The 112,827-nt window shown below is 61.8% G+C and carries 99 protein-coding genes, 4 pseudogenes and 1 riboswitch; of the genes and pseudogenes, 50 read left to right on the top strand and 53 right to left on the bottom strand.

Annotated features, from left to right (window positions below; translation table 11 throughout):
- Positions 1 to 2 precede the first annotated feature (2 nt).
- A complete protein-coding gene (locus ACYQ47_RS00515; RefSeq protein WP_459904184.1) occupies positions 3 to 344 on the bottom strand; it encodes a hypothetical protein in 342 nt (113 codons plus the stop codon).
- A 554-nt stretch (positions 345 to 898) separates the two neighbouring features.
- The gene (gene rarD, locus ACYQ47_RS00510; protein WP_459904183.1) at positions 899 to 1,885 is read right to left on the bottom strand and encodes an EamA family transporter RarD; all 987 of its coding nucleotides are present in this window, start codon (positions 1,883 to 1,885) and stop codon (positions 899 to 901) included.
- A 325-nt stretch (positions 1,886 to 2,210) separates the two neighbouring features.
- On the opposite strand from rarD, the gene egtD reads away from it, so the two are divergent.
- A complete protein-coding gene (egtD, locus tag ACYQ47_RS00505; RefSeq protein ID WP_244828850.1) occupies positions 2,211 to 3,179 on the top strand; it encodes an L-histidine N(alpha)-methyltransferase in 969 nt (322 codons plus the stop codon).
- 1 nt (position 3,180) lies between these two features.
- Here the strand turns inward: egtD and ACYQ47_RS00500 are convergent, their stop codons facing one another.
- The 5 genes from ACYQ47_RS00500 to ACYQ47_RS00480 all read right to left on the bottom strand — a co-directional run bounded on the left by ACYQ47_RS00500 (position 3,181) and on the right by ACYQ47_RS00480 (position 9,420).
- Entirely contained in the window at positions 3,181 to 3,477 is a 297-nt protein-coding gene (locus ACYQ47_RS00500; protein ID WP_244828851.1) for an acylphosphatase, read from the bottom strand.
- 82 nt (positions 3,478 to 3,559) lie between these two features.
- On the bottom strand, positions 3,560 to 4,699 hold the full coding sequence (locus ACYQ47_RS00495) for a hybrid sensor histidine kinase/response regulator (RefSeq protein WP_250467569.1): 1,140 nt from the start codon (positions 4,697 to 4,699) through the stop codon (positions 3,560 to 3,562).
- The gene (locus ACYQ47_RS00490) at positions 4,700 to 5,392 is read right to left on the bottom strand and encodes a chemotaxis protein CheB (RefSeq protein WP_244828853.1); all 693 of its coding nucleotides are present in this window, start codon (positions 5,390 to 5,392) and stop codon (positions 4,700 to 4,702) included.
- A gap of 2 nt (positions 5,393 to 5,394) precedes the next feature.
- Positions 5,395 to 6,231, bottom strand: coding sequence for a CheR family methyltransferase (locus ACYQ47_RS00485; RefSeq protein ID WP_244828854.1), 837 nt, complete (start codon positions 6,229 to 6,231; stop codon positions 5,395 to 5,397).
- A 30-nt stretch (positions 6,232 to 6,261) separates the two neighbouring features.
- Positions 6,262 to 9,420 carry a hybrid sensor histidine kinase/response regulator gene (locus tag ACYQ47_RS00480; RefSeq protein WP_459904182.1) on the bottom strand — a complete coding sequence of 1,053 codons (3,159 nt, stop codon included), beginning with the start codon at positions 9,418 to 9,420 and terminating at the stop codon, positions 6,262 to 6,264.
- Between the two features lie 173 nt (positions 9,421 to 9,593).
- Between ACYQ47_RS00480 and hpnA the strand changes: the two genes are divergently transcribed.
- The 3 genes from hpnA to ACYQ47_RS00465 all read left to right on the top strand — a co-directional run bounded on the left by hpnA (position 9,594) and on the right by ACYQ47_RS00465 (position 13,791).
- Complete coding sequence (gene hpnA / locus ACYQ47_RS00475) at positions 9,594 to 10,604, top strand: hopanoid-associated sugar epimerase (protein ID WP_459904181.1); 1,011 nt, start codon at positions 9,594 to 9,596, stop codon at positions 10,602 to 10,604.
- Positions 10,605 to 10,826: 222 nt separating this feature from the next.
- Positions 10,827 to 13,079, top strand: a complete 2,253-nt coding sequence (locus ACYQ47_RS00470) for an NADP-dependent isocitrate dehydrogenase (protein ID WP_250467572.1) — start codon at positions 10,827 to 10,829, stop codon at positions 13,077 to 13,079.
- Positions 13,080 to 13,275: 196 nt separating this feature from the next.
- Positions 13,276 to 13,791: a hypothetical protein gene (locus ACYQ47_RS00465; protein ID WP_250492948.1), complete on the top strand. Its 516-nt coding sequence runs from the start codon at positions 13,276 to 13,278 to the stop codon at positions 13,789 to 13,791.
- Between the two features lie 16 nt (positions 13,792 to 13,807).
- Here the strand turns inward: ACYQ47_RS00465 and ACYQ47_RS00460 are convergent, their stop codons facing one another.
- The gene (locus ACYQ47_RS00460) at positions 13,808 to 15,010 is read right to left on the bottom strand and encodes a glycosyltransferase (RefSeq protein ID WP_459904180.1); all 1,203 of its coding nucleotides are present in this window, start codon (positions 15,008 to 15,010) and stop codon (positions 13,808 to 13,810) included.
- A 463-nt stretch (positions 15,011 to 15,473) separates the two neighbouring features.
- Here ACYQ47_RS00460 and ispH point away from each other — a divergent pair, with 463 nt between their 5' ends.
- Together ispH and hpnH are read left to right on the top strand one after the other, a co-directional pair.
- Positions 15,474 to 16,445: a 4-hydroxy-3-methylbut-2-enyl diphosphate reductase gene (gene ispH / locus ACYQ47_RS00455; protein WP_250510437.1), complete on the top strand. Its 972-nt coding sequence runs from the start codon at positions 15,474 to 15,476 to the stop codon at positions 16,443 to 16,445.
- Positions 16,446 to 16,458: 13 nt separating this feature from the next.
- Positions 16,459 to 17,613, top strand: a complete 1,155-nt coding sequence (gene hpnH, locus ACYQ47_RS00450) for an adenosyl-hopene transferase HpnH (RefSeq protein ID WP_250492950.1) — start codon at positions 16,459 to 16,461, stop codon at positions 17,611 to 17,613.
- Between the two features lie 62 nt (positions 17,614 to 17,675).
- Here hpnH and ACYQ47_RS00445 read toward each other — a convergent pair whose 3' ends face one another.
- The 3 genes from ACYQ47_RS00445 to ACYQ47_RS00435 form a co-directional block, all read right to left on the bottom strand.
- On the bottom strand, positions 17,676 to 18,071 hold the full coding sequence (locus tag ACYQ47_RS00445) for a type II toxin-antitoxin system VapC family toxin (protein ID WP_309848335.1): 396 nt from the start codon (positions 18,069 to 18,071) through the stop codon (positions 17,676 to 17,678).
- A complete protein-coding gene (locus ACYQ47_RS00440) occupies positions 18,068 to 18,307 on the bottom strand; it encodes a type II toxin-antitoxin system Phd/YefM family antitoxin (protein WP_409014904.1) in 240 nt (79 codons plus the stop codon). The genes ACYQ47_RS00445 and ACYQ47_RS00440 overlap by 4 nt, the downstream gene beginning before the upstream one ends.
- Positions 18,308 to 18,477: 170 nt before the next feature.
- Complete coding sequence (locus tag ACYQ47_RS00435) at positions 18,478 to 19,092, bottom strand: MlaC/ttg2D family ABC transporter substrate-binding protein (protein WP_310393998.1); 615 nt, start codon at positions 19,090 to 19,092, stop codon at positions 18,478 to 18,480.
- 255 nt (positions 19,093 to 19,347) lie between these two features.
- Between ACYQ47_RS00435 and hpnN the strand changes: the two genes are divergently transcribed.
- Positions 19,348 to 22,008 carry a hopanoid transporter HpnN gene (gene hpnN, locus ACYQ47_RS00430; protein ID WP_459904179.1) on the top strand — a complete coding sequence of 887 codons (2,661 nt, stop codon included), beginning with the start codon at positions 19,348 to 19,350 and terminating at the stop codon, positions 22,006 to 22,008.
- Positions 22,005 to 22,955: an MlaA family lipoprotein gene (locus tag ACYQ47_RS00425; RefSeq protein WP_244828864.1), complete on the top strand. Its 951-nt coding sequence runs from the start codon at positions 22,005 to 22,007 to the stop codon at positions 22,953 to 22,955. Before hpnN ends, ACYQ47_RS00425 begins: the two co-directional genes overlap by 4 nt.
- Positions 22,956 to 23,024: 69 nt before the next feature.
- On the opposite strand, the gene ACYQ47_RS00420 is transcribed toward ACYQ47_RS00425, so the two are convergent.
- The 5 genes from ACYQ47_RS00420 to hpnD all read right to left on the bottom strand — a co-directional run bounded on the left by ACYQ47_RS00420 (position 23,025) and on the right by hpnD (position 28,452).
- On the bottom strand, positions 23,025 to 23,495 hold the full coding sequence (locus ACYQ47_RS00420) for an acyl-CoA thioesterase (protein WP_459904178.1): 471 nt from the start codon (positions 23,493 to 23,495) through the stop codon (positions 23,025 to 23,027).
- Positions 23,496 to 23,616: 121 nt separating this feature from the next.
- Complete coding sequence (locus ACYQ47_RS00415; RefSeq protein ID WP_459904177.1) at positions 23,617 to 24,351, bottom strand: phosphorylase; 735 nt, start codon at positions 24,349 to 24,351, stop codon at positions 23,617 to 23,619.
- Complete coding sequence (shc, locus tag ACYQ47_RS00410) at positions 24,348 to 26,327, bottom strand: squalene--hopene cyclase (protein ID WP_459904176.1); 1,980 nt, start codon at positions 26,325 to 26,327, stop codon at positions 24,348 to 24,350. Before shc ends, ACYQ47_RS00415 begins: the two co-directional genes overlap by 4 nt.
- The gene (gene hpnE, locus ACYQ47_RS00405; RefSeq protein ID WP_459904175.1) at positions 26,327 to 27,604 is read right to left on the bottom strand and encodes a hydroxysqualene dehydroxylase HpnE; all 1,278 of its coding nucleotides are present in this window, start codon (positions 27,602 to 27,604) and stop codon (positions 26,327 to 26,329) included. Before hpnE ends, shc begins: the two co-directional genes overlap by 1 nt.
- Positions 27,604 to 28,452, bottom strand: a complete 849-nt coding sequence (gene hpnD / locus ACYQ47_RS00400) for a presqualene diphosphate synthase HpnD (protein WP_459904174.1) — start codon at positions 28,450 to 28,452, stop codon at positions 27,604 to 27,606. The genes hpnE and hpnD overlap by 1 nt, the downstream gene beginning before the upstream one ends.
- A 481-nt stretch (positions 28,453 to 28,933) precedes the next feature.
- On the opposite strand from hpnD, the gene ACYQ47_RS00395 reads away from it, so the two are divergent.
- Entirely contained in the window at positions 28,934 to 31,177 is a 2,244-nt protein-coding gene (locus tag ACYQ47_RS00395) for a hybrid sensor histidine kinase/response regulator (RefSeq protein ID WP_250467582.1), read from the top strand.
- A 169-nt stretch (positions 31,178 to 31,346) separates the two neighbouring features.
- A complete protein-coding gene (locus ACYQ47_RS00390; RefSeq protein WP_459904173.1) occupies positions 31,347 to 32,744 on the top strand; it encodes a hypothetical protein in 1,398 nt (465 codons plus the stop codon).
- 69 nt (positions 32,745 to 32,813) lie between these two features.
- Here the strand turns inward: ACYQ47_RS00390 and ACYQ47_RS00385 are convergent, their stop codons facing one another.
- Positions 32,814 to 33,365, bottom strand: a complete 552-nt coding sequence (locus ACYQ47_RS00385) for an NADPH-dependent FMN reductase (protein WP_244828871.1) — start codon at positions 33,363 to 33,365, stop codon at positions 32,814 to 32,816.
- A gap of 725 nt (positions 33,366 to 34,090) precedes the next feature.
- On the opposite strand from ACYQ47_RS00385, the gene ACYQ47_RS00380 reads away from it, so the two are divergent.
- The gene (locus tag ACYQ47_RS00380; RefSeq protein WP_250510445.1) at positions 34,091 to 34,330 is read left to right on the top strand and encodes a DUF4148 domain-containing protein; all 240 of its coding nucleotides are present in this window, start codon (positions 34,091 to 34,093) and stop codon (positions 34,328 to 34,330) included.
- Positions 34,331 to 34,455: 125 nt separating this feature from the next.
- On the opposite strand, the gene ACYQ47_RS00375 is transcribed toward ACYQ47_RS00380, so the two are convergent.
- The gene (locus ACYQ47_RS00375; protein ID WP_459904172.1) at positions 34,456 to 35,436 is read right to left on the bottom strand and encodes an AEC family transporter; all 981 of its coding nucleotides are present in this window, start codon (positions 35,434 to 35,436) and stop codon (positions 34,456 to 34,458) included.
- Between the two features lie 502 nt (positions 35,437 to 35,938).
- On the opposite strand from ACYQ47_RS00375, the gene ACYQ47_RS00370 reads away from it, so the two are divergent.
- On the top strand, positions 35,939 to 36,508 hold the full coding sequence (locus tag ACYQ47_RS00370; protein WP_244828874.1) for a lipocalin family protein: 570 nt from the start codon (positions 35,939 to 35,941) through the stop codon (positions 36,506 to 36,508).
- 6 nt (positions 36,509 to 36,514) lie between these two features.
- Here ACYQ47_RS00370 and ACYQ47_RS00365 read toward each other — a convergent pair whose 3' ends face one another.
- The 3 genes from ACYQ47_RS00365 to ACYQ47_RS00355 all read right to left on the bottom strand — a co-directional run bounded on the left by ACYQ47_RS00365 (position 36,515) and on the right by ACYQ47_RS00355 (position 39,636).
- A complete protein-coding gene (locus ACYQ47_RS00365) occupies positions 36,515 to 37,738 on the bottom strand; it encodes a serine hydrolase domain-containing protein (RefSeq protein WP_459904171.1) in 1,224 nt (407 codons plus the stop codon).
- 78 nt (positions 37,739 to 37,816) lie between these two features.
- The gene (locus ACYQ47_RS00360; protein WP_459904170.1) at positions 37,817 to 38,071 is read right to left on the bottom strand and encodes a hypothetical protein; all 255 of its coding nucleotides are present in this window, start codon (positions 38,069 to 38,071) and stop codon (positions 37,817 to 37,819) included.
- Between the two features lie 134 nt (positions 38,072 to 38,205).
- Positions 38,206 to 39,636, bottom strand: coding sequence for a sigma-54 interaction domain-containing protein (locus ACYQ47_RS00355; RefSeq protein ID WP_250492963.1), 1,431 nt, complete (start codon positions 39,634 to 39,636; stop codon positions 38,206 to 38,208).
- Between the two features lie 296 nt (positions 39,637 to 39,932).
- Between ACYQ47_RS00355 and ACYQ47_RS00350 the strand changes: the two genes are divergently transcribed.
- Positions 39,933 to 41,333 carry a GntP family permease gene (locus tag ACYQ47_RS00350; RefSeq protein ID WP_250467590.1) on the top strand — a complete coding sequence of 467 codons (1,401 nt, stop codon included), beginning with the start codon at positions 39,933 to 39,935 and terminating at the stop codon, positions 41,331 to 41,333.
- A 28-nt stretch (positions 41,334 to 41,361) separates the two neighbouring features.
- Here the strand turns inward: ACYQ47_RS00350 and ACYQ47_RS00345 are convergent, their stop codons facing one another.
- Positions 41,362 to 42,264 carry a LysR family transcriptional regulator gene (locus tag ACYQ47_RS00345; protein WP_250510448.1) on the bottom strand — a complete coding sequence of 301 codons (903 nt, stop codon included), beginning with the start codon at positions 42,262 to 42,264 and terminating at the stop codon, positions 41,362 to 41,364.
- 93 nt (positions 42,265 to 42,357) lie between these two features.
- Here ACYQ47_RS00345 and ACYQ47_RS00340 point away from each other — a divergent pair, with 93 nt between their 5' ends.
- Complete coding sequence (locus ACYQ47_RS00340) at positions 42,358 to 43,116, top strand: SDR family NAD(P)-dependent oxidoreductase (RefSeq protein WP_459904169.1); 759 nt, start codon at positions 42,358 to 42,360, stop codon at positions 43,114 to 43,116.
- A gap of 70 nt (positions 43,117 to 43,186) precedes the next feature.
- Here the strand turns inward: ACYQ47_RS00340 and ACYQ47_RS00335 are convergent, their stop codons facing one another.
- The gene (locus ACYQ47_RS00335) at positions 43,187 to 43,534 is read right to left on the bottom strand and encodes an H-NS histone family protein (protein ID WP_244828881.1); all 348 of its coding nucleotides are present in this window, start codon (positions 43,532 to 43,534) and stop codon (positions 43,187 to 43,189) included.
- 154 nt (positions 43,535 to 43,688) lie between these two features.
- Positions 43,689 to 44,348, bottom strand: a complete 660-nt coding sequence (locus ACYQ47_RS00330) for an NAD(P)-dependent oxidoreductase (protein ID WP_459904168.1) — start codon at positions 44,346 to 44,348, stop codon at positions 43,689 to 43,691.
- Between the two features lie 32 nt (positions 44,349 to 44,380).
- Here ACYQ47_RS00330 and ACYQ47_RS00325 point away from each other — a divergent pair, with 32 nt between their 5' ends.
- The 5 genes from ACYQ47_RS00325 to ACYQ47_RS00305 all read left to right on the top strand — a co-directional run bounded on the left by ACYQ47_RS00325 (position 44,381) and on the right by ACYQ47_RS00305 (position 49,011).
- Entirely contained in the window at positions 44,381 to 45,397 is a 1,017-nt protein-coding gene (locus ACYQ47_RS00325; RefSeq protein WP_459904167.1) for a LysR family transcriptional regulator, read from the top strand.
- 125 nt (positions 45,398 to 45,522) lie between these two features.
- On the top strand, positions 45,523 to 46,338 hold the full coding sequence (locus ACYQ47_RS00320; RefSeq protein WP_250467595.1) for an IclR family transcriptional regulator: 816 nt from the start codon (positions 45,523 to 45,525) through the stop codon (positions 46,336 to 46,338).
- A 99-nt stretch (positions 46,339 to 46,437) separates the two neighbouring features.
- Positions 46,438 to 47,802: an MFS transporter gene (locus ACYQ47_RS00315; protein WP_459904166.1), complete on the top strand. Its 1,365-nt coding sequence runs from the start codon at positions 46,438 to 46,440 to the stop codon at positions 47,800 to 47,802.
- A 53-nt stretch (positions 47,803 to 47,855) separates the two neighbouring features.
- Positions 47,856 to 48,521, top strand: coding sequence for a DUF4286 family protein (locus ACYQ47_RS00310; RefSeq protein ID WP_250492971.1), 666 nt, complete (start codon positions 47,856 to 47,858; stop codon positions 48,519 to 48,521).
- A 61-nt stretch (positions 48,522 to 48,582) separates the two neighbouring features.
- Positions 48,583 to 49,011: a PaaI family thioesterase gene (locus tag ACYQ47_RS00305; RefSeq protein WP_250527063.1), complete on the top strand. Its 429-nt coding sequence runs from the start codon at positions 48,583 to 48,585 to the stop codon at positions 49,009 to 49,011.
- 72 nt (positions 49,012 to 49,083) lie between these two features.
- On the opposite strand, the gene ACYQ47_RS00300 is transcribed toward ACYQ47_RS00305, so the two are convergent.
- Positions 49,084 to 49,368, bottom strand: a complete 285-nt coding sequence (locus tag ACYQ47_RS00300) for a hypothetical protein (RefSeq protein ID WP_459904165.1) — start codon at positions 49,366 to 49,368, stop codon at positions 49,084 to 49,086.
- Positions 49,369 to 49,663: 295 nt separating this feature from the next.
- Here ACYQ47_RS00300 and ACYQ47_RS00295 point away from each other — a divergent pair, with 295 nt between their 5' ends.
- The gene (locus ACYQ47_RS00295; RefSeq protein WP_250467598.1) at positions 49,664 to 49,885 is read left to right on the top strand and encodes a hypothetical protein; all 222 of its coding nucleotides are present in this window, start codon (positions 49,664 to 49,666) and stop codon (positions 49,883 to 49,885) included.
- A 15-nt stretch (positions 49,886 to 49,900) separates the two neighbouring features.
- Here the strand turns inward: ACYQ47_RS00295 and catC are convergent, their stop codons facing one another.
- The 3 genes from catC to ACYQ47_RS00280 all read right to left on the bottom strand — a co-directional run bounded on the left by catC (position 49,901) and on the right by ACYQ47_RS00280 (position 52,406).
- Complete coding sequence (gene catC, locus ACYQ47_RS00290) at positions 49,901 to 50,179, bottom strand: muconolactone Delta-isomerase (RefSeq protein ID WP_250467599.1); 279 nt, start codon at positions 50,177 to 50,179, stop codon at positions 49,901 to 49,903.
- A 71-nt stretch (positions 50,180 to 50,250) separates the two neighbouring features.
- A complete protein-coding gene (locus ACYQ47_RS00285; protein WP_459904164.1) occupies positions 50,251 to 51,378 on the bottom strand; it encodes a muconate/chloromuconate family cycloisomerase in 1,128 nt (375 codons plus the stop codon).
- A 104-nt stretch (positions 51,379 to 51,482) separates the two neighbouring features.
- Positions 51,483 to 52,406, bottom strand: a complete 924-nt coding sequence (locus ACYQ47_RS00280; RefSeq protein WP_244828892.1) for a LysR family transcriptional regulator — start codon at positions 52,404 to 52,406, stop codon at positions 51,483 to 51,485.
- Positions 52,407 to 52,581: 175 nt separating this feature from the next.
- Between ACYQ47_RS00280 and catA the strand changes: the two genes are divergently transcribed.
- From catA to benD, 5 genes are all read left to right on the top strand, one after another.
- Positions 52,582 to 53,517 (top strand): catechol 1,2-dioxygenase, encoded by a 936-nt coding sequence (gene catA, locus ACYQ47_RS00275; RefSeq protein ID WP_244828893.1) that lies wholly within the window; start codon positions 52,582 to 52,584, stop codon positions 53,515 to 53,517.
- A gap of 100 nt (positions 53,518 to 53,617) precedes the next feature.
- Positions 53,618 to 54,976, top strand: coding sequence for a Rieske 2Fe-2S domain-containing protein (locus ACYQ47_RS00270; RefSeq protein WP_459904163.1), 1,359 nt, complete (start codon positions 53,618 to 53,620; stop codon positions 54,974 to 54,976).
- Positions 54,973 to 55,461: a benzoate 1,2-dioxygenase small subunit gene (benB, locus tag ACYQ47_RS00265; RefSeq protein WP_244828895.1), complete on the top strand. Its 489-nt coding sequence runs from the start codon at positions 54,973 to 54,975 to the stop codon at positions 55,459 to 55,461. Before ACYQ47_RS00270 ends, benB begins: the two co-directional genes overlap by 4 nt.
- Positions 55,462 to 55,499: 38 nt before the next feature.
- The gene (benC, locus tag ACYQ47_RS00260) at positions 55,500 to 56,522 is read left to right on the top strand and encodes a benzoate 1,2-dioxygenase electron transfer component BenC (RefSeq protein ID WP_309848319.1); all 1,023 of its coding nucleotides are present in this window, start codon (positions 55,500 to 55,502) and stop codon (positions 56,520 to 56,522) included.
- Complete coding sequence (gene benD / locus ACYQ47_RS00255; protein ID WP_459904162.1) at positions 56,519 to 57,295, top strand: benzoate diol dehydrogenase BenD; 777 nt, start codon at positions 56,519 to 56,521, stop codon at positions 57,293 to 57,295. The genes benC and benD overlap by 4 nt, the downstream gene beginning before the upstream one ends.
- Positions 57,296 to 57,500: 205 nt before the next feature.
- Here benD and ACYQ47_RS00250 read toward each other — a convergent pair.
- The 8 genes and pseudogenes from ACYQ47_RS00250 to ACYQ47_RS00215 form a co-directional block, all read right to left on the bottom strand.
- A pseudogene (locus ACYQ47_RS00250) lies at positions 57,501 to 58,349 on the bottom strand (endo alpha-1,4 polygalactosaminidase); the annotation flags it as partial.
- Positions 58,350 to 58,362: 13 nt separating this feature from the next.
- Positions 58,363 to 59,736, bottom strand: coding sequence for an exopolysaccharide Pel transporter PelG (gene pelG, locus ACYQ47_RS00245; RefSeq protein WP_459904161.1), 1,374 nt, complete (start codon positions 59,734 to 59,736; stop codon positions 58,363 to 58,365).
- Positions 59,736 to 61,373 carry a GT4 family glycosyltransferase PelF gene (gene pelF / locus ACYQ47_RS00240; RefSeq protein WP_459904160.1) on the bottom strand — a complete coding sequence of 546 codons (1,638 nt, stop codon included), beginning with the start codon at positions 61,371 to 61,373 and terminating at the stop codon, positions 59,736 to 59,738. The genes pelG and pelF overlap by 1 nt, the downstream gene beginning before the upstream one ends.
- The gene (locus tag ACYQ47_RS00235) at positions 61,370 to 62,380 is read right to left on the bottom strand and encodes a tetratricopeptide repeat protein (RefSeq protein WP_459904159.1); all 1,011 of its coding nucleotides are present in this window, start codon (positions 62,378 to 62,380) and stop codon (positions 61,370 to 61,372) included. The genes pelF and ACYQ47_RS00235 overlap by 4 nt, the downstream gene beginning before the upstream one ends.
- A complete protein-coding gene (locus tag ACYQ47_RS00230) occupies positions 62,373 to 63,761 on the bottom strand; it encodes a PelD GGDEF domain-containing protein (RefSeq protein WP_459904158.1) in 1,389 nt (462 codons plus the stop codon). The genes ACYQ47_RS00235 and ACYQ47_RS00230 overlap by 8 nt, the downstream gene beginning before the upstream one ends.
- A gap of 87 nt (positions 63,762 to 63,848) precedes the next feature.
- A complete protein-coding gene (locus tag ACYQ47_RS00225) occupies positions 63,849 to 64,400 on the bottom strand; it encodes a penicillin-binding protein activator LpoB (protein WP_250467609.1) in 552 nt (183 codons plus the stop codon).
- Between the two features lie 32 nt (positions 64,401 to 64,432).
- Entirely contained in the window at positions 64,433 to 68,311 is a 3,879-nt protein-coding gene (locus tag ACYQ47_RS00220) for a tetratricopeptide repeat protein (protein ID WP_459904157.1), read from the bottom strand.
- Entirely contained in the window at positions 68,301 to 71,048 is a 2,748-nt protein-coding gene (locus tag ACYQ47_RS00215) for a sugar ABC transporter (RefSeq protein ID WP_459904156.1), read from the bottom strand. The genes ACYQ47_RS00220 and ACYQ47_RS00215 overlap by 11 nt, the downstream gene beginning before the upstream one ends.
- A gap of 383 nt (positions 71,049 to 71,431) precedes the next feature.
- Positions 71,432 to 71,512: riboswitch (cyclic di-GMP riboswitch) on the top strand.
- 100 nt (positions 71,513 to 71,612) lie between these two features.
- Between ACYQ47_RS00215 and ACYQ47_RS00210 the strand changes: the two genes are divergently transcribed.
- Positions 71,613 to 72,389: a spherulation-specific family 4 protein gene (locus tag ACYQ47_RS00210; RefSeq protein ID WP_459904155.1), complete on the top strand. Its 777-nt coding sequence runs from the start codon at positions 71,613 to 71,615 to the stop codon at positions 72,387 to 72,389.
- A 42-nt stretch (positions 72,390 to 72,431) separates the two neighbouring features.
- Here ACYQ47_RS00210 and ACYQ47_RS00205 read toward each other — a convergent pair whose 3' ends face one another.
- The 4 genes and pseudogenes from ACYQ47_RS00205 to ACYQ47_RS00190 all read right to left on the bottom strand — a co-directional run bounded on the left by ACYQ47_RS00205 (position 72,432) and on the right by ACYQ47_RS00190 (position 75,073).
- Positions 72,432 to 73,139 carry an SDR family oxidoreductase gene (locus ACYQ47_RS00205; RefSeq protein ID WP_459904154.1) on the bottom strand — a complete coding sequence of 236 codons (708 nt, stop codon included), beginning with the start codon at positions 73,137 to 73,139 and terminating at the stop codon, positions 72,432 to 72,434.
- Positions 73,140 to 73,189: 50 nt separating this feature from the next.
- Positions 73,190 to 74,023 carry a helix-turn-helix domain-containing protein gene (locus tag ACYQ47_RS00200; RefSeq protein WP_309848309.1) on the bottom strand — a complete coding sequence of 278 codons (834 nt, stop codon included), beginning with the start codon at positions 74,021 to 74,023 and terminating at the stop codon, positions 73,190 to 73,192.
- A 9-nt stretch (positions 74,024 to 74,032) separates the two neighbouring features.
- Positions 74,033 to 74,591 (bottom strand): annotated as a pseudogene (locus tag ACYQ47_RS00195) (carboxymuconolactone decarboxylase family protein).
- A gap of 104 nt (positions 74,592 to 74,695) precedes the next feature.
- Entirely contained in the window at positions 74,696 to 75,073 is a 378-nt protein-coding gene (locus ACYQ47_RS00190) for an ester cyclase (RefSeq protein ID WP_250510467.1), read from the bottom strand.
- Between the two features lie 154 nt (positions 75,074 to 75,227).
- Here ACYQ47_RS00190 and ACYQ47_RS00185 point away from each other — a divergent pair, with 154 nt between their 5' ends.
- The 3 genes and pseudogenes from ACYQ47_RS00185 to ACYQ47_RS00175 all read left to right on the top strand — a co-directional run bounded on the left by ACYQ47_RS00185 (position 75,228) and on the right by ACYQ47_RS00175 (position 76,638).
- Entirely contained in the window at positions 75,228 to 76,019 is a 792-nt protein-coding gene (locus ACYQ47_RS00185) for a 3-hydroxybutyrate dehydrogenase (protein WP_459904153.1), read from the top strand.
- Between the two features lie 37 nt (positions 76,020 to 76,056).
- Positions 76,057 to 76,336, top strand: a pseudogene (locus ACYQ47_RS00180) (chemotaxis protein); the annotation flags it as partial.
- A gap of 68 nt (positions 76,337 to 76,404) precedes the next feature.
- Positions 76,405 to 76,638 (top strand): hypothetical protein, encoded by a 234-nt coding sequence (locus tag ACYQ47_RS00175; RefSeq protein WP_244828936.1) that lies wholly within the window; start codon positions 76,405 to 76,407, stop codon positions 76,636 to 76,638.
- Positions 76,639 to 76,652: 14 nt separating this feature from the next.
- Here ACYQ47_RS00175 and ACYQ47_RS00170 read toward each other — a convergent pair whose 3' ends face one another.
- Entirely contained in the window at positions 76,653 to 78,668 is a 2,016-nt protein-coding gene (locus tag ACYQ47_RS00170) for an AI-2E family transporter (RefSeq protein ID WP_244828937.1), read from the bottom strand.
- A 238-nt stretch (positions 78,669 to 78,906) separates the two neighbouring features.
- On the opposite strand from ACYQ47_RS00170, the gene ACYQ47_RS00165 reads away from it, so the two are divergent.
- The 3 genes from ACYQ47_RS00165 (at position 78,907) to ACYQ47_RS00155 (ending at position 80,089) form a co-directional block, all read left to right on the top strand.
- On the top strand, positions 78,907 to 79,089 hold the full coding sequence (locus tag ACYQ47_RS00165; RefSeq protein ID WP_244828938.1) for a DUF1289 domain-containing protein: 183 nt from the start codon (positions 78,907 to 78,909) through the stop codon (positions 79,087 to 79,089).
- A 120-nt stretch (positions 79,090 to 79,209) separates the two neighbouring features.
- Positions 79,210 to 79,512: a hypothetical protein gene (locus tag ACYQ47_RS00160; RefSeq protein ID WP_459904152.1), complete on the top strand. Its 303-nt coding sequence runs from the start codon at positions 79,210 to 79,212 to the stop codon at positions 79,510 to 79,512.
- A gap of 211 nt (positions 79,513 to 79,723) precedes the next feature.
- On the top strand, positions 79,724 to 80,089 hold the full coding sequence (locus tag ACYQ47_RS00155) for a response regulator (protein ID WP_244828939.1): 366 nt from the start codon (positions 79,724 to 79,726) through the stop codon (positions 80,087 to 80,089).
- A gap of 144 nt (positions 80,090 to 80,233) precedes the next feature.
- Here ACYQ47_RS00155 and ACYQ47_RS00150 read toward each other — a convergent pair.
- A pseudogene (locus ACYQ47_RS00150) lies at positions 80,234 to 81,524 on the bottom strand (HipA domain-containing protein).
- A 2-nt stretch (positions 81,525 to 81,526) separates the two neighbouring features.
- Positions 81,527 to 81,832, bottom strand: coding sequence for a helix-turn-helix domain-containing protein (locus tag ACYQ47_RS00145; protein WP_459904151.1), 306 nt, complete (start codon positions 81,830 to 81,832; stop codon positions 81,527 to 81,529).
- A gap of 393 nt (positions 81,833 to 82,225) precedes the next feature.
- Here ACYQ47_RS00145 and ACYQ47_RS00140 point away from each other — a divergent pair, with 393 nt between their 5' ends.
- The 4 genes from ACYQ47_RS00140 to zwf all read left to right on the top strand — a co-directional run bounded on the left by ACYQ47_RS00140 (position 82,226) and on the right by zwf (position 87,549).
- Positions 82,226 to 82,846, top strand: a complete 621-nt coding sequence (locus ACYQ47_RS00140) for a glutathione S-transferase family protein (RefSeq protein ID WP_250492989.1) — start codon at positions 82,226 to 82,228, stop codon at positions 82,844 to 82,846.
- A 7-nt stretch (positions 82,847 to 82,853) separates the two neighbouring features.
- A complete protein-coding gene (locus tag ACYQ47_RS00135) occupies positions 82,854 to 84,920 on the top strand; it encodes a 2Fe-2S iron-sulfur cluster-binding protein (RefSeq protein ID WP_459904150.1) in 2,067 nt (688 codons plus the stop codon).
- 69 nt (positions 84,921 to 84,989) lie between these two features.
- Positions 84,990 to 85,895, top strand: coding sequence for a LysR family transcriptional regulator (locus ACYQ47_RS00130; RefSeq protein ID WP_310394177.1), 906 nt, complete (start codon positions 84,990 to 84,992; stop codon positions 85,893 to 85,895).
- 178 nt (positions 85,896 to 86,073) lie between these two features.
- Positions 86,074 to 87,549 carry a glucose-6-phosphate dehydrogenase gene (zwf, locus tag ACYQ47_RS00125; RefSeq protein ID WP_244828944.1) on the top strand — a complete coding sequence of 492 codons (1,476 nt, stop codon included), beginning with the start codon at positions 86,074 to 86,076 and terminating at the stop codon, positions 87,547 to 87,549.
- Positions 87,550 to 87,584: 35 nt separating this feature from the next.
- On the opposite strand, the gene ACYQ47_RS00120 is transcribed toward zwf, so the two are convergent.
- From ACYQ47_RS00120 to ACYQ47_RS00110, 3 genes are all read right to left on the bottom strand, one after another.
- The gene (locus ACYQ47_RS00120; protein WP_250467683.1) at positions 87,585 to 88,877 is read right to left on the bottom strand and encodes an FUSC family protein; all 1,293 of its coding nucleotides are present in this window, start codon (positions 88,875 to 88,877) and stop codon (positions 87,585 to 87,587) included.
- 87 nt (positions 88,878 to 88,964) lie between these two features.
- A complete protein-coding gene (locus tag ACYQ47_RS00115; RefSeq protein WP_459904149.1) occupies positions 88,965 to 89,606 on the bottom strand; it encodes a LysE family translocator in 642 nt (213 codons plus the stop codon).
- A 126-nt stretch (positions 89,607 to 89,732) separates the two neighbouring features.
- Positions 89,733 to 90,626 (bottom strand): LysR family transcriptional regulator, encoded by an 894-nt coding sequence (locus tag ACYQ47_RS00110; protein WP_459904148.1) that lies wholly within the window; start codon positions 90,624 to 90,626, stop codon positions 89,733 to 89,735.
- 94 nt (positions 90,627 to 90,720) lie between these two features.
- On the opposite strand from ACYQ47_RS00110, the gene ACYQ47_RS00105 reads away from it, so the two are divergent.
- The 3 genes from ACYQ47_RS00105 to ACYQ47_RS00095 all read left to right on the top strand — a co-directional run bounded on the left by ACYQ47_RS00105 (position 90,721) and on the right by ACYQ47_RS00095 (position 93,517).
- Positions 90,721 to 91,695 (top strand): NAD-dependent epimerase/dehydratase family protein, encoded by a 975-nt coding sequence (locus tag ACYQ47_RS00105; RefSeq protein WP_459904147.1) that lies wholly within the window; start codon positions 90,721 to 90,723, stop codon positions 91,693 to 91,695.
- A gap of 273 nt (positions 91,696 to 91,968) precedes the next feature.
- Entirely contained in the window at positions 91,969 to 92,508 is a 540-nt protein-coding gene (locus ACYQ47_RS00100; protein WP_459904146.1) for a nucleoside deaminase, read from the top strand.
- A 166-nt stretch (positions 92,509 to 92,674) separates the two neighbouring features.
- Positions 92,675 to 93,517: a class II aldolase/adducin family protein gene (locus ACYQ47_RS00095; protein WP_250467688.1), complete on the top strand. Its 843-nt coding sequence runs from the start codon at positions 92,675 to 92,677 to the stop codon at positions 93,515 to 93,517.
- Here ACYQ47_RS00095 and ACYQ47_RS00090 read toward each other — a convergent pair whose 3' ends face one another.
- Positions 93,518 to 94,291, bottom strand: a complete 774-nt coding sequence (locus tag ACYQ47_RS00090) for an IclR family transcriptional regulator domain-containing protein (protein ID WP_459904145.1) — start codon at positions 94,289 to 94,291, stop codon at positions 93,518 to 93,520. It lies immediately after the preceding gene.
- 282 nt (positions 94,292 to 94,573) lie between these two features.
- Here ACYQ47_RS00090 and ACYQ47_RS00085 point away from each other — a divergent pair, with 282 nt between their 5' ends.
- Entirely contained in the window at positions 94,574 to 95,980 is a 1,407-nt protein-coding gene (locus tag ACYQ47_RS00085; RefSeq protein WP_250467689.1) for an MFS transporter, read from the top strand.
- A 73-nt stretch (positions 95,981 to 96,053) separates the two neighbouring features.
- Here the strand turns inward: ACYQ47_RS00085 and ACYQ47_RS00080 are convergent, their stop codons facing one another.
- Positions 96,054 to 96,827, bottom strand: coding sequence for an SDR family NAD(P)-dependent oxidoreductase (locus ACYQ47_RS00080; protein ID WP_250467690.1), 774 nt, complete (start codon positions 96,825 to 96,827; stop codon positions 96,054 to 96,056).
- Between the two features lie 100 nt (positions 96,828 to 96,927).
- On the opposite strand from ACYQ47_RS00080, the gene ACYQ47_RS00075 reads away from it, so the two are divergent.
- Positions 96,928 to 97,842, top strand: a complete 915-nt coding sequence (locus tag ACYQ47_RS00075; RefSeq protein WP_250492997.1) for a LysR family transcriptional regulator — start codon at positions 96,928 to 96,930, stop codon at positions 97,840 to 97,842.
- Positions 97,843 to 97,855: 13 nt separating this feature from the next.
- Here the strand turns inward: ACYQ47_RS00075 and ACYQ47_RS00070 are convergent, their stop codons facing one another.
- Positions 97,856 to 98,905, bottom strand: coding sequence for a Gfo/Idh/MocA family protein (locus ACYQ47_RS00070; protein ID WP_459904144.1), 1,050 nt, complete (start codon positions 98,903 to 98,905; stop codon positions 97,856 to 97,858).
- Positions 98,906 to 99,287: 382 nt separating this feature from the next.
- Between ACYQ47_RS00070 and ACYQ47_RS00065 the strand changes: the two genes are divergently transcribed.
- Complete coding sequence (locus ACYQ47_RS00065; protein WP_250467693.1) at positions 99,288 to 99,641, top strand: Rieske 2Fe-2S domain-containing protein; 354 nt, start codon at positions 99,288 to 99,290, stop codon at positions 99,639 to 99,641.
- A 10-nt stretch (positions 99,642 to 99,651) separates the two neighbouring features.
- Here ACYQ47_RS00065 and ACYQ47_RS00060 read toward each other — a convergent pair whose 3' ends face one another.
- Positions 99,652 to 100,908, bottom strand: coding sequence for an MFS transporter (locus ACYQ47_RS00060; protein ID WP_459904143.1), 1,257 nt, complete (start codon positions 100,906 to 100,908; stop codon positions 99,652 to 99,654).
- A gap of 206 nt (positions 100,909 to 101,114) precedes the next feature.
- Here ACYQ47_RS00060 and ACYQ47_RS00055 point away from each other — a divergent pair, with 206 nt between their 5' ends.
- From ACYQ47_RS00055 to ACYQ47_RS00030, 6 genes are all read left to right on the top strand, one after another.
- Positions 101,115 to 101,291 (top strand): hypothetical protein, encoded by a 177-nt coding sequence (locus ACYQ47_RS00055; protein WP_250510480.1) that lies wholly within the window; start codon positions 101,115 to 101,117, stop codon positions 101,289 to 101,291.
- 69 nt (positions 101,292 to 101,360) lie between these two features.
- Positions 101,361 to 101,660, top strand: a complete 300-nt coding sequence (locus ACYQ47_RS00050) for a DUF6723 family protein (protein ID WP_244828959.1) — start codon at positions 101,361 to 101,363, stop codon at positions 101,658 to 101,660.
- An 83-nt stretch (positions 101,661 to 101,743) separates the two neighbouring features.
- A complete protein-coding gene (locus ACYQ47_RS00045) occupies positions 101,744 to 103,540 on the top strand; it encodes a thiamine pyrophosphate-requiring protein (RefSeq protein WP_459904142.1) in 1,797 nt (598 codons plus the stop codon).
- Between the two features lie 115 nt (positions 103,541 to 103,655).
- A complete protein-coding gene (locus tag ACYQ47_RS00040) occupies positions 103,656 to 103,913 on the top strand; it encodes a hypothetical protein (RefSeq protein ID WP_244828961.1) in 258 nt (85 codons plus the stop codon).
- A 24-nt stretch (positions 103,914 to 103,937) separates the two neighbouring features.
- A complete protein-coding gene (locus ACYQ47_RS00035; protein WP_250526461.1) occupies positions 103,938 to 104,267 on the top strand; it encodes a hypothetical protein in 330 nt (109 codons plus the stop codon).
- A 716-nt stretch (positions 104,268 to 104,983) separates the two neighbouring features.
- Entirely contained in the window at positions 104,984 to 106,867 is a 1,884-nt protein-coding gene (locus ACYQ47_RS00030) for a hypothetical protein (protein ID WP_459904141.1), read from the top strand.
- A gap of 688 nt (positions 106,868 to 107,555) precedes the next feature.
- Here the strand turns inward: ACYQ47_RS00030 and ACYQ47_RS00025 are convergent.
- Both ACYQ47_RS00025 and ACYQ47_RS00020 read right to left on the bottom strand, forming a co-directional pair.
- Positions 107,556 to 108,899: an MFS transporter gene (locus ACYQ47_RS00025; RefSeq protein WP_244828966.1), complete on the bottom strand. Its 1,344-nt coding sequence runs from the start codon at positions 108,897 to 108,899 to the stop codon at positions 107,556 to 107,558.
- Positions 108,900 to 108,931: 32 nt separating this feature from the next.
- Complete coding sequence (locus tag ACYQ47_RS00020; protein WP_244828967.1) at positions 108,932 to 110,206, bottom strand: glucarate dehydratase family protein; 1,275 nt, start codon at positions 110,204 to 110,206, stop codon at positions 108,932 to 108,934.
- 155 nt (positions 110,207 to 110,361) lie between these two features.
- Here ACYQ47_RS00020 and ACYQ47_RS00015 point away from each other — a divergent pair, with 155 nt between their 5' ends.
- Entirely contained in the window at positions 110,362 to 111,072 is a 711-nt protein-coding gene (locus ACYQ47_RS00015; protein WP_250466325.1) for a GntR family transcriptional regulator, read from the top strand.
- A gap of 5 nt (positions 111,073 to 111,077) precedes the next feature.
- On the opposite strand, the gene ACYQ47_RS00010 is transcribed toward ACYQ47_RS00015, so the two are convergent.
- Positions 111,078 to 112,214, bottom strand: coding sequence for a GGDEF domain-containing protein (locus tag ACYQ47_RS00010; RefSeq protein WP_250509736.1), 1,137 nt, complete (start codon positions 112,212 to 112,214; stop codon positions 111,078 to 111,080).
- A 155-nt stretch (positions 112,215 to 112,369) separates the two neighbouring features.
- Between ACYQ47_RS00010 and ACYQ47_RS00005 the strand changes: the two genes are divergently transcribed.
- Positions 112,370 to 112,827 (top strand): glutathione S-transferase family protein (locus tag ACYQ47_RS00005; protein WP_459904140.1); only part of this gene is annotated, 458 nt, incomplete at its 3' end.

Below are 112,827 nucleotides of genomic sequence, written 5' to 3'. Positions count from 1 at the left end.
AATCAATATCCGTAGCCAGCAGGCGCGCACGGCACGTAGGCGCGGCGATAGCCGTCGTAGCAATAGCCAGGAGGAACGGCAGGTTGCGCGTACACGGGCTGCGCATAAGCCGGTTGCGCATAAGCCGGTTGCGCATAAGCCGGCTGTGCGTAGACAGGCTGCGCATTCGCCACCGAGCTCACGATGGCACCCAGCACCGCGCCGCCGATCAACGCGCCGACAATCGCGCCGCCATTGCCGCCACCACCGTGGCCGCCGTAGCCGCCGCCGCGCCCGTGGGCCGACGCCTGTCCTGCCACCGACAGACTTCCGATCATCAACAAGACAAGTGCTGCGCGTTTCATGAGACTCTCCAATTCCCGTGAGCCGGGTTCGTAGAGTCATCTTAAGCAGGCGATGAAGAAATAACTGATGCAGTTGGTAACGGTACATTTCAACGCTTACAAGTTAGTCCTGCGGCAGGTATTCGTTCGGATGTCGAAGTATTTCCACGGCGCTGTTATAAATGCCGACATGTGTGTTTGGCCGTAACACTTGGCGTCGCGAATCGGTAGAAACTTTCCACGACGCTCGGCGTTATAACGCGCCGTTTCATTTGCTCGCGACTCGTTACCCTTTGTCACCAGACGGACGTCAACGCGCCACTGAAGCGCGGCGTTTCATCTGCATCGCGACGAAAAAAACAGCGCATCAAGGTTTAACGGGGCGCAGCGAAGGTGCCGGTGGGGAGCCAAAACGAAGGCCGACAAGTAACAAGTCGCGAAATCCAGCGACGCAAAAAACGGCCGCCGATGCAAACAGTAGACGCAGCAGGCAGTCAGGGAGGCTGCGCGTAGGCGCATCGCGCATCGGTTGCATCGATGCGTTCAGGCAAGGCGAGCTCACGGGCTCGCCTTTTTTATTGCGTCGGCTCCACGCGCTCGCTGTGTTCCGCGCCAATCTCATGCTCGATACTCGCGTGATGTTCGCTGACCGGCAAACTCGCCGCCGACATGCGTTCACGCCGTAGCAGCCGCGCGCTGTGCACGGCGGTCAGCGCCACGGCAATCCAGATGGGCACATAGGTTCCGAGTTGCGTCGCTGAGAACGGCTCGCCGAGTACGAGCACTGCCACGCCGACCAGCAAGACCGGTTCGACATAGCCCAGAATGCCGAAGAGCGCGAGCGGCAAATAACGGCTCGCGCGCAGATAAGACGCGAGCGCAACCGTGCTCAACGCGCCGAGTCCGGGAAGCAACAGCAGCCACAAGCGCGCGTCGCTTGCAGCCATAGAAAACGAATTCCGTGCGAACAACATGACGATTGCGACCGGCGCGAGCAACATCATCTCTATCGCGAAGGAAACGAGCGGGTCCGCGTTCAGGCGTCGCCGCAAGATGAAATACGGTGGATAGCCGAGCACGACGACGAGCGTCGGCCAAGCGAACGCATGCGACATGACAAGCTCATGCGCCACGCCAAGCGCCGCCGCAATGACGCCCGCCCATTGCAGACGATCGAGCGCTTCGTGATAGTAAAAGCGACCCAGAAGGACCATGCCGAGGGGCAACAAAAAGTAGCCAAGCGACACTTCGAGCGCGCGTCCATGCAACGGCGCCCAAAGAAAAATCCATAATTGCAGGCCAAGCAAGGCGGCGACCGTGGCGAACGCCAAAAGCAGACTCGGGGTTCGAGCAAGCTTTCCAATGAGCGCGCACAATTGCGGCCAGCGATTACGCAAGGCGACGAGCAGCAGCGCGCCGGGCATGGTCCACACGATGCGCCAGGCGAAGATGTCGAGGCCATCGAGCGGCGCGAGCCATTTGGTGTAGCCCGACATGAGCGCGAAGAGCGCCGATGCGACAACGGAAAGCGCGATGCCGCGCCCGAGAACGTGCTGATTCATCAATGAGTGAAAGCTCGAGCGAAGCGGGAACTGCGCATTCTAAACGCTGTGCATCGACGCTATTCAGAGCGTGCTTCAAACTTCGCCTTGGGTCGTGCGCGTTTTTTGCTTCGCTAGTTCGCTTTTCGCGCCGGATGAACTTCACCGAGCGCGACGTTGTCTTCAACCCGTCATGCCGATGGGCGACTCTTCATATCTAACTCAACGGTTTCACCTGCCTGATTCGAGCGAAGCCGCTCACGTCATTGCATCAGCAGCATCCAAGCGCCGCGCCGTTGCAACGAAGGACGGCACGCGAATAAAACGCCGCATAGATGGAGACGTCATGATTCAACCCGCCCTATCCACCCGCGTCGACAGCGCCTTTGCCGAGGCCGTCCGCGCCGGGTTGTCGAAAGAGCCGCAAAAAGAATTGCCGTCGATGTATCTGTATGACGAAGTGGGCTCGGCCCTTTTCGAAGTCATCACTGCCCTGCCCGAATACGGCGTGACGCGCGCCGAAGAGCGCGTGCTCACGGAACATGCCGCCGATATCGTCGCGGCAATGCCGGGCAACGTGAAGGTCGCCGAACTCGGCAGCGGCAGCGGCCGCAAGACGCGCCGCATTCTGGAGGCGCTTTGTAAAAAGCAGCCCACCGCCTATTACCCGATTGAAATATCGCGCACCGCTTTGCAGTTGTGCCGCCGGGAACTGGGCGATATCGAGCGCATTTCGATCGTCGGTTATGAGCGCGATTATCTGGCCGGCTTGTCGGAAGTCAGCGCCAAACGGAAGGAAGGCGAAAGGCTGCTCGTGCTGTTTCTCGGCAGCACCATCGGGAATTTTTCGCGGCTCGCGGCGACCAAGTTTCTACAGTCGATACGCAGCATGCTCGCTCCCGGCGATGCCCTTTTGCTCGGCACCGACCTTCTCAAACCGCTGCCGACGTTAATCGCCGCGTACGACGATCCCATCGGCGTGACGGCTGCATTCAACCTGAACTTGCTGGCGCGCATCAACCGCGAGCTGGGTGGCGATTTTCCGCTCGATGCCTTCGAGCACGTCGCGCGCTTCAATTCCGAAGCACGCAGTATCGAAATGCATCTGCGAGCCAAGCGTGCGCTGACGGCGCATGTGCCAAGTGCGGATCTGCGTGTCGAGTTCCGCGAAGGCGAGACGATCTGGACGGAAAGCAGCCACAAGTACGCCGCCGATGAAGTCGCGCCGATGGCCGCCGACGCGGGCTTCGAATGCTCGCATCAGTGGCGCGACGAAGAATGGCAGTTCGCGGAGAGTTTGTTGGTGGCGCGTTGATTCAGTGCTGCTCGAAGCGCTCGTAGCGCTTTTCGACGTAGCGTTCTTCGCTGAAGAACTCGGTGACGCGGGCATGCGGCGGCCCGCGTCGCAGCCATTCGAGCATCAAGTCGACTTGATTGGCCGCGCCTTGTACGATCGCCTCCACCGAGCCGTCTTCGAGATTCGCGACCCAGCCGCGCACGCCGAGCGCATGCGCGCGCCTCACGGTGTGATGTCGAAAGCCCACGCCCTGCACGACACCTTTCACATGCACGTAATAGGTTTCGATTCTCGTATCCAGATCCGGGCCAGGCATCGCGCATTCCCCTCGTAAGCGTTGATAGGCCGCATTGTAGACGGCGTATCGAAACGCTTCAGGATCAGCTCGATTTCGCGCTTCAGCTGAGACGGAACGGCTGCGCGGAATCCGTGCGTTCGCCAGGACGCGGACGCGGCGTGCGCGGCAGATGCACTTCGAACACCGTGCCCGCCTGCGCGGACGATTGCACCGTCACGTCGCCGCCATGCATTTCGGTGATTTCGCGCGTGATGTAGAGGCCGAGCCCGAGGCCGCTGGACTCGCTCTGACGCCGCCCCGAGCGATACGGCGCAAAGATGGTCGGCACCACTTCAGGCGGAATCTCGCCCGCGTTCTGCACGACGATGGTCACGTCGTCCTTGCCGCCTTCGAGACGCACCTGAATGGCCGAGCCTTCGAGCCCGTGCTGCAACGCGTTGCCGATGAGATTCGAAAACACTTGCGAAAGCAGATCGCCGTCGCCTTGCAAAAGCGTATCGCCGTGGCGCAGCACGAAGATGCGCCCCTTGCCGACGCGCGCCTCGTATTCCTCGACGATATTCTTCGCGAGCGTCGCGAGTTCCACGGAACGCGGCTGCAAGGTCACGCGGCCGCCGCGCAGACGCGCGAGGTTCAGCAACTGATCGACCATGCGAACCATGCGCATGCCGCTCGACTTGATGCGGTTGCCGATATTCGCGACATTCTCGTCCGGCACGAAGCGCGCGAGATATTCCGCCGAAGCGATCACGGCCGACAGCGGCGTGCGCAGGTCGTGACCGAGCACGGCCATCAGCATCTCGTTTGCATCGAGCAGTTGCTGCACGGTTGCGAGTTGCGTCGCGAGTTGCTGCTTTTGACGCTCCATCTGAATGAAGACATCTACCTTCGAATTGAGGATGCGCGAATCGAACGGCTTGTAGAGAAAGTCCACCGCGCCCGCTTCGTAGCCGCGAAACGTGCGGTTGCCGTCCTGCGCGGTCGCGGTCAGAAAGATGATCGGCACATGCGCCGTACGCGGACTGCCGCGCATGAGTTCGGCAAGTTCGAAGCCGTCCATGCCGGGCATGTTGACATCGAGAATGGCGAGCGCGACGTCGTGCTTGAGCAGCAGTTCGAGCGCGGCCGGTCCCGATTCCGCCTTCAGCACCGAGAGATCCGGCCGGGCCAGCGACGCCTCGAGTGCGGTGATGTTGTTGCGGATGTCATCGACGATCAGCACATAAATGGGTTGCGTCATTTAGCGGCTCCCCTTGCCTGCATTGCCTGTTTTGCTTCCTGCGTCGCTTCCAGCTTCATTGCCTGCCTCATTGCCTAACTTATTCTCTGATAAGTACCCGATGCGCGTGGAAAGACGCGTCACCATTTGCTCCAGCGTCAGGACCTCTCGGACCGCGCCGTTTTCGATAGCCGCAAGCGGCATCGCGGACGACGAAGCCGTGCGCGGGTCCTGCGCCCAACACGCGCCGCCCGCATCGCGAATCGCCAGCGCGCCGCGCGCGCCATCGTCGTTGGCGCCCGACAGCACGATGCCGAGCAGCCGCTCGCGATACGCGTGCGCCGCCGATTCGAACAACACATCCACCGATGGTCGCGAAAAGCGCACGGGCGGATCGACCGACAGCGCGATGGAAGGCGCCGCGCCATCTTCCGCCTCGACCAGCATGTGATACCCCGGCGGCGCGAAATACACCGTGCCCGGCGCGATCTCGTCCTTGTCGAAGGGTTCGCGCACAGCGATTGCACAGCGTTGCGCGAACAGGTCGGGCAACAGGCTCGGCTGACCCTGCCGCACATGCACCACGACGAGAACCGACGGCGCGAACGCTTTCGGCAGCGCCGGCAACAGCAGATTCAGCGCCTCGACGCCGCCCGCCGACGCGCCGATCACGACGGCGTCGAAGACGAGCGGGCGCTGCATCTGTGTGCTCATCGCTACACCTTCTGATAAAGCCGCTCGCGCGGATTGAAGTCGGCGAACTGGTCCGCATGCTTCGAAAAACGCAGGCTCTCCTTGCTGCCGAGTCCGAGAAAGCCGCGCCGCACGAGCGACTCGCTGAAAAGGCCGAGCGCGCGGTCCTGCAACGCGCGGTCGAAATAGATCAGCACGTTGCGGCACGAGACGAGATGCGCTTCTAGAAACACGCTGTCCGTGGCGAGGCTGTGATCCGCGAACACCACACGCGACTTGAGCGTCTGCGAGAATTTCGCCGCGCCATAGGCCGCGTGATAGTAGTCGGAGAGCGAACGCTTGCCACCCGCCGCGAGGTAGTTCTGGCTGAACCCCGCCATGCGATCCAGCGAATAGATGCCGTTTTCCGCTATACGCAAGGCTTCCGCGTTGATGTCGGTCGCGTAGAACACGGTGCGCTCGGCGAGCCGTTCCTCGGCGAACAGCACCGCGAGCGACCACAGTTCCTCGCCGCTGCTGCATCCCGCGACCCATACCTTGATCGAAGGATAAGTCTGCAGAATCGGCACGATCGTCTCGCGAATCGCACGAAAATACTGCGGGTCCCGGAACATCTCGCTCACCTGCACGGTGAGGTACTGGAATAGCCTGCCGAAGAGCGACGGGTCGCGCAGAATGCGCTCCTGCAATTGCGAGAGCGTCGCGCATTCGAGATCGCGCACTGCCTGGCCGAGCCTGCGCCGCAGCGAACTCACCGAATAGTGCCGGAAGTCGTGCTGATACTTGAGGTAGATGGCCTCCAGAATCAGCTTCAGTTCGATATCGAACGTGGCTTCTTCGTCGTGCATGCTTTCGTTCATCAAGTGGGCCGTCTGATCTGACATCTCACGTCAACGCTGCCGCAACCAGACGCGGCACAGCGATACGAGCTTATCGACATCGATGGGTTTGGATATGTAGTCGTCCGCACCCGCCTCGAGACATTTCTGGCGATCGCTCTGCATGGCCTTCGCCGTCAGCGCGATGATCGGCAGGCGCGCGTGCTCATGCTGCTTGCGAATCTCGGTCATGGCGGTGAGGCCGTCCATCTCGGGCATCATCACGTCCATCAGAACGAGGTCGATCTCGTTGGGACGCGCGAGCGCTTCGAGCGCCTCGCGGCCGTTGCGCGCGATCTCCAGCGTGGCGCCGAGCGGCTCGATCACGCGCGACAGCGCGAAGATGTTGCGCACGTCGTCTTCGGCGAGCAGGATCGTGCGGCCTTCGAACACGTCGTCGCGCTGACGCGCCGCGCGCAGCATGCGTTGCTGCTCGGGCGGCAACGCGCTTTCCACGCTATGCAAGAAGAGCGTCACTTCATCGAGCAGACGCTCCGGCGACTTCGCACCCTTGATGATGATCGATTTCGAATAACGGCGCAGGCGCTGCTCTTCCTCTTGCGAGAGCATGCGGCCCGTGTAGACGATCACTGGCGGCGAGCCATGTCCGCTGCTCGTCGAAACGCGTTCTAGCAGTTCGTAGCCGGAACCGTCGGGCAGCGCCAGGTCCATCACGACGCAATCGAACGCGGCGCTTTTCATCTCGTCGAGTGCTTCGGCGATGGAGCCCGCTTCCACGATTCCCACGGTTTCGCTCGCGAGCAACGCATGAATGCTCTGACGTAAGGCCGGATCGTCCTCGACCACGAGCACGCGCCGCATGCCTTGCGACGAGCGCGCTTCGAGCTTGAGGATGGCCTGCGCGAGATCGTCGCGTGCGCTCGGTTTGAGCGTGTAACCGATTGCGCCGAGATGCAGCGCGACATCGGCGTGATCCGTCGCGGAGACGATGTGGATCGGGATATGACGGGTGAGCGGATCGTGTTTCAGCCATTCGAGCACGGTGAGGCCCGACTGGTCCGGCAAGCCGATGTCGAGCAGGATGCCGTTGGGTTGCAGCGAACGCGCCAGTTCCACGCCTTGCGTGGCGCTTGCCGCATGCACGCAATCGAAATCGAGTTCGTGCGCGAGATCGTAGAGGATATGCGCGAAAGGCTGATCGTCCTCGATGACGAGAATCACGCGCCCCGGCCGCTTGCGGTTCGCGCGGTCGTCGGCGATACCTTTTGGCTCGGGCATCGACGCCTGCGGAGGTTGCGGCGCCGGGCGTTCTTGCGGAGCCGGCGAAGGTGCGACCGGCACCAAGGCAGGATCGCGCACGGCGGCGGGCTCGGGCTCGCGCATATGTCCGATGGTGTCGAGCTTCGCGGTGACGGTGCCTTCGCGCGTGGCGATAGGCAGCGTCACCGAGAACACGCTGCCTTTGCCGACTTCGCTCGATACACCGACCGAGCCGCCGAGCAAACGCGAGAATTCGCGCGAGATCGAAAGGCCGAGTCCGCTGCCGCCGTATCGACGGCTCGTGGTGCCGTCCGCCTGCTGGAACGCCTGGAAGATCAGGTCTTGCTTGTCGCGCGCAATGCCAATGCCCGTGTCGCGAACCTCGAACCGTAGCGCCTGTTCGTTCGCGCGCTCCACCGCGATGGTCACGCTGCCGCGCTCGGTGAACTTGAACGCGTTGGACAGCAGATTGCGCAGCACCTGCAAGAGCCGCTGGTTATCGGTGACGAAATACTCCGGCACGTTCTCGCCATGCACGGTGAAGAACTCGAGCCCCTTGCTGGCCGCGACCGGCGCGAAGGATTGCTTGAGCGCTTGCAGAATCGAATCGACGGAAGCGGGCGCGAACTGCACATCCATCTGGCCCGCCTCGACCTTCGAGAGATCGAGAATGTCGTTGATGAGCGAAAGCAGATCGCTGTTCGACGAGTGGATGGTCGCCGCGTAGCGCACCTGCTCGTCGGAGAGATTGCCTTGCTTGTTGTCCTGCAGGAGCTTGGCGAGGATCAGCGAACTATTGAGCGGCGTGCGCAATTCATGCGACATGTTCGCCAGGAACTCCGACTTGTACTGGCTCGCGCGCTCCATCTGCAACGCGTTCGCGGTCAGTTCCTGCTGCGCCTGAAGCAGTTCGGCCTTCTGCCGTTCTAGGTTTTGCGAATGCTCTTCGAGCTGCACATTGGTCTGTTCGAGTTCGGCCTGCTGCTGTTCTAGCCGCGCCTGCGAGTCCTGCAAGGCGCGGCCGCGTTCTTCGAGTTCTTCGTTCGAGACGCGCAGTTCTTCCTGCTGCACCTGCAATTCCTCGCTCTGACGCTGTGTCTCTTCGAGCAGTTCGACGAGCCTCACGCGATACCGCGCCGAGCGCAACGCCATGCCCATCGCTTCCGATGCCATTTCGAGCAGCTCGCGGCTGTCGTTGAAGCGTCCTTCGTCGCCGACAAAGCCGAGCTCGACCACGCCCATCACTTCGCCATCGGCCATGACGGGCGCGACCACTACGCTCGATGCCGCAACCGTGCCCAGCGCGGAGCCGGCCTTCAGATAGTGCGCGGACGCATCGCGCATTTGCAGGATACGCTTGTCCTCGACCGCCTGACCCGCGAGCCCGACGCCGCGCGCAATGCGGCGCGGCGCGCCGTCTTCGTCGGGAAGCGCCCAGCCGGCGACGCGCGTGAGCGTATCGGCTTCGAACGTATAAACCACGCCGACTTTTGCGTTGACATACGGAACGAGCGAACGAAGCATGCTGACGCCGATCGAAGCCGGAGACTGTTCGCCGCGCAATTGCAGGCTCATCTGCATGATGCCCTGCTGCAGCCACGTGGTCCGTTGTACCGCGAGCCGCGATTTGATATACAGGTGCGCCACCGCCGACACCACGAGCAACACGAAAATGCCCATCGCGCGATTGAGTTGCAGGACTTCGTGGTTCGCGGTGGGTTCAGCGTTGGAGAAGACGTAGCCGCCGATCATCAGCACCGAAGACGCACCCGCGACGATAATCGGCGCAGGCGGCTTGTCGAGCCACATGCACAGCACGACCGGCAGCACGTAAAACACCCAGATCGCGAGACGCGTGGGCGTGAGCAAGTCGATGGCGAACACGACGGCAAGCGCGATCGCAATGGCAAGGTAAATCCACGAGGCGTGGCTTCGAGTGTCTTGGGGCATCGTTGACCAGGATGTTCATGTTTTGCAAAAGCGCCTACAAAGCAGGCAGGTCCGGACCATAGCACGACCCGCAAGCCCTTGTCATATCTGGCTTTGCGGGTTCTTGACGCATCCATTGTCGCGCGGCACTTGTTACGAAAAAACGGCCGCGCAAATGTAAGGGCGAGGTAAGAATGACTGAATTTTCCGGCTCACGCGTGCTTGTCACGGGAGCCTCGGGTTTCGTGGGCTCGGCGGTTGCGCGGCTCGCGATCGAGCGCGGCTTCAAGGGGCGCGTGCTGGTCCGCGCCACGAGTCCGCGCAAGAACGTCGAAGCGCTCGATGCCGAGATCGTCGTCGGAGACATGCGCGACGAAGCCTCGATGCGCGCCGCGCTGAAGGGCGTGCGCTATCTGTTCCATGTGGCCGCCGACTACCGGATCTGGGCGCCGGACCCGGGCGAAATCGAGCGCGCGAACCTGCAGGGCACCGAGGCGACCATGCGCGCGGCGCTGGCCGAAGGCGTGGAGCGCATCGTCTACACGAGCAGCGTGGCGACGCTCAAGGTCACGAGTTCGGGCGCAATCTCGGATGAGACGAAGCCGTCGGACACGGCGAGCACCATTGGCGCGTACAAGCGCAGCAAGGTGATGGCGGAGCGCGCCGTCGAGCGCATGGTCGCGAACGACGCGTTACCGGCGGTGATCGTGAATCCTTCGACGCCCATCGGTCCGCGCGACGTGCGGCCGACGCCTACCGGGCGCATCATCGTCGAAGCGGCGACAGGGAAGATTCCCGCTTTCGTCGACACAGGCCTGAATCTCGTCCATGTCGATGATGTCGCCAACGGCCACTTTCTTGCGCTCGAACGCGGCAAGATCGGTGAACGTTATATTTTGGGGGGCGAGAATCTGCCATTGCAGCAGATGCTCGCGGACATCGCCGGATTCGTCGGGAGGAAGCCACCGACCATCAAGCTGCCGCGCGGGCCGCTTTATCCGCTCGCCGTGGGCGCGGAGATGTTCGCCAAATTCAGCGGCAAGGAGCCGTTCGTGACGGTGGACGCACTGCGCATGTCGAAGAACAAGATGTACTTCACGTCGGCAAAGGCGGAGCGGGAACTAGGCTACAGCGCGCGGCCGTATCGCGAAGGACTCAAGGACGCGCTCGACTGGTTCCGTGCGAACGGCTATCTGGGCAGTTGACAGTGCAACGTTCCGCATTGCGAGATTGGCCCAACTCTTCTATAAGACCCAAAAATCTCCAAGTTATTGATTTGAAATGAAAATGCTTCGATTTACGCCCGCGCGGCGACCAGCTTTCACACGCGCGCCCCTCAAAATCATGCAAAATAGCGGATTCACGGCCGGAAGGGTGAATGCAGCCGGCGCTTTTTTCCAACCTGTTCTGCGAAGTCGAGACAAGCGATGAGTAATCAGCAACCCACTATCATCTACACCCTGACCGACGAAGCTCCGCTGCTCGCAACCAGCGCCTTTCTGCCGATCGTCCGCACTTTCATCGCGCCGGCCGGCGTCAATGTCGAAACGAGCGACATCTCGGTCGCCGCGCGTATCCTCGGCGAGTTTCCCGAGTTTCTGAGCGAAGAACAGCGCGTGCCGGATAACCTCGCCGAACTCGGCAAGCTCACGCAGTTCGAAGACACCAACATCATCAAGCTGCCGAACATCAGCGCGTCGCTGCATCAGCTGATCAGCGCGATCAAGGAATTGCAGTCGAAGGGCTACAAGCTGCCCGACTATCCCGAAGAGCCGAAGAACGACGAAGAGAAGGCCATTCGTCAGCGCTACTCCAAGTGCCTCGGCTCGGCCGTGAACCCGGTGCTGCGCGAAGGCAACTCGGACCGCCGGGCGCCGCTCGCGGTCAAGAACTTTGCGAAGAAGCATCCGCACAGCATGGGCGAATGGAGCATGGCGTCGCGTACGCACGTCGCGCACATGAAGCATGGCGACTTCTATCACGGCGAAAAGTCCATCACCAACGACCAGGCTCGTGAAGTGCGCATGGAACTCGTCACGAAGCGCGGCGAAACCATCGTGTTGAAGCCGAAGGTCAAGCTGCAGGAAGGCGAGATCGTCGACAGCATGTTCATGAGCAAGAACGCGCTCGTGGCGTTCTACGAAGACCAGATGGAAGACGCGCACAAGACGGGCGTCATGCTTTCGCTGCACGTGAAGGCGACCATGATGAAGGTCTCGCACCCCATCGTGTTCGGTCATGCGGTCAAGGTGTTCTATAAAGACGCGTTCGCCAAGCACGCGAAGCTCTTCGAGGAACTCGGCGTCAACGTGAACAACGGCTTGGTCGATCTCTACTCGAAAATCGACACGCTGCCGGAATCGCAGCGCGATGAAGTCATCCGCGACCTGCACGCCTGTCATGAACATCGCCCGGCGCTCGCCATGGTCGATTCCGCTAAAGGCATCTCGAACCTGCACGCACCGAACGACGTGATCGTCGACGCGTCCATGCCCGCCATGATCCGCGCGGGCGGCAAGATGTGGGGCGCCGACGGCCGTCCGCAAGACACCAAGTGTCTGATCCCGGAAAGCACGTTCGCGCGCATCTATCAGGAAATCATCAACTTCTGCAAGACCAATGGCGCGTTCGATCCGCGCACCATGGGCACGGTGCCGAACGTCGGCCTGATGGCGCAGAAGGCCGAAGAATACGGCTCGCACGACAAGACTTTCGAGATCAGCGAAGCCGGCACGGCGCGTATCGTCGATAACGCGACCAACGAAGTGCTCGATTCGCTCACGCAGGAAGTCGAGCAAGGCGACATCTGGCGCATGTGTCTCGTGAAAGACGCGCCCATTCGCGACTGGGTCAAGCTCGCCGTCACGCGCGTGAAGAACTCGGGCACACCGGCCGTGTTCTGGCTCGACCCGTACCGTCCGCACGAAAACGAGCTCATCAAGAAGGTCGAGACGTATCTCAAGGACCACGACACCACGGGCCTCGACATCCAGATCATGTCGCAGGTGCGCGCCATGCGTTACACGCTCGAACGCGTGATCCGCGGCATGGACACGATCTCGGTGACGGGCAATATCCTGCGCGACTACCTGACTGACCTGTTCCCGATCATGGAACTCGGCACCAGCGCGAAGATGCTCTCCATCGTTCCGCTGATGGCGGGCGGCGGCCTGTACGAAACCGGCGCGGGCGGCTCGGCGCCGAAGCATGTCAAGCAACTGGTCGAAGAAAACCATTTGCGCTGGGATTCGCTCGGCGAGTTTCTGGCGCTGGCGGTATCGCTGGAAGAACTCGGCATCAAGAACGACAACGCGCGCGCGAAACTCGTCGCGAAGGCGCTGGATGCCGCCACCGGCAAGCTGCTCGACAACAACAAGAGCCCGTCGCCGAAGACCGGTCAGCTTGACAATCGCGGCAGCCAGTTCTATCTGGCCATGTACTGGGCGCAGGAACTCGCGAACCAGTCGGAAGACCGCGCACTCGCCGAACTGTTCGCGCCGCTCGCGAAGCAACTAGGCGACAACGAGCAGAAGATCATCGACGAACTCAACGCCGTGCAGGGCAATGCGGCGGATATCGGCGGGTACTATCAGCCGGACCCGGCCAAGCTCGAAACGGTGATGCGTCCGAGCAAGACGCTCAACGCAGCACTGACCGAAGCACAGGCACGCGCGAAGTAAAGTAGTCGGCGCCGTCTCGAAAGGCGTCTTCCGGAGCAATCCGGAAGACGCCTTCTTCTTTGCGGCGGGGAGCGGCGAAGCGCTTCATCGGCAGCCGTTTCCAAGCATTTCGTTACAACGTGTGCCCGGTGGCTCCTGACGGAGAAGGTAAAATCACGGTCTCGCTGCCAGCATCGAAAGACACAGATACCTTCGCATGAATCTACATGACCAGCTCGGCGCGCTGGAGTCGAGCCTCGACACGCTCCTCCAGTCCGCTACTTCTCCAGACGACCAACCCGCTCCGCTGCCCATGCGCGTGACGAGCGCCGAGCCCGTCGCGCCCGCTGCGGAACCTGCGCCGCTCGGCGCCGAAGCCGAGCGCGAACAAGCCGCAAGACCCGCGGAAAAGCCTACGCTGACCGTCTCGCGCCCCGACCGCGATGCAATCGAAATGACGATCGCCGGCCAATCGGTGCTGCTGAGTCCCGAAGGCGTGTCGGAGCTGATCGAGGAATTGGCGAACGTGCGTGCATCGATGACGCCGGATCAGCCTGTCGGCATCGCGCCCGGCTGGCGTTTCGCGGCAACGAAAAACCCGCTGATGGCCGTGCAGAAGCACGCAAACGGGGATCGACTGCTCATCATGCGTCACGGCGGACACGGCTGGGTGCCGTTCACGTTTTCGCCGCACGCCGTCGTCGAGATGTATGCCCTTCTGACGAAGAAGTAACGCGCGTTCAAGTCGGTCAGGAGCCTTCCTGCGTCGGCGCCTGCACGCGCGCCTTCCACTGACCGCCCTTGCCGCTCCAGTAACGCACGGCCGAGCCGATCGTCGCGCTCACGTAGAACAGCGCCACCAGCGGCAGGAACGGCGCCCACAGCAGCGAACGCCGGTAGTAGCGCAGCATCGGCCCATACGCAATGCACATGAGCGCCCACGCCGCGCAGGCGGGCCAGGCACGCGCGCCCATCGTGAGCGCCAACAACGGCGGCGCGAGATAGATCACCACCATGCCCAGCACCGTACCCGCGAGCAGAAGCGGCGAGTAGCGCAACTGCGTGAACGCGGTGCGCGCGATCATGTTCCAGATTTCGCGCCAGTGATCGTACGGACGCAGCGACTCGCTCGATTCGGCCAGATCGAGCCGAATGGGCCGCGCGCCGTTGCGCCCCGCGCGATGCTTGATGCGCGCGGCAAGACTGCAATCGTCGATGAGTTCCTGCCGGATCGACTCGATACCGCCCGCCTCCACCAGCGCCGAACGGCGCACCAGCATGCAGCCGCCGGCCGCACCCGAGGTCGTTTTCCGCACGTCGTTGATCCACGCGAACGGATACAGCTTCGCGAAGAAGAACACGAACGCTGGAATCAGCGCCTTCTCCCACGGCGAGTCGCAGCGCAGCCGCACCATCAGCGAGACGAGATCGCGGTCTTCTAAAATCGTGCGCGCGACGAGTTGCGTGGCGGCATCGGCCGGATGGTAGATGTCTGCATCGGTAAGCAGAAGGAATTCGGCGGGCAGACCGAGCGAATCGATGGCACCGATGCCCTGCGACTGCGCCCATACCTTGCCCGACCAGCCAGGCGGCAACGGTTGCGCGGTGAGCACGGTCAGACGGTCATCGAGCCCGAGATCGCGGGCGGCGGCGAGTGCGGCGGCGGCGGTGCCGTCGGTGCTGTGATCGTCCACGACGATCACGTGGAACGCGCCCGCGTAGTCTTGCCTGAGCAGCGAGCCGACCGCGCGGCCGATCACGTCGGCCTCGTTACGCGCGGGCACCACGGCCACGAGCGCCGGCCACGCGCCGCGCCGGGCGATTTCGGCTTTGCCGACCGCGTGCACGGTCGTCGCGGAAAGCGCGGGTGCGGGCTGGGCGCGCCAGAAGCCGCCACGGGCGAACAGCAACACGATCCAGATCAGAAATGACAGCCAGGCGATCAGTAGCATGAGATGAAAGTCGAAGGCGGCAGCTCGGACGACCGAGTGCGCTTGCGTTGAATCAGGTCGGATCAGGGATTGCAGCGGGCCGGGGCGTTGCGCCAAAAATACACGAAGGAATAACGCGCGAGGCACGCAAACAAGGCGCAAACGACGCAATCGCACCGTGGCGAGCGAGCGCCCCGCCCGGAGCACCCGACAGTTTAATAGGATATGCCGGTCGCCGTATTGCCGCGTGCCGCAAGGCTCAGCCGGAACGTATGCGACAAGCACCCATAAAGGGAACGAGTTAGAATACGCGGTCATCTTCGGCATGCAGACCGAACCCGGCACGTCGTTTTTTCCGGTCTGCATTCCGGGCTTGCCAAGCCGCCCGTTTGCGGCATGGCCGGCACGATAATGTGGTCCCATGGAACGCGCGAGCATCGCGCCGCCTGATCCGAAACCCGCGCCAGTCGGAGTTCGTTCGAATATGCGTATCATCCTTGCTCAACCCCGCGGCTTTTGTGCGGGCGTGGTTCGCGCGATCGAAATCGTCGATCGGGCGCTGGAACGGCATGGCGCACCGGTGTATGTGCGTCACGAGATCGTTCACAACCGTCATGTCGTAGACAATCTGCGCGGCAAGGGCGCACGTTTCGTCGAGGAGCTCGACGAGGTGCCACACGGCGCGGTCGCCATTTTCAGCGCGCACGGCGTCGCGAAGAAGGTGGAGAAAGACGCGCTGTCACGCGGGCTCGACGTGCTGGACGCCACTTGCCCGCTCGTCACCAAAGTTCACGTGCAGGGCCGGCAGTATGTCTCGCAAGGCCGTACACTCATTCTGATCGGCCACGCGGGGCATCCGGAAGTGGAAGGCACCATCGGGCAGATTCCGGGCAAGGTCGTGCTGGTGCAAAGCGAGGCGGAAGTGGAAACGCTAGCTTTGCCTGTCAATGCCCCGGTCGCCTATGTCACGCAGACCACGCTTTCGGTGGACGACACGCGCGGCATCATCGACGCCTTGCAGCGCCGTTTCACCGATATCGTGGGTCCGGACACGCGCGACATTTGTTATGCCACGCAGAATCGCCAAGCCGCCGTGCGCGAGTTGAGCACTCAGGTCGATGTCTTGCTCGTAGTAGGCGCCACGAACAGTTCCAATTCGAACCGGCTGCGCGAGATCGGCGCGGAAACCGGCGTGCCGAGTTATCTCGTCGCCGATGGTTCGGAAGTCAAGGCCGAATGGTTTGCAAAGGCGCAGACTGTCGGCATCACCGCGGGTGCTTCAGCGCCCGAGGAAATGGTCAAACATGTGATCGATGCCCTGCGCGCGTTCGGCCACGTTGAAGTCACGACGATGGAAGGCCGCGAGGAAAAGGTCGAATTCAAACTCCCCGCGAAGCTGTTGCAACCGCTCGCCGCCCTGGCGACCACGGCAGCGACGGCCACCCGCGAAGAATAAGGAGAGCAAGCAATTGTCTATTCCGCTGCTTCAGAAAGTCCGCGTTGGCGCCTATATCTTTCGCCAGCATTTTTCGCGCAACAAGCGCTACCCGCTTGCACTGATGCTCGAACCGCTGTTCCGCTGCAATCTGGCGTGTAACGGCTGCGGCAAGATCGACTATCCGGATCCCATTCTCAACCAGCGTCTGTCGCTGGAAGAGTGCCTGGGCGCGGTCGACGAGTGCAACGCGCCGGTCGTTTCCATCGCGGGCGGCGAGCCGCTCTTGCACAAGGAGATGCCGCAGGTCGTGAAGGGCATCATCGCGCGCAAGAAGTTCGTGTATCTCTGCACGAACGCGCTGTTGATGGAAAAGAAGATGGACGATTACGAGCCGAGCCCGTACTTCGTCTGGTCCGTTCACCTCGATGGCGACCAGCAGGCGCACGATCACTCGGTATCGCAAGACGGCGTCTACGACAAGGCCGTGAAGGCGATCAAGGAAGCGAAGCGGCGCGGTTTCCGCGTGAACATCAATTGCACGCTGTTCAACGACGCCGATCCCGATCGCGTCGCCAAGTTCTTCGATACGCTCGGTCCGATGGGCGTGGACGGCATCACGGTGTCGCCCGGCTATGCTTATGAACGCGCGCCGGATCAGCAGCACTTCCTGAACCGCGACAAGACCAAGACGTTGTTCCGCGAGATTTTCAAGCGCGGTAACAACGGCAAGAATTGGTCGTTCAGCCAGTCGGCCATGTTCCTGGACTTTCTCGCGGGCAACCAGACGTATCAGTGCACGCCGTGGGGCAACCCGGCGCGCACGGTGTTTGGTTGGCAGCGTCCGTGTTATCTGCTCGGTGAAGGTTACGCGAAGACCTTCAAGGAACTGATGGAAACCACCGAGTGGGAAAAGTACGGCACGGGCAACTACGAGAAGTGCGCGGACTGCATGGTGCATAGCGGCTTCGAAGCCACCGCCGTGATGGATACCGTGGCGCATCCGTTGAAGGCGCTTGGTGTGTCGATGCGCGGCCCGCGTACGGAAGGCGCGTACGCGAAGGATCTGCCGATCGACAAGCAGCGTCCGGCCGAGTACGTGTTCTCGAAGCACGTCGAGATCAAGCTGGAAGAGATCGGGCGGATGTCGAAGGGCAAGGGATCGAAGGCAGCCGCCGCGGCGCATTAATGGCCGAGGGTGGTTGATGGAAGGGCGGATGACTCTGGTTGTCCGCCCTTTTTGTTTTCGGGTTACCAAATGGTCTTGACGTGTTGATAGTCGCGAATTCTCCGGTCCTTCGTGACCAGAGGTGCAGAAAGCGAACGCGCCGTCGCCACGATCATGCGGTCTGCCGGATCTTTGTGGAACTCGCCCGGCAAATCGGCGGATTTGACTGCGATGTTTCGGTCCACGGGGACGAAGCGCACGCCTTCTATTCGACTCACTTTGTCGAGCCAGTCGCCAACGTCCGCGGAGAGGACAACCCGGCCTCGCTTCACCAACATCGCGATTTCCCATGCGGTCATGGTCGAGATCACAATCTCCCCGCCTTCCTCCAATTCTTGCTCGATCGCTGCCCGAGCTTGCTTGCCGAGCGCCGCTCCGCTCACCCACCACAGCAACGTGTGCGTGTCCAGCACGATCATTCCAGCGCCTCCCAGTCGTCCTCGCCGACGGGCTCCATGGGGTCGTCATAACGCAACACGCTTCCGCGCAATTCCTCCAGCGGCGTGAGGGATGAGTTGTCGTAGCGCCGCACTTCGAGCACGGGCTTGCCATGGTCTGTCACGATCATATGTTCTCCTGTCGATTCCACGAGACGAAAGTACTCCAACGCTTTCGCCTTGAACTCGGATTTCGAAACTCGCTTGACAGCCATGATAATGCCCCTGGTCACGTAACGATAGTCATTTTAGACTCGGCCAAATGTTATAGGAAAACGGGACAGGCGCGTCATAAACAAAAAAACGCGACGGCTCATCACCGTCGCGTTTCTTGTTACATGAATCTGGCTGGTGCAGATGGCGTCGCGGGCGCTATTGCGCCTCGATGTCACCCCGCCGAGCGCGAATTGTGCTCCGACAGATACTTGATCAGCCCATCGACACCGTCTTTCTGGAGTTGCCCCGCGAATTGTTGCTGATAGACCTGGATGAGCCACGCGCCCATCATGTCGATGTCGTAGATTTTCCAGCCTTGCGCCGTCTTACCCAATCTGTAACGCACCGGATTGTCGCCGCCAGTCGAAACGACGTGCGATTCGACCACGACGTCGCGCGCGTTCGCATCGGCCTTGGGCGACTCGAAGCTAAACTTGACGTCCTGATCGCGTAATTGCGACAACGAAGCCGCGTAGGTCCGCACAAGCAACGTCTGGAACTGGTCGTAAAGCTGTTTCTGCTGCTCGGGCGTGGCGCTGGCCCATGCCTTGCCCACCGCTATGCGCGTCGTGCGCTGGAAGTCGGTGGCGGGCAAAAAGCGCGTTTGCACGAGTTGTGTGATCTTCGCCATGTCGCCGCCGCGCGCTTGCGGGTCGGCCTTCATCGCGTCGACGGTGCCTTCGACAGCGGCCTTGACGACGGCGTCGGGGCTAGTTTGCGCGAAAGCCTCGCCGGACAGGCCGAGGGCAAAAAGAAATGCGAAGCAAATGGACAGATAGCGTTTCATGGCACCCGTTCTCTGAATGAGTTCTGAGGTTGGAATTGGTATGGGGACGGCGCAATACCCGGTAACGCCGATGCTGCCGGCACGCGTCGAGCCAGTATATCGACACGCGGGGGCATCGACAGTTCAAGACGCATGGCGCGTTCGTGCCCGGCATCGACCGGTATACTTGCGCGGCATCGCCGGACGCCGGCGCGCATCATCTCGCCGGCAGCACGCGGCCCGCAAAAATAACAGGACACACCAGGTAGCGTCTTCATGCTGACGTCCAACATTACTCGCTTCGTCACCATCGCCATACGCCGTCCGGCGTGGATTATCGCCATTTCGCTGCTGCTCGGCGTGCTGAGCACGATTTATGTCGTCCATCACTTCAAGATCAGCACCGATGTCAGCCAACTCATCGAGAACGAGCCGGAGTGGGCCGCGCGCAGCAAGGCAATCGACGCCGCGTTTCCGCAGCGCGGCGCCACGCTACTGATCGTCGTCGAAGCCGCGGCCCCCGAATTCGCCGATGCCGCCGCGAACGCACTCGCCGCCGCGCTCAAGCAGGAGCCGGCGCGCTTCAAGTCGGTGTCGCAACCTTCAGGCGGCGATTTCTTCGAGCACAACGGCCTTTTGTACTTACCCGCCGCCAAGGTCGACGAAGTCACGAAGCAGCTCGTGCAGGCGCGTCCGCTCATCAACACGCTCGCGCACGACCCGACACTTACCGGCCTCGCGCAGACGCTAAATACCACGCTCAATGTGCCGCTGCTGACAGGCCAGATCAATCTCGGCCAGATGGCCAGCTTGCTCGGCAAGAGCGCGACCGTGCTCGACGGCGTGCTGGCCAATCAGCCGGTTGCCTTCTCTTGGCGCGACGTGGCGGATTCCGCAAAGAGCACCGGACCGGCGCGCGCGTTCGTCACCGTGTTGCCGGAACTCGATTTCAACGCGCTCAAGGCGGCGGCGGGCTCATCGGACGAAATTCGCGCCGTGGCGGCCAGGCTGAACCTCGACAAGAAGTACGGCGCGACGCTGCATCTGACCGGCGCGCAACCCCTCGCCGACGAAGAATTTGCCTCCGTGGCCGATGGCGCCGAGCTCAACGGCATCCTCACGTTCCTGGTCGTACTGGTCATTCTGTGGGTTGCGTTGCGCTCCAAGCGCATGATTCTTGCGGTGTTCATCACGCTCTTCGTCGGGCTCGCGATCACGGCCGCGCTCGGCCTCATGATGGTCCACGCGCTCAACATGATCTCGGTCGCGTTCATGGTGCTGTTCGTGGGTCTGGGCGTGGACTTCGGCATTCAGTTCGGCGTGAAATACCGCGAGGAACGGCACAAGCACAAGCGGCTCGACGTGGCGCTCGCCGAAACCGCGCGGCATGTGGCCGTGCCGCTGACGCTCGCCGCCACCGCGACTGCCGCGAGCTTCTTTTCCTTTCTGCCGACCGCGTATCGCGGCGTGTCGGAACTCGGGTTGATCGCGGGCGTCGGCATGTTCGTCGCGTATATCACCAACATGACCTTGCTGCCCGCGCTCATCAAGGTGTTTGCGCCGCCGGGCGAAGCAAGCGCGCCGGGCTTTCCGGTGCTCGCCCCCGTCGATGAATTTCTCGACCGGCATCGCAAGCCGGTGCTGATCGGCACGCTCGTCGTCGTGATCGGCGCGTTGCCGCTCCTGTTCCATCTGCACTTCGACTTCAACCCGCTGCATCTGAAAGATCCGCATACGGAGTCGATGGCGACGCTTGCCTCGCTCAAGGATTCACCCGAGGGCGCGGTCAACGATGTCGCGGTGCTCGCGCCTTCGCTAGCGGAAGCGGATCGCATCGCGGCGAAGCTCCAGAAGCTGCCGGAAGTGGATCGCGCGACCACGTTGTCGTCGCTGATTCCGGCCGATCAGCCGGCAAAGCTCGCGCTCATCAAGGCTGCCGCCGATCAGTTGCTGCCGGCGCTGAACCAGCCGGTGGCATCGCCCGTGACGGATGAAGTGCGCGTCGCCACGCTCAAGCGTGTCGCGGGTGCGCTGTCGCTCGCGGCCGACGATCACCCCGGCGCGGGCGCGGCCGAAGCGCAGCATCTCTCCGCCACGCTCAAGAAGCTCGCCGCCGCCGATGCCGCCACGCGCGATCGCGCCGACCACGCGATGGCCGAGCCATTGCGCCTCGCGCTCGGACAGTTGCGCGCGCTGTTGCAGCCGGTCGAGATCACGCGCGCCACCTTGCCGCCGCAAATGGTCGAGACGTGGGTTACGCCGAGTGGTCAGGCGCTCGTCGATGTCTCGCCGAAAGTGCCGCCGGGCGCCGATCCGAACGACGACACCCTGCTCGCCCGTTTCGCCGATGCCGTGCGCCACGCCGAGCCGAACGCCATAGGCGGTCCGATCTCCGTGCGCCATTCGGCCGAGACGATCATCAAGGCGTTCCAGCAGGCGGCGATCTACTCGCTGATCGCGATCACCGTGTTGTTGTGGATCGCCTTGCGCCGTTTGGGCGATGTTTTACGAACTTTGGTACCGTTGCTCGTCTCCGCGATCGTCACGCTGGAACTGTGCGTCGTCTTCAGGATGCCGCTCAACTTTGCGAACATCATCGCGTTGCCGCTCATGCTGGGCGTCGGCGTGGCGTTCAAGATCTATTTCGTGATGGCGTGGCGCTCCGGCCAGACGCGCTTGCTGCAATCGAGTCTCACGCATGCCGTGATGTTCAGCGCGGCAACGACCGCAACCGCGTTCGGCAGTCTGTGGTTTTCGCATCACCCCGGCACATCCAGCATGGGGCGGCTGCTCGCGCTGTCGCTTTTGTGCACGCTGATCGGCGCCGTGGTATTTCAGCCGGTTTTGATGGGCAAGCCCCGCCGTGTACGCGCAGCTGATCGGGCGAAGCTGCGCGCGAGCCAGCGGCACGACAACCTAAGAGGAATCGAAGAATGAGAACGGCTTTAGCCGCTGGTGCGCATCGCAAGCTGGCCACGAGTGTGGTGATTGCGAGCGCGCTTTTGGTCGCGGGATGCGCGACCGGACCGGACCGCAATCCGCGCGATCCGCTCGAACCGATGAACCGCACGATCTTCAAATTCAACGACACGCTCGATACCTACGTCGCGAAGCCGGTCGCGCAGTTCTACGTGGACTACACGCCGAGCCCGTTCCGCACGGCTGTCAGCAACTTCTTTTCAAATATCGGCGACTTCAGCAACTTCGCCAACAACCTGCTGCAACTGAAGATCACGGACGCCACGCAGGATTTGATGCGGATCGCCATCAACTCGGTGTTCGGTCTTGGCGGTTTGATCGACATTGCATCGCCGGCCGGTTTGCCCAAGCATCATCAGGACTTCGGTTTGACACTCGGACACTACGGCGTGCCGTCCGGTCCGTATCTCGTGATTCCACTGCTCGGCCCGAGCTCGTTCCGGGACTCGACGACGTGGCTCGTCGACTGGCGCGTGAACCCGATCAGCTACGCGGATAACGAAATCCGCTGGCCGCTGTACGGCATCAATTTCGTGAGCGCGCGGGCCGATCTGATCGGCGCGACGGATCTTCTTTCGCAGGCCGCGCTCGACAAATACGCCTTCGTGCGCGATGCCTACACGCAGCGCCGGCAGTACTTGTTGACGGGCGGCGGTACGGCGACGTTGCCCGATTATGGCGATGAAGGCGCATCCGCTCCCGATGCCGCGAGCGCGCCGGGCGTTCCTGGCGCGACGGGCGGCGGCAGCGCGGCGCAAGGTCTGCCGAATTACGCCGATCCGGGCGCGGCCGCCGCGCCAGCGGGCGGAATGGGCGGCAAGTCGCCAGCGCCGGCGGAAACCACGCCGTCGAGTTCGAGCAAGGATCAAGACGTGCCGCAGTACGAAGATCCGGGCGCAAAGTAAGCCTGTGTTGCCAAGGCTTTTCTCAGCTTCAAATGAAACGGGCGCTTTGCAGCGCCCGTTTCAATTGCCTCAGTGTGTTTCCGCGGCTTCCTGCATGCCGTAGTCATCGCTCGATGCCTTCGGCGCTTCCACCACGCGCTGGTCGCGTCGATAGGCTTCGAACAACTCGTCCGCATAGCGAATCGCCGTGCGGCCATGCGGCGCCGGGTCGCCTTGCGCGTCGAGGTTCACGAACACCATTTTCTCGACCGTGAGAATGCTCTTGCGCGTGATCTTGTTGCGCACTTCGGCGCGCAGCGTGATCGAGGTGCGGCCGAAATGCGTCGCGGTGATTCCCAGTTCGATAATGTCGCCCTGCCGCGCCGACGCCAGAAAATTGATCTCCGACATGAACTTGGTCACGACGCGCTGATTGCCCAGTTGCGAGATGGCGTAGATCGCGGCTTCCTCGTCGATCCAGCGCAGCAGGCTGCCGCCGAACAAGGTGCCGTTCGGATTCAGGTCTTCGGGCTTGACCCATTTGCGAGTGTGAAAATTCATTTGCGCTTCCTTTTCTGCTGACCCCGCGCGCGTGATTGATCGCGCGCAGTTTTGTTAGGGTTTTCCCTGATTATACGCAGATGCGGGTTAACCCGCAGAAAGCAAGCGGCACGTTACGCGGTCAATCGAACGCTAGTGCATGCGCGGTTTCAAGCGCGTGACGCGCTTGTACGAGCGATGTTCGCGCGGCGCGGGCATCGGCGGCAAGACGCAGCATGGCGCCGAGTTGCGCGGGCTGACGCACGAGTTCTCGCAGTATCGGACCGATGGCCGTGGTGCCGTCATCGCGCAAACCAGCCGTGGCCGCGGGCGGCAGCGTGCGCCATGCCGGATCGACAATCGCGCGGCACACGGCGAACGGCAGACCGCGCGCGAGGGCAATCGCCCCGGCGATATGCGATTCCATATCCACCGCGAGCGCGCCCGTCGACGAATGCAACGAGCGTTTCTCCGCTTCGCTCTTGACCGGCGCGGCGACGCCGGCCATGACGCCGCGCCGCGTGAGGCGCTGTAGCGGAGTGCCCGCGAAGGCATCGACGATACGCGCGGACCAGGCGTCGTCGGTACGCAATTCGCCGAAAGGTCCGCACACGCTGCTGGCCACGATGAGCGCGCCCGGCTCCAGATCGGGCGCGAGTCCGCCCGCTGTTCCGAAGCTGATGACACCCGTGCAGCCGCGCGAAATGGCGTCCGACAACGCGCGCTCCAGCCAGTCCGAGCGCGCCGCGGACACGACTTCCACGCCGCGTCCGCGCACGATCTTCGCCTCGAACGCCATGCCGGTCACGGCAATGACAGGCAAGCCGCCCGCCGCGTGGCGCAATGCGTGAAGCGAACGCGCGTCGGGCGCGTTCACACGGCCGCCGTCACGCGCGTCAGGCCTTCACGCGTCATGTTGCGATATCGCGCGAGCGCCCACAGCGGAAAGAACTTGCGATAGCCGTGGTAGCGCAGATAAAACACGCGCGGAAAACCCGTCGCGGTGAAGCGCGTCTCGTCCCACAAACCGTGGCTTTGCTGCGTGCGAACGAGATAGTCGATACCGCGCGCCACCGCCGGGTGCTCGATCTGGCCCGCAGCCATCAGCCCGAGCACGGCCCACGCCGTTTGCGATGCCGTACTCGGCGCCTGTTCGTATCCGCGATAGTCGAGCTTGTAGCTTTCGCCGCCCTCGCCCCAGCCGCCGTCCGCGTTCTGGATGCGAATGAGCCATTCCGCGCCGCGCTTAACGCGCGAGTCGGTAGGCGCCGCGCCGGCCGCGTTCAGCGCGCACAACGCCGACCAGGTGCCGTAGATGTAGTTCATGCCCCAGCGGCCATACCAGCTTCCGTCGCGCTCCTGGTCCCTCACGATGTAGTCGTACGCGCGCCGCGCCGGTTCGCTGTTGGCGGGCGTTTCGCCGAGTTCCGCGAGCATGGAAAGGCAGCGCGCGGAGACATCGACGGTAGGTGGATCGAGCAGCGCGCCGTGGTCCGAAAACGGGATGTTGTTCAGATAAAACTGCGTGTTTTCCGGTTCGAACGCGCCCCAGCCGCCGTCGCTGCTTTGCATGCCGACGACCCATTCGCGTCCGCGCGAGATCGCTTCGGCGTAGATGGCCGAGCCGTTTTCGCGGTCCGCGCGTTCCATGGCCATGGCGACGACGGCGGTGTCGTCGACATCGGGGTAATGCGGGTTGGCGAACTGGAACGCCCAGCCGCCGGGCCGCACGTTCGGCCGGCGTGAAACCCAGTCGCCGCGCGTGTCGAGAATCTGCAGCGGCAAGAGCCATTCGAGACCGCGCCCGACCGCCGCGCGCGCCTTTGGCATGCCGGTTTCGAGCAGCGCATGCGCCACGAGCGACGTATCCCAGACGGGCGATAAACACGGTTGGCAGTACGCCTCGCCGTCCTCGGCTTCTTCGATGACGAGCAACTTGTCGAGCGACTTGCGTGCGATCGCGCGATGCGGATGCTCCGGCGGATACCCGAGCACGTCGTACATCATCACGGAATTGGCCATCGCCGGGAAAATGGCGCCCAGGCCGTCTTCGCCGTTCAGGCGCTCATCGACGAAACGCACCGCTTCCTCGATCGCGCGCTGACGGCCCGCTTTCGGGAACGCGTTGTCGGTTGCGCGCAAAACGGTATCGACCACGCGGAAAAAGCCGAACCAGCCGCGGCTCTGATGCGGTGCGCGGCTCGGCATGCCGGTATTGACCGGCGCATCCAAGAACAGCTCGTCGATACGCACGCCACGCGGATTCTTCGCCACCGGCCGCTTCGCATTCAACACGAGCAGCGGCACGATGACCGTGCGCGCCCAATACGAGACCTTCGACAGATGGAACGGGAACCACATCGGCAGACGCATTATTTCGACGGGCATCATCGGCACCGCGCGCCACGACACGACGCCGAAAAGCGCCAGCAAAATGCGCGTGAACACGTTGACCTTTTCCGCGCCGCCCGCGGCGAGAATCGCGCTCCGGGCGCGCTGCATATGCTCCGCGTCGGGCGAATCGCCGATCATCTTCAGCGCGAAATACGCCTTGACGGTGGCGCTGACGTCCATCGCGCCGTCGGTGAAGAGCGGCCAGCCGCCGTCTGCACGCTGGATACGGCGCAGATAGCGGCCGATCTTCGCTTCGAGCGTCGGATTCGCTTCCTCGCCGAGATAGTGGACGAGCAGCACGTATTCAGCCGGGATGGTTGCGTCGGCTTCGAGTTCGTACAGCCAGTAGCCTTCGGGATGTTGCGCCGCGAGTAGCGCATCGGTGGCTTCGGTGACGGCATGGTCCAGCGCGGCTTTCGATACCGGCGCGCCCACGGCCGACAGGGATAAATCGTTCATCAGCGTTCCATCGATGGGTTCATCAGCACGTCCGCCGCCTTCTGGCCGGAGCGGATCGCGCCCTCGATCGTCGCGGGCAGACCGGTCGCCGTCCAGTCGCCCGCGAGCGTGAAGTTGTTCCAGCGCGTGCGCGTCGCGGCCCGCAAACCTTCCTGCGACGGCACAGCGGCAAATGTTGCGTGCGGGTCGGCCACGACCTGCCAGGGCGGCATGGGCACGGCGGACATCCGCACCGCGCGCGCCACTTCCTGCCAGACCGTGTGCGCGAGTTCGTCGTGCGGCGTCGCGAGCAAGTGATCCGCGGCAGCGATTGTCGCGCTCAGTCTGCCGTCGTTGGCGAATAGCCAATTAGCCGTGCCGTTGACGAGACAGGTGATCGGCCCGAGATCGGCCGGCGCATCGACCGCGAAATGCACGGTGACGATGGCGCGAAACTCGTCCGGCGCGACGAGATCCGGCACGAGGCGGCGCGCGGTTTCGGACGGCGTGGCGAGCACGAGACCATCGCCCGGTGCGAGCACGACCGGCTCGGCGCGATCTTCGAAAGCGATGGAGCTTACCCGTTCCTGCGAATCCGTGCCCGAAAAGGCGATACCCGCCACGCGCGCGCCCAGCCGGATGTCCGCGCCGCCGTACTGCAAAAGCCGCAGCGCGGGTTCGACGAAAGCATGCGCAAGCCCGTTACGCGCGATGAGCGGCCGGCATGCCTGTCCGCCCGCCGCGACCGTCTCGCGCAACAGATTGGCGGCAAGCGCCGCGCTGGCTTCGTCGGGCTCGGTGTTGAGCATGGCGTGCAAGAGCGGGCGCACGAGCGCGTCCCACACGGGGCCCTTGGCGCGCATCGATTCCCCGACGGTGCGGCCCGGCTTCGCAAAGAAGAGCGGCAACAGCGCGAAGTAGTCGGCGGGCTGAGTGTCTGGCGTGCGGGCGTTGGCGTCGAAAATCCAGCGCGGCAGGCGTCCCGGCGACATGCGAATGGTCCACGCCGCGCCATTGGCAAAATCGAAGAAAGGGTAGTCGGGCTGGCTCGGGCCGATGAGCGTATCGGCGGAACCGATCGCACGCAAAAAGCCCAACGCCGCATGGTTGCCGGACAGCAGCAGATGATTGCCGTTGTCGATGGTCGCGCCGAGTCTCACGTCGAAATAGGAACGGCAGCGTCCGCCCGCATGCGCCGCCGCCTCGTGAAGCACGACGCGCGCGCCGCGCCGTTGCGCCTGAACTGCTGCGGCAAGGCCCGCTAGGCCCGCGCCGACGACGTGTACCAGCCGTGACATCAGAGAAGATTGCGCGCGACGATCCACAGCAGCCGCGCACGCGGCGTGCGCACGCGCGTGCGCGGCAGGTCGAAGCCGCGTTTCAGATTGGCGTCGAGCACGGCGTGATACGCCGCCGACATGATGCGTGGCGCGCGCACTTCGTGGCGCGGCGAAGCGGCCATGATCGTGTCCGACTGCGCGTAATGCCCTTTGGCGCGTTCGGCGATGACGGCGCACACGCGCGGCAGGTGCGCATCGGCGACGATACTCGCCGCGTCGCTCGTCGAGATGCCTTCGCGCGCGAGCAGTTCGCGCGGCAGGTAGACGCGGCCGATGCCCGCGTCTTCGTCGATATCGCGCAGGATGTTCGTCAGCTGCAGCGCGCGGCCAAGATGGTGTGCAAGCCGTCGCCCGGCGTCCTCATGCATCCCGAAGATTCTCACCGATAGCCGGCCCACCGCGCTTGCCACGCGGTCGCAATAGAGGTCGAGCGTGGCTTCGTCGGGCGCGACGATGTCGCATGCGGCGTCCATGGCCATGCCGTCGATGACAGCGTGGAAGTCGTCGCGGGAGAGCTGGAAAGCCTGGATGTGACGCGTGAGCGGTTCGAGCGTTTTTCGCGGCGCACCGGCATAGCACGCGTCGATGTCTTCGCGCCAGCGGTCGAGCGCGATTGCGCGTTCGCGGCGCGGCAAGTTGCCTTCGTCGGCGATATCGTCGACCGCGCGGCAAAAAGCGTAGATCTGATACATCGCGTCCCGCTGGTCGGCGGGCAGGATGCGCATCGCGAGATAAAACGAGCTGCCGGATGACGCCTTCGCGGCATCGGGAGCAGATTCGTCAGCGATGGTGTGGGAAACGGCCAAGACGGACTCCGCGAGTTCTTTCGCTATCGCGCCCCGAGGGCGAATTGTTGGATGACGCCAGCCTCGACGATTCCGGGTGCGCGCGGAACGGCTTGGCGCTGAGTGGATCGAGTCGATGAATGCCGGCGGGCCGGTGGCAAGTACGCCGGAAGCGGCAAAGAGTATAACAATTCTTTGGCGATCGAGCCTGCGCCTTGACCGGCGTGGCTTCAGCGGCGTGGCTTTCAGCGGCGTTACTTGCACGCGTGACTCGAGCGTTTGCATGCGGCGGCATCGTATTTACCTGCATACCCTCCTCTCTGGTAATGTCGCTAGTCCTGCGCGCACGCACGTTCTCAACCCAAATCGGCATTCTTCGTGCTTGCCCGAACCGGTTACTCCACAGCCCTATCCGTTCAAGTGCTTTGGAACACTGTGAACGAAGCGTTCAACGCTTCGAACGACACGCGCGCGCGTAAAGTTTTCCACTTCGCTGCCAAATATGACGCTGCAACGTGAGGAGTCCGACGCCGATCCTGCCGCCGAACAGAGGCAGGATGAACCGCCATTCCCGGTGGTTCCCGAGCGCAACTTCGCCGCACAGCGCCTGACGCTTTATGCGTTGCTCGTCGCCGCCATTCTGCTGCCCTGCATTTACGTGGCAGTCACCGCATACACCGACTATCACGACCGCGAGGCGCTCGCCGCCGAAACCGTCGCCCGCAATGCACGCGTCGCCGAAGAGCACGCGCTCAAGGTCTTCGATCTCAACGTCACGCTGAACGAACGTATCGTCGATCTGCTCGATGGACTCGACGACGAACCGATCCGCCGCGACAGTCGTCTCATCCACGACCGTCTCAAGATGATGAGCAACAACTATCAGCAAGTCGCTGCCGTTTCTGTGTTCGGCGCCGACGGCAAGCTGCTCGTGACGAGCCGCACCTGGCCGACGCCCGATGTGTCCGTCGCGACGCGCGAGGACTTCGGTGGCATGCGCGACGACCGCAGCATCGAACAGATTTCGCGCGTGATGCTCGGGCGCGTGGCGGGCGAACAAGTCTTCAACACGGCGGTCGTGCGACGCACCGACAAGGGCAAGTTCAACGGCATCGTGTCGATTGCGCTGCGTCCTGCTTATTTCAACGCGTTCTATCGCGAACTCCTCGGCGACAGTCCGACTGTTTCGCTCGGCCTTGCACGCAGCGATGGCGAAGTGCTCGCGTGGTATCCGCAACGGCCGCCCGACCGCATGGCGCTCGCGGCCAGTTCGCCCTTGCGCGAGGCATATCGCGCGGGACGGCGCAGCGGCGTCGTGGAGATGATGTCCGGGCTCGACAACGAGCTGAAGATCGTCGCGTTCCGCAGGGTCGGCGGCTATCCGGTCTATGTGTCGAGCGGCTATCCGATCTCCACGTTATGGGCCGAGTGGTATCGGCATTTGAGCGTGCTCGCGTTGTCGATTTTCGCGCCTTGCATCGTGCTGTGGGGCGTCATCGGGCAATCGCTGCGGCGTCTCGCCATCGAGGAAGAAGCGTGGGAACGCTGGCAAGCCGAAGCGTCGATGCGGCGCTCGATCGAATCTGCCTACCGGCAGGCGCGCAAGATGGAAGCGCTCGGCAATCTCGTTGGCAGCGTGGCGCACGACTTCAACAATCTGCTGATGATCGTCTCGACCAACGTGCAAATCGCGCGACGGCGCGGCGCGCCCGGTCTTGAACGTGAACTCTCCGCGATGGAACGCGCGCTCAAGAGCGGACAGTCGCTCACGCGGCAATTGCTCGGCGTGGCGCGCAAGCAGCCATTGCGCAGCGAAACCATTGCCATCGGCAAATGGGTGCCGGCGGGGCGCGAACTGCTGCGCGCGTCGCTTGGCGCGAAGGTCGCGCTCCACGTCGAAGTGACCGCGGATGTCTGGCCCGTGCGCGTCGACCCCGCCGAACTGGAGCTTGCGCTCATCAACGTCGCGGTCAACGCGCGCGACGCGATGCCAAGCGGCGGCACGTTCACCGTGCGCGCCGACAACGTGCGCTTCCGTCACGAAGACGGCTTTCCGATCACCGGCGATTTCGTTCAGGTCACGCTGGAAGACACGGGCTTCGGCATGAGTTCCGAAGTTTTGGGCCGCGCATTCGAGCCGCTTTTCACGACCAAGCCGAAAGGCATGGGCACCGGTCTCGGCTTGCCGCAGGTGTTTGCGTTTTGCGAGCGCGCGGGCGGACTCGCGACCATCGACAGCGCAATCGGCGCGGGCACGGCGGTGCGTCTTTATCTGCCGCGCGCGGCGGCTGAGACCGAGGCCAACGCGGCGGTTAAAGACGAACCCGCCGTGGTCAAGGAGACCGAAGGCTTGCGCGTGTTGCTCGTCGAGGACAACGAGGAAGTGGCCGCCGGCACCGAGGCGCTGCTCGCCATGATGGGTCATCACGTGAGCTACGTATTCAACGCCGATACCGCCGTCACCGTGCTCGAAGGCGCGCGCGAAGCGTCCGAATTTCCCTTCGATGTCGTGCTCTCCGACATCCACATGCCGGGCAAGATGAGCGGCATCGACCTCGCGGAAATGCTGCAACGCTTCGAGCCGCGCATCCCCGTGATTCTCGTCACGGGTTATGCGGAAGAACTGGACCGCGCCCGTCACGTCGATGCACGCGTGCTGTCTAAACCATTCGATATCGCGCTGCTCGACGCCTTGCTGCACGAGATTCGCGAACGTCTCAACGAAGCTCGGGCAATCGGCCGCTGATCTGCTTTTTGTACCAGTTTTGTAAAAGCGCCTTGCGTGATCCATCGCTGCGAGCCCTGTCAGACGCGCCTCGGCGCATCCGGCACGCTCGTTGCGTAATGGGCAAACATGCACGGCAACCTCGCAACGTTGCCGATTTCGAAGTTCCGCCCATCAGCAGGAGGCGTATATGCGACACACCGTCATCGGAGTTTTCGACACCTACGCGCAGGCCGAGGACGCACGCTCGGCCCTCGTTACAGCGGGCTTCCCGCGCGCTGATATCGAGTTGCAAGCGAATCCAAAACGCGACGATGCCGCCGAGCCGTCCGTCATGCCCGATGCCCAAACGCACGCCGAACCAGGCGTGCTGGCGAACATCGAGCGCTTCTTCAGCATGCTTTTCGGCGGGCGCGATCACCCGCCAGAAGTCGCGCATTATTCGGAAGCCGTGCGTCGTGGCGCAGTGCTCGTAGCCGTCGATACCCCGAGCGAAGAGCAAGCCGATGTCGCCCGCGCGACGCTTGCGGATCAAGGCGCGATCGATATCGATGAGCGCGCCGCAAGCTGGTCCACGCTCGAACACGGCACCGCGATGCCGCAAGCCGGCGTGGATGACCGCGATCATTCGATACTCGACGAACTGGGACTCGGACGCGGCAGTGCAGTGCCGGGCCGCGAGCCGGTGAACGATGCGCGCATGGACGTAACGCGCGCCCGCGCTTATCCGCGCACCGACGCAGCAAGCCCGGCTACAGGCGCCGCCGCCGATCCGCTGCTCGACCCGCTTGCCGATCCGCTCGGCGACCCGTTGACGCGCCGCGATGCCGCCGCACTGGGTGCACGCGACTTCGTGAGCGACCCGGCAGACGATTCGCTGATGCCGCATGCCGGTACGACGCGTCACGAGACAACGCAGTACACGCAAGTCGAGACGCGCACCGCCGCCGATCCGCTGTCGGGACGCGATCCCGTCACTGGCCGCGATCCGCTCGCCACCACTGGCATGGACCCGCTCGCTGCCCGCGACCCGCTGACCGGCACGCCGGCCGACCCGCTTGCCGCCCGTGACGAACTCTCGGGCGAATCGCTTTCGGAGCGCGACGCTCTTGCCGGTCGCGATCCGCTGCGTTCGGGCAACATGGGCGATCCTCTGCCCGGCGTACGTACCGATAGCGCCGCCGACTGGCGTCCGGTCGAACCGCTGAGCCCGCTCGATGAACCCGCGCAGATTCGAAGCGGCACGCTGAGTCAAAGCCAGTCGCAATCGATCGGCGCGATGGGTTCATCGGCTGGAACGGCTGCTGTGCCGAACGAGTACATGGAATATGAGGAAGACTTCCGCGCCGACTACGACACCCGCTACGCTGCAACCGGCGAGCCGTACGAGGATTATCAAGGCGCGTATCGGTACGGCGCCACGCTCGGCAACGACGACCGCTTCCGCAGCCGCGCGTGGGACGATCAGATGGAATATGAGATGCGCCGTGAGTGGGAGACGCGCCATCCGGAAGACGGAACCTGGGAGCGCTTCAAGGCTGCCGTCCGTCATGGTTGGGATCGCGTGACGGGACATCATCACGTTTAATTGCAGGACGCTTAGGCAATGACGAATCGGCCCGCACGCGCGGGCCGATTCGTTTTGGAACACGCCTTCTTATCCGGCGATTTTCTTGACCCACGCGACGTATTTATCGACGAAGGTTTGCAGATACTTGCGCGTGTCGTCACTGACGATTGCGCCGTTCGCATCGATACGCGAGTCATCGTGCTTGATGTACATCTCGGGCTGACCGAGCATTGCAATGTCGAGATACGCGCACACGCCACGCAGATGCGACTGCGCGATAGCCGTACCGATCGCGCCCACCGAGGTGCCGATCACCGCGCCCGGCTTGCCGCCCCAGGCGCTTTGGCCCCACGGCCGCGAACCCCAATCGATCGCATTCTTGAGCACGCCCGGAATCGAGCGGTTGTATTCCGGCGTGACGAAAAGGAGCGCGTCTGCTTCCGAGATCTTCTGCTTGAATTTCACCGCGACTTCGGGATAGTCGCTGTCGTAGTCCTGGCTGTACAACGGCAGGCTGGCGATATCGAGATGCTCGAACGAGAAATCTTCCGGTGCGAGCGATTCGACTGCGTGCGCAAGCCGCCGGTTGAACGACTCCCGTCGCAGACTTCCGACGACCACCGCAATCTTGTAGGCCATGAGGTTTTGCTCCATGAAGGATGCCAACAAATCCGCGCGCGAAAACACGACGCGGCTTCGAGTCAACATCATAGGCGAGCCGTCTGACCGCCGTCACGAACCAAACAGACTGCCTATTTTTGCGATGATTTGAGCAACCCAGTTCCCCCCGCATTGTTGCGAGGTTTGTGGCTGATTATCCCCACTGTTATCCACAGAAACTGTGGATAACTCGGTGTTTGCCGAAAAGATGGTTCGAAAATGTTACTTTGACGAAACATTCCCGCGATAAGAGCATGATTTCAGTGCGTTCGAACCGCTGCGCCTCGGCGGATCAGTGGCCGAAAAACACGCTGCATTGCGATGCGGGACCTTGGCACGATGTCGGATTCGAATCGGCGGCTTGCGCTGCACCGACTGCCGAAAAAAGGGCCAGCGACGCGAGGACAGCAGAAAGAATGCGCTTCATTTGACATCTCCAGAATGAGTGTTTGGCCGACCGTGTTCGATCGATGCCGTGACTCTATCTATGAAGCATTCGCATAAAAAGCCCACAAAACTCAATTTATTCTTACCAGCATGGTAAGAATCGCGCTTGGTAACGCTCGCCAACCTGCGATTCGTGCGCCAGCATTCAACCATTCCCGACAACAATGTGTTGGCTCAATGGGTATTTTTGTCCAATAGGAAAACTCTTAGACTTTTCTCAAGCGTCAACCGGACGCAAGCGAATCCAGGAGTTCTCCATGAAAAACACACTTATTGGCGGCCTGCTCATCTCGGCGCTTCTTGCAACGGCTCCGGCCTTCGCTCAATCGGCTTATGGCGCAAAGTCGCGTGCGGAAGTGAAAGCGGAACTGGCGAGCGCCCGTCGCGCGGGCGATCTCGAAGCGGTCAACGCATTGAGCTATCCGCAACTGCGGCCGTATCAGGAACGTCATGCGCAAGTGCGAGCCAACACTCGCAGCGATGGCAGCGCACAGTAATTTAGGACAGGCAGAACAAACCGGCCCTCCTCCACCATCGAACAGAAGGTGGCTTTGCCCGACGCCCGCGCGCCGGGCATTTTTTATCGCGGGCGAGCGACGGGTCGAATGCGGGCGAAGCCGGTTCAAAGCAGCACGGTCAGACAAAACGTCACGGTGACGAGCGAAAGCACCGTGGAAAACAGAATGGCGCTCGAAGTGACGCCGCCATCGCGTCGATAAAACTCCGCGAGCATGAACGGACCGGTGCCGGTTGGCAGCGCGCTCAAAATCACGGCGGTCTTCGACCATAGCGGCGGCATGCTGAAGACATGAAACGCCAGCCAGTAAGTCAGCAAGGGCTGCGCGATCAATTTGAGCGTGACGAGTGCGCCCGTCGTTCGAAGACTGCGCGCCTCGCCTTTCGCGCCGAGAAAGAGTCCGAGCGCAACCAGCGCACAAGGACTCGCCGCGCCGCCGAGCAGCTTTAGAAATGCTTCGGCGCCATCCGGCACGTGCGCGCCCGAACCGCTCAGCAACGTGCCCGCAAGCGGCGCGATCAAAAGAGGGTTCTTGCCAAGCGACTTCGCCACGCGCCATAGCGTCCAGAAGATGTGCTTTTCGCTTTGCAAGCCGAGTTCGATCAGCACGATCGCCACCGCGAACAGCACGCACACAGTGATGATCGTTGCGATGACGGCGGGCGCGAGACTTTCCTTGCCGAACGCCAGCAAACAAAGCGGCAAGCCGACGAAACCGGTATTCGCATAAGCAGCGTTGAGTCCGTCGATGCTGGCATCGGCGAGCGGACGCGCACGCACAAGCCGCGCGATAAGCGTAAGCACGAACACCACGGCTGACCCGATGCCGAACACCGCGATGAACGCCGGTTGATCGAGCATGCTCCACGGCGTCCTGGACATCGTGTCGAAGAGCAACGCGGGCAACGCGAGATAGACGACGAAGCGGTTCAGTTCCGATGCGGCGGCGGGACCGAGCTTGTTGAGCTTGCGGCACGCGTAGCCCGCGAAGATGAGTCCGAAGACCGGCAGGATGATGGTGAAAAGCGGCGTGAGAAGCGAAGACAGCGAAGAGAAAGCGAAATGCAGATGATCCGGCGATGGCATGACAAGGCTTCAACAGAAAGGAGCCGAGAGAATAACCGCTGTCAAAAAGGTGAGGCATTTCGGGAGCTGCGTGATGGTGAGCCGCGAGAGCCGCCCAAGGCTCACGCCTCAAAGTTTATCCGTACCGCGAAACGTTTTAATGTGCTCTAAGTTCTTTCGGCAAGCCATTGTTCTGTAACGTTTTCATCTTGACGTTGAAAAGTGCCAACCAGCACGCCGATTCGACACTGGAAGACCGCTGATGCGCGCCGTTCGTACAGCCGTTGGCTTGAGGTGAGCGAATACAGGAGCGCGTCAAAACGACTAGTCGAATCGACCTCGGCTTAGTTTTCGACGAACGAAAAACGATATGGGACAAGGAGTTGCATTTGATGCCGCAACCTCGGAAGACATGCAAACGCCTTTTCCGACGCTCGAAAGGTGAGGCTTTCCGGGAGTGCAAGAACATCGGAATGAAGTTTGCTCAATGCTAGGTCTTCGCAATCAAAAGCAGACGCGCAACATGAAAATCAGAAGTCCATGGATCTACGGCGCCGCTGCGCTCATCACGCTTGGCGGCGTTGCGGCGCTTGCGGCATGCGCCACGAACGGCGCACGCAAGAGCGGCAACGAGAACGTGCCCGAGCCTTCGAAGGCTGTCGATCTCGATCGATACCTCGGCCACTGGCATGAGTTCGCCCGCTACGAAAACCGCTTCGAACGCGGCTGCGAGGGCGTGACCGCGAACTATGCGCGTCGCGAAGACGGGCTCGTCTCGGTCATCAACGCATGCCACGAAGGCGGCTTGAGCGGGCCGTATAAAACTTCGGAAGGACGCGCGAAGATCGTTCCGGGATCGAACGGAACGAAGCTGAAGGTGTCGTTTTTCGGGCCGTTCTATGTCGGCGACTATTGGATTCTCGATCACGCCGACGACTACAGCTGGTCCATCGTCGGCGAACCGACCGGCCGCTATCTGTGGATTCTGACGCGCGACGCGCGGCCATCGCCCGATATGCGGCGCTCGCTGATCGAGCGCACGCGCGCACTCGGTTACGACGTGACGATGCTGCGGGAGACGCAGCAAAGCTGACAACGGTCAGTCGTCGAGAGCCGCATACACGAGCCGCTCGTACTCGCGCGCGAGCGGGAACGGTTCGAGCGCACGCCGCTGAATGAGCATGATGCCGATCATGTCCTCGACGGGATCGGCAAACCAGCTTGTTCCAAGCGCGCCCGGCCAACTGAACGAACCCGTCGAACGATATCCCGCGGGCAACTGAAACGCCGGATTGTCGACAACCGACAGCCCAAGGCCGAAACCCTGCGCGCGCCACAATGGATAACCGAACGCCGGGATCTCGCGCTGCGCAGGCGTGAGAAAGTTAGAGCGCATCAAGTCGACGGACTTGTGCGACAGAAGCCGCGGACCTGCTGCGCGCTCTTTAGCATCGCCTTGCAGACGGCCGCGTCCAAGCAACACACGCACGAAACGCAGATAGTCGTCGGCGGTGGACACGAGCCCGCCGCCACCGCTTTGATAACGCGCGGCGTCGATCCAACGGCTCGACGAAGGATGATCCTCCACCACTGGTTGCGCGCCCGGGGAATCGACGACATAGGACGTCGCAAGCCGCGTCGCCTGTTCGGGCGTCACCGCAAAAGCCGTGTCGTGCATGCCAAGCGGCTCGAAGATGCGCGTGCGGAAGAACTCGCCGAGCGGCATGCCTGACACGCGCTGCACCAGCGCGCCGAGTACATCCGTGGACACGCCGTACTGCCAGCGCTCGCCGGGATGAAACATCAATGGAATTCTGGCGACGTATTCGAGCCAACTCGCGGGATCGACCATCGCGTCGAAGCCGTTGAATACGCTCTCGTACGCGGCGGCGAGTTCGCCCGTCGCGGTGAAGTGATATGCGAAGCCCGCGCGATGCGTGAGCAAGTCGAGCAGCGTGATTTGCGTGCGCGCCGGCTCGGTCTGCGAGAGCGGGCCTTCGGGGTCGAGCATCACCTGCGCGTTCGCCAGTTCGGGCAACCACTTCGCCACCGGCGCTTCGAGCGCAAGACGGCCTTCCTCGACCAGCATGAGCGCGGCGACGCTCGTCACCGGCTTGGTCATCGACGCAATGCGAAACAGTGTGTCGCGTGTCATCGGGGTGCGCGTGCCGGTGTCGCGCCAGCCGAGCGCATCCACTTGTGCAATCTCGCCGCGCCGCCAGGTGAGCGTGACGATGCCCGCGACCTCACCGGAATCGACGAAGCGTTGCATGGCGGCGCGCATTTCGGCAAGGCGCGCGGAATCGAAACCGGCGTTGGACATCGGTGCTCCTTCGAAGAACAGAGAAAGACGCCGCATGCGGCATCACGCTTCGATGAGGAAGCGCGCGACGGGTTCCAGCTAGTTTGCCTTGCAGGCGATCAACAAGCCGTTCTGGTTGTCGGCGCTGGATTGTTCGAGCACGTCGTAGCCGCTCGGGCAGGCGACCTTCGCGTTGTCGGTGCAAAGACGCCAGCCGCCGTAGGCCGGGCATTGCACGAGCTGAGTGGGACGGCCATCGGCTGAGAAAAGAGGCGGCGCGCTGCTGCATCCGGCGAGTGCCCATGCACTCGCGGCGAGCATCACGGAAAAGCCGATCGCAGTGCCGAGTTTCATCCCTTACCCCTTGTTTTCAGTCGTTATTTTCGATGTCGATGCCTTCGCGAGTATGCCACGCCGGCCTTTCGCGACGATTGCCGCAAATGTGCGCGCGCTCACGTTTGACACAATCTCACATGCCTTTACATGTCCTATACGTCGATGCCCAACGCGGCGATCTTCTTGTAAAGCGTCGCCCGCCCGATACCGATGCGTTCCGCCGTTTCCGCCACGCGACCATTGTTCGCGCGCAGGGCGTCGGACAGAAAGCGACGTTCGAAGTCGGTCATCGCGGCGGCATAGGGCATGGACGCGCTTTCGACTGGCGGCGCGGGCGCGGCCGGTGTCGAATCGATGAAGCCTGCGAGCGCGCGGGCATCGATATGTTCGCTATCGGAAAGCATGAGCGCGCGTTCGAGCGTGTTGCGAAGCTCGCGCACGTTGCCCGGCCAGGCGTAACCGGCTAGCAGCCGCAGCGCGTTTTCATGCAGCACGAACTGGCGGATGCGGCCCGTGCGCGCCTCGCCCGACAGGTCTTCGAGAATGGCATAGGCGAGCGCTTCGATATCGCCCGGACGCTCGCGCAAAGGCGGCGCGTGAATGGTCAGCACGTTCAGGCGATAAAACAGGTCCGCGCGAAAGCGCCCCGCCGCGACAAGCGCGGGCAGATCGGCGGAAGTCGCGGCGATGATGCGAACATCCGCCCGCACGATGCGGTTCGACCCGAGCGGCTCGAATTCCTTGTCCTGCAGCACGCGCAAGAGCTTGCCCTGCAACGGCAGCGGCATGTCGCCGATTTCGTCGAGGAACAGCGTGCCGCCATCGGCGAGTTCGAATTTGCCGACGCGTCCCTTGCGCTCCACGCCGGTGTACGCGCCAGGTGCCGCGCCGAAGAACTCGACTTCGAGCAAGGTATCGGGAATCGCGGCCACGTTGACGGTGACGAGCGGCTTCGCGGCGCGTGTCGAGGCACCGTGGATCGCGTGTGCAAGCAGCTCCTTGCCGGTGCCGGTTTCGCCGAGCAGCAAGACCGGCGAGTCGACGAGCGCCGCGCGCCGCGCTTGCCGCTTCACTTCGAGACTCACCGCACTCGTGCCGACGAAGCTCGCGAAGGTGTACTTGGCGCGCCGCGCCTGCGCGAGCGACTGGCGCGTCGCGATGAGTTCCTGCTGCACGCGCGAGTAATGCGCGAAAAGCGGCGTGAGCGCTTTCATCTCGTCGAAGAGCGCGAAGCCGATGGCGCCAACGGTCGCGCCCCGCTCGTCCTTCAGCGGCAAACGCGTGACGACGAGCGGTTCGCGGTCGGTCTCCAGCACGTCGAGCAGAATCGGCTTGCCGGTCGCGACGACTTCGCGCATCAGGCTATTGGGAATGACCGCTTCGCAATCGAGGCCGATTACGTCGGTGGGATCGGGGAAACCGAAGCGCGCCGCGTAGCGCTTGTTGATCCAGACGACGCGGGCGTCCGCATCGACGATGAAGGTGCCTTCGCTCAAATTTTCGAAGGTCTTGAAAAGCGATTCCATCGCGCGGCGCATGACGTCGCTATAGTCCAGGGGAACGTTGATCCAGTCGTTGAGCATGCTGCGTTTGTCTCCGATATCTCTTTATCGAGACAGGATATCTCAAACGGGAGACTGCCTGCATTGGGGCAATCTGCTAGGCTTCGAGGCGCGTGCCCGACCGTGACGCGCGAGAGTTTGTCTCGGCACAGAGACATTCCGAATGCATTTGCGGCCTTCATGCATGGTCAAACGAGCGCAAAGCCCTGTGACTACGCGGATGGCACGGAAGCTGCATTTGCCCGCGCGGCGCTCGATCAATCGCGTCGAGGGTCTTCAAGAGAGACCCGTGATAACAAAACATCAATGGAGACTCCATGTCGTTCATCATCGTGCTCGCCGCCCTGGCGTTCCTGATGCTGGCCGCTTATCGCGGTTACAGCGTCATTCTTTTCGCGCCGATCGCCGCGCTCGCGGCTGTCCTGCTGACCGACCCGGCAGCCGTCGCGCCCGTGTTTTCGGGCATCTTCATGGAGAAGATGGTTGGCTTCGTCAAGCTGTACTTCCCGGTGTTCCTGCTTGGCGCGGTGTTCGGCAAGGTCATCGAACTGTCGGGATTCTCGGAGTCGATCGTTGCCGCCGCGATTCGCTATATCGGCAAGTCGCGCGTCAATGCGGTGATCGTCGCGGTGTGCGCGCTGCTCACGTACGGCGGCGTGTCACTGTTCGTGGTCGTGTTCGCCGTGTATCCGTTCGCGGCGGAGATGTACAGGCAGAGCAATATTCCCAAGCGCCTCATGCCGGGCGCGATTGCACTCGGCGCGTTCTCGTTCACGATGGATTCGCTGCCGGGCACGCCGCAGATTCAAAACATCATCCCGACGACGTTCTTCAAGACGACTGGCTGGGCCGCGCCGTGGCTCGGCGTGATCGGCTCGGTGTTCATCATCGTGGTGGGACTGACGTTTCTCGAATGGCGCCGCCGCCGCGCGATGGCCACGGGCGAAGGCTACGGCACCTCGCTCGTGAACGAGCCCGAGCGCGTCGAGTCGACCAATCTGCCGAATCCGGCGTTGGCGATTGCGCCGCTGATTCTCGTGGGCGTCGCCAACTTCGCGCTCACGAAGTGGATTCCAACGTGGTACGGCGCGAGCTATACCATCGCGCCGGAAGTGCTGCCCGGCGTGCATGCGCCCGTTACCACGGCCGTCAAGACGGTCGTCGCGATCTGGGCAGTCGAAGGCGCGCTGCTGCTCGGCATCGTGCTCGTGTTGCTGACGGCTTTCTCGCGCGTGAAAGATCGCTTCGCCACGGGCACGCGCGTAGCCGTCGCGGGCGCTTTGCTCGCGGCGATGAACACGGCGTCGGAATATGGCTTCGGTGGCGTGATCGCCGCGTTGCCGGGTTTTCTCGTCGTCTCCGATGCGCTGAAGAGCATTCCGAATCCGCTCGTCAATGCGGCGGTATCGGTGAGTTCGCTCGCGGGCATCACGGGGTCGGCGTCGGGTGGCATGAGTATCGCGCTGGCCGCCATGTCCGATACCTTCATCAAGGGCGCCGAAGCCGCACATATTCCGCTGGAAGTTCTGCACCGCGTCGTGGCCATGGCAAGCGGCGGCATGGACACCTTGCCGCACAACGGCGCCGTTATCACGCTGCTCGCGGTGACGGGTCTGACGCATCGGGAGTCGTATCGCGACATTTTTGCGGTGACGGTCATCAAGACGCTCGCGGTGTTCTTCGTGATCGCGGTGTATTACATGACGGGGCTGGTTTGAGCGTTGGAAGTGCTGTTCGCGTCGCGCTTCAGAACGACGCCGAGCGGATGAAATCCAGAAACGCACGCAGCGGCGTCGGCACGTAGCGGTGACCGGAATAGTACAGAAACGGCCCCGGAAACCGCTGCCACCAAGGTTCGAGCACAGGCTCGAGCGAGCCGTTCTCGAAGAACGGCTTCATCCAGTCGTCGAAGAGTTGCACGATGCCACAACCCGCCAGCGCGGCATCTATTCCAAGATCGGTTGCGGCGCCCGCTCGAACGATGAGCGGGCCGCTCGGCTCGACGCGAATGTGCTCGCCGTCGCGCTCGAATTCCCATGTGGTCATCGCGCCGCTCGCGAAGCGATAGCGCACACACGCATGCTGCAAGAGTTCGCTCGGATGCTGAGGACGACCGCGACGCTCCAGATACGCGGGTGACGCACCGAGCGCCATTCGTTGCTCGCGCGGACCGATAGGAACGGCGATCATGTCCTGCTCCAGACGTTCGCCGTAGCGGATGCCTGCGTCGCATCCTTCCGCCATCAGGTCGATGAAGCCGTCGTCGGCAATCACCTCCAGTTCGATATCCGGGTAAGCCGCGAGAAACGCCGGCACCAGGCGCGGCAGGATGAGTTTGGCTGCGACCACCGGCACATTCAGCTTCAACTTGCCAGCCGGCTTGTCCCGAAAGCCGTTCACCACGTCGAGCGCTGCGTCGAGGCCATCGAGCGCGGGCTTGAGTCGAGCCAAGAGACGCGCGCCCGCTTCGGTCGTCGTGACGCTGCGTGTCGTGCGATGAAGCAAACGCACGCCGGTACGGGCTTCGAGACGGCGCACCGCTTCGCTTACGCCGGAAGGGCTGCTGCCGATGGCGCGCGCGGCGTCGCGAAAGCCGCCCGCTTCGACGACGGCCACGAATGCTTCCAGTTCCTTGAGGTTGGGTCCCATTGTTCGCTCTTCCAGTACACCCCGTGCAGACTCGAGCACGTTATCTTTCGAGGCTCGGTTGGCTATTCTGTTTCCTGTCACAGGAGAGCAAACATGTCCGCGGAAAAGATTGCGATTGTCACCGGCGGCAGCCGGGGCTTAGGCCGAAACACAGTGCTGAATCTCGCCAATCGAGGCGTCGATATTATCTTTACTTATCACCGGAATCGCGAGGAAGCTGAAAACGTCATCCGATCCGTGTCCGATCTCGGTCGAAAAGCAGTGGCGCTTCAGCTAGACACCGGAAACGTCGGCACCTTCGATAGCTTTATCGGCAAGGTCCGCGAAACGCTGGCCGAATGGAAAGCAGAACGCTTCGATTTCCTCATCAACAATGCGGGTACGTCACATCACAACAGCATCGAGAAAACGACCGAGGAAGAATTGGATGGCCTATATAACGTGCACTTCAAAGGCGTGTTCTTTTTGACGCAGAAGCTGCTGCCGCTTATTCGCGACGGCGGGAAGATCGTCAACTTGTCTTCCGGGCTGACGCGAATCATCGTACCGGAAAGCGGCGCTTACGGCTCGCTGAAGGGCGCGGTCGAAGTATTGACGAAATACATGGCGAAGGAACTCGCGCCGCGCCGGATCGCAGTGAACGTGGTCGCGCCCGGTGCAATTCAGACCGATTTCAGCGGCGGAATAGTGCGGGATAATGCCGAGCTGAATAAGCGCATTGCCGACATGACGGCGCTGGGCCGTGCCGGATTACCCGACGACATTGGCCCGATGATCGCGTCGCTGCTCTCCGAAGATAATCGGTGGATCAACGCTCAGCGTATTGAAGTGTCGGGCGGCATGGCGATTTAACGCCTACGCATAGGAGAATAGATCGCTGCGCCCGTGGTTCGAAGCGGGCGCGGGCGAGCTTTCTTTCGACTTAATGCTTTTCGGGGAATAGCGCGGCTTGAACCATCGCGCGGACATTTTCGCCCTTGTCGACGAGAAACTCGTCGCGGTCTTTCCCGGCAATCCATTGCGGCGCACGGCCGCGGCCGCTCCAGGTCGCGCCGCTCACCGGGTCGCGATATTTCGCCGGGGCGTCGGCGCGCTGGGCGCCCGACTTCGGGCCAAACAATTCGTTAAGCGAAATACCGTACTGACGCATCTTCTGAACAATTTCCTTCAGTACGAGCTGCGTCTCTTGTTCTTTAGCTTCGTTCAACTGCCGCTCCAGCGCTTGCTGCTGCGCGACGAGGCGGGTAATTTCAGGGTTTTGATAAGCCATGTGCGTAGTATTTGTTCGATGAGCCGTATCGCCATCGATGCGTGGAGTAGAAGCATTATAAGACTTCTCGCACAAGCCATGGACTCGAAACGAGTCTGCTCGTCCGTTTAGCCTCTTACGTCCACGCATGGAATCTCGCAGCGGCTTCGAATGCTCAAAGTTCGCGCGCAACCGTGAATCTGGCTCTAACGTGTTTTGGATTCTCCAGTTCATCGACCACTGCGACCGCTAAATCGGCGACGGAGATGCCGGCCGGCTTGTCGCCATCCATTAAAAGGTTCTCCGAGCCAAGTCGATAAAAACCCGTGCGCTCACCTTCTTCGAGAAAAGCGGGCGGGCTTACGAAAGTCCAATCCAGGACCGTGTTGCCGCGAATTGCATTGAGCGCGTCGCGGGCGGCGGTTGCGCCCGGAATGATGTTCGCCGGCACATGCGAACTGAACTCGTCGGTATCGATGAGTTGCACGCCAGGCGCGACGAACAGGCTCGCGGCGCCGCCAATGACCACATAGCGCCGAACGCCGCTTGCCTCGACGCCGCGAACGATTGCCGAATTGCCGCGAGTGAAGTTCTCGAACAGTTCGGGGTCGTTCCATCCGGGGTTGAACGCGGACACTACGGCATCTTGACCGCGCACGGCGTTCGCCACCGACTCCCACGAATTCGCGTCGCCGACAACGACTTTGAGACGCTCGGACGACGCCGCGCTTGCGGCGTTGCGAAGCAATACCGTGACCTCGTGGCCTCGTTGAAGAAGTTCTTTCTTGAGATGCGCTCCAACAAAACCGGTCGAACCAATGAGAGCGACTTTCACGTAACATCCTCTAAAAAAATAGCGATACGAGGATGCTAGCTTCTCAAGCAGCGATTTATAATCCGCCGAGAACGACAATCAAATTTAAGTCACACTTCAAAATGAATGACCTTCGGCCGTTCGTGATCCTTGCGGAGACCGTCTCCCACGGTTCCATGAGCGCTGCCGCTGCGCGTCTAGGGATGAGTGCATCGGCGGTGAGTCAGGCAATCAAGGCGCTTGAACGGGAATCCGGTGTGACCTTGCTTCATCGGTCGACGCGCAAATTGACGCTGACCGAGGACGGCGAGCGCTGTTACGCCCATTGCCTGAGGTTGATCGAGGCGTGGAAAGCAGCGTCCGAATCGCTCGCTCAGGCACGGGACGCGCCAACCGGCGAATTGCGCGTCGCCGCGCCGATTGGCTTCGGGTCGTATATCGCGCCCGCGCTGGCTCCGGTCCTTTCCACGTGGCCAAAGTTGCGACTGCGCCTTTTGGTCAGCGACGAGATGGTCGATCTCATCGATGCGCGCGTCGATATCGCCATTCGCGTTGGCAAGCTCGCGGATTCCGGTTGGGTCGGCCGTCCACTCTGCGAACTCGAAACGATTCTCTGCGCCTCGCCGGCGTACTTGCAGCGGCACGGCACGCCGCAAAGTCTGCAAGAACTGACGACGCATCATTGGATATCGCTGGAACGCGAACTGGACGAATCCGGCCAGAACGCCAGCACGCCCAACGATGACGCACCTTCGCTCGTCCTCGATTTGCAAGGAGACAAGCGCGTGAAAGAGACGGTGCGCGCGCCAGTGCGCATTGCAAGCACTACACAACCCACGGTTCAACAGATCTGCGAACAAGGTTTAGGCATTGCGCGCTTGGCATATATCGACGCGCAAAGCTCGATCAAGCGTCGGACGCTCGTTCATGTGCTTCCAGACTGGCGGCTTCCTGTGCTACCGGTGACGTTGGTATCGCCGAAGAAGAGCACCGAGCCTGCGAAGGTTCGCGCAGCGGTCGAAGCGTTGAAGGCTTACTTCACCCGTCTTCCGTCGACTCGGGATAGGTGAACACCCCGCGCCCCAAAAACATCCAAAACATAAAAGTGAAAAGAGTTTGCAATTTGCAAAGACTTTTCACTAGAATGGCACGCATACCCCGAGTCGACGAACAACAACCGTCCGATGCCCCGACCATGAGCGCCGTCGCTGAACGCATTCTTCGTGTGCTGGAAGAGCTTGCCAACTCGCCGGAGGGCAAGACGCTCTCCGAGTTGTCGACGAGTCTCGACCTGCCCATTACGGCGACGCACCGCTTGCTCGCCGACCTCATGGAGCAGGACTACGTTCGCAAAGACGAACGGCGCGGGGAGTTCACGCTGACCATGAAGATGCCGTCGCTCGGACTGCGTTTCTTGAGCGCGGGCGGCGTCGTCGATATTGCGCAGCCCATTCTGGAGCGTCTCGCATCGACATCGGGAGAATTGGTGCGGCTTGCAATCGTCGATGGCGAACAACTGATCTATGTCGCGAAGGCGCAAGGCGCGCGGCAAGGCATTCGCTACGACCCGGAGATGGGACGCCCCGTTACGTTGTCCTGCAGCGCGGCGGGAATGATTTGGCTCGCGGGCAAGAGCGACGAAGAAGTCATGCGGCTCGTATCGAAACAGGGATTCGGCGTGCCGTCGGATTTCGGCCCGAACGCGCCCACGACGTTCAAGGCGCTGATTCCGCATATCGATGCCGCCCGCACCAACGGCTACGCAACCACGCACGACATGTTCTTGCCTGCGATGAGCTCGATGGCGACAACCGTGCATGCCGAGAACGGCGAGGTTCGCGCAATTCTCATCATCGCGGGACCCATGTCGCGATTGACCGACGCTAAGATGAAAGAGCTCGTGCCGTCATTGATGTCGACGTCGAAAGAGCTGTCTGAAGCAAGCGGAGTGTCGCCCATGCTTCGTCAGGCGATGAAAGGCCCTAACTTCGCGGTCAGCATCGCTAGTTGATGCGCAGCGAAACAAAGCATTGAAAACGCGTCCTCATTAAATCGTATAACTAAATATATAACCCGAAGATCGGTTCTGACACATCAGGAGGAGACACAAATGGGAATGGAAAACGCGGACGGCTCGCAACGCTCCATGGCGAATCGCGCGGTAAGCGCCGCCACGCTCGGAACGGCGCTCGAATGGTTCGACTTCACGCTTTACGGTTCGGTCGCGGCCACGGTGCTTCCCAAACTCTTCTTCCCGAGCATGGAGCCAAACTCCGCGCTGCTGGCGTCGCTCGCGACCTTCAGCGTGGGTCTCGCGGCGCGGCCGCTTGGCGCCATCATTTGCGGCCATTTCGGCGACAAAATCGGACGGCGCAACCTCATGCTCGGCACGGTCTCGGTGATGGGCATCACCTCCGTGTTGATGGGCTTGCTTCCGACTTACCTGCAGATCGGCATGCTCGCGCCCATTCTGCTCGTCGTCTTGCGCATCATCCAGGGATTCGCGCTCGGTGGCGAATCCACCGGCGGACAACTGATGGCGCTCGAACACGCGCCCGCGGACCGGCGCGGAAAATACTCCGGCTTGATCGGCATGTGTGCGCCGCTGAGTCAGATCCTCGCGAATGCCGTTCTGTTGATTCTATCCGCGACAATGAGCGCCGATGCCTTCACGAGTTACGGCTGGCGCATTCCCTTCGTCATGAGTTTCCTGCTCGTGATCGTCGGCATCTACATTCGTCTGCGCGTGTCGGAAACGCCCGCATTCGTGCAGATGAAGAAGTCTGCGGTAGCCAACGTAAGCAGCCCGCTCAAGGACGCGTTTCGTCTTCACTACAAGACCATCATTCGCATGATGCTCTTCTTCTGCGGCCCCACGGCACTGTTCTATCTTGCGGTCGTGTTCACGCTCGGTTATCTGACGAACTCGCTCGGCGTGCCGAAGCAGACTGGGTTCACGCTGCTGATGATCGGCAACGCATGCGCAATCGCCGGTTCCATTCTCGGCGGATTGTTGAGCGATCGCATCGGCCGAAAGCGCGCGTTGCTCATTGCATCCGCAGCGACGTTCGTCATCATGATGTTCTACTTCCCGCTGCTCGCCACGAAGAACTTTGCGACGATGGCCATCGCCATGGGCCTCTTCATGGGCTTCGTTCAGGTTCAGACGGGCATTCAGCCGGTCGCGTTTGCGGAGGCCTTCCCGACGAACGTCCGATACTCGGCATCGGCACTCGCGTTCACCGGCGCAAGCCTCTTCGCAGGCGGCCCGATTCCGGTTGTCGCCACGTGGCTTTTGAATCTCAGTCACGGCTCGCCGTGGACATTGGTCGCACTCGTGGCGTCGTTGAATGCACTGTCCTTTTGCATGATCGCGATTGGACCGGAGACGAAAGGCATCGACATAAATCGGCTCGATTCCACCGACGACGTCATCGGCAAACAGAATCCGAGCGCGCATCAGGCTACTTACTGAGACGCGTGAATCACGCTTCCATCCACCATTCAATCGATACCGCGAGAAAGCACATGACCGATCGACACACAGGTTTGCTCGCCATTTGGAGCACGATCGAAGCACACAACGAAACCGATTACTTGCACTGGCTCACGCGTGAACATGTCTTCGAGCGGGTAGGCGTGCCGGGATTTCGTTCGGGCCGCGTATTCAAGCGTCGCGCAAGCAAGCCTTCGGAATACCTCATGCTCTACGAGCTCGACACTGCGAACGTGATGTCGAGTACCGGCTATCTTTCGCGTCTCAACGACCCGAGCGAATGGACGCAACGAATCATGCCGAACCTGATGCGCTTCCGGCGTGGCGGGGGTTCAGTGGTGCTGAAGGGGGGTCATGTCGGCGGATATGGAAGTCATATCGCCATCGCACGCTTTGAAGACATCATGCCGGACGAGTTGACCGGTTCGACAGGGCAAGAACTGATCGACGCTTTGGCCCGGCTCGATTGGGTCGTCACCGTTCAGGCGATGACGGTACAAACCGACGGAACGTCCATTGCCACACGAGAAAAGTCGATGCGGCGTAGTCAGGAAGGCGCTTTTTGCGGGCTGCTCGTGATACAAGCGCTCGATCATGCATCGCTCGATAACGCCATTACTCACGCAACTCGCGTGCTTCCGACGACCGAAGGAAAATTCGAGTTGTTCGACGCCATCTTCAGTTGCCATAAGCCTTGAGGCGCACGAGCCTAAGTGCCGTTAGACTAAAGGCATCCCCGGCCTATCCATAACGCGCGACATGAACGATATCGAATCGAGAATTTCATCGAGCTTCTTTGCTCAAGGCTTGATGAAAACGCTTGGCGCCACATTGACGTCGGTATCCGAAGGCGAAGTCCGAATCAGTCTGCCCTTTTCCGCGGCTTTATCGCAGCAGCAAGGCTTCGCTCATGCCGGTGTGATTACGAGCATCGTGGACAATGCTTGTGGCTATGCCGCTTTGACCAAGGCACCGGAAGGGCACGACGTGGTGACGGCGGAATTCAAGGTGAATTTTCTGCGGCCCGCAATAGGAACGTCGTTTCTAGCCGTGGGCAAGGTCGTCAACGCGGGCAGGCTACTGACTGTTTGTACCGGCGAGGTGTTCGCTATTGGCGATGCTCAATCGGCGCCGAAGTTGATAGCGGTGATGCAGGCAACCATCGCTACGGTTTCCTCGAAGGCATGAAGCACCGTTGAAAGCCGGCGGCCCTGGTGAGATCAGGAACCACTGGCAATGTGTCATCGTTCAATTAAAGCTTTAAACGTAGGCTTCGTGCTGCCACGGTCCCCACTCACCGCCCATCGCCTTGGTGCGCGTGTACGTTGCGCTTTGGCCTGTCGGCGTGTCCGAGGCATCGTCGGCCTGCACTGCATCCGTGGTGTGAAGCGCAAAGGCCTGGCGGTCGTGCGTATCGACAGTTACGCGTCCAATCGGACCCTTGACGGGTTCCGCATCGCCCTCTTGCGATGATTCGAGCAACGCGAGGTAAGGTGTCAGGCGTCCCCAAAAGTCGGTGAGCTCTTCCTGTACGTAACGCGTCATAAAGTGTCTCCCAAAGCCCTCTAGCTTACCGCACATCGCGCAAACGTCCTTCTTTGTCGGAAGATGAGTCGAGACATTGCGTCGGAGCGTGCGACTTCAAACGCCCGTCGCCATTCCCGTAAGTAGCCTTTCGACGGCCGCGCCGATGTGTGGTGTAGCGAATAGAAACCGCAGCCCTGTGACGTTACTTTGGTACACGAGAAGCATGGCCCAGGCGTCCGAGGATGCAAGCGGAGCCGTGACGTCCCGACAACGTAATGCCATTGAAGCAACAGTTAGAAAAGCAGCCAGAGCCATGCCTACGACCAACAAATACCTCTCTGAGAACTCGCAAGTGCGAATTGGCCTCGTCACGCAAGGCCACATTTCGACTATCGAGTGCATGCTGGAAGGCGGAGCGGCGTGGCCCGACATCGGCCGCGCAATCAACTGGGACCCGGCGGCCGCGGCTCAGGATTATGCAATCTACGCGTTCACGCAGCTTAGGCGCTTGCGTCAGGGGGCTAAAGATCACTAATCGCGTGAGTCGCGGCTAGCGAATAGAAGAAGGATGATGCGCCAGCGCAGTCACCTGCATCGTCATAAACGGAAACAAAGGCAACGCGGACAAGATTGTATGAAGCTCGTCATGCGAGTCCACGTCGAATACGCTGAAATTCGCGTACTCACCAACCACGCGATGCAACTGCTGCCACTTCCCTTCACGCTGCAATTGCTGCGAATACGCCTTCTCGCGAGCCTTGATGTCTTCAGCTTGCGCTTGCGGCATGTCGTGCGGCAGATGCACGTCCATTCTTACGAGATACAGCATATTTCCTCCTAAGCGGCGACGCTGATTCCGCATGCGGACACAAGCGTCATGTCTCATCCGGCAATGAACCTTCAGGCCTTCTTGTCGCGACGATAAAACGCCAGCTTTTCCTCGTCGATTTGCAGCCCCAGCCCCGGACCTGCCGGCATATGCAGATCGAAGTCGCGATACTGCGGACGAGCGGTCACTATGTCGTCCTTGAGCAATAACGGCCCAAAGAGCTCCGTACCCCAAGCGAGTTGCGGAAGCGCGCTAAAGCCATGTGCGGAAGCAACGGAACCGATACTCCCTTCTAGCATCGTCCCGCCGTAAAGTAGCACGCCCGCTGCATCGGCAATCGCAGCCGTGCGCATCATGCCGAAGATGCCGCCGGACTTCGCGATCTTCAGCGCGAATACATCGGCGCATGCGTCGCACACGAGTTCGAGGGCATCTTCGGGACCGGTCACGCTTTCATCGGCCATGATGGGCACGTTGAATCGCGTGGCGAGCCGGGCAAGCGCGCCGCGATGCTCACGCGGCGTCGGTTGCTCGACGAGATCGACGCCCGCCGCTTCCAGCGCTGCAATGCCGAGCGTGGCATCGACTTCGCTCCATGCCTGATTGACGTCTACCGTTACCTTGGCCCGGTCACCCAAAGCCGACTTTATCTTCGAGACATGGGCCACGTCATCGCGCACGCCGCGGCGGCCGATCTTCAGCTTGAACACATTGTGGCGGCGTTCGGCGAGCAGCATCTCGGCTTCTTCGATATCGCGATTCGTGTCGCCGCTGGCAAGCGTCCACAGCACCGGCAGCGTCTTGCGAACCGCGCCACCGAGCAACGTGGACACCGGCACGCCAAGGCGTTTGCCTTGCGCATCCAGCAGCGCCGTCTCGATCCCCGACTTGGCGAAGCGGTTGCCACGCGCGACCTTGTTCAGCTTGAGCATGACCGCGTTGATATTGTTCGCGTCCTGTCCGACGAGCGCCGGAGCCAGGTAAGTATCGATGGTCAGCTTGATACCCTCGGGACTTTCCTCGCCGTAAGACAAGCCACCGATAGTCGTGGCTTCGCCGATGCCCTCGATGCCATCGCTCGAACGCAGGCGGATGATGACCATGGTTTGTTGCTGCATCGTCGCCATGGAAAGCTGATGCGCGCGAATGGTCGGCAAATCGACCAGAATCGCCTCGACGGATTCGATGTGAGGGTTCATACCTGGATTGGCGAAGTGGATGGGTTGAACGAAGTATCGAACGGCGAATAACACCTTGTCCAAGACCTTCGACGTCTAATGCCATACTCGCCAGGTATCGAAACTTAGCGCCCTCGGTCGGTGCGAGGCGCGTAAGGCACGTGTTCCTCATCGTAGAGCCGATAAATCAATTCGAGCATCTCGCGAATGTCGCGCGATTCGTCGAGCGCTCGCATGCTCATGATGATGGGCGAAACCAGCGTGGGGTCGTCCAGGTCCTTGTAACTCACATCATCACGCTTGAGGCCATACACACTGCTCGGCACGATCGAGATGCCTTCACCCGCCGCCACGAGACCAAGCGCTATCTGCAGCTCGCGCACTTCGTAAATTCGCCGGGGTTCGAGCGCCCGGTCCTTGAAAGCGGCAAGCACCTGGTCCGCGTAACTCGGGCGAGGCGCCTTCGGATAGACGATCAACGTTTCGTTGAGCAAGTCACGCAGCGCGAGCACCGGCTTGAGAACCGAGAGCGCATGCCCCTGCGGAAGCGCCACGATCATCTTTTCTTCCCGCAGAATGACCCGGCGAATATTCGCGTCTTCATTGCGGATTCGACCGAACCCCACGTCGATATGACCGTCCTTGAGCGCGCGAAGCTGGTCCATCGTCGACATCTCATGCAGACTCAACTCGACGGTAGGATTTTCGTCGCGAAAGCGGCGGATGATCTTGGGCAGCATGCCGTATAGCGTCGAGCCTACGAAACCAACGGACAAGCTGCGTTCGATATTGCCAACGCGCCTTGTCATCGATTCGAGTTCGGACGTCTGCGCAATCAGCTGCGCGGCATGCGAATAAAAGAACTTGCCCGTCTCTGTCAGCTTGAGCGGCCGCGAGTTGCGCTCGAGCAGTTGAACGCCCAGCGTCTCTTCGAGCTGCTGAATCTGACGGCTCAGTGGCGGCTGCGCGATGTTGAGCCGCTGCGCGGCGCGCGTGAAGTTCCGCTCTTCCGCCACGGCCACGAAATAGCGCAGGTGTCGCAATTCCATTTCTATACCTCCTTGGTATAGCCCGATACCAAATCAGTGTTGGACGGCGGTCTGGCGGCTCATTATTCTGCAATCACACTCTGTTTTCGCCGCCGATCATACCTTCCAAACATTATACGGACTGCGGAAAAACGAGGGTTAACCCCCACCGAACAAGAGATTCAGGAGCAGACAAATGAGCGTCAAAGTGTTCGATTCGAAGGAAGCGCAGGACCTCTTGAAGGCCGCTGCGAATCTCGGAAGCAAGGACGGTAACGCACGCGCCAAGCAGATCACTCATCGCTTGCTGGGTGACCTCTTCAAGGCCATCGACGACCTCGACATGACACCCGACGAGATCTGGGCCGGCGTGACCTATTTCAACAAGCTCGGACAAGATGGCGAGGCTGCACTCTTGGCCGCTGGTCTCGGTATCGAGAAGTATCTCGACATCCGCATGGATGCGGAAGACCGTGAAGCAGATATCCACGGCGGCACGCCGCGCACCATTGAAGGTCCGTTGTACGTTGCCGGCGCTCCGGTGCGTGATGGCGTCTCCAGAATCGACATCAACGCGGACGAAGACGCGGGTCCGCTCATCATCCGCGGCACGGTGACGAGCCCGGATGGCAAGCCCGTACCGAATGCGGTCGTGGAATGCTGGCACGCAAACTCGAAGGGCTTCTATTCGCACTTCGACCCGACGGGCGCGCAAGACGCCTTCAATCTTCGTGGCGCGGTAAAGACGGGTGCCGATGGCAAATACGAATTCCGCACGCTCATGCCCGTGGGTTACGGCTGCCCGCCGCACGGCGCGACTCAGCAACTGCTCGACCTCATCGCGCGCCACGGCAATCGTCCGGCGCACGTGCATTTCTTCGTGACTAGCGACAAGACTCGCAAGCTCACGACGCAAATCAACATCGAAGGCGACCCGCTCATCTGGGATGATTTTGCCTATGCGACTCGCGAGGAACTCGTGCCGCGCGTGATCGGGAAGACGGGCGGTGCTGCGCTGGGACTCAAGTCCGACGCGTACAAGGAAATCGAATTCAACATCGAGTTGACTCCGCTGGTTCAAGGTAAGGACAACCAGCTGGTCAATCGCCCTCGCGTATCTGTCGCGGCTTAACCGCCCGCGCGGCCGCCGCTGTTACGCGGCCAAACCTCTTTCGCAAATTCTTTGAACCGATGCAAGCGCTTCGCACGAAGCCTGCATAGGGAGACGAGTCATGCCCGCAACCATCGATAAAGCGCGACAACTGGACGACTTGCTGAACAACGCCGTTCAGGATGACAAGGAAAGCGGTGTGTTCCGCTGCCGCCGCGATATTTTCACGAACGCCGATTTGTATAAACTCGAAATGAAGCACATCTTCGAGAGTAATTGGGTGTATCTCGCGCACGAGAGCCAGATTCCAGACAACAACGATTACTACACCACGTGGATCGGCCGTCAGCCGATCGTCATCACGCGTGACAAGGTCGGCGAATTGCACGCCGTCATCAATGCCTGCGCACACAAGGGTGCGATGCTCTGCCGTCGCAAGCATGGCAACAAGGGCAGCTTCACGTGCCCGTTCCACGGCTGGACGTTTTCCAACGCAGGCAAGCTATTGAAGGTCAAGGACGAGAAGACGACCGAGTACCCGGTGCAGTTCAATAAGCAAGGCTCGCACGACTTGAAGAAGGTTGCGCGCTTTCAGAACTACCGTGGCTTCCTTTTCGGCAGCCTGAGCGAAGACGTCATGCCGCTCGAAGACTATCTCGGCGAGACCAAGGTCATCATCGATCAGATCGTCTCGCAGGCGCCTGAAGGTCTCGAAGTGTTGCGCGGCAATTCCTCGTACATCTACGACGGCAACTGGAAGATGCAGATGGAAAACGGCTGCGACGGCTATCACGTCAGCACCGTGCACTGGAACTACGCTGCAACCATGGGCCGTCGCAAGGTCGAAGGCACGAAGGCCGTCGATGCCAACGGCTGGAGCAAGTCCGTCGCTGGCGTATATGGCTTCGAGCATGGACATATCCTGCTTTGGACCAACACGATGAATCCGGAAGTGCGTCCGGTGTATCAACATCGCGATGAGATCGCAGCACGCGTGGGCGACGAAAAGGCGAAGTACATCGTCAATCAGACGCGCAATCTTTGTGTGTATCCGAACGTGTTCTTGATGGACCAGTTCAGCACGCAGATTCGCGTGATCCGCCCGATCAGCGTCGACAAGACCGAAGTGAACATCTTCTGCTTCGCACCCAAAGGCGAGAGCGCGGAAAGCCGTGCCATCCGCATTCGTCAATACGAAGACTTTTTCAACGTCTCGGGCATGGGCACGAGCGACGACCTCGAAGAATTTCGCGCGTGTCAGGCGGGCTATGCGAGCACGACATCGATGTGGAACGACATGTCGCGCGGCGCGCCGCTATGGGTGCACGGACCCGATGCGAACGCAAAAGGCATGGGACTGAAGCCGCTTATCTCGGGCGAGCGCAGCGAAGACGAAGGGCTCTTCGTGGTGCAACACGAGTACTGGATGCACGTCATGCGCGAAGCTCTACGCAAGGAACAGACGGAGGCGACGGTATGAGCATCGACTATCAAAAGGTCTGTGCCGCGCTCTATCAAGAGGCGCGCTTTCTAGATGACCGTCAGTGGGACGAGTGGCTCGCTTGCTACACCGAAGACGTCGAGTACTGGATGCCCGCCTGGGACGACGATGACAAGCTCACCGACGACCCGCACAGTCAAATCTCCTTGATGTACTACGCCGACCGTGGCGGCCTGGAAGATCGAGTGTTCCGCATCAAGACCGAGCGCAGCGGTGCGTCGATGCCGGAACCGCGCACCAGCCACAACGTGACGAACGTCGAGCTGCTGGCCGAACGCGCGAATGAAGTGGACGTGCGCTACAACTTCACTACGCAGAGCCATCGCTACAAGATGACCGACTATTTCTTCGGCACCATTTTCGTTACCTTCCGCAAGGTGGATGACCGTCTCTTGATTGCCAGCAAGAAGATTGCGTTGAAGAACGACTATATCCGCCAGGTACTCGACGTCTATCACGTCTGAAGTGCTTGATGGGAACGAGACACGAAGCAGGAGACAACATGTCTAGCTACAGCATCGCATTGAACTTCGAAGACGGCGTGACTCGCTTTGTCGAATGCAAGGCGGGCGAGAAGGTCCTCGATGCCGCATTTCGAGCCCGGATCAACTTGCCGATGGATTGCTCCGACGGCGTATGCGGCACCTGCAAATGCCGCGCGGAAAGCGGCGCGTACGACCTCGGCGACGACTATATCGAAGACGCGCTAAGCGACGACGAAAAGGAAACCGGCCTTGTCCTCACGTGCCAGATGGTGCCGCAAAGCGACTGCGTGATTGCAGTGCCGGCATCGTCAGTAGTGTGCAAGACCGAGCAAAGCAAATTTGCCGCGACCGTCGCGAAGGTCGAACCGCATAACGACGCAGCCGTCGTGCTCGAATTCGATGTCGAAGCTGCCGCGCCTGTGTTCCTCGCCGGTCAATACGTCAATATCGATGTGCCGGGCAGCGGGCAGCATCGCTCCTATTCGTTCTCTTCCGCGCCTGGTGCAAGCAAGGTCAGCTTCCTGATCAAAAAGATTCCAGGCGGCGTGATGAGTACCTGGCTCGAATCCGCGCAGCCGGGCGACAAGACCCAATTGACCGGGCCGCTGGGTAGCTTCTATCTGCGCCCCGTCGAGCGGCCGTTGCTCTTTCTTGCGGGTGGCACTGGTTTAGCGCCCTTCTTGTCGATGCTGGAAGTCTTATACCGGACGAACGCGCAGCAAAGGGTTCATCTCATCTACGGTGTGACGCGAGACCTCGACCTCGTGCAAACCGATGCAATAGCTGCGTATGCCATGAAGCTCCCGCACTTCACTTACAGCACCGTCGTGGCCGATGCCGAATCGGATCATCCACGCAAAGGCTGGGTCACGCAGCACATGTCGGCAGAGTCATTGAATGACGGTGACGTCGATGTCTATCTCTGCGGTCCTCCTCCAATGGTCGATGCCGTGCGCAAGTACTTCGACGATACCGGCGTGAAGCCGAATAGCTTCCACTACGAGAAGTTCACCCCTAACGCCGCGCCGGAGACCGCATGAACACCAACCGATTCGCCGGCAAAGTCATGGTGGTCACAGGCGCGGCGCAAGGGATCGGGCGGGGCGTTGCGCTTCGTGCGATCGCGGAAGGAGCGAAGGTTCTATTCGTCGATCGAGCGGACTTCGTGGCGGACGTCGCCGCTGAAGCACAAAGCGATGATGCGGCTGCGTTTGTCGCCGATCTCGAAACCTACGACGGTGCGGCATCGACGATGGCTTTTGCAAAGAACAGGTTCGGTCGGATCGACATTCTCATCAACGGCGTGGGCGGCGCCATTCGCATGCGCCCTTTCGCGGAGTTCGAGCCCGCGCATATCGATGCGGAGATTCGGCGTTCGCTTATGCCAACGCTTTACGCGTGTCATGCCGTGCTTCCGTACATGCTCGCGCAGGGTTGCGGCACCATCGTCAACATTTCATCGAATGCGACTCGCGGGATTCGGCGCGTACCGTACTCCGCGGCGAAGGGTGGCGTGAACGCGATGACTCAATCGCTTGCGATGGAGTACGGCGCGTACAACATCCGCGTCGTTGCGGCTGCGCCCGGCGGGACAGAGGCACCTCCGCGACGAGTGCCTCGTAACGCCTCAGGCGATAGCGAGCAAGAGAAAGCGTGGATGGGCGAGGCGGTCAAGCAGGTCACCGAGTCGACCTTCCTCAAGCGTTACGGCACGCTCGACGAGCAGATAGCGCCGATTCTCTTTCTTGCCTCGGATGAGGCGGCGTATATCACGGGTGCGGTGCTGGCCGTGGCGGGTGGGGATAATGGGTGAGACCAAGGAACACGCTGCTGCTCAGTGTTCGCAATGGCCCCTCACTCCACCGTGACCGACTTTGCCAGAGTCCGCGGCTTATCCACATCCGTGCAGCCCTTCGATCAATACGGGAACGATATTGCGTTGGGTATGGCGCCGACGATGCCATACATGGCTTTGCTCTCTCAGATGATGTTGTTCTTCGTTGCGTTCAATTCGCTGGTAGCGCTCCTGTGCCTACCGTGGCGAGCGCGCCATCGGTGACATAGGGCACGATGCCGTCGGCCGCGATGCGTGTGGACGTCGCGGCCTTGCAATCGGCGTCGGCGGGTGCGCAATAGTCGATCGAAAGGACCGGCAGATGGTATCGATCGCGGATGGTCGTGGCCTGCATCAGCAGCCAGTCGCGGTCGGCCTGCGGTACTTCCGTATAGCGTTGCTTGCCTGCATCCCAGCCGCGATACAGCGATTCGAACGCGACCATCCAGGCTGATTCATGCACTTGAGGCAGCACTTCAAAGCCGCGATTGAAGATCAGCTTCGCTTCCGGATAACGCGCCTTGATGGCGCGAATGACGCGCACGAGTCCCGCTTCCTGTGCCGCACGCGCGGCATCGGTCGTGGCGATCAGCTGATACGAATCGAGCGTATCGAGAAAGAAGCCGCGATAACCCTTCTTCCACAACGGTGCGATAACCTTGTTCACGACGAACGCCGGCCATTGCGCCGCCGTTTGATCCACCACATGCGACGCCCACGCCTGATTCACGCCAGGCATCCACGCAGACGGAATCGCCTTGAAGTAAGCGCGATGCGGATTCACTTCGCCGATGCTCACGTAAGCAAACCACGCCGTGTGCGTATCCGCATGAGCTTGCGGATCGAAATGTGCATCGGGCTCGACTACGACGACATCGAAACCGGTGAGTTCCTCGACAGGCGGATTTGCGCCGTAATACAGCGCGACCGATGGCGTTTGCGCGTGCGCGGCAGTCACCATCGCCCCGAAGGCGGCGATTCTCGCGAAATGCAGCAATGCGCGCAGGCCAGATCGCCGGACGAATTTGTTCATGTCGTTAAGCCACTCAGCCGCGCAGCATGTAAGTCTCGTATTCGAGAGACAGGAACTTGCGGTCGAGCACCTTCACGGCGGCCACCACGACGACGAGCAACGCCAGTGCGAACCCATAGCCGTAGAAATCCGGTCCGAGCCGCAACGTAATGCCCGTAAAAAGGCCATTCAACAGAACGAACGCGCCGGTGAGCTTCATGACGGTGCGTCGTCCATCGAGATAGAAGAACACGTTGAGCAGGCCGAGCAGCAGCACTTGCAGACTCGCGGACACGACATCGACGACCAAAAGCGGCATATACAAGGGCGAGATGCCGAGCAAGCCCAGCACGCGCTCACCGAACGCAACGATCAGCAGCAGCACCACCGTCTGCACCTTGATGATTTCATAGAGCCCGGCACGCACGCTGCCCACCATCATGTCGCGCATCTCGCTGATATGGCGCAGCGTCGCGCCGCTGCGCACGGCGTCGTAGAACGCGTCGTAGTATTCGACGAAGTCCGCTTCGATACGGACGAGGAACGTCGCCATGCCCGGCATCACGCATACGTAAGCGATAAAAATGGGGATGTCGTAGATCACCGATGCATTCAGCGGCCCAATGACTCGCGTACCCGTGCCCGGCGCATACCAGAACATGAACTTGTCGAGCCACACGCCGATATTGAACAGCAAGCCGACGAGCGCGAGACTAGGATAAGCATAACGTCCTTCGAACACTTCGAACGACACGAAGCGCTCGCTGCGATAGTTCCGGTAAATCAAGCCCGACAAACCCGCCAGCAAGACGATATGGCCGGCCACGAAGCCGCCCAGCAAACCGATAAGTCCATAGCCGTTCAGTGCGAGCGCAAGACAAACGACGCACGCATAACCCACGGCAAACACGTAAAGAATCTGCCGATACTGCTTCACGCTCGACAGAAAGATCACCGCGATCCAGATATTGCCGACCACGACGAAGCCGGTAATCATCAACAGGCGATAGACGATCGGCTCTTCACGAAAGCCCAGCAACATCGCAACGACCGCAGCCACGCTCGAAAGAGCCGAAGACACGAGCACGACGCCGTTGTAATTGGACAGCACGAGGTCATCGCGCTTCTCAAACAAGCGGTCGGAAATGAAGCGCGTGAACGAGAGTTGCAACGGTCCCGTCAATATCAGACTAAGCGCGATCAAATATGTCACCGACACCTGAAACTGTACGATCGCAAACTTCGGTATCACTGAAGCCAGGCTGATGAGCCCGATGATCAAAATGCCGAAGATCGACAGAATGAGCGGACCTGAACTGATCAACCCTGCATAGGCATACGCGCGCGCCACGCCCGCGAGCGTGTCGCGGCGCATGATCTTGCGCAATTCGAAACCAATGCCGGCCATCAGCGTGACTCCTGCGATGCAAGCGGCTCTTTCGCGGCGCCTGCCGGTTTGTGATGATGCATCGGGCATTGCGCGGCGCTTGCCGACATGCCGCTGCGCGCGCGATCCGGCAGTGCCGACAGACGGTCATACAGCGCGCGATAACGGTCGATCATCTGCTTCTTCGTGTAATAGCGGCGCACGCGTGCAAGACCGGCTTGTTGTGCGGCTTGCCAGCGCGTTTCATCCGCGAGCAAGGACAGCACGGCCTGCGCGAACGCGGCCGGGTCCGCAAGCTGCACGACGCCGCCCGCCGATCCGAGCGCGCGATCTTCCTCATCCACGCCTTCGATCAATTGGCGGCACGACCCGACATCCGTCGTGATGGCGGGCACGCCCGCTGCGAAACCTTCGAGCACCACGAGCGGCAGCGCTTCGCTGATCGAGGTCAGCGCGATGACATCGACTTGCGGAAGCATGTCGTCAATACGCTGAAAGCCGAGAAACTTGAGATTGCGGCTCAAGCCGAGACTCTCCACCAATGCGCGGCATTCGAGCGCATAGGCGGGATCTTCTTCTTCCGGTCCGATGATCCAGCCTTCCAGGTCCGGCATGCTGCGCGACGCGATGAAGATCGCGCGAATGAAAGTCTTGATGTCCTTGATCGGCACCACGCGTCCGATCAGCGCAACCACGCGATTCGAACGCGGCTTGCGTTGCGCGACGAGCGGCCCGAGCGCATCGACGTCGATGCCGTTGGGGATACACTGCGTGCGCTCGGCACGCGCACCGTCCATCACCTGACGCTGGCGATTCGCTTCGTAGAGCGCGACGATATCGTCGGCGGCGTCGTAGGCAAGCTTGCCGATCGCTTCGAAGAAACGCACCCACAGTTCGCGGAAGTAACTCACCCGCGAGATGTCGCGTTCGAACACACCGCGGTTGTCGCGAATCCACTGGCTTTGCAGCAAGTCGATCTTGCGTTCCTTCGTATAGATGCCATGCTCGGAGATCAGCAAGGGCCGTCCGGTACGGTAGTGCATCAACGCGCCGAGAAAGCCGCTATATCCCGTCGATACCGTGTGATAAACCTTGGCCGGCAACAACTGCTCCGCCACGCGCGCAAGCTGCCACAGCGGCTTGTGCATGATACGCACGGTCCAGAAGTAATCGGTGAAGGACGGGTCCGTGCAGAACTGCTCGTATTGATCGACGATGGTATGCCACGCCGCGCGGCTCGTGAGGAACTGCTCTTCGTTGAGCGCGCCGCTCGTGCCGATCATCGGGATCATGTCGGCGAGCAACGCGCCAGCATCGCGGCCGTTACGCGGGTCGCGCAAGGTGTCGTGCAACTGCTGCGAGCGCACGAACGCGGCGCTGTCGCCAGCGGCCGCGCGCGGCGTGAAATCCGCCGTGGTCGGCTCGTACAGGTAATGCGTTTCGATATGCACGACGTTGTCGGGCAATGCATAAGCGACGCCCGCATAGTCCGACTTCTGGCTGCCTATGAAGACGATCGCGAAGCGTGTGTCGGGGTAAGAGCGGATCATCTCGTTGACCCAGCTCGATACCCCGCCGCGCACGAACGGGAACGTGCCTTCGAGGAGAAGGCAGACATCGGCATTGGCGGCGCGGCGGATCGGGAGTTCTTTCATCATGACCAGTACTTCACAACCGGTTTGAGCGTGGGCAACGAAGCGGCATTGCCGAGCGTCGCCAGAAGGCTCGCCACGCGTGAATATTCGCCGCGCAGAAAGTCCGCTTCGGCAAGCCAGGGAACGAGACGTTCGCGCGGAAAGCCGAGCTCGAGCGCGCGGCCAATGTGTTCATGCGCTTCATCGGGCAAGCCGCTTGCAAGCGCCAGACGTCCGCGAATGAGCCACAGTGCGGCATCCGATGAATCGGTTTCAAGCGCGGCCTGCGCGTAGCGGTCGGCTTGCTGCAGCGTGTGCTTGTAGACCGCGCCTTGCACGAGATTCTGGTACACGAGCTCGAAGTAGAGTTCGGCAAGCAGACGATTCAGCGCGTGACGCTCGGCCGGCTTCCCGGTTGCTTCGAGCGTTTTGCTCGTTCTGAAGATTTTCTGCATGATCTCGTTCTCGGCATGGTCCAACGTGCCGTATGCAATCAGGCGAATATCTTCCAGGGGATCGGCGAGCAAGTCGCGCAGCAAGGTGCCGGTGGTGCGGGTCGGCATGCTCTGAATGGCAACCAGCGCGGACAGTCGATCCGTCGATGCCACCTGCGTGTTCGCAAGACGTGCCTGCAAGCGCGCGCCGCCGCCATGCTGAACGCGCGACACCAGATACGTGACGAATTTGGGACGCGCGACATCGTCGAGTTCGCCGCTTTCCTTGAGCGCGGGAAAGAGCGCTGCCCAGATGCAGCTCACGAGCACCACGACGCCACCCAAGAGCGGTACGAACGTGCACGCAAGCCACAACGAGAGCAACGACCACGCGAGCGGCTCGCGATAGTTTTGTGGCAACCAGGCGCGAAACGCAACGGCTTCCGCCAGACCCGCTGCGGCCTGCCAAGCCAGGAAGCGCATGAGCGGATCGAACGCGCCCGGCGCCTGCATCAGGCTCGCAATCGCAAGGTATTGCACGATTCCCGCGACGATAGCCGCGAGCGCGCCGATGAGGAGTGAGGACCCTTTAAACATCGAGGCCACTTCGCTTGAGAAGACGCTTGAGCGCCGCGCCCGGTTCCTCGCCTTCGAGATGCAGCGTATGCACGCCAACGCGCGCGCCTTCGAGGTCGGTATTGAACTGCGCTTTCAGACTTGCTTCGATACGCGCGAGATAGCCGTCGATGCCGGTCGTATCCGTTGCGGGCATGAGATTGAGCAGCACGGATTGCCGCGGCGTCTGCAGGGGCCACATGACGTCGAGCGAACGGCGGCGGCGTATGACGTGTTCGAAGAGTTCATCGCCTTCTTCATCGCGCGGAAACACGAGCGCGACCAGCGAGGAAGCCACGCCCGCTTTCTTCTGCAGACGCGTCAGACGGCCGAGATCGAGCGCGAATTCATGCGGACAATCGGGTACCTGATCGACAATGCGCTGCACGAAGGACGCGTGCGCCACGCCATCGGCGTAGTAACCCAACAGCACCAGCAGGAGTTGCAGATTGTCGAAGTTGAGCGACAGGAACGGCATGCGCTTGATGACGAGCAACGCACGCAATTCGCCATCGGCGGATACCAGCGGCGCGCAGACGAGATACTCGCTGACCGGCACGGTCGAATCGACGTTCTTCAGATGCGCGACGTTTTGCGTGGCGAGCGCATGCATGACGAGTTCATCGTCGAGCTTGAGCGTGAAGGCATCGCCGAGTTGGGCGATCGGCTCCATGCCCAGTTTGCCGCGATGCACCGGAAAAAGCGCGGCCACTTCAATTTGACATGCTTGCGCGATGAACTCGAGCAGGCCATCCGCGCCGCGCATCGATGAATCGTTCTTCGCCGTGTCGCCGGCGACGGAAAGCCGCCGCAACTCGGTGATCGAATCGCGCAACGTCGTCGGACGCGACAGCAGATCCTTCTCAAGCCGCTCATGCGAAAGACGCAGCAAGTAGTGACTGTTGGTCAACGCAACGAGGCGGTCGTTCAGATAATCGTTCAGCGACGATGCACGTTCCGCGCGGCTGCCCCACGTATCGCCGAAATGACCGGCAAGGATCGTCTGACAAAGACCGCCCGCGAAATACAACGCGGGAAACGTGCCGCCCGGCGGATAGAACAACTCCCACACACCGAACATGATGGAGCTGGACAGCAAGCCAAGCAGCGTACCGTAGCGCAACGCGACGAGCAGCGGCACCATCCATAGCCACGGAAAGCCGCCGCGCACGAGTAAGGGATCGTCATGCTGAAGCCAGCGCGCGACAGACAGCATGATGAGCATCAGCGCGACGCTTTCGACGATAGCGAAGGGCCGCGCCACCGCGGGCGCGAGAAAGCGGCGCACGCGGCCCAAATTGCCGAACGGATGCGCGTGGCGCTTGGCGGCGCCCGGGTTGGTTTCGACGGCTGCGGTATTCACGGCCATTTCCTTTTCTTGTCTCGTGCTTATTTCGTATCGGCCTGCATCCTGTATGTCGGCGGCAGGCGGGCAAGCTTGATCGGCGACTTACTGGCGCGCTTGCAACGGCGACAGCACATTGCCGATCAAAGTGGTCGCCACACTCGACAATGCCGAGCGGCTCCAGCCCGTACGCGTTCCCGTTGCGCTCCAGACGACCGAGCCGTTCGCGACATCGATCAGTTCGAAGGTCACGCCCACTACCGGTTCGCCATCTACGCCGGTCTTGTAGCGCCATTCCTCGACCGCGCCCGTCAGCACATAGCGCGCGTTTTGCGAGCGTGCCCATTCGAGCGATTTGTCGCCATCGCCGCGTTGCGCGTTATCGAAGAGCGCGTTGCGGTTGGTATCGGCGGGAGCGATACGTACATCACCGACACCGCCTGCGCGCAGCGTATTCGCCGCGATGGATTCGGCGCTCTTGCCCGCATCCGGCGTTTCCGTGTAGTTGGCGATGGACACGACAGCCACCTTGTCGCCATGCGTGAGCGTCGGGCCGGCCGTCTGACGCACCGTTCCGCATGCGCTCATTGCAAGCGCGAGCGCGGTTGCCGCCACACACCATGCGCCTGAACGCGCGAGTCGTTTGATACCGTGCATGTTGCTTCCCCTTCCGTGGATCCAGAATCGTTTCAATAAAACCAGCTATAGCGCGCACCGATTTGCGTGACCGGCGTACCGAGACGCGACACACGCTGATGCGAGAAATAAAGCGCCGCATGATCGCCGCCGAACACGGTGCCCGCGAGGCCAAGACTGATGGACGGTCCCCAGCCCTGATTCGAGTCGTGCAGCACGCCTGCATCGAAGAATGGCCGCCATGCGCGCGTGTATTGATCGAGCAGATCGTTGCCGAAACCGAAGAACAGGCCGTATTGCGAGTAGCTTTGCGGAATGAAGCTCGCCGCACTCACCGGACCGGCGGTCACCGGAATGAGGCGCGAGATCAGGCCATCGGCGGCGCCACTTGCGCCGTATCCGCCATGCGCGCCCATCAGGCGCAGCGTGTAGTCCGGATAATTCGTGCGAATGCGATAACCGAGCTCGCCCGTCGACAGCACGCCGCTACCGAGATAGTTACGCGCCTGGCTATAGAAGCGATCGGCTTCGACCGTGCCCGTGGCATAGAGGCTTTCCGTCGCGCGATACGTCACGGTGCCTGCGACGTTGTCCTTCACACCGCCCACTTGCAACACTTGCGACTCGCGTGCGGTCTGGTTGTAGCCCGCCTTCACGGCGAGCGACAAAGCGGAATTTCGGCCCCATTCGGCACCCGCCGATACGCTGTAAAAACTGTCGAGCGCTTCGCGGCGGCCCACGGTGACCATGAACGCCGTGTCGTAAGTCTGGCGGCGCGCGAAGACTTCCAAGGAGCGATCCACCGAAGGGACATCGGTGAGTTGCGATGAATCCGTCGAATGCTGGAAGCGTTGAACGCCCTTCACGCCGATCATGTATTTGTCCGCGATCTTGAGGCTGCCGCCAAGAGTCTGCTCGATGTAATCGAGCGGATGTTCGACATAACTCGTGACGCTTGCATCGAGCGATTGCGGCCACGTCAGTGAGGTCTGCACGAGGCGGCCATGAAGTTCATCGTCATAGGGCGCATCTTCGAGGCCTTGAAACGCGAGCTTTTGTGCATCGCCCGGACGATCCACCGCGATCGATGCATCGATACGGTCATAGATCGGCAGGCGCGCCTTCTGATCATCGAGAAGACGTTCCATCGCGGGCTTGTCGTTGTCGGCAAGCGCAATGGCGATCAACTGCTCCGAAGGCTGAACCAGCACGTCGGCGTATTGACGCGCGAGCCAGCGCTTCGCCAACGGATTCGCTTCGTGCGACATGGCCCAGGCAAGCGCGACATCGCGTGCAACGGACGAGGTCAGTTGTGTCTCTTTCGGAGATGCATTCGCGTTCGATGCCTCCAATTGCGCAGCGGGAAGACCGGCCGTATCGCCCAACAAGGTGCGGCGTGCGGCGGTGTCGTCGTTGCGCCCGGCATCGGTTGCGAGCAGGTCGATCAGCAATGCCTTCGATACATCCGCGTTCTCGAATATCGATGCCAGCGTCACGCGCCGGCCTTGCAGTTGTTCACGCACTTCACTGCCTTGCGACTGGTGCGTCTGCACGATGTTCTTTCCCACCGCCGTGTTCGCGCGAACGGCCGCTTCCTCGTCCTGCATCTGGCGCCAGACATTGCGGCGAATGGACCATGCGAGGTCGCTGCGTCCCGCCATCTCTTGCGCTTCGGCATAGCTCAACTGCCACAGCGGATCACGCGATGCGGACGCCGCTTGCAGACGCAAGTACTTGAGCGCGGCTTCAGGCTTGTTCAAGCGCATATAGGCAGCAGCGAGCGGGCCCCACAACGCGGGCTCTTGCGCAGGCGTATCGCGCCATGGCTTGAGCGCGTCGTGCAATTGCGCATCCGTGCCGTAGTCGACGAGCGTCCAGAGCAATGCCGCGCGCAAGTCGAGCGCGGCACCCGGCAGCGTGACGGCATGTTGAAGATCGGCGAGCGCATCGAGCGGACGGTTCGTCTGTCGATAGTATTCGGCGCGAATGCGCAGGAACGACGGCGACTCGGACGCAACGGCGAGTTGCTCCGGGCTCAGGCTTTTGAGCAATGCATCGGCGCGATCGTATTGCTCGGCATCGGTGTAATAGTGGACTGCGCTTTCCAGTGAGCGCGGCGAACGATCGCGGCGATACTGCAACTCCGAAGTGCGAGCGGCATCGACTGGATAAGCGTCGTAGAAGTACGTCATGGCGCTCAAGTCTTCGGACGTGGCCTCGCCGCTTGCAAGCAGATGCTTGTACGCGTCGTTGGCGATGTCATCGCGTTGCAGGAGACGCGCCAGTTGCGCCGCGTTGCGCCAAAACAGAATGTCATCGTTCCTGGCGCCTTGGCGTGCAGCGAGCAAGGCATCGAGCGCACCCTTGTAGTCGCCATGACGATACAAAAGGCTCGCGGTGCGCAATGCGTATTGCGTGTTCGCCGGATTGCGCTTGTTCAGCGCGCGATAAGCGGCGAGCGCTTCATCGTCGTGGCCCGAGCGTTCCGCGAGTTGGCCAAGCCGCAAAACGATGGCCTCGTTCGATATCGTGCGCTGACGGGTGCGCAGGAACGCCAGTGCATCGTCCGGACGGCCGAGACGTTCGTATGCCGCGACGACCGAGTCGAGCAGCTTGAGATCGGCGGGTGCGGCATTCGATGCCTGGATCAACGCGGCGAGATACGCGTTGTCGTCGTTGAGCATCGGAGCCAGACGCATGACGTTTTTCCAGCCTTCCGGGTCGTGCGTGGCTTGCGCGTAAGCGAGCCACATCTTGAGCGCGAGCGGCGACGCGTGATTCCATTCGGATACTTGAGCGAGCCGCTTCGTCCACACCGTCGAGCCGGGATTCTTCTCGACCTGTTCGCTCGCGACGCGCTGTGCGTTCTGCAAGTCGTTCGATTCGAGGAACGATTGGTACAGGAGACCCGGGACATCGTCCGTGGCGTTCGGAGCCGATGCAGGCGTGGCAACACGAACGACATGCACATCGTGACGGTGCGTATGCATCGGCTGCGAACCATCCATGTACGCATATTCTTTCTGTGATGCGCGCTCACGAAGATACGCGACCAGCCGTAGCGCGCCGTCTTCATCCGTTGGCTGCGCTTGCGCATAACCCGCGAGCGCCTTTGCATAACGATCCACGAGGTCCGGCCGATGCGCCGCGCGCGCCAGATTCAGCAGCACGACAAGCGTCGCGTGATCGTGCGCGAACGCTGCGCCATGTTCCTTCGCGGCGCCAAGCGCTTCATCGAGCAGATTGCCCGACTGTAGCGCGCGAATGCCGTTGATGAAGCAATCACGCTTCGTATCGAACGTGGGTGCCTTCGCTTGCAAACGGAACCAGCCTTCCGCCGCGCCGCGATAGTCGCCGCCATACATGGCAAAGCGCACCACTTCGCGATTCCAGCGCGTCTGTTGTGCCGGGTCCTGCACGGCAAGCCGCGCATAGAGCTGCCCCGCAAGCTGTTGCGCATTTGCGGATGCAGCCGCTTCGGCCAGCATTTGCAAGTCCGCAGTCGACCACGACAGCGCCGCCGCGTTGGTCAGTTGCGTGCGCAGGCGAACCAGCGCGGCCTCGCGGCCCGGATCGTTCGCGGGCAATGCGAAGGTCTCGCGCGTATCCACGGTCAGACGCAGCAACTGTGCGGCGCGATGAAGCTCGTCACCAGGCGCGGCGGCCATGCGGTCAGCAATGCGGCGCGCATCTTCATCGCGCCCGAGACGCACGTATTGCGTGCCGAGCACCGAGAGAATCTCCGTGTTGCCGGGCTGCACGCGCAGCCACGCTTCGAGATAAGCGATGCTGAGATCGCTCGGTGCATCGGTGGATGTCAAGCGGTTGCGCAATCCGCCACGCGGATGCATGAACCATAGCGTGATCAACACGACGCCCGCGAGCAACATCACGAGCCACGTTGACGCAATACGAGGGCGATTAACGAGCACAGGCGACCTCGACCGGCTTGTAGTTCAAGATAGATCCCACATCGGCCGACGTCTCGAAGCGCAGGAAATCGCCATCGCGTCGGGCAGCAACGCTTTGACCGTTGACGCGGACCTTGCACTGCTGCGCGTTCGCTACCTTGACGAACGGCTGATAGTGGCCGGCAAATTCGAACTGCATGCCTTGCGGCGTGCGGCGAAAGTTGCGCACGAAACCATTTGCCTCTTCGATATACGGCGCGGTCGTTGTACCGCCCATGGCAAAACGCGCACTGCCGTTATCGATATGGATGTAAGTACCGTCAGGCCCCGGCGCGAAACCCGTGACGCCCGAAGCATCATCGACCGATGGCTTTGTCGCTTGCGGCCAGTGCAATTCGCGCACTTCGCCATTGCCGCGCACGAGCCATTGACCGGACTTCGAATCGATGTCTTTTGCCACCGCGAAGGTATGCCAGTCGAGCACCTTGCGGATGTACTCGCTCACATAGACCGGCATCACCGGCTGCTTGAGTGTCGTCGAAAAGATCTGATCCAACGCGCGCAGCGACGCCACCTTGGTGCCGCTATACATGTGGTAATAGATGTCGATCGGCTTGAAGCGCTGCGGACGCTCGGTCATCGCGAACGTTTCCAGCACGCGCGTGAAGCCATAGAATGGACCTTGCCAGTCGTTGGTATAGACGTTCTCGTCTTGATTCGGCGCATAGACCTGATATGCGCCGGGTCCCTTGTCCACACCGACCGGCGCGATATTGGTCCAGCTATTGGCCGACTTCGTGATGACCGTATCGCCGCCATTGAAGTTGTAGACGCCCGCCTCGGCCACCTTGCGCACGACGAAGCCAGGCGGACGGCAGTCGCCGGACCATTGCAGGAGAACGGTCTTCTTGCCGGCAGGTGCAAGACGCGAGTTGATATAGTCGATCGAGCCCGTGATCTCACGATCGATATTGAAGCGATATCCCGGGATATTCAACGAGAACGCCGCGTCGCCACCGCCGCGATCCATCTGTGCGCCCTTGCTGTCGACCTGTTCCCACTGAAACGGATGCGAGTACGTATGCGTGCCGATCTCGACATGCGGCAGCGCGAACATCTTGCGCGCGATGGCTTCCAGACGGGGCGAGATATCCGGATGCAGACCGGCAGGACCGACTTCGCCTTCGATGACGGAGAGCGTCATCGGCACTTGATAGCGCGTGAATATCTGCTGATACAACGCTTCGCCCGAGTAGTCGGGACCGGGGAATTCCGCGCGTGAGGCGAAGCCATCGCCATCCACGTGCGACATGAAAAGGCGTCGGCCGTTTTCCGTCGTCACGCTCGGCGCGGGCATGTCTTGCAGATGCAGCGCCGCCTTCATGAAGGCCATCGGTTGAATGGCCCAGCGTTCCTGTTCGATGCTGTCCAACGATACGACTGTGTAAGGACTCAGCGCGTACCCGCCCCACGGCGTGAGCGCGACTTGGTCCACCTCCTCTCCGCTTGCCGAGACGCGCAGCAAAGCTTGACTGCGCGGACCCACGCGCACCCCTTGCAGATCGCGCGGTTCCGGTTTCGGGCTGATCTCGAAGCCGATCATCGGATCGCTCTTGACGACCGTGACGGGCGCCGCGAACGTTCCGCCGACCGGTTGCAGATCGAGCGCGGCGCCAGCGGAACCGGCTGAATCGAAACCGAACTGACCGAGAAACGCGACAGGAATGTGATCCGCCATGCGCGCGGCAACCCATCGTTGCCAGACTTGTGCATCGGGCACCGCGCCGCGCTGAATCCATGCGACCACGCCTGCGTAACGGTCGGGTGTGATGTTATCCGGCAAGCGCGACGAAAAGTCGGCGTACTCGACGTCGTAGCCCATGTAATTGAGCGGCGTGGCGAGGTCACGCACCCCCGCGCTTAAATCGAGCGGGTCCTTGGTATCGCGGTCCTGCACGACGAGAATCTTGCGCGGCAGCACTTCTATCTTGCCGATGCCGACCACATCGCGCGCCTTGCTCGTCACGTAAGGCAGCATGCCTGCGGACACGACGCGGCTCGCTGTATCGCGCGCGCACTGCCGGTCGTTGCGATTGCAATGCTCGATCGACACGACCGGCACGCCGCTCTGCTGCGTGAATTCGCGCGCCGCCGCCATGCGCCGTGCGCGCAACGCTTCAGGAACTTCCGTGAACTGACCACTTTCGTCTATACCGCGAATCAGCGAATCGCCGACAACCGCGTATAGCGCGCTTGCATAGGGCAACGCGCTTTGCGCAATGTTCTCGCCACCCGCGATGAGACGCGCGTCCGGATGCGCCGCATGAATTCGAAGGGCTGCGGCAAGAGCGATTGGCGTATCGAGGAAAAATCCGCGATAACCACGCTGCCACAGCGCTTCGATTTCAGCGCCATTGCCGCTTCGACTACGCGCGATCCATGTCGTATGCGCGAGCGGATGCATGGACGGATCGAAGCCCGCTACCGGGTCGATGACCACTGCGTCGAATGCCTGCAATTGATCGACAGGCGGATTCGCCGCGTAATAGAAAGCGATATTGGGTTGAGATGCAGCGGACTGTGAAGCGCGCGGCGCATTGGACTGCAGCGCCGCTGCTTGCGCATAAGCGATGAACGGATCAAGGCCCGCCGTGCTCAACAGAACGGCTGCCAATACGCGCATCACGAAACGTTCAGGCGCCCGTTCCGCACGCGCGCAAGAGAACATACCGGCGCGTGCCCGGGTCCACTTCTCCATCGGCAAGATCTTTTCCCCGTTTGATTTTTATACGAGTGCAGCGCGCTTTTCTCAAGGACATCGCCTTGAGGAAATCGTCACCGCAAGCTCATTCGGCTAGCCGCAATCGCGCTACGCAAAGCCCGCGTTGCGCGGGTCGCGAAGCAATATTTTTTTGCTTAAATGCCAAGGGCGCGCACGATAGCACATGACCTTTAGCCGCTCAAGACCGCTTATGCATCGAAAAAACCAGTGCACGTTGCTAGGCATTAACGACCATGTTCAATAGAACTTTAAGGCAAACGTTTGGCGACGCGCTGAGAGATAACGAGTCGTCCAAGCGTCATCAAGCGATGCCAAAGATTTCTTTTTAATACGCTAAAGAAATCTTAAAGCCTGCCGTTAGGGGAGAGGGGCAAAACCGGAGTGATCCGGCGACGCAAAACTAAAGGGACTTTCTTAACGAGAGTTTGCCAGTTGCCCGCCGTCTGTGCGGCGGGCCAAAAGACAGCGGCTCGAATGACCGCGTCAGGAGGCTAAATGCTGAACGTAGCTTTGAAATGCTTGAACTGTCTGAAGTGGGCAATGCCTCTCGCCGCCTTGTTGGGCACCGCTAGCACGGCCTTCGCGGCCACAACGGTCAATACGGCCAACACGGTCAACACGGCCACCAGCGTCGTCATCCCCTCGTATTTCAATGCCACGAGCAGCGTCTCGAACTGGAACAGCTTGACCGCCACCGCGCGCAAGGTTCCGACCACGGCCATTCTGAATCCGAACAGCGGTCCCGGTATCAAGGAAGACGTCGCCTATGCCGCCGCCGTAACACGACTTCATGCGGCGGGCGGCAAGGTGATTGGCTATGTATCGACGTCGTATGCGAAGCGCTCTCTGTCGGCGGTCGTGGCGGACATCAACGCGTACGTGACGCTTTATAAGGTCGATGGCTTTTTCATCGACGAGATGACGGCCGATAGCCAGATGTCGCACATCCAGTTCTATCAGTCCATCTACAACTACATCAAGGGATTGAAGTCGACATACTCGGTCATGGGTAACCCGGGAACGAACGTTCCCGAGCTTTATGCGAGCCTGCCGACCGCCGATCAGTTCGTGGTCTTCGAGAGCACGGTCAAGAGTTACGCGCGCTATCAACCGATGAGCTGGCAAGCCGCGTATCCGAAGAACCGCTTCGTGCATATGGTGTATGGCGCAACGGCCGCGCAGTTGCCGGGCGTCGTTCAGTATGCGAAGACACATGGCGCGGGCGGCGTGTATGTCACGTCGCTTGCCGGTTCGAATCCTTACAAGGCGCTGCCGCCGTATTGGGATCAGGAAACGGCGGACGCCATCGCGCCTTGAGATCACGGCCACACGAAGCGACGCCGGACACAGGCATCGCATTCAAAGCGCCCGAACGATTCCCCCATCGACGCGGATGTTCTGTCCGGTGATATAGCCCGCGCCGTCCGACAATAGAAACGCCACGGTCTTCGCAATCTCTTCGGTCTTACCGAAGCGCCCTGCCGGAATGCGTGCGACGATCTCCGGCGTTTCCGGCCAGCTATCGATAAACCCCGGCAGCACGGAATTGATGCGAATGTTTTCCGCCGCGTGCCGCTCCGCATAGAGGCGCGTGAATGCGCTCAACGCCGCACGCAACGCCGATGAAACCGGCATCACCGGCTCCGGCGCCACCGCTGCGAAGCTCGAAATATTGACGACGGCGCCGCCGCCTTGCTTCTGAAACACCGGCGTCACGCGGCGCAGCACACGCACCACGTTGAGGATGATGAGGTCGAGGCCTTCGTGCCATTTGGCGTCGTCGAGTGCGAGGAGATCGCCTTTGGGCGGATGCCCCGTGTTGTTCACTACGGCATCGATGCGGCCGTATTTTTCGAGCGTACCTTGCACGAACTTTTCGATATCCGCGTCCTGCGCCACCGAACCCGTCATGCCGAAGCCGTTCAACTGCTCCGCGAGCGTAACGGCGCTGCCCGAAGGCGACATCAGCGCGACTTTGTAGCCGTTGGCCGCGAGTTCCTTCGCGATGGCCGCGCCCATGCCCTTGCCCGCCGCCGTGATCAGTGCAACGTTGTCCGTCGTCGTCATACGTTTCTCCTTCATAGAGTCGAATGAAGCACTCTATGCGCTGCAAGCGCCTATGTCGAGAACGTCGCCAAATGCCGCGCTTCCGTTGCATCGTCGGCGGGAAAGAGACACTCGATGCGCAACTCCTGCGCGGCGATGGTTCGCGGCGTGCCGACCGTCGTCACCATCGAGAAGTAGTCAAGCACCGTACCTTCGAAAACGAAGCCGAGCGGCACGACCGGCAACGCGGAAGCGCCGCGCGATACTTCCCGCGAGCGCCAGTCGCGCGGCACATCGGGATAAGCGAGCAAGGCATCGAAGAGATTACGCGTGCCTTCATCGACGAACTGCCCTACTGCTTCGCGATGCACGCGTTGCAAGAGACTGCGCGCGACGTTATCCCAGTCCGCGATGAACGGGCGCATGCCCAGCGGATCGAACATCAGATGCAGCATGTTGCGCGGCCCCGTGCGCGCGGACATATCGATGAAACGATTGAAGAAGCGCGGCGCGGCAGCGTTGGTCATCAGCACGTTCCAATGCCGGTCCATGACGATGGCGGGATAAGGCTCGTGCTGACGCAACACGCGTTCGAGCGCGCGCACGACGCCCTGCATCTCTTCGGCGTTCCACGGCGCATCGGAATAGAGCGGCGCGTAGCCTGCTGCAAGCAACAGCGCATTGCGCTCGCGCAGCGGCACGTCGAGCGTCTCGGCAAGATCGAGTACAGTCTGCCGGCCCGGCACGCTGCGGCCGCTTTCGATGAAGCTAATCTGCCGCTGCGATACGCCCGCGTCCAGCGACAAGCCGAGCTGACTCACGCCGCGCACATCGCGCCAGTAACGCAGCAGGTCGCCGATAGCGTTCGACGTTCGACTTTTCTCGGCGTGAGCGGCTGTCGTCATGTGCTTTCCTCAACGTGTCGGCGCTTGCCACGCATACTCGGCGAACTGCGCTTCGAGCGGCGGTTGCGTGACGCTACCGGTGTAGTTCGTGATGGTCGATGCCGCCACGACCGCGATTACATCGAGTATCTGCGCGGCGCCAAAGCCGGCATCGATGAAACGCTCTTCGTCGGCGCGATCAATCCGGCCGCGCCTGTCGATGAGCGTGCGCGCCAGCGCCGAGAGCGCGGCGAGGTTTGCATCGGCGGGCAAGCGTGCTTCGCGGATGGCATCGACATCGGCGCGGCTCACGCCCTGTTGCAACGCGAGCGCCGTATGAAACGCGGCGGCCCATTCGCTGCGGTTCGTCAACCGCGTTGGTGAGCAGCAGCGTCTGAATCTGCGGCTCGCTGAGCCTGCTCGCGTGCACGCGCTCGAATAAGCCGATGAAGCCATTGATCAGCGTGGGCGATGCAGCCATCGCGCCCGCGATGTTCGGCACGAGGCCGAAGGTTCGTTGCAGGCGTTCGAGCACAGGCTTCGATTGCTCGGGGGCGGTTTGAATCGTATGAACGGTATGGTTCGACATGAGAGGCTCCTTGTTCTCGAACGGTGCAGCCAACATGGCTGCACCGCGATGATGAGAGAGTAGGAGCGCGCGTGAGGCTCGCCAATTACATGGCATGTAATCATTCACAAGACTTGCGCTTCAATCGCCGCCTTATCGATGACCGACCACACCCGCTCGATACGCTCATCGCGAAATCGATAAAACACGTTCTCGCGAAAGCACACGCGCCGGCCGTGTACGGGCACGCCGAGGAACGTCCCCTTCGGCGAGCAATCGAACAGCAGGCGCGCCGCAACCGTCTGCGCGTCCTCAACGAGCAGTTCGATATTGAAATGCAGATCGGGAATCTGCTCGTAATCTCGCTCCAGCATGCCGATATAGCCCGCCAGCGTGCCTGGCACGTCGTTATACGACACCTCGTCGTGAACGAACTGCCCGAGCTTCGTCCAGTCCTTGCCGTTCAGGCAGGCAATGTAGTCGCGGTAAATGAGTGAGAGCATGGGTCGGGCTCCTTGGGGTTGCTGGCAAAGATAACATCGGCTCCTTGCGGCCGTGTTTCGATGCGCGGTGTTTTACGCACTAGGCAAAGTTAGCGACGTTTTGTAAAGTCAGCCGAACGCGCATCTCCCTTCAAACTCATCGAGAAATCCGTCCATGACTCAACTCACATCGAAATCGCTCGCCGGCAAGACCGCGCTCGTCACGGGCTCGACGAGCGGCATCGGCTTAGGCATTGCCACGGCGCTTGCGCAAGCCGGCGCGAATCTCGTGCTGAACGGCTTCGGCGATGTGAACGGCGCCCTCGCGCAGATCGAAGCCATCGGCGTGAAAGCGGTGCATCATGACGCCGATATGACCAAGCCCGCCGAAATCGAAGCCATGCTCGCCTTCGCCAACGAAACCTTCGGCGCGGTCGATATTCTCGTGAACAACGCAGGCATCCAGCATGTCGCGACCATCGACCAGTTCCCGGTGGAACGCTGGGACGCGATCATCGCCATCAATCTCAGCTCGGCGTTTCACACCATGCGCGTCGCGCTGCCCGGCATGCGCGGGCGCGGCTGGGGACGCGTCATCAACATCGCTTCGGTGCACGGACTCGTCGGGTCGGTCGGCAAGTCCGCTTATGTGGCGGCCAAGCACGGCATCCTCGGACTCACGAAGGTCGCCGCGCTCGAAAACGCGCGAAGCGGCGTGACGGTCAACGCCATCTGCCCCGGCTTCGTGCATACGCCGCTCGTGCAGAAGCAGATCGACGATCTCGCCGCACGCGAATCGCTCTCGCCCGACGACGCCCGCGCGAAGCTGCTCGGCGAGAAGCAGCCGTCGGCGCAGTTCGTGACGACGGAGCAGATCGGCGATCTCGCCGTGTTCCTCTGCTCCGACGCCGCGAGCGAAATGCGCGGTTCGGAGTTGAAGATCGACGGCGGCTGGAGCGCGCAATAAAGCGCCCGGCGAAGCGGCACCGATATCGGCACGAAACGCACGCCTCGTCACGCGCACGACGCGCCAATGCGTGCTATCGACGAAGCGGTGAACCGCGTATGGCGATCATCATGGAAGTGGCGAAAGCCAGCAGCGAGCAGGCGGATGGATCGCGCAAGTGAATCAGGCAGTCTCGCATCTCGACGAATTCGACCCAGCAGAACGCGGCGCTGGTCGAACAGGCGGCGGTGACGGCCAAGCGCCCGGCGAAGCGGGCGGTGGTGCTGGAGGAAGCGGTAAGATTGTTCACGGTCGCCGGCCCAAAAGCGACGGCTTGAGTCGGAGTTGGACCGCGAAGGCTTCCGCGCTTGATAATATCGGGCATTGTCAACAAGGAGTGCCCCACATGACCGCAGAAGCCAACCGGCAAGAAGAAGCGCGCGCGATGGAACGCATCGTCAACGCGACGCGCCAGGTTCAATCCGCCTTTCTTGCCTTGCAGAAGCAGTTCGCGCCCGAAGGCGACGGCCGCCCGACGCAACTCGCGCTGACGGCCTTCGACGCCGCCCTGCAAGAGCTCGAAGAGGCGCAAGCCGCATTCGACACCATGCTCAACGACTTGTTCGACGGCAACCGCTAAGGCGGCCGCAGGCTTCAGCCGTTGCGCAACGCCGGCGCGTCCTCTTCGGGCGCGGACGGTCCTTCGAGCGCGGCTTCGCCATCCGAGGGATCGAGTCCGGTCCATGAGACGCCATCGGTCGATTGACGGCGTGCCGCCGCCACGCATGCCTCGACCAGTTCCTTGAACGACACCGCCGCCGAACTCGTGCGCACCAGCGCTTCGCCCTGCAGCGGACTTTCGGGGAACACGAGTCCCACGATCAGCTCGGCTGCCGGCGCACGCTGATGCAGGCGGCGCAAGAGATTGCGCAGATATGGCGGCGACTCGGCGGCATCGAACGAGACCACGCAGATGATCGACACGCCGTGCAGGTTCACTTCGCCGAAGCGTCCGCGCGAGAAGCGTTCGTAGCCCGCCAGATCGGCGCCCAGCCCGTGCTTCCTAAAGAGTTGCACCGCGATTGTCGCGGCCAGATCGTCCAGTTCGCTGCGCCCTGCAATGCACAACACCGACGCCGTGTGACCTTCCGCTTGCGCATCGAAATGCGGCGGCGGCGCTTCGTAGGCGAGCGGCACCGCTTCGTCCGGCGACTCCAGACTCGCGGGCGGATCTTCGCGATGAGGCGGCGGCAGCACGGCGGTATCGTCGGTTTCCTCCAGCCCTTCGATGATATCGAGCGCCGACTCGTTGATGCGCCGCAACTGATCCACCGTCACCACGCCGCGCAGCACGTCGTTATGCGCGAGCCGCAAGCCCTCGAGCGCGACTTCGTCGTAGTAAGCGATCAGCGAGCGTTCCGTCAGCAGCGATTCCGCTTGCGCCAGCGCTTCGTCGGGATCGTTGGCAAGCAGGCGCTGATAAAAATTTTCCGCAGGGGTGAGCGCTGGCCGGTCGCCGAACAGCACATCGAGAAATTCGAGGCGATCCACATGGCGCCCGAGAATCACGAGGCACAGCGTGAGCGGCGTCGACAGCACGAGACCGATTGGCCCCCAGATCCAGCTCCAGAAGATTGCCGCGACGATCACCGCGAACGGCGAAAGCCCGGTGCTGTGACCGTACAGGAGCGGCTCGACGATCTGTCCCGCGACGATGTCGGTCACGCCGAACAACACGATGGTCCAGATCAGCATGGTCCAGCCGGGGCCAACCGCCGCCGCGAACACCACTGCGACGAGCGCGGCGATCCACGTCCCGACGTACGGCACGAAGCGCAGAAGCGCCGTCATCACGCCGAACAGCAATGCGCCCGGCACGCCGATAACCGCGAGCCCAATCGAAATGATGATGCCCACGCTCACGTTGATGCCGAGCTGCGCCAGAAAATAGCGCGAAAGACGGCGCGCGGCTTCGTCCATCGCGGTGGTTGCCCGGTGCAGATCGCGCGAGCCGAATAGGCGTATCAGCCGGTCGCGTAGATCTTCACGCTGCAACAGGATGAACACGGCGACCACCAGCACGATGCCCGTCGTTTCCAGCGGACTGATGACCGGCGAGAGAAAGCGCTGCGCCAGTTCCAGCGGCGACGGCGATGGTTCGTGCACTTCCACCGGCATCGGCTGATCGATCGGCGAGGCGGCGGGATTGTTCTCGGCGGTGCGCTGCTCCTGCTCGCGCGCGGGCGAAATGCGTTTGAGCGCACGCGATGCGCGCCCGAGAAATTCATCGGCGCGACCGACTGTCAGGCGCTGCACGGAGTCGATCTTGCGTTCTACCGCGACCTGATACTTCGGCAGATCGCCCGCAAGTTGCGCGACCTGCGCGCCGATCAGCGCGCCGACAGCCGTCAGCACCGACAACGCCAGCAACACCGCGACGATCACCGATGGCACTTGCCCGAAGCGAATGCGCCGCAACATATCGACGAAAGGTGCGAGCAGAAAGCTCAGCAGAATCGCGAGGATGATCGGAATAAGTACCGCGCGCCCGAAGTACAAAGCGCATATGACGATGACACCAGTCACCAGCGACGCCAGCGCGCGCAGGCCAGGCGCGTCGGGCGGCAGTATTTTGGCGGGTGGACGGCGCGAGCCGGGTGCGGGAGGCATTTGAATTATTCGCTCGCTCGTGAGGAGGGAAAAGCGTCATCGGCGCAACGGACGTGTCACGCATTTGTCCGCATGAAGCAAGCGTCATGCCGCAATTCGGGTCAAAGGTGAGGGTTTGCGGGGCACCGCTAGGCGGCGCTATGAGGATCATCGAAACAATCAGTTGGCGACACGGGCACGCAGCGTGCGAAATTGTTGGCCCACTGTCACGCCCATGCGGCACTTTCACGGATAAATCATGGGAGTCGATTCGCCCTGCATCAGCATCTGCAAGTTCGATGAAAAGACGGGCTTCTGCATTGGTTGCCTGCGCACGAAGGAAGAATGCAAGGAATGGAAGAAGATGAAGGACAAGCATCGCGTGCGGATAATCGATGAGCGCGGCAAGCGCAAAGCCAAACTCAAGAAACACAAGAAATAGCGCGCGCTCGAGACAAACGCTGGACTGGTCGACGGTAGGGAGATCAGCGTTCGTCGCACGGCGCGGGTCTAGACTCAAGCAATGCGGACCGCTTCGCGCCGCCACCTCGGGAGTTTTGCCATGAACGTTCGCCTTTGTGTCTTTACGGGCTTGTTGCTCGCGGCGTCGAGCGCGTTTGCGCAGTTGCATTCGCCGAGTGCGGAAACGGATATGAGCGCGCCTCAGAACAACCCCAAGCTCATGCCGGACGCGCCGCTTGGAAGCCAGTACCCGACGCACGGGAATGCGCAGGCGGGAGAGTTGAATTTGAATCCGAGCGATCCGCGAGCGCAACTAGTCAATGGACTGCCTAACAACGCGAATAGTGGCGGGTATGGGTCGCCGCTGGCGGGGAACAAGGCGAATGTGCCGCCCCAGAATTAAGGTTGCGCGTGGCCCGCGGCGCCTGGTGCGCGTAGCAGTCTCGTTAACAATGAGCGCGCTTGCCCGGTAACTATTCCAAATCGCGGCTGATACGATCGTTCGCTTCGTTGGCTAGGCCACACGGCGCAAGGCGCTGTGTTTATCGCGTGCTGATGGCACTGTCCTTGCATAGGGAGCTAGCAACTCAACCAACGCGCGAACGGGGCGACTTATGCAAATTCTGGTGTTGGACGACGATCGCGATTTCGCGGCAGGCATTGCTTCGCTGATCGGCAAACTGGGGCATCAGGTTCAGCTTGCTCACGATTGCGGCGTCGCACGCGAACTTGCGCATGCACATACCTTCGATGTGATCCTCGCGGATGTCGAGCTACCCGATGGCGACGGCCGTGAAATGTGTGAGGGCTTGCGGGCCGAAGGCGCTTCTCACGATGCATACATGATCGCGATGACAGGGCGCACGGAATTGGGCGACAACGACTTTCCGTCGTTCGACGGGTATATGCATAAGCCGGTGACGTTTAGTGGTCTCGAACGAGCGCTTGAGGAATGGCAGGCTGCGGCGGGACTGGATTGAGAGCGTAGGCGCGGCGGCGCGATGCTGAACAGAACGCGCACTCGCCATAAACGAACATCTATCCGACAGTTCCGGCATAGTCGCGAAGACGTTGCTATCGGTCGTGCAGCGGCATAGATCGACTTGCGCTTTAGGCGCTCGTTACTAGCTTAGGGCTCGGCTCATTTCGCTCAGCGGCATATGTTGGATGCTGTCCAGGAGCCGAATTTCACCGGCGCTAGGCTGAGCAACAATGTTGACCTCTGCGCGCGTTCGTCCAATGGCGCCGGGCAGTTCAGCGAGCATCTTTTCCAAGTCCTTCTCCGCGCCCGACGCACGCATTCCGAGTTCCTCAGCAAACGCCAGCACATTTGCACGCGATATCTCGGCAAAGCGCCTTGCGTTGCCGATGGGCATGGAGAGCTCCACATGAGGCCAGCGCTCGCCGTGTTCATGGTGCGAGGGCGTGTTATAGACGACTGTACTGACGAGATCATAGAAGGGTGCAAGTGCGTAGCCGGAAGAACGCGAGAAAAACGAAACGTTCTTCAGATGTGCATCCGCATTGCCCACGAGGACGTTGAACACAGTCCATCTAAAAAGCGCGAGTCGGGCCAATGCTTTCGTTCCGAGCAGGGACACACATTCTCCAAGCGCTTTGGCGCTGGCGTTGTTGTATTTGAACGCTTTATCCTTATTAAGCAGTTGGGTCGCATCGAGCATGTGAATTCGCGACATTGGTGCGCTCGCGACGTCACGATCAAAGCGGTCGATGACGTAACACGCCGAAGGCACGCGCAGAAAATGGGTATTGATTGGGTATGGGCAAGCTCAACTGGCGCGCTAGCCGCGCGCAAAAGAACTCGTTGATGGCCGAATGAGGATAGCCGGCCATCCGCATATCCGGCTTGAGTAGATGCATGGAAGGCTCGGCGCCCACTGGCTCGAACAACTCATGTTCAGGGTGCTCTCCCGTCAGAATGATGAGCAGCTTTTGCTGAGCACCTGCCGCCGACATTCGCTTCGGCGAAGTCGCAGTCAGCGCGTGTGTCGGCATTGCCTGAATGCGCCTCTCGAGTTCTTCCAGCGCCAGCGGGGCCCGGTCAGCTCTAGGCTCGGTTTCACCCTCGGCCATTAGCGAAAGCGCACCCGCGGTTTCGCGACCGTAATAAGCGAGTAATCCCCATGCGTCGCTGGCATCCATCGACGCTTCCTTTGCGAGCGCCTCGCGCATGGCTTCTTCTGGAAGCAGGTTGTCGAAGAACCATTGCACAGGGCGCTTTGACGAGCCATCGACGACGCGGTCGCTGCTTAAAGGTAAAGCCGGCGATAGGGGAAAGGCATCCTTCGCTGCGACCCAGTGAGGATCATAGCCAAAGCTCCAGACACCGTTTTCATCGAGTAGCGTACCAACGCGTCGCCCGTTGGCATAGGCAATCAAAGTTCGAGACGTCACGATCAGGCTGCCTCAGGTGGAGTTCTTCGGCGCGACCGGCGTCGCTTCAATGCGGATTCGAGGCTTTCTTTTGTAAATGTCGTGCCGGGCGTTTCCAGGTAGAGATGCATGCCGAGTTCACTCAGCAACTGAAGCACCTTCCCGACCTGAGCCGTTTCCTTCCCCAACTCAATTTGAGTGATGAATTTGGGCGATAGGCCAGTCGCCGTTGCCAACTCGTCGCGCTTGAAACCTTGCGCGATGCGTACGGCACGCACTAGCGCACCTAATGCGACAACATCTGTTATCTGGTTGCGTTGTTCAGACATGGCTGACCCTCTCGTTCCCGCTCGGGAACATTATGCCACGCTGGCCTCAAATAGGCTGCCTTGGTATCCGCTCGGGAACGAAGGCCCTCAACAACTTATAAAAATCGCATCTCGTACCCGCTCGGGAACGCAGGTTACGGCGATGCATGCATTTCCGATATAAGTCGCACGATTTTGCAAATAGGAAACAGCTTGCACAAGCGTGAATCCCAGCCTCCCAAATACCTCACCGTTCTCCAAACAAGAACAGTGATTTGAATCCATCTGGTATTCAACTCAGCAGGACAAGTCCCCATACTTGGTTCGTACACGGAGAGACCCTCCGTAAAGGTCAGCAAAACGCGCCTCCGCGTCAGAAGACTGTCAAGAACCCAACATAAGGACAAGCCCGCCATGAAGCTCTATCACCATCCCCTCTCCGGCCACTCCCACCGGGCGCGGCTTTTCTTGCACCTTCTTGCCCTGGATCACGAAGAAGAAGTCGTCGACCTCGCCGCCAACGCGCACAAGTCGCCTGAATTCCTGCGCCTGAATCGCTTCGGCCAAATCCCGGTGCTTACCGACGGCGATCACGTCATCGCCGATTCGAACGCCATCCTCGTCTACCTCGCGAAGAAAAGCGGCGATGCCCGCTGGCTCCCCGAAACGCCCCTCGAAGCGGCCCAAGTGCAACGCTGGCTCTCCGTTGCCGCAGGCCAGATCGCCTACGGCGCATGCGCGGCGCGTCTCGTCACCGTGTTCGGCCGGAAGTTCGATACCGAAGAAGTCATCGGCCGGGCGCACGCCTCGCTCGAAGTCATCGACGAAGAATTGCAGTCGCGCGACTGGATCGCCGATATTGGCAGCTCGCATCCGACCATCGCGGATGTCGCGCTCTACAGCTACATCTCCAGCGCGCCCGAAGGCAACGTCGATTTGTCCGGTTATCGCCATGTGAACGCGTGGCTGGCGCGCGTGGAAGCGCTGCCCGGATTCATCGAGTTCCAAAAGACGGCGGCCGGGCTGCGGGCCTGAGACGATCATGTCCTTCTCCAGTCCCGTCACGATGGACGCGCCGTGGCATCGCGGCGAAATCACGCTGCAGAAAACCGCGGGCGTCTACGAGCGCATGCAGGAACAAGGGCGGCGCGTGGTGCGCAGCTTCATGCCGGAGCAGCATCGGCAATTCTTCGCGCAGCTGCCGTTCATCGTCACGGGCGCGGTCGATCGAAACGGCGACGCCTGGGCCACGCTCCTCGCGGGCCGACCCGGCTTTCTGCAAACGCCTGACGCGACGACTCTCGCCGTCAGGCATCCGCGCGACAAGAACGATCCCGCCGATGCCGGCATGAACGATGGCGCATCGGTCGGCATGCTCGGCATCGAACTGCATACGCGGCGGCGTAACCGCATGAACGGCGTGATTCATCGCAATGGCGACCGCGCGTTCGAAGTGGCCGTCGAACAGAGCTTCGGCAATTGCCCGCAATACATTCAACTGCGCGATTTCGAATTCGTGCGCGAGCCTTCCGAGCCTTCGAGCTCGAAGCCGGTCGAAGAAGATCCGCACTCGCCACGCGCAAGGGCGATGATCGAACGCGCCGACACCTTCTTCGTGGCATCGTATTTCGACCGCGAAGACGGGCATCGTCAAGTGGATGTGTCGCATCGCGGCGGCAAGGCGGGTTTCGTGCGCATCTCGGACGATGGCGTGCTCACCATTCCCGACTTCGCGGGCAACCTCTTCTTCAACACGCTCGGCAATATTCTTGTGAACGGACGCGCCGGTCTGCTCTTCACGGACTTCGAAAGCGGCACGCTGCTGCAACTTACGGGCGACGCCGAAGTGCTCACCGATTCACCCGAAATCGCCGCGTTTCAAGGCGCGGAAAGGCTGTGGCGCTTCACGCCGCGTCGTGTCGTGCTGCGCGAGAATGCGCTGCCCTTGCGCTGGGCGCTGCGCCGCGAAGGCTTTTCGCCCAATGCGCTGATGACGGGCGACTGGGCGGAGGCATCCGAACGCATGAAGGCGGCCGCGCTCGCCAACGCGTGGCGGCCGTTCAGGGTGAGCCGCATCGTCGATGAAAGCGATGTCATCCGCTCTTTCCATCTGCAATCGGCGGATGGCGCGGGCATCGTGGCGCACGCGGCCGGCCAGCATTTGCCGATTCGCGCGCATCTTCCCGGCGAAGCGAAGCCGCTGATCCGCACGTACACGCTGTCGGTGGCGCCATCGGACGGGATGTATCGCATCAGCGTGAAGCGCGAAGGACGCGTGTCCGCGCATCTGCATGACACATTGAAAGTGGGCGATGTCGTCGAGGCGCGCGCGCCGGCGGGCGACTTCACCATCGACGCGCTGGAGCGACGCCCGGCCGTGCTGATCGCGGCGGGCGTCGGCATTACGCCGATGATCGCGATGCTGCGGCACGTCGTCTACGAAGGCCTGCGCAAGCGCCGCATCCGCCCGACGTGGCTGATCGTATCGGCGCGAACGCTCGCCAATCGCGCGTTCGCCGCCGAGATCGATGCACTGGTGCAAAGCGCGGGCGGCGCGGTGCGCGTGATTCGCGTGCTGAGCGACCCACAAGGCGCGACCTTCAAGGAAGATTACGAGGTGTCGGGGCGGATCGATATCGACTTGTTGACGAGCTTTCTGCCGTTCAACGACTACGACTTCTATCTGTGCGGACCGGGCGCGTTCATGCAATCGCTCTACGATGACTTGCGCGCGCTCAACGTGGCCGACACGCGCGTCCATGCCGAAGTCTTCGGTCCCGCATCGCTGCGACGCACGGCCGATCGCGGTAGCGAGACGAAGCCGATGCCGCCAGCGGCCACGCAAGCCGTATCGGTGAGTTTCCTCAAGTCGGACAAGCGCGTGCAATGGTCGCCCGAAAGCGGCTCGTTGCTCGATCTGGCCGAAGCAAACGGCATCGACGCGGAGTTCAACTGTCGCGGCGGAACATGCGGCACGTGCAGGACGCGCATCAGGGAAGGCGCTGTGACCTATGCAAGCGAGCCCGCGTTTCATGTCGGCGACGACGAAGCCTTGATCTGCTGCGCGCTTCCCGCGGAACAAAGCGCGCCGCTGCTACTCGATCTCTAGATTGCGCGGCGCGCCAGCATGCCCGAGAATGCACGGCAACTTCCCAGCCCGCAGGCCGTGCGCCCCAACATGGATCGTTTCCAGGCAATGTCGACCTTCGTCACCGTGGTCGAAACCGGAGGCTTCGCGTCCGCCGCGCGCAAGCTCGAAGTGTCGCCATCGGTGGTGAGCCGCGTCGTCACGGAACTCGAAGAACGGCTTGGCGTGCGGCTGCTCACGCGCACCACACGCGTCGTGCGTCTCACCGACGCAGGCCGTGGCTACTTCGAGGACTGCCGCCGCATTCTCGGCGAACTCGACAGCGCTGACCTCGCCGCAACCGGCACGCATTCGTCGCCGCGTGGCGTCCTCGCCATCACCGCGCCAGTCATGTTCGGCCGACTGCATGTCATGCCGGTGATGCTCGACTACCTTTCGCGCTATCGGGAAGCGGACGCCAGTTGCTGGTTTGTCGACCGCGTGGTGAATCTCGTCGACGAAGGTATCGACGTGGCGGTGCGGATCGCGGAACTGCCGGACTCGTCGCTGCAGGCGATTCCCGTGGGCCACGTGCGGCGGGTGCTGTGCGCGTCGCCCGAATATCTCGATGAACACGGCACGCCGCGACATCCCGCCGACCTCGATGACCATACGATCATCACGTCCACCGGCTCCTCGACGCCGCCCGAATGGCGTCTTTACGAGGGCGAGCGGCATATCGTCGTGCGCGCGCGGCCGCGCCTTTCCACCACGACCAACGACTCGGCGATGGAAGCCGCGCTCGCGGGCTTCGGCATTGCGCGGCTGCTTTCTTATCAGATCGCGTCGCATCTGAACGAAGGCGCGCTCGTCACCCTTCTCGCCGATTTCGAACCGCCGCCGCTGCCGGTGCATCTCGTGCATCGCGAAGGGCGCCATGTCGCGCAGAAGGTGCGCGCGTTTCTCGATCTCGCCGTGCCTGCGTTGCGCGCTAATCCATCGCTGAACTGGCGTTAGTTTTTGGTTGCGCGCGGCGGGCAAGACACGCGCGCTTCGAAGCTCGTCCGCTCGAATCGAACGGCCGTTAGCGCGCGCCCCGTGCAAAATGCCGGCAAACCATGCAACATAGCTCTCTCGACCGGATGTCACGGTCGCCGCGCTTCGGCTTTCCTGAACCTTCAACGGCTCACGCACCATGACGAATCAAACATCTTCCTCGAATGAACGCCCGCTCGACATGATCATCTTCGGCGGCGGCGGCGACCTTGCCGCACGCAAGCTGCTGCCCGCGCTCTACATGGCTCATTCGCATTGCAATCTGCCGCCCGACACGCGCATTCTCGCGATCGGCCGCAAGGACTGGACGCGCGAAGACTATCTGAAGAATTTCATGGAGAAGCAGTCGCGCCCGTTCATCGACGAAAAAGGCTTCGATGCGCAGTCGTGGGACAAATTCCTCGCGCTGTTCGACTACGTGCGCGTGGATGTCGAAAACCCGGACGACTTCCGCCGTCTCGCCGAAGCATCGCGCGAAAACGCGCAGCGCGTGTTCTATCTTTCGACCTCGCCGGAACTGTTCACCACCATCTGTGACAATCTCGCGGCAGCGGGTCTCGTGGACGAGCAGTCGCGCGTCGTGCTGGAAAAGCCGCTCGGTCACGATCTCGCCTCGGCGGTCGAGATCAACAACGCCGTCGGCAAGCGCTTCAAGGAAGAGCAGATTTATCGCATCGACCATTATCTCGGCAAGGAGACGGTCCAGAACCTGATGGTGCTGCGCTTTGGCAACGCCATCTTCGGTCCGCTGTGGCAAGCGCCTTACATCAAGAGCGTGCAGATCACGGTGTCGGAAACGGTGGGCGTGGGCAGCCGCGCGGGCTTTTACGATCACACCGGCGCGCTGCGCGACATGGTGCAGAACCACTTGCTGCAACTGCTGTGCATCGTGGCGATGGAACCGCCCGTCTCGCTCGATCCAGACGCCGTGCGCGACGAAAAGCTCAAGGTGCTGAAGTCGCTGCGTCCCATGTCGGTCGCGGATATCGCCCGCGACACCGTGCGCGGTCAGTATGCGGCGGGCGCGGTCGGCGGCGAGGCGGTGAAGGGCTACCTGCAGGAAGACAACGTGCCCGCCGAAAGCCGCGCCGAGACCTTCGTCGCATTGCGCGCGCATATCAACAACTGGCGCTGGGCCAACGTCCCGTTCTTCCTGCGCACCGGCAAGCGCATGCAGAACCGGCGCTCGGAGATCGTCATCGACTTTGCCGACTTGCCGTTCTCGATCATTCCGGCGGGTCCGCGTCATTACGGCAACCGGCTCACCATCACGTTGCAGCCGGAAGAATCAATCCAGTTGCAGATGATGGCGAAGGAACCCGGCAGCGGCATGCAAATGCTGCCCGTCAATCTGAACCTCGATCTGCAGCAGGCGTTCACCGAGCGCCGCGCGGAAGCGTATGAGCGTTTGCTGATCGACGTGATTCGCGGCCGTCTCACGCACTTCATGCGCCGCGACGAACTCGAAGCGGCTTGGGCGTGGGTCGAGCCCATTCTCAACGGCTGGAAGGAACTTGGCGACAAGCCGCGCGGTTATACGGCGGGAACGTTCGGCCCGGCGGCTTCATCGGCACTGATGGCGCGCGAGAATCTCGCGTGGGCCGAGGAAGCGTGATGCGTTGACTTCGCGCTGACTTCGCGGCGGGCGCTTTATCGCATCATCGAGCGAGCGCCCTGCCGCGCGGACCACGCCGTGCCGACCGCCATCACCCAGGCGAGCACGACGATCCCGCACAGAATGCCGGACAGCCGCAGCACGGCGGGCATCGGGTCCGACGACCAATGGTGGTCCTGCACGAAGACCATGATGAACGCGATGCTGAACTGCCGCCCGACATAGCTCGCACCCTGCGAGCCCGTCTGCACGTGACAGCCGAGCCACACGCCCGCGCACAGCGCGAGCATGCAGGCGAACGCGTTGTCGCCCAGCAGTGGCAAAAGCGCGAGGCTCACCGCTCCCGCCAGCAGACAGCCGACGAGCCGCTGCACCATGCGCTGCGTGACGGGTTTTTTCGTCGGCTTGTCCAGTGCGGATGCGGGCAAGATCAGCACGGCAACGGCCGTTACCATCGCCTGCGCGAAGCCGGGCAAATTCCACGCATACGCGAGCGCCGCGAGAATCATGATCGACCACGCGGACTGCCATGCCAGGCGCTTGCGCATGACGTCGGCAACGTGCTGCGCGTGCGCGGCTTCGAGCGCTTGCACGGCTTGCGCGGCATCGGAGGGAACGAGCGTGATGGCATGCGTGACGGCGAGGCTGTTGGCATTCACCCTGTCGGCCGTGGACGACGCCTGCGCGCCCGGCACGAGCGCCGCGCCACGCTTTTTCCGATAATGCTGCACGCCCGCGTGAAAGAGCGCCGACACGGCCACGCACGCCACGGTGCCGACGATCACCTCGACCACGCGCAGCACCGCGAACGAAGCCGTCGCCGATGCCGAATCGAGCCGATGCGCCTCGAACGTCACCATCAGCGCGGTCACCGCGCCTAGCACCCAGGCGTAGCCGGCATCCGAAACGAGCGCGCGAAACACCGAGAAGCCTGCGATCAACCCGAGCAGCGGCACGAAGAGCCACGGCACATCGCCGATGAGCGGCCCGGCCACCGCCCCGAGCAACGCGCCCGCCACCGTGCCGAGCACGCGATGCACGCCGCGTTGCGCGCACGCGGAGAACTTGGTCTGCATGACGGCGAAGCCGCTGATGGCGGCCCACCAGATGTGCGTCAAGTGAAACGCGTAGGCCAGCGCGACCGCGAGCGCCACCGAGAACATCGCCTGCGTGGCGAAGAGCGCGCGCTCGGGCGTCGGTTTGATCGCGATGAGTTCGCGGCCCAGCGAGACGAAGGCATCGCGCAGAACGGGCGCGAGCGCGTCCACGCCGCTCAGGGCGTCACGTTCGAGCGGCGGGGCGGCTCGGGTCGAGTTTTCGTTGGGCATTGTCGGGGCGTCTTCGAGGATGCACTTTGCAGCGTAGTCGCGATGCGGCCCGAGCGCAAAGGCAAGACAAAAAGACGGCGGATTGCGTCAGACCCGCGAAGTCAGCAGTCGAATGCCTGCAACTGCAAAGACGAGCGCGAGCGCGGCGTCGAGACCGCGCTGGATGCGCGTGTAGATGCGGCGCGCCGATGCCATCGAAAAAAGCGCGGCATAGCCGCCGAACACGCATACGCCGATACACAGACAGCCCGCGACGACCGCGAGCATGTGCGCGGTGCCCTCGCCCGCCGATGAGCCGAGCGCCGCCACCGACATCCATACGAGAATGGCCTTCGGATTGGTCAGATGCAGCAGCGCGCCGCGTGCATAGAGCTTGCGCGTGTCTGGTTGCCCAGTCGTTTCCACCGACGATGCACGGCGCGCCGGCCGCCACGCCGAGCGGCCCGACTTGAACGCGAGCCACAAGAGATACACGCCGCCACACAGCTTGACCGCGACGAGAAAGCCCGTGTATGCCGTCAACACGGCGGAAAGGCCGAGCGCGGCGAGCATCGCCCAGAAGAAGGAGCCGGAGATCACGCCCGCCGCGAAAGCGAACGCCGCGCGCCGGCCGGAAGTGCTCGCAATCGACATGATCGCGAGATTGCTCGGGCCGGGGCTTGCCGTGCCGACGAAATAAGCGGAATAGGCCAGCAGAAGGTTGGCGCTGACCAATGCGTGAGCAGACATGGAGTGGCTCCGGCGAGTCGAGTATTTGCCGATGAGCGCGAGCTTTCGCGCCCGCCGATATTCTCGCCGACCGAAGCACCCCCGCACATGCACGATTCCCACGTGAACCGGCAGGCCAGTGCGTGATCAGTCCGCATAGCGCTCGATGCCATCCGCCAGCGCGTCGAACACGGCGCGGCAGCGCGGACTGCCGCGCAGATCTTCGTGCATCGTCACCCAGGTTTCGAGCTGAAACGTGAATACTTTCGGCAGCACGCGCACGAGCGACTCGTTGCGCCGGGCAAGCGCTACCTGACACATGCCGAGGCCCGCGCCCGCGCGGATCAGCGCAAGTTGCGCGAGGTCGCTGTCCGAGCGCAGGGCGAACGTATCGCGCGAAAATTCCGGCAGCGACTTGCTCGCTTCGCGTACGAAGGCGTTCGGCCGATCGAAACCGATGATCGCATGCCGATCCAGCGCCGCGACGTTGCGCGGCGTGCCATGCTTCGCGAGATAGTCGCGATGCGCGTGCAAGCCCACTTCGATCCGCCCGACGCGCCGCGCGACGAGTTGCGTCTGCTTCGGCCGCACCATGCGCACGGCGATGTCGGCTTCGCGTCTGAGCAGGTCCTGCACGCGATTGCTGAGGACGAGTTCGATCACGAGACGCGGATGCCGCTCGCGCAACGCCGCGAGAATGGGCGGCAACACTTCGACGCCCACGACTTCGCTCGCCGAGATCCGCACGGCGCCCTGCACGCTCGCGCCATCCGCATGACCCGTCGCGGCGCGTTCGAGCGATGCGGCCGTGCTGTGCATCGCCTCGGCATGCGCGCGCAGGTCGAGCGCGACATCGGTCGGTTGCAGGCCGGTTTGCGAGCGCGTGAACAAGCTTACGCCGAGTGCCTTTTCGAGCGCCTCCACATGCCGTCCCGCAGTAGGCTGCGTGATGCCGAGCGAACGCGCCGCGCCCGAAAGCGAACCTTCCTGCAAGACCGCCAAAAAAGTGCGATACAGCTCCCAGCCAATACTCTCTGCCATACGAATTTGTATATCTGCTCAACGAGGTTAGGCAATTTTATTGTATCGCTGCACGGCACAGAATAAGGTCTTCGATCCATAAGAGGCGCAAGACATGACACACGGCGAACAGGCATTGGTGCTCGGGGCGAGCGGCGGAATTGGCAGCGAAGTGGCGCGGCAGCTGCGCGATGCGGGCTGGCGCGTGCGCGGCATGAAGCGGGGCGCACCCGACGCGCGGCCCGACATGCACGGCATCGAATGGATTCAGGGCGATGCCATGAACCGCGCGGATGTCACGCGCGCCGCACAAGGCTGCGCGGTCATCGTGCATGCGGTGAATCCGCCGGGCTACAAGCGCTGGGCCGACTTCGTCTTGCCGATGATCGATCACACCATCGGCGCCGCGAAAGCCGAGGGCGCGACCATCGTGCTGCCGGGCACGGTGTACAACTTCGGGCCGGACGCGCTGCCCTTCATCGATGAGCGCGCGCCGCAGCGTCCGCTCACGGAAAAAGGCGCGATACGCGTGGAGATGGAAGCGCGACTGGAACGCGCGAGCAAGGAAGGCGCGCGCGTGCTGATCGTGCGCGCGGGCGATTTCTTCGGGCCGAAAGCGGGCAACAACTGGTTTTCGCAGGGACTCGTGACGCCGGGCAAACCGGTCAGGAAAATCAGTTGTCCCGGTGCGCGCGGTGTCGGGCATGAATGGTCGTATCTACCCGATGTGGCGCGCACGATGATCGAGTTGCTTCGACGCCGCGATACGCTCGAACCCTTCGCGCGCTTTCACATGGGCGGACATTGGGACGAAGACGGCATGCAGTTCGCTCGTGCTATCCAGCGCGTCGCCGCGCGCAACCGGCCGCGCATCGTCGGGTTTCCGTGGTGGTTGCTCGCGCTGGCATCGCCCTTCAATACGACGTTTCGAGAGCTGCGCGAGATGCGCTACTTATGGCGCACGCCGGTGCGCATGAACAACGCCTTGCTCGTCCATACGCTCGGCCACGAACCGCATACGCCGCTCGATAAAGCCGTCGAAGCCACGCTCGTCGGACTCGGCTGTCTCGAACCCGGCGAGCGCGCGTGACCGAAGCGCGGACTACTTCTGGGCGCAATGAAGCTCGGCTTCGTAAGCAGCCGAAAACGACGGCTCCCGAAAGCGCTCACCTTTAGACGCTCGAAAGCCGCCAAATCGACGGAAAAGCCTTTTGTTTTCAAGGCTCCGTGCCAACCGCGAGCATGCCTCCCGAATACCCTCACCTTTCGCGCTGATACACGTCATCCGCCTCGCACGCGCTAGCGGCTTTTTGCCTGCGCTATGCTGCCTTTCCTTCCAACGGCGATTGCAGGAGACAAGTCCATGAGCATTACCGCGCCCGCGCCCAAGCAGCAAAGCGACGCTTTTCCGCCGCAAGGTCTCACGCCCACGCGCGAGCAGATCATCCGGCATCTGCGGCATTCGAGCGTTATCGCCGAGCGTGCAACCTTGCTCGGTCATCATCCGTTCGGCGCGATCCTCGTCGGTCCTGACCAGGAAACCGTGTTGATGGAGCAAGGCAATGTCGATACCGTGAATCACGCGGAGTCGGTGCTCGCGCGCGTCGCGGCGCTCAACTTCACGCCGGAGTACTTGTGGGGCTGCACGCTCTATACGTCCGTCGAGCCGTGCTGCATGTGCGCGGGAACCGCGTATTGGGCGAACATTGGACGCGTGGTGTATGGACTGACGGAAGCGCGTCTGCTGGAAGCCACCGGCAATCACGAAGAGAATCCGACCATGAGCGTCTCGTCACGCTACGTGTTCGATCACTGCCAGAAGCCCGTCGAACTGATCGGCCCGGTTGCCGAAGTAGAAGACGAGGTGCTACGCGTGCAACGCGAGTTCTGGGCCAAACGCTAGACAAGCCTCTCGCAATGCAACATGAAGCAAGCAAGATGGATTGGCCGTCATGCGTTGACTGCATGCATGAGCCGGGTTCATGCATGGATGAACATCGATCGTTTGTCATCGGATCGCGGCGGGGAGACTATAACGATAACGAGGCAACAAACATTGGAGACCCGCCATGAACGAAGTGCTCGAAAAACCCACATTGTCGATCGTCAAGGAAGGCAAGGTATCGATCTATCAGCCGGAGCAGGAAGGGCTGATCTTTCCTGAATTGCCGGAATTCAAGAATGCGGCCGAACATCGGCAGTATTTGAAAGAGCGGCTAGTGGGTGCATGTCGCGCCTTCGCGCTGCAAGGCTTCGATTACGGTTTCGCCGGGCATCTCACCGTGCGCGATCCGGAAAACCCGGGCCTGTACTGGACTAATCCGATGGCCATTCACTTTTCGCAAGTGAAGGTGTCGAATCTGATCTGCGCGGATCACAAGGGTACCGTCGTCGAGGGCAATCACGCGATCAATCGCGCCGGCTTCGTGTTGCATGCGGCCGTGCATGAGATGCACCAGGATATCGTCGCCATGTGCCACGCGCACACGCTCTACGGCACCGCGTTCGCGTCGCTCGGCAAAGCGCTCGAACCGATCTCGCAAGACGCGGCTGCTTTCTTCGAAGATCACGTCGTGATCGGCGAGGAAGCGGGCAAGGTTGCAGTGGAAGTGAAAGGTGGCAACAAAGTCGCGCTCGCCTTCAAGGGCGTGAAAGCCGCGATCCATCAGAACCACGGGCTGCTCACGGCGAGCCGCCACAGTATCGACTCCGCGGCGTTCTGGTTCATTGCGCTGGAGCGCTGCTGCCATCAGCAACTGATGATCGAGCAAACCGGCATCACGCCTAAGCTCGTCACGCCGGACCGCGCGCGTTACAGCCGCGAACACGTGGGCAGCGACTATATCGGCTGGCTGCACTTCCAGACTATCTGGAACGACCTCGTCGCCACGCAGCCGGACATGTTCGACTGATCAGATCACGTTGAGCATGTTCAACGCCGTCTCCTGAAGCGGCGGCAAGACCCGAGCGAGCGCAGCCTCGCTTGTTTCTTTTCCGATCGGCATATTTGCCGACAAAGCCGCGACCACTTGCCCGTGACGGTTCTTCATCGGCACGGCGATCCCGCGCACGCCCACCTGCAATTGTTGTTCGATTGCAACGTAACCTTCCACGCGCGCCGCGCGAATCTTTTCGTACAACCTCTCCTTGTTGGTGATGGTGAGCGGCGTGAACGGCTTGAACTCCGTGGCGTCGAGCCACTTGCGCACCGCTTCCTCGTCCGGCTTGTGCGCGAGCAGAACGATGCCGCCCGACATCAACGCCGCCGGCACGCGCGCGCCGAGCACGAACCCGGTGGTCATGACGCGCGTCGAGCCGTTTCGCGCGATGATGACGAGATCCCATTCGTCCAGCACACTCACATACACTGACTCGTGGATCAGCGCGCTCAACTGCTGCAGATAAGGCTGCACGATACGCGGCAGCCGCGCCGAGTCGAAGTACGACCAACCCACGCGCAACACGCGCGGCGTCAGGTTGAAGAGCTTGCCATCGGTTTGCACGTAACCGAGATGTGCCAGCGTCAGCAAATAGCGGCGCGCGGCCGTGCGCGTCATGCCGGTGCGCATGGCGGCTTGCGTCGGCGTCATGCGCGCGTGCTGGTCGTCGAAGGCTTCGAGAATGGCTAGACCTTTCTCCAGTCCGGCGATCCAGTCGCGCTTGTCGAGTGTCGATGTTTTCGTCATGTTCGTTGCTCGAATGGGGCAGCCGGCGTGCGCTGACAAAGCCGAAAGGTCAGTGCTAACCCCCAATTCGGTCGATTATCGGACACACGCGTACGATTATCGCGCAAAATGCGTCATAAGTCGTTGCCGCGATCAGCCAGCGCTCTTATGCTCGAAACACTTCTGAGCGAGGCGTATTCCGGTGATCCGAATGCCCTGCCGCTCGGCCACGAGCAGCAGGCCAGAAAGCGGCGGCCTCGGTGGCAAACGGGTTCTACTCATAACCATTGTCGGAGACATTACATGGCTAGCCTTCAGGACGAAGCACACGGCGGCCGCCAGGCGAAGAAAGCGACGGCGAGCGGCTGGATCGGCTCGGCGCTCGAGTACTACGACTTCTTCATCTACGCCCAGGCGGCAGCGCTCATCTTCCCGCAGTTGTTCTTTCCCTCGGGCAATCCGAAGGTGGCTATCGTCGCGTCGCTCGCGACTTACGGCGTGGGTTATGTCGCGCGTCCTATCGGCGCATTCGTGCTCGGCCATCTGGGCGACACCCACGGCCGTAAGAACGTCCTGCTGGTCTGCATGTTCCTGATGGGCTTTTCCACCATGGCCGTGGGCCTGTTGCCGACATATCACAGCGTCGGCATGCTCGCACCGACCTTGCTCGTGATCTTGCGTCTGGTTCAGGGCTTCGCCGTGGCCGGCGAAATCTCCGGCGCAAGCTCGATGATTCTCGAACACGCGCCTTTCGGACGACGCGGCTTCTTCGCGAGCTTCACGTTGCAAGGCGTGCAGGCGGGCCAGATTCTCGCCGCCGCCGTGTTCCTGCCGCTCGCGTACTTCATGCCGGAAGACACGTTCAACTCATGGGGCTGGCGCATTCCGTTCCTGCTGTCGGCGGGCGTGCTGGTCGCGGGTTACATCATCCGTCGCGAGGTTCACGAAACGCCGGCGTTCACGGCAGAAGGCAAGCACGGCGATCTGCCGAAGTCGCCGATCAAGGAAGCGTTCGCCAACAGCACGCCTGACATGCTGCGCGTGATCTGCATGGCGCTCATGAACGTCATTCCCGTGGTCGCCACGATCTTCGGCGCGGCTTACGCGGTGCAGGCTTCCTACGGCATCGGTTTCTCGAAGAGCGTGTATCTGTGGATTCCGGTCGCGGGCAACATCCTCGCCGTGCTGGTGATTCCGTTCGTCGGCAATCTGTCGGACAAGATCGGGCGCCGTCCGCCGATCATCGTCGGCGCTATCCTGTCGGGGCTGCTGTCGTTCGCTTATCTGTGGGCGATCAGCATCCACAACGTGCCGGTTGCCATCGTCATGTCGCTGCTGATGTGGGGTCTCGTGTATCAGGGCTATAACGCGATTTTCCCGAGCTTCTTCCCGGAACTGTTCCCGACGCGCTCCCGCGTTTCGGCCATGGCGATCGCGCAGAACATCGGCACCACCATTACCGCGCTATTGCCCGCCCTCTTCGCAGCGGTCGCGCCGCCGGGATCGAACAATATTCCGATGACGGTCGGTTGCATCACGCTGGTGGTGACGATCATCGCGGCGCTTGCGGCATGGTCGGCTCGCGAGACCTTCCGCGTTCGCCTGAACGATCTGGGCAAGCCGGACGCCGTGCCTATGACCCAGCAGGAATACGACCGTCAGCGCGCCGACTCCATGGCCGTGGAAAAAACCGCCAAGGCGCACGCCTGATCAGAAAGAACACGCGATGTTGGAGTGATTGCCGGGCTTTTCGAAGCCCGGCTTTTTTTCGTCCGGCACGAACTCATCTGTCGATACGCACGCCCGACAGACGCTCGCAAATGCCGATCAGGCGGTCCTGCATGGCTTCGTCGCGCGCGGCCGGATCGCACGAGCGCTCACGCAGATGGAAGAAGTAGCGGCCCGATACGCGCGCCTTGTCGTCGTCGCTGGCCGCGAGCCACGCTTGCGTGCGATGCGCCTTGTCCATGTCGTCGGGCGCGGAAGCGCCGCCCATCTTCGTCGGCACCCAGCCGGGTTCTAACGCGTTGGACAGCACATCCGGCCAGTAGCGCGCCACCGCCAGCGCGAGCAGCACGTCCATGAACTTGCTTTCCGCATACGCGAGCGAGCCGTTCCAGCGGCGTTGCGTCCATTCGATGTCGTCGAGATTCGCGGGCGTGCCGTGATGCATGCCGGAACTGAGATACACGAGCCGCGATGGCTTCTCGATCAGCGCCGTCAGCACGTACGGCGCGAGCACGTTGATGGCGAAGACATGCGGCAGGCCATCGACGGTTTCGATACGGTCCGGCTCGCGATACCCCACGCCCGCGTTATGAATGACTGCATCGAAGTGTCCCAGCCGGTTGACTTGCTCCGCCACGCCGCGCGTGGCTTTCAGACTCGCGAGATCGCCCGTGACGACGCCTTGCGCTTGCGGCAGGACAGTGCGTGCGTCCTCGGCGCGCGCCGCGTTGCGCGCATGCAGCACCACGGCATGCCCTTGTTCGATCAAAAGACGCGCGGCCATGAGACCGAGCCCGTCGCTCGATCCGGTGATGAAAATTCGTGACATGCAACGCTCCTATGGCGATTGATCCAGAGCCCATTCTGCGCGTGAAGGCGCCGCTTCGCGATAACATGAAAGCCATTTCATCGATGACGCGGAGGCATGAATGGCGGGCTTCAACGAACGCATCCTGAACGGCATCAGCGTGTTCGCGGCTATCGTCGATGCAGGCACGTTCGCCGCCGCGGGCAACCGTCTCGGCATGTCGCAGCCCGGCGTGAGCCGCGCCATCGCCCGCCTGGAAGCGCGTTTGAGAGTGCGGCTATTCGATCGCACGACGCGCAGCGTGTCGCTCACCGACGACGGCCGGCGCTTCTTCGAACAAGTCATGCCGCATCTGAACGGACTGGAAGAAGCGGCGGCCACCGCTTCGGGCGGCGCGACCGCCGTGCGCGGCCGGTTGCGCGTGAATGTCGATCCCATTTTCTCGCGCCTCGTGCTCGGGCCGAAGCTCTACGCGTTCATGGACGCGCACCCGGAGATCGAACTCGAACTGATCACGAGCGACCGCCTTGGCGACATGATCGCGGACGGCTTCGATCTGGCGATCCGTTTTGGCGAGCCGCGCGACTCGAGTCTCGTCGCTCGCAAGCTGCTCGACACGCCGGTGCGCACCGTGGCCGCGCCTTCATACATCGCGCGATGCGGACGGCCCGCGACACCGCAAGCGCTGGAAAGCGACGCGCATACGTGCGTCGAGTTTCGCGATCCTGAAACAGGGCGTCCGTTCGTGTGGGAGTTTCACCGCAAGAAGAAGCGCATGACCGTCGATACGCGCGGCCGCCTCACGCTCAACGATGTCGGCACCATGTTGAGCGCCAGCCTGTCGGGCTATTGCGTCGCGCAGATTCTCGAACTCGGCTCCGAACATCTGTTCACGGAAGGCAAGTTGATCGACCTTTTTCCCGACTGGCCCGACGAGCGCTTCCCGCTGTACGCGTACTATCCGTCGCGGCATCATCCGCCCGCGAAGACGCGGGCGTTTCTCGATCTCGTGATTTCGCTTGCGCAGACGAAGTGAGGCCGTTCGTCATTCAGGCGAGCGCCACGGACTTTCCAGTGCGAGCGCTTTCGATGATAGCGGCCAGCGTCGCCGCGTTATCGAGACTCGCCTGCGCGTAGAACTCGATGGCCGCCGTATCGTGCGTGGCGACCATGCGGGCGAACGCTTCCGCCGTGAAGAAGAAGCCGCTGCCCGTGTCCGCCTGCACTACTTCGAACGGCACCGAATTGGGAATGCCGCGCCGCACGCGCAACTGGCTCGGCAGATAGCCATACGGATGCCCGTGCGTCAGATCGCTCGTATGGTTGAGATACTCGGTATCGATCGTGCCTTCGGAACCGATGATCGTCGCATATCGATGATTCGCGCCATCCATTGCGCAGGAGAGTTGCGCGCGGCGGCCATCGGCATAGATGAGCGTCGCCATGAGGCTGATGTCGACCTTGGTATCGGCCCACGTCGCCACGGCCTGCACGCTTTGCGGTGCGGTTCCGGTCACGAGGCGAATCAGGCTTAGCGGATAGCTGCCTGCATCGAGCAGCGCGCCGCCGCCGAGTTCCGGCTTCATGCGGATGTTCGCGCCCGGGTTCCCGACAGTGAAGCCGAAGTTCGCCTGAATGGCACGCACCGCGCCGATGGCGCCTTCGCCGATCAGCGACATCATCTGCGCGGTCTGCGGCTGGAAGTACCACGGGAAGGCTTCGAGCAACAGCACGTCGTTGCGCTCGGCGGCCTCGAACATGCTGGCGGCTTCGTCGCGGGACAACGCGAGCGGCTTCTCGCAGAGGACGTGCTTGCCGTGGTTTGCTGCCTTGATTGCCCATTCGGCATGCAGGCTGTTGGGCAAGGGAATGTAGATGGCATCGACATCGGGGCTGGCGAGCAGTGCTTCATAGCTGCCGAACCATGCGCCGATGTCGTTCGCTTCCGCGAATGCTTTTGCGTTGTCGTCGCTGCGGCTCGCCACTGCGACGATGCGCACGTTTTCGCTTGGCTGCACGTCACGCGTGAATTGCCTGGCGATATTGGCGCCGCCGAGAATACCGAGGCGCAAGGGCGATGGGGCTTGAATCGATGACAAGGCAGCTCCTTACTTGAACGAGAGAAATGAGTGGAATCGATCAGGAACCGTATCACAGCTTGACTGCGCGGCGCTTCATGTACGTGTGAAAGGTGAGGGTTTGCGGGATCGTGTGTTTGGGCGCCTCAATTGCCTGGATTTCGCTTCATTGGATGCGCTGCTCGAAACGCGCGGAGCGTTGCTGCATAAGGAAAAGCGGCATGACGCTTGGTTTGCTCACGCTCCGCGTATGGACGCGCTCTTCGACCAAAGGTGAGCGTTTTCGGGGAGCACGTCTGCAGACAATTAGCGCGATAACCTTAGGCGCCCTTGGGCTTATCGCTTAAGCTCAGGATGAAGCGTAAGGCGCGTTGCCCGTGCAAACACAGAGAGTCGTTGGCGTATGAAGTCGTTGAAACTGCAGGAAATGTCTGGATGGGCTCACGTGTGCACGTCGGAGAACGTGCCGTGCGAAGCGGCGCGAGCCGTTTCGTATGGAGATAGACGACTCGTCGTGTGGCGCGATGGCGAAGGCGGCATCCATGTCTGGGACGATGCTTGCCCGCATCGAGGCAATGAACTGTCGACAGGACGCGTGACGGGCGGGTTGATCACGTGCGCATCGCATGGCTGGCGCTTCGATAGCAACGGTCAGCATGTGCGACCGCTGACGGTCGCATCGTCGTGCCGCGATGACTCTTACGCGAGAACATATGAAGCGCGCGAACACGACGGCACGATTCTCGCGATGCTTTGAGGACCGCGTATCAGCGAAAGAGCGGTGACGAATCCACATCCGCGAGCTTCGACAACTCTTCGCCACGTTCGTCGCATGCCTGCCGGATCTGGCCGCCGTAGCCAATCCATATCGCGAACGATGCCACCGACACGCTGCCGAGTAGCATGAACGCAACCGGATAGCCGAACAGGTGCGCGAGCCATCCGCCAATAAGCGGACTCAGACACGCGCCCGCCGCCTGAACGCCCTGCACCGCGCCCTGCCCCAGATTCACGCGACCGCTGCCATGCAGAAGATGCACGACGAGCGCCGGCACGGCCACGCTTTGCAAACCGGCGCCAATGCCGTCGAGAATCTGCACGGGAAGAATGCCCCATGGCGGCTCTAACCACGCTGCCGTCACCGCGCGCAACGGCAAGGTCAGAAGCGTGACGAGAATGATCCACCAGAAGCCGAAGCGCCGCGTCAGACGGCTCGCGAAAGCCGCCGCCAACAACATGACGACCTGCGCGATCACGATATTCGCCGCCGTGATCTGGCTTGCGCCCGCTTTGTGTGTCGATGCGACCGCGAGACTGTAGAGCGGCAGCATCGCCGAATTGCCGAGGTTGAACGCGGCAAGCGCGATGGCCAGCAGGAGCAAGGGCCGATTGCGCACGAGGATGCTCGCGCTGTCGGATTGTACCGGCGCGTTGTCGTCGTTGTCATCGCGAGCAATACCGCGTGCGTGATGCCTATGCACGGAACGCGCGGGAATCAGGAACGCAGTAAGCATGCAGCCCACGCCGAAAGCCGCGCTCAAGGCAAACACATAGACAATGCCAAGCCACGCGCCAAGCCATCCAGAAAGCAAGGCAGCAGCAATATTGCCCGCATGATTCGCCACCTGATTGCGGCCGAATTGACGGTCGAAGTTTTTTCTCCCGACGATGCCAAGCGTCAGCCCCGCCAGGGCCGGTCCCATGGCGGCGCCCGCCACTGCCGTGGCGATCTGGGAAAGCGTGACAGGCCAGAAGCCTTGGCCCAGCCAGATGATCACCGCCGCCAGCACCGTCAGCGCGCCGCCCGCGGCCACGATGCTGCGGCGGCGCGTGGTGGCGTCGACGAGCGCGCCCGCGGGCGCCGTCACCAACATGCCGACGATGCCCGCGATGGTCAGCACCGTGCCGATCTTTTCCGACGTCCAGCCATTGGCCAGCAGATAGATGCCAAGGAACGGCCCGACGCCGGCTTGTACATCCGCCGCGAAGAAACTGACGGCGATTAAAGGAAAAGTCGGCTTCACGCGATAAACCGCCGCGATGCAGGCAGTTCGAGGTCAGGCGGATAAGCGCAGGTCACTTGCTGATCTCCCGTAGTTGGCGGTCGAGGAGCAAAGTTCGCGCCAGTGATCGGTCGTCGCGCATCTGCCAGACACGTCTCGCCCCGCGACGGTACGCCGATTGCTCGAACAATGACGATGCAATCGAACGATCGCGACCAGGTGACGAAATGAAGCGTACTGTCCTGCCGACACTCATCCTCGCCATCGCGATGGTCTCGCTCATAACCGGCTGCAAGCGCGACACGGACACAGCCGCTTCGACCACGCCCACATCCTCCGCGCCCGCAGCGGCAAGCTTTCCTGCGACGGCCGCGAGCGATACGCCGGGCGGCGCCAGCCAGTAAGCCATACGGCTCGAATGCGGCACAACGAATGCTTATCGGATTTTCAAAGTTCATCGACCACCACGAATCATGAAAGAGCCAGTTTCCGGACGAGCCAAGCTCGTGCTGTTCCCGCATAAGAAGGATCGCAATGCAAAGCCGGGTTTGACCGATGACGACTACGCGATTTACGCGTCATATCGGCCGCATGTGGGAGGCGGTTATGTCGGCACGCTGAAAGTCGTGCGCTTGACGGATGCCCGCTTGCTCTTTCCCTTCGAGGGCGCGGAAGATATTGGCCCGTTCGATTCGAAGCAGACGGCAAAAGATGCTGCCGTGCTGCGCGGCCGGGAAATCGTCCAGGCCGATTTGCAGGTTCCCGAGCTTTAAACGCAGCATTCTTTATCTCTGCTACGTTGCGACATCGCGACGTACGCGTGCGCTTTTTGCTTCGTCATCCGGAGAAAAATTCCATGTCCACTACTGTCGGCGATTTTCTGATCGACCGTCTGCACGCCTGGGGCGTGCGCCGTTTTTATGGCTATCCCGGCGACGGAATCAATGGCGTCTTCGGCGCCATGAATCGCGCGAAAGGCAAGATCGAATTCATTCAGGCGCGGCACGAGGAAATGGCCGCGTTCATGGCATCCGCACATGCGAAGTTTACGGGCGAACTGGGCGTGTGCATCGCGACATCGGGACCGGGCGCGGCGCATCTGATCACCGGCCTTTACGATGCGCGGCTCGATCACATGCCAGTGCTCGCCATCGTCGGCCAGCAGGCGCGCGCCGCGCTTGGCGGTCATTATCAACAGGAAGTCGATCTGAGCGCGTTATTCAAGGATGTCGCGGGCGCGTTCGTGCAACAGGCAAGCGTGCCTTCGCAGATACGGCATCTCGTCGATCGCGCGGTGCGCATCGCCATTGCCGAGAAGCGCGTGACCGCCCTCATCCTGCCGAACGATCTGCAGGACCTCGACTATGAAGCGCCCGGCCGCAAACACGGCACCTTGCATTCGGGCGTGGGCTATCGCGCGCCGAAGACCGTGCCGTATCCCGATGACTTGCAGCAAGCCGCCGATGTGCTCAACGCCGGCAAGAAGGTCGCGATACTCGTCGGCGCGGGCGCGTTGCAGGCAACCGATGAAGTCATCCTCATTGCGGAGAAACTCGGCGCGGGCGTGGCCAAGGCGCTGCTGGGCAAGGCTGCATTGCCGGACGATTTGCCTTTCGTGACCGGTTCCATCGGCTTGCTCGGCACCGAGCCGAGCTACAAGCTCATGACCGGATGCGACACGTTGCTCATGATCGGCTCGGGTTTCCCTTATGCCGAATTCCTGCCGAAGGAAGGCGCGGCGCGCGGCGTGCAGATCGACCTGAAGGCGGACATGCTGAGCATTCGCTACCCGATGGAAGTCAACCTCGTCGGCGATAGCGCTGAAACCTTGCGCGCACTTCTGCCCTTGCTTGAAGAGAAGACGGATCGCGCGTGGCGCAAGGACATAGAAGGATGGATGAGCGACTGGTGGAAGACGCTCGAAAAGCGCGCGCTCGAGCCCGCTACAACCGGCGTGAACCCGCAGCGCACCGTGTGGGAATTGTCGCCGCGCGTGCCGTCGAATGCCATTGTCACGAGCGATTCCGGCTCGTGCGCGAACTGGTATGCGCGCGACCTCAAGGTGAAACGCGGCATGATGTGCTCGCTCTCGGGCGGCCTTGCATCGATGGGCGCGGCCGTGCCCTACGCCATCGCGGCGAAGTTTGCGCATCCCGAGCGGCCGGTGATCGCGCTCGTCGGCGACGGCGCCATGCAGATGAACAACATGGCCGAACTCATCACCGTGGCGAAGTACTGGAAACAATGGTCCGATCCGCGCTGGATCTGTCTCGTGCTCAACAACCAGGACCTGAATCAGGTGACATGGGAGCAGCGCGTGATGGAAGGCGACCCGAAGTTCGAGGCATCGCAGGACATTCCATCGGTGCCGTATCACAAGTTTGCCGAGATGATCGGCCTTAAAGGCCTGTATGTGGACGATGCCGAACGCATGGCCGCCGTGTGGGACGAGGCGTTTGCATCGGACCGGCCTGTCGTGATCGAAGTCAAGGCCGATCCTAATGTGGCGCCGCTGCCGCCGCATATCACGCTGCAGCAAGCGAAGGCGTTCGCGACCACACTCTTGAAGGGCGATCCAAACCAGGGCAACGTGATCGTCGATACGGCGCGGCAAGTCCTGGGCGCTGTGCTGCCGGGGCATCGGGACAAATAGCTTTCGATGCGACGTGATGCATTGCGGCGGCATAACCGTTGCTGCGTTATTCGCGTAACCGTTGCAACTGTGCGGCCGACCTTCGGCGCACTAATCCTCGATCGGGAGTAAAGAAATGAATAGCGAACCTTCGGACCCGGTGGAACGCGCGGACCAGCGCCGCGAAGCGATTGGCGAAGGCGACGTGAAGGAGAAGGCCGACGGCACGATCGAACAGCGCGAACACGGAAACATGGATGCATCGCTGGTCCCGAAGGGCAAGGACCATCCGGAGCAAGGGCCTTACACGCCGGAGAACGATCATATCGATCCCGATGTCGATCCGGACGCCGGGCCCGATCATCCATCGAGCAAGCGCGATTCGGAAGCGTGAGTCTTATCGAAAAGGAGAGATGCCATGAAGATCAGCAAGCAACTCGTTCTATGCGCACTCATGTCGGGATTGTCCGGCGCGGCGGTCGCGCAAAGCGCGCAGACACAGCCGGGTGCGAGTCATGGTCCGGCCAGCCCCGGACAGGTCAATAGCGATATGACTCGTTCGGGCACCGCCGATATCACTACTGGTAAATCGGCAACGGGTGGGTCCTATAACGGCACGAGTGCCGCGGGTCGTGGCACAAATCAGGGCTCGGGCGGCATGCAGCCTCGCGTAACCGGATCGGGCGGCGGTAGTTCGAATGGTGCAACGAGTCCTTCAACCAACGGCGGCGGTGGACAGGGCTTCTGATAACCGATCGCTTGAGCGCAATGCGGCGGTGTTCGATGGTTCGGACACCGCCGCTTTTTTTATTACGCGCTTGAGGAAGTTATGCGGTGTGGACCGCATAACGATTGCCATTGAATCTTTCGATAACCATCGAATTAACTTTCAACTAGCATTCGTTTCGAGTGCTATACCGTGCTCATAAGTGCGTTCGATGTGCTTCCAATTAGTTAGGATGCCGACTATTTTCACGATTTTCCCGTTGCTGATCGATGCATTTCTCCCATTGCGGCAAGGCAAAATTTCCGCTGATGATCGGCTCCACGTGGTAACTGCAACCGTGTCTTTTGTGGCTTATGCAAACGTTTTCTGAGAGGTCGCGCACGCCCTGCTACATGGCCGCCCGGCGCTAGGTTGAGTAACGCACAGAACGACATCCTGAGACTGCCATTCTTGCCCCACATCGCGTTAAACGCCTCACCGAAGCGTCGCGATAGCCAAACTACGGGGAAGACATGAGGAACCCAAACAAATACAAATTGAGGACGGCGCTCAAGCTTAGCGTGATCGTTATCGCGGCTGCGGTGTCGAATCTTTCACATGCTCAGACAGCCACGGAGGCTTGCAATAACCTGACATCGGCGGCATGCGCGAATGGTGTCGTTGGCGTTGCGCCGGCGGCAGTGTCTGCTGCAACGGACCCGCAAACGCGCGCTCAAGCCGCCGTTTTGCCGGGACGGATGGCTGGACTTCCAGCGGGTAACCGGAGCGGGACATCCGCTGGTGCTGCGGGTACTTCGAGCAGCAATGGCGCGAGCACGGGTAGTGGAACCGCTAGTGCTGGAACGGCGGCTGGTCAGGGATCGACCGGAGGGCAAGGTGCGGGGTCGACTGGTTCGCATGGTGGCTCGAGTTCCGGTAGTACGGGGTCTGGTTCTGGGTCGGGTTCGAGTTCGGGTGGCGGGAGCACGGGGTCGGGTGGTGTAGGCGCTGGTGGTGGTAGCACGGGCGGTGGCAGCACGGGCGGTGGCAACACGGGTGGTGGCAGCACGGGTGGTGGCAGCACGGGCGGTGGCAGCACGGGTGGTGGCAGCACGGGCGGTGGCAGCACGGGCGGTGGCAGCACGGGCGGTGGCAACACGGGCGGTGGCAACACGGGTGGTGGAAGCACGGGCGGTGGCAACACGGGCGGTGGAAGCACAGGCGGTGGAAGCACAGGCGGTGGAAGCACGGGTGGTGGTAGCACGGGCCACGGCGGCGGCAACTCCGGTCACGGCGACGGCGGTCATGGCGATGGTGGTCACGGCGACGGTGGTCACGGCGACGGCGGCCACGGTAACGGTGGCGGCAACGGCAGCAGCGGTGGTCACGGTGACGGCGGTCACGGTGACGGCGGTCACGGCGATGGCGGTCACGGCGACGGTGGTCATGGCGACGGTGGTCACGGCGACGGCGGCCACGGTAATGGCGGCGGCAACGGCAGCAGCGGCGGTCACGGTGATGGCGGTCATGGCGACGGCGGACATGGCGATGGTGGCCACGGTAATGGCGGCGGCAACGGCAGCAGCGGCGGTCACGGTGATGGCGGTCATGGCGACGGCGGACATGGCGATGGTGGCCACGGCGACGGCGGCCACGGTAACGGCGGTGGCAACGGCAGCAGCGGCGGTCACGGTGATGGCGGTCATGGCAACGGCGGTGGCAACGGCAGCACCGGCGGTCATGGCAATGGCGGCGGCGATGGCGGTGGCCACGGCGACGGCGGTCATGGCAACGGCGGCGGCAACGGCAGCACCGGCGGTCATGGCAATGGCGGCGGCGATGGCGGTGGCCATGGCGACGGCGGTCATGGCAACGGCGGCGGCAACGGCAGCACCGGCGGTCATGGCAATGGCGGCGGCGATGGCGGTGGCCATGGCGACGGCGGTCATGGCAACGGCGGCGGCAACGGCAGCACCGGCGGTCATGGCAATGGCGGTGGCGATGGCGGTGGCCATGGCGACGGCGGTCATGGCAACGGCGGCGGCAACGGCAGCACCGGCGGTCATGGCAATGGCGGCGGCGATGGCGGCGGCCACGGCGACGGCGGTCATGGCAATGGCGGTGGCAACGGCAGCAGCGCTGGCGGCCACGGCGACGGCGGTCATGGCAACGGCGGTGGCAACGGCAGCAGCGCTGGTGGTCATGGCGATGGCGGTGGCCACGGCGACGGCGGTCATGGCAACGGCGGCGGCAACGGCAGCACCGGCGGTCATGGCAATGGCGGCGGCGATGGCGGTGGCCATGGCGACGGCGGTCATGGCAACGGCGGCGGCAACGGCAGCACCGGCGGTCATGGCAATGGCGGCGGCGATGGCGGCGGCCACGGCGACGGCGGTCATGGCAATGGCGGTGGCAACGGCAGCAGCGCTGGCGGCCACGGCGATGGCGGTCATGGCAATGGCGGCGGCGCAGGTAGCACCGGCGGCCACGGCAATGGCAGCAGCGGCGGTCACGGCAATGGCGGCGGCGCGGGCAGCAGCGGTGGCCACGGCAACGGCGGCGGTGGTCACGGTGGTGGTGGCGGCGGCGGCGGTGGCGGTGGCGGTGGCGGTGGTGGCGGTGGTGGAGCAGGCGGCCGCTAACTCACCCTTCCCAAACGCGTCGATCGGACCGCAATCCGGTCGACGCGAGTCAAAAGCAAAGCCAACACAAAGCGCTAGAAGCACCCGATGCTGCCTTTGCAGCATCAAACAGATTCAAACGTCAATCGACAACCGCGGGCCCGATGCAATCCGCCCGCGGCCGCAACAAACTTCCCTCCTCGATCTGCCCCATCGAATGCGCCATCCATCCCCCGCTTCGCGCGATGGAGAACAACGCGAACGCTGCACCCTCCGGTAACTCTCAATGCTCAACGAGCGCAGCCAGCGCGACGTCGATCGCGGGCTTCCTATCTGTCAGACGCTCGGCTCAATCGATCAAAGCACGCGCCACATCGGATGCCTCGAAAGCGCATAAAAGATCCGCGCGCGAATCGCCCTGCGGATAAGGCTCGGCGTGACGCGCGGCATGCCAAGCGCGCGCAAGACGCATACGCATCGGACGAGCAGCGAAAGCAAGCTCGACAAAGCTGCTCGCGAGCCGGCCGATAAGTTCGGCGGCGCACTAGAACATGCCTGCGAAATCGGCATATCGGTTTGAGTACGGAAGAAACGCGCCAAGCGATGGCCGAACGTAGTCGATGCGCTGGCCAAGCATTCCAACATTGCCAGGCCGCGCGATGAATCGAAACGACGTGCGGCGCGTATCGCCTGACGCCGGACGCCACAATCAGTGCGAACGCCCCGCCTTTGCAATCATCACGCCGCGTCCATCGCGCGGCTTCATGGCCGCGAAGAAGACGAGCGCCGCGGCCACGACCGACATCGCGGCGAGCCCCGTGAGGCCGCCTTCGATCGATCCCGTCTTCTGCTCGAGAAAGCCGAAGGTCGCGGGCGCCACGAAGCCGCCGAGATTGCCGAGCGAATTGATGAGCGCGATGACCGGCGCCGCGATGCGCGCGTCGAGATAGCCTTGCGGAATCGGCCAGAACAGCGACGACGCGGCCTTGAAACCCATCGCCGCAAAACAGATCGCCACGAACGAAAACACCGCGCTGCCCTGCCCCGCCGCATACATGCCGAGCGCGGCGATGATCAACACCACCGCCACCCAAGCCTGCTGAAACTTGAAGCGCGCCGCGAGCATGGCGAAGACGTACATCGCTGCAATGGAGATGATCCACGGAATCGAATTGAAGAGCCCGACCTGGAAGTCGTTGAAGTGCCCCATCTTGCGGATGATGCTCGGCAGCCAGAACGTCGCGCCGTAGATCGTCAGCGACACGGAGAAGTAGATCAGGCAGAAGATGAGAATCTGCGGATCGCGCAACAGGCTCCACGTGGATGGCTTGACGGTATGCGACGCGTCACGTTCCACTTGTTCGCGCTCGATCTCGTCGATGATCGCGTCCTGCTCCGCACGCGTGAGCCACTTCGCATCGCGCGGCTTCGAATCGAGCCAGAACCACACGAAGGCCGCGAGCACCACGGAAGCGGAACCTTCGATCAGGAACATCCACTGCCAGCCATGCAGACCCATGCCGTCTATCAGCATGAGCGCGCCGGAGATCGGCCCGGATAGCACCGAAGCCAACGCGGAGCCGCTCAAGAAAATCGCCATGGCACGGCCACGCTGATTGCTCGGCAGCCAGCGCGTGAAGTAGAACACCACGCCGGGAAAGAAGCCCGCTTCAGCCGCGCCGAGGACCAGGCGCATGATGTAGAACGAAGTCTCGCCGCGCACGAAAGCCATGCCGACCGCCGCCAGTCCCCAAGTAATCATGATGCGCGTGAGCCACGCCTTCGCGCCGAAGCGCTGCAACAGCATGTTCGACGGCACTTCGAACACGGCATAGCTCACGAAGAACAAGCCCGCGCCTAGTCCATAAGCCGCAGCGCCGATCCCAAGATCAGCGCTCAGATGCTGACGCACGAAACCGATGTTCACGCGGTCTATGTAATTGACGATGAACATCACGACGAAGAGCGGCAGGATATGCCACTTGATCTTGCTGACGGCGCTGGTCAGTGGATTCGTCGGTTCATCCGCGCGATCTGGCGTCGAACTGCTCATGGGCTTGTCTCCTCGTTGATCGTGCGTGCCGCTCAGAAGCGCGGATTCTTGCCGGTGAATTCCGGCTGATATTTGCGCATCTGCTTGAGGTCGTCACGATTGCGCACGCCGCACGAGAGATATTGCTCATGCAGTTCCGCGAGCCTGTCGCGGTCCAGTTCGACACCGAGGCCCGGCGTCGTCGGCACGCGCACCGCGCCGTTATCGAACTTCACCCGGCCGCCCTTGATGACTTCCTCTTCCTGCCACGGATAATGCGTGTCGCATGCGTAAGTGAGATTGGGGATACTCGCGGCGACATGCGTCATCGCCATCAGGCTGATGCCCAGGTGCGAGTTCGAGTGCATCGACATGCCAAGCTCCCACAGGGCGCACATGCGTGCAAGCGTCTGCGTCGCGCGCAGGCCGCCCCAGTAGTGATGATCCGACAGCAGCACCTTCACCGAGCCCATTTCGCAGCCGCGCCGGAAGTCGTCGAAAGTCGTGATGACCATGTTGGTCGCAAGCGGCAACCGCGTGTGCTTGGCGAGTTCCGCCATGCCTGCCAGACCCGGACACGGGTCTTCGTAGTATTCGAGCAGTTCGTCGAGTTCGGGCGCGGCCTCGATGCTCGTTTCGAGCGTCCAGTTGGCGTTCGGATCGAGCCGCAGCGGCGTGCCGGGAAAAGCCTCGGACAGCGCGCGCATGCAGGCAATTTCATGCTTCGGCTCGAATACGCCGCCCTTGAGCTTGATACTCTGAAAGCCGTACAGATCGATCATGCGGCGCGCCTGCGCCACGATCTGTTGCGGGCTGATGCCTTCGCCCCAGGCATCCGGCGCATACGGCTTGTCGATATGTTCCGCATACTTGAAGAAGAGATAGGCGCTGTACGGCACCGCGTCGCGCACCTTGCCGCCGAGCAGATCGACGACAGGCGCGCCGACCATTTGCCCTTGCAGATCGAGCATTGCGACTTCCAGCGTGCTGATCACTTTCGACGCGTTCTTGGCCGTGTGCGAGCCGGGTGCGAGTTCGAATTCCACCGCGCCCGGGCTTGGCTTGATGCTCGCACGCACGCGCTCCTCCATGCGGTTCAACTCAAACGGCGAGAGGCCGATGGCCAGTTCCTTCGCTTGTTCCAGCACGCGCAGCATCGGCTCATCGCCATAAGTTTCGGAGATACCGACGCGCCCGTCGCTCGTTTCCAGTTCGACGATGGCGCGCAACGCCCACGGCTCGTGGATACCGGCCGCGTTCAGGAGCGGGCCGTCGCGAAAGGCGATGGGCGTAATGCGGACTTGCGTGATGGTGACGCTGCGGCTCATGGAAATGTCCGAAAATGGAATCGATGTCCGCATCATAAACACTAATATATTAGTGCGTCAGTGGGGAAAGTACCCATCGTCGCTGCCGCGCCATGCGGCCGGAAATCGCTCTTGCAGGCCTTAAAATCGCGAATATCGCAATCAAACAGTCCGCCATGAAACTCATCGACGCCCCGGCCGCGGCAACTCGACAAGGCCTCGACCGGTCGCGCCACGCCGCGCCGCAAGTGTTCGAGCAGTTGCGCGCGCGCATTCTTTCGCTCGAACTCGCGCCGGGCACGGTGCTGTCGCGCGCCGATCTCGCCGCGCGTTATGGCCTCTCCCAAACGCCCGTGCGTGACGCGTTGATGAAGCTGGGCGAGGAAGGTCTCGTCGATATCTTCCCGCAGCACGCCACCGTGGTTAGCCGCATCAGCGTGACTTCGGCTCTGCAAGCGCATTTCCTGCGCCGTTCGATCGAGCTGGAAGTGGTGCGCACGCTGGCGAACGCGCGCAATGCCGAGTTGGTGGAGCGTCTGCGCACGACCATCGAGAAGCAGATGGAGCTGCGCGACCTCAAGAATTACGAGCAGTTCTCGCTACAAGACCAGGCGTTTCACCGGCAGATGTACGAAGCCGCCGGCGTGCCGCAGTTGTGGGATCTGGTGCGCCGGTTGAGCGGCCATATCGACCGGTTGCGGCGGCTGCATTTGCCCGTCGAGGGCAAGACGCTTGCCGTGGTGCGCGATCACACCGAAATCGTCGATGCCATCGCGAATGGCGACGCCGAAGCCGCCGACGCCGCGTTGCGCAAGCATCTGTCCGGCACGCTGCATCAGATCGATCAGATTCGCACGCGTCATCCGACCTTTCTGGCGGACGACTGAGCGCGCTACCAGCACGCGTCGCCGATAGCGGTCAGCTTGTCGCGTCCGGCGACCTTCGCGCGATACAGCGCCTTGTCCGCGCGTTGCAACGCATCCTGAAAGCCTTGCTCGCCTTCGCTCACCTGCGCGACGCCGATGCTCATCGTCCATTCCGGCATGCCTTCCGTGAACGAGCGGCACGCGCGATGAATCTGGTTGGCGCACGCCTGTGCATAAGGCGCGCGCCATTCCGGCAGGATCGCGATGAACTCGTCGCCGCCCAGCCGCCCGAACTCGCCGCCGAGCGAGCCGACTTCCGCGCCCGCCAGCCGTGCCAGTTCCATCAGCACGTTATCGCCCGCGAGATGGCCGTGACGGTCGTTGATCTGCTTGAAGTGATCGAGGTCGATGGCGAGGATGGTTGCGCCCGGCGCGATCAACGGCCGCGCGTGTTGCTCAAAGCCCGCGCGATTCCATACGCTCGTCAGCGGATCGCGCAACGCGGCGTCGCGCAGACGCTGCTGCGCGCGTTCCGCCGGAATCGCGAGCAGGCCAAGATTGAGCACGGCCAGAAGCAGTTGATCCGAAAGCATTGGAATGACCGCGAGAAAATTCACGCGCGAGTCGCCCCACGCCAATGCCGCGAGCGTGATCGCGTAACCCGGCAGATAACCGAGCATCGCAAGACCGGCGATGCGCCCGCCCCGGCTCTTCAGGCGGCGCGCGTCCAACACGAGCATGGCGCCCGCGATCAGCGCCGATATCGCGATGCCGATGGTATCGCCCGCGCGCGTCCAGGCGAACACGGCCGGCCGCGCGCCGAACGTCAACGTGGGAAGCACGTGGACCAGCACGGAGCCCGCAATGGGCGCGAGCATCCACCAGCGAAAAGGCGGCTTGCCGTCGAACGCGCGCATGCCCGTGATCAGCAGCATATTGCTCGCCGCCAGGCCGCCCAGCAGCAGGCCATCTAGGAATAAACGGTCTTCCCAAAACTCGAAGCCGACCAGAACCGCCGCATAGAGAAACGCGCTCGCCGACCAGTGCGCGAAGTAGCGTTCCGCGCGCGGTTCGAAGCGCACGAGCGCAAAGACGAGTCCGAACGCGCTGCTCGAAAGCACGCTGCAAAGACGTAGGGTTTCGGTGTCGGGTGTGGGGAACATGACCGGGCGACGCGGCCTGCGCGCGCGAGGGAGAAGGACACCGGTATATCGGCAGCCAAATCGTGGAACTTGAGCCACGGCGCGACGTTTTCGTGCGGCATAACCCTTGCTCGCCTTCAAGACGCCAAATCAACGAAACCAAGGAGGGGCACACGATGAAACTTTATTACGCACCTGGCGCATGCAGTCTCGCGGATCACATCGCCATGCACGAGGCGGGGCTCGATTTCGAACGCGTGAAGGTCGATCTGAAGACCAAGCTGACTGAAGACGGCCGTCCATTCGACGAGATCAACCCGAAAAGCTACGTGCCGGTAGTCGAATTGGACGATGGCCGCCGTCTGACCGAAAACATCGCGATTCTTTCGTGGGTCGCGCGTCAGAAGCCCGCGCTCGCACCATCCGACGATGAAGGCGGCACGCGTCTGCTCGAAACGCTCGCCTTCATCTCGACCGAAATCCACAAGCAGTTCGGCCGCGTGTTCCGCCCGACATCGGATGCGGAAGCGTCGACGGCGCGCGAGAAGATCGGCCAGCGTTTTACGCTCATCGACAAGATGATGAAGGGCGACTATCTCTTCGGGGAATCCGCAAGCGTCGCGGATGCTTACCT

This window comes from Caballeronia sp. HLA56, assembly GCF_054655155.1.
This window is presented reverse-complemented; position numbering and strand designations above follow the sequence as displayed.

What these genes read in the sequence shown, in the direction of transcription:
- ACYQ47_RS00515 (WP_459904184.1), bottom strand. Translation starts at nt 344, where the DNA reads ATGAAACGCGCAGCACTTGTCTTGTTGATGATCGGAAGTCTGTCGGTG.
- rarD (WP_459904183.1), bottom strand. Translation starts at nt 1,885, where the DNA reads ATGAATCAGCACGTTCTCGGGCGCGGCATCGCGCTTTCCGTTGTCGCA.
- egtD (WP_244828850.1), top strand. Translation starts at nt 2,211, where the DNA reads ATGATTCAACCCGCCCTATCCACCCGCGTCGACAGCGCCTTTGCCGAG.
- ACYQ47_RS00500 (WP_244828851.1), bottom strand. Translation starts at nt 3,477, where the DNA reads ATGCCTGGCCCGGATCTGGATACGAGAATCGAAACCTATTACGTGCAT.
- ACYQ47_RS00495 (WP_250467569.1), bottom strand. Translation starts at nt 4,699, where the DNA reads ATGACGCAACCCATTTATGTGCTGATCGTCGATGACATCCGCAACAAC.
- ACYQ47_RS00490 (WP_244828853.1), bottom strand. Translation starts at nt 5,392, where the DNA reads ATGAGCACACAGATGCAGCGCCCGCTCGTCTTCGACGCCGTCGTGATC.
- ACYQ47_RS00485 (WP_244828854.1), bottom strand. Translation starts at nt 6,231, where the DNA reads ATGAACGAAAGCATGCACGACGAAGAAGCCACGTTCGATATCGAACTG.
- ACYQ47_RS00480 (WP_459904182.1), bottom strand. Translation starts at nt 9,420, where the DNA reads ATGCCCCAAGACACTCGAAGCCACGCCTCGTGGATTTACCTTGCCATT.
- hpnA (WP_459904181.1), top strand. Translation starts at nt 9,594, where the DNA reads ATGACTGAATTTTCCGGCTCACGCGTGCTTGTCACGGGAGCCTCGGGT.
- ACYQ47_RS00470 (WP_250467572.1), top strand. Translation starts at nt 10,827, where the DNA reads ATGAGTAATCAGCAACCCACTATCATCTACACCCTGACCGACGAAGCT.
- ACYQ47_RS00465 (WP_250492948.1), top strand. Translation starts at nt 13,276, where the DNA reads ATGAATCTACATGACCAGCTCGGCGCGCTGGAGTCGAGCCTCGACACG.
- ACYQ47_RS00460 (WP_459904180.1), bottom strand. Translation starts at nt 15,010, where the DNA reads ATGCTACTGATCGCCTGGCTGTCATTTCTGATCTGGATCGTGTTGCTG.
- ispH (WP_250510437.1), top strand. Translation starts at nt 15,474, where the DNA reads ATGCGTATCATCCTTGCTCAACCCCGCGGCTTTTGTGCGGGCGTGGTT.
- ACYQ47_RS00445 (WP_309848335.1), bottom strand. Translation starts at nt 18,071, where the DNA reads ATGATCGTGCTGGACACGCACACGTTGCTGTGGTGGGTGAGCGGAGCG.
- ACYQ47_RS00435 (WP_310393998.1), bottom strand. Translation starts at nt 19,092, where the DNA reads ATGAAACGCTATCTGTCCATTTGCTTCGCATTTCTTTTTGCCCTCGGC.
- hpnN (WP_459904179.1), top strand. Translation starts at nt 19,348, where the DNA reads ATGCTGACGTCCAACATTACTCGCTTCGTCACCATCGCCATACGCCGT.
- ACYQ47_RS00425 (WP_244828864.1), top strand. Translation starts at nt 22,005, where the DNA reads ATGAGAACGGCTTTAGCCGCTGGTGCGCATCGCAAGCTGGCCACGAGT.
- ACYQ47_RS00420 (WP_459904178.1), bottom strand. Translation starts at nt 23,495, where the DNA reads ATGAATTTTCACACTCGCAAATGGGTCAAGCCCGAAGACCTGAATCCG.
- shc (WP_459904176.1), bottom strand. Translation starts at nt 26,327, where the DNA reads ATGAACGATTTATCCCTGTCGGCCGTGGGCGCGCCGGTATCGAAAGCC.
- hpnE (WP_459904175.1), bottom strand. Translation starts at nt 27,604, where the DNA reads ATGTCACGGCTGGTACACGTCGTCGGCGCGGGCCTAGCGGGCCTTGCC.
- ACYQ47_RS00395 (WP_250467582.1), top strand. Translation starts at nt 28,934, where the DNA reads ATGACGCTGCAACGTGAGGAGTCCGACGCCGATCCTGCCGCCGAACAG.
- ACYQ47_RS00390 (WP_459904173.1), top strand. Translation starts at nt 31,347, where the DNA reads ATGCGACACACCGTCATCGGAGTTTTCGACACCTACGCGCAGGCCGAG.
- ACYQ47_RS00385 (WP_244828871.1), bottom strand. Translation starts at nt 33,365, where the DNA reads ATGGCCTACAAGATTGCGGTGGTCGTCGGAAGTCTGCGACGGGAGTCG.
- ACYQ47_RS00380 (WP_250510445.1), top strand. Translation starts at nt 34,091, where the DNA reads ATGAAAAACACACTTATTGGCGGCCTGCTCATCTCGGCGCTTCTTGCA.
- ACYQ47_RS00375 (WP_459904172.1), bottom strand. Translation starts at nt 35,436, where the DNA reads ATGCCATCGCCGGATCATCTGCATTTCGCTTTCTCTTCGCTGTCTTCG.
- ACYQ47_RS00370 (WP_244828874.1), top strand. Translation starts at nt 35,939, where the DNA reads ATGAAAATCAGAAGTCCATGGATCTACGGCGCCGCTGCGCTCATCACG.
- ACYQ47_RS00365 (WP_459904171.1), bottom strand. Translation starts at nt 37,738, where the DNA reads ATGTCCAACGCCGGTTTCGATTCCGCGCGCCTTGCCGAAATGCGCGCC.
- ACYQ47_RS00360 (WP_459904170.1), bottom strand. Translation starts at nt 38,071, where the DNA reads ATGAAACTCGGCACTGCGATCGGCTTTTCCGTGATGCTCGCCGCGAGT.
- ACYQ47_RS00355 (WP_250492963.1), bottom strand. Translation starts at nt 39,636, where the DNA reads ATGCTCAACGACTGGATCAACGTTCCCCTGGACTATAGCGACGTCATG.
- ACYQ47_RS00350 (WP_250467590.1), top strand. Translation starts at nt 39,933, where the DNA reads ATGTCGTTCATCATCGTGCTCGCCGCCCTGGCGTTCCTGATGCTGGCC.
- ACYQ47_RS00345 (WP_250510448.1), bottom strand. Translation starts at nt 42,264, where the DNA reads ATGGGACCCAACCTCAAGGAACTGGAAGCATTCGTGGCCGTCGTCGAA.
- ACYQ47_RS00340 (WP_459904169.1), top strand. Translation starts at nt 42,358, where the DNA reads ATGTCCGCGGAAAAGATTGCGATTGTCACCGGCGGCAGCCGGGGCTTA.
- ACYQ47_RS00335 (WP_244828881.1), bottom strand. Translation starts at nt 43,534, where the DNA reads ATGGCTTATCAAAACCCTGAAATTACCCGCCTCGTCGCGCAGCAGCAA.
- ACYQ47_RS00325 (WP_459904167.1), top strand. Translation starts at nt 44,381, where the DNA reads ATGCTAGCTTCTCAAGCAGCGATTTATAATCCGCCGAGAACGACAATC.
- ACYQ47_RS00320 (WP_250467595.1), top strand. Translation starts at nt 45,523, where the DNA reads ATGAGCGCCGTCGCTGAACGCATTCTTCGTGTGCTGGAAGAGCTTGCC.
- ACYQ47_RS00315 (WP_459904166.1), top strand. Translation starts at nt 46,438, where the DNA reads ATGGGAATGGAAAACGCGGACGGCTCGCAACGCTCCATGGCGAATCGC.
- ACYQ47_RS00310 (WP_250492971.1), top strand. Translation starts at nt 47,856, where the DNA reads ATGACCGATCGACACACAGGTTTGCTCGCCATTTGGAGCACGATCGAA.
- ACYQ47_RS00305 (WP_250527063.1), top strand. Translation starts at nt 48,583, where the DNA reads ATGAACGATATCGAATCGAGAATTTCATCGAGCTTCTTTGCTCAAGGC.
- ACYQ47_RS00300 (WP_459904165.1), bottom strand. Translation starts at nt 49,368, where the DNA reads ATGACGCGTTACGTACAGGAAGAGCTCACCGACTTTTGGGGACGCCTG.
- ACYQ47_RS00295 (WP_250467598.1), top strand. Translation starts at nt 49,664, where the DNA reads ATGCCTACGACCAACAAATACCTCTCTGAGAACTCGCAAGTGCGAATT.
- catC (WP_250467599.1), bottom strand. Translation starts at nt 50,179, where the DNA reads ATGCTGTATCTCGTAAGAATGGACGTGCATCTGCCGCACGACATGCCG.
- ACYQ47_RS00285 (WP_459904164.1), bottom strand. Translation starts at nt 51,378, where the DNA reads ATGAACCCTCACATCGAATCCGTCGAGGCGATTCTGGTCGATTTGCCG.
- ACYQ47_RS00280 (WP_244828892.1), bottom strand. Translation starts at nt 52,406, where the DNA reads ATGGAATTGCGACACCTGCGCTATTTCGTGGCCGTGGCGGAAGAGCGG.
- catA (WP_244828893.1), top strand. Translation starts at nt 52,582, where the DNA reads ATGAGCGTCAAAGTGTTCGATTCGAAGGAAGCGCAGGACCTCTTGAAG.
- ACYQ47_RS00270 (WP_459904163.1), top strand. Translation starts at nt 53,618, where the DNA reads ATGCCCGCAACCATCGATAAAGCGCGACAACTGGACGACTTGCTGAAC.
- benB (WP_244828895.1), top strand. Translation starts at nt 54,973, where the DNA reads ATGAGCATCGACTATCAAAAGGTCTGTGCCGCGCTCTATCAAGAGGCG.
- benC (WP_309848319.1), top strand. Translation starts at nt 55,500, where the DNA reads ATGTCTAGCTACAGCATCGCATTGAACTTCGAAGACGGCGTGACTCGC.
- benD (WP_459904162.1), top strand. Translation starts at nt 56,519, where the DNA reads ATGAACACCAACCGATTCGCCGGCAAAGTCATGGTGGTCACAGGCGCG.
- pelG (WP_459904161.1), bottom strand. Translation starts at nt 59,736, where the DNA reads ATGGCCGGCATTGGTTTCGAATTGCGCAAGATCATGCGCCGCGACACG.
- pelF (WP_459904160.1), bottom strand. Translation starts at nt 61,373, where the DNA reads ATGATGAAAGAACTCCCGATCCGCCGCGCCGCCAATGCCGATGTCTGC.
- ACYQ47_RS00235 (WP_459904159.1), bottom strand. Translation starts at nt 62,380, where the DNA reads ATGTTTAAAGGGTCCTCACTCCTCATCGGCGCGCTCGCGGCTATCGTC.
- ACYQ47_RS00225 (WP_250467609.1), bottom strand. Translation starts at nt 64,400, where the DNA reads ATGCACGGTATCAAACGACTCGCGCGTTCAGGCGCATGGTGTGTGGCG.
- ACYQ47_RS00215 (WP_459904156.1), bottom strand. Translation starts at nt 71,048, where the DNA reads ATGGAGAAGTGGACCCGGGCACGCGCCGGTATGTTCTCTTGCGCGCGT.
- ACYQ47_RS00210 (WP_459904155.1), top strand. Translation starts at nt 71,613, where the DNA reads ATGCCTCTCGCCGCCTTGTTGGGCACCGCTAGCACGGCCTTCGCGGCC.
- ACYQ47_RS00205 (WP_459904154.1), bottom strand. Translation starts at nt 73,139, where the DNA reads ATGACGACGACGGACAACGTTGCACTGATCACGGCGGCGGGCAAGGGC.
- ACYQ47_RS00200 (WP_309848309.1), bottom strand. Translation starts at nt 74,023, where the DNA reads ATGACGACAGCCGCTCACGCCGAGAAAAGTCGAACGTCGAACGCTATC.
- ACYQ47_RS00190 (WP_250510467.1), bottom strand. Translation starts at nt 75,073, where the DNA reads ATGCTCTCACTCATTTACCGCGACTACATTGCCTGCCTGAACGGCAAG.
- ACYQ47_RS00185 (WP_459904153.1), top strand. Translation starts at nt 75,228, where the DNA reads ATGACTCAACTCACATCGAAATCGCTCGCCGGCAAGACCGCGCTCGTC.
- ACYQ47_RS00175 (WP_244828936.1), top strand. Translation starts at nt 76,405, where the DNA reads ATGACCGCAGAAGCCAACCGGCAAGAAGAAGCGCGCGCGATGGAACGC.
- ACYQ47_RS00170 (WP_244828937.1), bottom strand. Translation starts at nt 78,668, where the DNA reads ATGCCTCCCGCACCCGGCTCGCGCCGTCCACCCGCCAAAATACTGCCG.
- ACYQ47_RS00165 (WP_244828938.1), top strand. Translation starts at nt 78,907, where the DNA reads ATGGGAGTCGATTCGCCCTGCATCAGCATCTGCAAGTTCGATGAAAAG.
- ACYQ47_RS00160 (WP_459904152.1), top strand. Translation starts at nt 79,210, where the DNA reads ATGAACGTTCGCCTTTGTGTCTTTACGGGCTTGTTGCTCGCGGCGTCG.
- ACYQ47_RS00155 (WP_244828939.1), top strand. Translation starts at nt 79,724, where the DNA reads ATGCAAATTCTGGTGTTGGACGACGATCGCGATTTCGCGGCAGGCATT.
- ACYQ47_RS00145 (WP_459904151.1), bottom strand. Translation starts at nt 81,832, where the DNA reads ATGTCTGAACAACGCAACCAGATAACAGATGTTGTCGCATTAGGTGCG.
- ACYQ47_RS00140 (WP_250492989.1), top strand. Translation starts at nt 82,226, where the DNA reads ATGAAGCTCTATCACCATCCCCTCTCCGGCCACTCCCACCGGGCGCGG.
- ACYQ47_RS00135 (WP_459904150.1), top strand. Translation starts at nt 82,854, where the DNA reads ATGTCCTTCTCCAGTCCCGTCACGATGGACGCGCCGTGGCATCGCGGC.
- ACYQ47_RS00130 (WP_310394177.1), top strand. Translation starts at nt 84,990, where the DNA reads ATGGATCGTTTCCAGGCAATGTCGACCTTCGTCACCGTGGTCGAAACC.
- zwf (WP_244828944.1), top strand. Translation starts at nt 86,074, where the DNA reads ATGACGAATCAAACATCTTCCTCGAATGAACGCCCGCTCGACATGATC.
- ACYQ47_RS00120 (WP_250467683.1), bottom strand. Translation starts at nt 88,877, where the DNA reads ATGCCCAACGAAAACTCGACCCGAGCCGCCCCGCCGCTCGAACGTGAC.
- ACYQ47_RS00115 (WP_459904149.1), bottom strand. Translation starts at nt 89,606, where the DNA reads ATGTCTGCTCACGCATTGGTCAGCGCCAACCTTCTGCTGGCCTATTCC.
- ACYQ47_RS00110 (WP_459904148.1), bottom strand. Translation starts at nt 90,626, where the DNA reads ATGGCAGAGAGTATTGGCTGGGAGCTGTATCGCACTTTTTTGGCGGTC.
- ACYQ47_RS00105 (WP_459904147.1), top strand. Translation starts at nt 90,721, where the DNA reads ATGACACACGGCGAACAGGCATTGGTGCTCGGGGCGAGCGGCGGAATT.
- ACYQ47_RS00100 (WP_459904146.1), top strand. Translation starts at nt 91,969, where the DNA reads ATGAGCATTACCGCGCCCGCGCCCAAGCAGCAAAGCGACGCTTTTCCG.
- ACYQ47_RS00095 (WP_250467688.1), top strand. Translation starts at nt 92,675, where the DNA reads ATGAACGAAGTGCTCGAAAAACCCACATTGTCGATCGTCAAGGAAGGC.
- ACYQ47_RS00090 (WP_459904145.1), bottom strand. Translation starts at nt 94,291, where the DNA reads ATGACGAAAACATCGACACTCGACAAGCGCGACTGGATCGCCGGACTG.
- ACYQ47_RS00085 (WP_250467689.1), top strand. Translation starts at nt 94,574, where the DNA reads ATGGCTAGCCTTCAGGACGAAGCACACGGCGGCCGCCAGGCGAAGAAA.
- ACYQ47_RS00080 (WP_250467690.1), bottom strand. Translation starts at nt 96,827, where the DNA reads ATGTCACGAATTTTCATCACCGGATCGAGCGACGGGCTCGGTCTCATG.
- ACYQ47_RS00075 (WP_250492997.1), top strand. Translation starts at nt 96,928, where the DNA reads ATGGCGGGCTTCAACGAACGCATCCTGAACGGCATCAGCGTGTTCGCG.
- ACYQ47_RS00065 (WP_250467693.1), top strand. Translation starts at nt 99,288, where the DNA reads ATGAAGTCGTTGAAACTGCAGGAAATGTCTGGATGGGCTCACGTGTGC.
- ACYQ47_RS00055 (WP_250510480.1), top strand. Translation starts at nt 101,115, where the DNA reads ATGAAGCGTACTGTCCTGCCGACACTCATCCTCGCCATCGCGATGGTC.
- ACYQ47_RS00050 (WP_244828959.1), top strand. Translation starts at nt 101,361, where the DNA reads ATGAAAGAGCCAGTTTCCGGACGAGCCAAGCTCGTGCTGTTCCCGCAT.
- ACYQ47_RS00045 (WP_459904142.1), top strand. Translation starts at nt 101,744, where the DNA reads ATGTCCACTACTGTCGGCGATTTTCTGATCGACCGTCTGCACGCCTGG.
- ACYQ47_RS00040 (WP_244828961.1), top strand. Translation starts at nt 103,656, where the DNA reads ATGAATAGCGAACCTTCGGACCCGGTGGAACGCGCGGACCAGCGCCGC.
- ACYQ47_RS00035 (WP_250526461.1), top strand. Translation starts at nt 103,938, where the DNA reads ATGAAGATCAGCAAGCAACTCGTTCTATGCGCACTCATGTCGGGATTG.
- ACYQ47_RS00030 (WP_459904141.1), top strand. Translation starts at nt 104,984, where the DNA reads ATGGCTGGACTTCCAGCGGGTAACCGGAGCGGGACATCCGCTGGTGCT.
- ACYQ47_RS00025 (WP_244828966.1), bottom strand. Translation starts at nt 108,899, where the DNA reads ATGAGCAGTTCGACGCCAGATCGCGCGGATGAACCGACGAATCCACTG.
- ACYQ47_RS00020 (WP_244828967.1), bottom strand. Translation starts at nt 110,206, where the DNA reads ATGAGCCGCAGCGTCACCATCACGCAAGTCCGCATTACGCCCATCGCC.
- ACYQ47_RS00015 (WP_250466325.1), top strand. Translation starts at nt 110,362, where the DNA reads ATGAAACTCATCGACGCCCCGGCCGCGGCAACTCGACAAGGCCTCGAC.
- ACYQ47_RS00010 (WP_250509736.1), bottom strand. Translation starts at nt 112,214, where the DNA reads ATGTTCCCCACACCCGACACCGAAACCCTACGTCTTTGCAGCGTGCTT.